Origin of the sequence: Mycolicibacterium rhodesiae (genome assembly GCF_002086695.1) — a bacterium.
Lineage (GTDB): Bacteria > Actinomycetota > Actinomycetes > Mycobacteriales > Mycobacteriaceae > Mycobacterium > Mycobacterium rhodesiae.
Genome location: NZ_MVIH01000020.1, coordinates 1 through 80,900 on the forward strand (window position 1 = coordinate 1; position 80,900 = coordinate 80,900).

General features: G+C 66.9%; 75 protein-coding genes, 1 tRNA gene and 1 pseudogene. 51 read left to right on the forward strand and 26 right to left on the reverse strand.

The window, feature by feature from the left end:
* Together BST42_RS25530 and BST42_RS25535 are read right to left on the reverse strand one after the other, a co-directional pair.
* A partial coding sequence (locus BST42_RS25530; protein ID WP_110918782.1) for a hypothetical protein occupies nucleotides 1–491 on the reverse strand: 491 nt, incomplete at its 3' end.
* A 59-nt stretch (nucleotides 492–550) separates the two neighbouring features.
* Nucleotides 551–1,057, reverse strand: a complete 507-nt coding sequence (locus tag BST42_RS25535) for a ribonuclease FAU-1 family protein (protein WP_083122434.1) — start codon at nucleotides 1,055–1,057, stop codon at nucleotides 551–553.
* Between the two features lie 54 nt (nucleotides 1,058–1,111).
* On the opposite strand from BST42_RS25535, the gene uvrB reads away from it, so the two are divergent.
* The gene (gene uvrB, locus BST42_RS25540) at nucleotides 1,112–3,283 is read left to right on the forward strand and encodes an excinuclease ABC subunit UvrB (protein ID WP_083122437.1); all 2,172 of its coding nucleotides are present in this window, start codon (nucleotides 1,112–1,114) and stop codon (nucleotides 3,281–3,283) included.
* A 47-nt stretch (nucleotides 3,284–3,330) separates the two neighbouring features.
* The gene (locus tag BST42_RS25545) at nucleotides 3,331–4,734 is read left to right on the forward strand and encodes an MFS transporter (protein ID WP_083122440.1); all 1,404 of its coding nucleotides are present in this window, start codon (nucleotides 3,331–3,333) and stop codon (nucleotides 4,732–4,734) included.
* Between the two features lie 3 nt (nucleotides 4,735–4,737).
* Here the strand turns inward: BST42_RS25545 and BST42_RS25550 are convergent, their stop codons facing one another.
* Complete coding sequence (locus BST42_RS25550; protein ID WP_083122561.1) at nucleotides 4,738–5,442, reverse strand: MgtC/SapB family protein; 705 nt, start codon at nucleotides 5,440–5,442, stop codon at nucleotides 4,738–4,740.
* A gap of 98 nt (nucleotides 5,443–5,540) precedes the next feature.
* On the opposite strand from BST42_RS25550, the gene BST42_RS25555 reads away from it, so the two are divergent.
* From BST42_RS25555 to BST42_RS29730, 3 genes are all read left to right on the forward strand, one after another.
* Nucleotides 5,541–5,611, forward strand: a tRNA-Cys gene (locus tag BST42_RS25555).
* 30 nt (nucleotides 5,612–5,641) lie between these two features.
* Nucleotides 5,642–5,788 (forward strand): hypothetical protein, encoded by a 147-nt coding sequence (locus BST42_RS29210; RefSeq protein ID WP_165760932.1) that lies wholly within the window; start codon nucleotides 5,642–5,644, stop codon nucleotides 5,786–5,788.
* 198 nt (nucleotides 5,789–5,986) lie between these two features.
* Nucleotides 5,987–9,319, forward strand: coding sequence for a hypothetical protein (locus tag BST42_RS29730; protein ID WP_165760933.1), 3,333 nt, complete (start codon nucleotides 5,987–5,989; stop codon nucleotides 9,317–9,319).
* Here BST42_RS29730 and BST42_RS25570 read toward each other — a convergent pair.
* Genes BST42_RS25570 through BST42_RS25580 form a run of 3 tightly spaced genes read right to left on the reverse strand, consistent with a single transcriptional unit; the run spans nucleotide 9,316 to nucleotide 12,412 of the window.
* On the reverse strand, nucleotides 9,316–10,179 hold the full coding sequence (locus BST42_RS25570) for an alpha/beta fold hydrolase (RefSeq protein ID WP_083122451.1): 864 nt from the start codon (nucleotides 10,177–10,179) through the stop codon (nucleotides 9,316–9,318). The two genes, BST42_RS29730 and BST42_RS25570, sit on opposite strands and share 4 nt — an antisense overlap.
* A 17-nt stretch (nucleotides 10,180–10,196) precedes the next feature.
* Nucleotides 10,197–10,838 carry a UdgX family uracil-DNA binding protein gene (locus BST42_RS25575; protein ID WP_083122563.1) on the reverse strand — a complete coding sequence of 214 codons (642 nt, stop codon included), beginning with the start codon at nucleotides 10,836–10,838 and terminating at the stop codon, nucleotides 10,197–10,199.
* Between the two features lie 35 nt (nucleotides 10,839–10,873).
* Nucleotides 10,874–12,412, reverse strand: coding sequence for a glycosyltransferase family 39 protein (locus BST42_RS25580; protein WP_083122453.1), 1,539 nt, complete (start codon nucleotides 12,410–12,412; stop codon nucleotides 10,874–10,876).
* A gap of 349 nt (nucleotides 12,413–12,761) precedes the next feature.
* On the opposite strand from BST42_RS25580, the gene BST42_RS25585 reads away from it, so the two are divergent.
* Together BST42_RS25585 and BST42_RS25590 are read left to right on the forward strand one after the other, a co-directional pair.
* Nucleotides 12,762–13,208, forward strand: a complete 447-nt coding sequence (locus BST42_RS25585) for a universal stress protein (protein WP_083122457.1) — start codon at nucleotides 12,762–12,764, stop codon at nucleotides 13,206–13,208.
* Nucleotides 13,209–13,242: 34 nt separating this feature from the next.
* Nucleotides 13,243–14,253 carry a magnesium transporter CorA family protein gene (locus BST42_RS25590; RefSeq protein ID WP_083122461.1) on the forward strand — a complete coding sequence of 337 codons (1,011 nt, stop codon included), beginning with the start codon at nucleotides 13,243–13,245 and terminating at the stop codon, nucleotides 14,251–14,253.
* Nucleotides 14,254–14,257: 4 nt separating this feature from the next.
* On the opposite strand, the gene BST42_RS25595 is transcribed toward BST42_RS25590, so the two are convergent.
* Both BST42_RS25595 and BST42_RS25600 read right to left on the reverse strand, forming a co-directional pair.
* Nucleotides 14,258–14,698, reverse strand: coding sequence for a DUF2752 domain-containing protein (locus BST42_RS25595; RefSeq protein WP_207569576.1), 441 nt, complete (start codon nucleotides 14,696–14,698; stop codon nucleotides 14,258–14,260).
* Complete coding sequence (locus tag BST42_RS25600) at nucleotides 14,695–14,994, reverse strand: CD225/dispanin family protein (RefSeq protein ID WP_083122464.1); 300 nt, start codon at nucleotides 14,992–14,994, stop codon at nucleotides 14,695–14,697. Before BST42_RS25600 ends, BST42_RS25595 begins: the two co-directional genes overlap by 4 nt.
* 224 nt (nucleotides 14,995–15,218) lie before the next feature.
* Here BST42_RS25600 and BST42_RS25605 point away from each other — a divergent pair, with 224 nt between their 5' ends.
* Nucleotides 15,219–15,710: a lipoprotein LpqH gene (locus BST42_RS25605; RefSeq protein ID WP_083122565.1), complete on the forward strand. Its 492-nt coding sequence runs from the start codon at nucleotides 15,219–15,221 to the stop codon at nucleotides 15,708–15,710.
* Here the strand turns inward: BST42_RS25605 and BST42_RS25610 are convergent.
* The gene (locus BST42_RS25610; protein ID WP_083122466.1) at nucleotides 15,707–16,153 is read right to left on the reverse strand and encodes a MarR family winged helix-turn-helix transcriptional regulator; all 447 of its coding nucleotides are present in this window, start codon (nucleotides 16,151–16,153) and stop codon (nucleotides 15,707–15,709) included. The genes BST42_RS25605 and BST42_RS25610 overlap by 4 nt on opposite strands.
* Nucleotides 16,154–16,345: 192 nt before the next feature.
* Between BST42_RS25610 and BST42_RS25615 the strand changes: the two genes are divergently transcribed.
* The 5 genes from BST42_RS25615 to BST42_RS25635 all read left to right on the forward strand — a co-directional run bounded on the left by BST42_RS25615 (nucleotide 16,346) and on the right by BST42_RS25635 (nucleotide 21,262).
* Nucleotides 16,346–16,762, forward strand: coding sequence for an MmpS family transport accessory protein (locus BST42_RS25615; RefSeq protein WP_083122470.1), 417 nt, complete (start codon nucleotides 16,346–16,348; stop codon nucleotides 16,760–16,762).
* Nucleotides 16,763–16,797: 35 nt separating this feature from the next.
* Entirely contained in the window at nucleotides 16,798–19,605 is a 2,808-nt protein-coding gene (locus tag BST42_RS25620; RefSeq protein WP_083122568.1) for an MMPL/RND family transporter, read from the forward strand.
* On the forward strand, nucleotides 19,602–20,096 hold the full coding sequence (locus BST42_RS25625) for a hypothetical protein (protein ID WP_083122473.1): 495 nt from the start codon (nucleotides 19,602–19,604) through the stop codon (nucleotides 20,094–20,096). Before BST42_RS25620 ends, BST42_RS25625 begins: the two co-directional genes overlap by 4 nt.
* 105 nt (nucleotides 20,097–20,201) lie before the next feature.
* Nucleotides 20,202–20,597, forward strand: coding sequence for an XRE family transcriptional regulator (locus tag BST42_RS25630; RefSeq protein ID WP_083122474.1), 396 nt, complete (start codon nucleotides 20,202–20,204; stop codon nucleotides 20,595–20,597).
* Nucleotides 20,594–21,262: an RES domain-containing protein gene (locus BST42_RS25635; RefSeq protein WP_083122477.1), complete on the forward strand. Its 669-nt coding sequence runs from the start codon at nucleotides 20,594–20,596 to the stop codon at nucleotides 21,260–21,262. The genes BST42_RS25630 and BST42_RS25635 overlap by 4 nt, the downstream gene beginning before the upstream one ends.
* 112 nt (nucleotides 21,263–21,374) lie before the next feature.
* Here the strand turns inward: BST42_RS25635 and BST42_RS25640 are convergent, their stop codons facing one another.
* Nucleotides 21,375–22,052, reverse strand: a complete 678-nt coding sequence (locus BST42_RS25640) for an MBL fold metallo-hydrolase (protein ID WP_083122479.1) — start codon at nucleotides 22,050–22,052, stop codon at nucleotides 21,375–21,377.
* A gap of 83 nt (nucleotides 22,053–22,135) precedes the next feature.
* Here BST42_RS25640 and uvrA point away from each other — a divergent pair, with 83 nt between their 5' ends.
* Entirely contained in the window at nucleotides 22,136–25,036 is a 2,901-nt protein-coding gene (uvrA, locus tag BST42_RS25645; protein WP_083122481.1) for an excinuclease ABC subunit UvrA, read from the forward strand.
* On the opposite strand, the gene BST42_RS25650 is transcribed toward uvrA, so the two are convergent.
* The 5 genes from BST42_RS25650 to BST42_RS25670 form a co-directional block, all read right to left on the reverse strand.
* Nucleotides 25,033–25,767 carry an SDR family oxidoreductase gene (locus BST42_RS25650; RefSeq protein WP_083122569.1) on the reverse strand — a complete coding sequence of 245 codons (735 nt, stop codon included), beginning with the start codon at nucleotides 25,765–25,767 and terminating at the stop codon, nucleotides 25,033–25,035. The two genes, uvrA and BST42_RS25650, sit on opposite strands and share 4 nt — an antisense overlap.
* Nucleotides 25,761–26,006: a hypothetical protein gene (locus tag BST42_RS25655; protein ID WP_083122570.1), complete on the reverse strand. Its 246-nt coding sequence runs from the start codon at nucleotides 26,004–26,006 to the stop codon at nucleotides 25,761–25,763. Before BST42_RS25655 ends, BST42_RS25650 begins: the two co-directional genes overlap by 7 nt.
* 5 nt (nucleotides 26,007–26,011) lie before the next feature.
* A complete protein-coding gene (locus tag BST42_RS25660) occupies nucleotides 26,012–27,421 on the reverse strand; it encodes an alpha/beta hydrolase (RefSeq protein WP_083122571.1) in 1,410 nt (469 codons plus the stop codon).
* 87 nt (nucleotides 27,422–27,508) lie between these two features.
* Complete coding sequence (lysX, locus tag BST42_RS25665) at nucleotides 27,509–30,805, reverse strand: bifunctional lysylphosphatidylglycerol synthetase/lysine--tRNA ligase LysX (protein WP_083122483.1); 3,297 nt, start codon at nucleotides 30,803–30,805, stop codon at nucleotides 27,509–27,511.
* A 47-nt stretch (nucleotides 30,806–30,852) separates the two neighbouring features.
* Nucleotides 30,853–31,188, reverse strand: a complete 336-nt coding sequence (locus BST42_RS25670; protein ID WP_083122485.1) for a DUF1844 domain-containing protein — start codon at nucleotides 31,186–31,188, stop codon at nucleotides 30,853–30,855.
* A gap of 282 nt (nucleotides 31,189–31,470) precedes the next feature.
* Between BST42_RS25670 and infC the strand changes: the two genes are divergently transcribed.
* The 8 genes from infC to BST42_RS25710 all read left to right on the forward strand — a co-directional run bounded on the left by infC (nucleotide 31,471) and on the right by BST42_RS25710 (nucleotide 37,785).
* Nucleotides 31,471–32,073, forward strand: coding sequence for a translation initiation factor IF-3 (gene infC, locus BST42_RS25675; protein ID WP_081845211.1), 603 nt, complete (start codon nucleotides 31,471–31,473; stop codon nucleotides 32,071–32,073).
* Nucleotides 32,074–32,102: 29 nt separating this feature from the next.
* The gene (gene rpmI, locus BST42_RS25680) at nucleotides 32,103–32,297 is read left to right on the forward strand and encodes a 50S ribosomal protein L35 (RefSeq protein ID WP_083122487.1); all 195 of its coding nucleotides are present in this window, start codon (nucleotides 32,103–32,105) and stop codon (nucleotides 32,295–32,297) included.
* Between the two features lie 48 nt (nucleotides 32,298–32,345).
* Nucleotides 32,346–32,735, forward strand: a complete 390-nt coding sequence (rplT, locus tag BST42_RS25685) for a 50S ribosomal protein L20 (protein WP_083122489.1) — start codon at nucleotides 32,346–32,348, stop codon at nucleotides 32,733–32,735.
* A gap of 1 nt (nucleotide 32,736) precedes the next feature.
* Nucleotides 32,737–33,552, forward strand: coding sequence for a TrmH family RNA methyltransferase (locus BST42_RS25690; protein ID WP_083122572.1), 816 nt, complete (start codon nucleotides 32,737–32,739; stop codon nucleotides 33,550–33,552).
* Nucleotides 33,549–35,828, forward strand: a complete 2,280-nt coding sequence (locus BST42_RS25695) for a xanthine dehydrogenase family protein molybdopterin-binding subunit (protein WP_083122491.1) — start codon at nucleotides 33,549–33,551, stop codon at nucleotides 35,826–35,828. The genes BST42_RS25690 and BST42_RS25695 overlap by 4 nt, the downstream gene beginning before the upstream one ends.
* Complete coding sequence (locus BST42_RS25700; protein WP_083122493.1) at nucleotides 35,828–36,367, forward strand: (2Fe-2S)-binding protein; 540 nt, start codon at nucleotides 35,828–35,830, stop codon at nucleotides 36,365–36,367. Before BST42_RS25695 ends, BST42_RS25700 begins: the two co-directional genes overlap by 1 nt.
* On the forward strand, nucleotides 36,364–37,365 hold the full coding sequence (locus BST42_RS25705; protein ID WP_083122497.1) for an FAD binding domain-containing protein: 1,002 nt from the start codon (nucleotides 36,364–36,366) through the stop codon (nucleotides 37,363–37,365). Before BST42_RS25700 ends, BST42_RS25705 begins: the two co-directional genes overlap by 4 nt.
* 63 nt (nucleotides 37,366–37,428) lie before the next feature.
* Nucleotides 37,429–37,785: a hypothetical protein gene (locus BST42_RS25710; protein WP_083122499.1), complete on the forward strand. Its 357-nt coding sequence runs from the start codon at nucleotides 37,429–37,431 to the stop codon at nucleotides 37,783–37,785.
* On the opposite strand, the gene BST42_RS25715 is transcribed toward BST42_RS25710, so the two are convergent.
* Together BST42_RS25715 and BST42_RS25720 are read right to left on the reverse strand one after the other, a co-directional pair.
* Entirely contained in the window at nucleotides 37,775–39,010 is a 1,236-nt protein-coding gene (locus tag BST42_RS25715; protein ID WP_083122501.1) for an acyl-CoA dehydrogenase family protein, read from the reverse strand. The two genes, BST42_RS25710 and BST42_RS25715, sit on opposite strands and share 11 nt — an antisense overlap.
* Before the next feature lie 12 nt (nucleotides 39,011–39,022).
* Nucleotides 39,023–40,045 carry an oxygenase MpaB family protein gene (locus BST42_RS25720; protein WP_083122503.1) on the reverse strand — a complete coding sequence of 341 codons (1,023 nt, stop codon included), beginning with the start codon at nucleotides 40,043–40,045 and terminating at the stop codon, nucleotides 39,023–39,025.
* 189 nt (nucleotides 40,046–40,234) lie between these two features.
* Here BST42_RS25720 and BST42_RS25725 point away from each other — a divergent pair, with 189 nt between their 5' ends.
* The 8 genes and pseudogenes from BST42_RS25725 to BST42_RS25760 all read left to right on the forward strand — a co-directional run bounded on the left by BST42_RS25725 (nucleotide 40,235) and on the right by BST42_RS25760 (nucleotide 49,208).
* Nucleotides 40,235–41,080 (forward strand): adenylate/guanylate cyclase domain-containing protein, encoded by an 846-nt coding sequence (locus tag BST42_RS25725; protein WP_083122573.1) that lies wholly within the window; start codon nucleotides 40,235–40,237, stop codon nucleotides 41,078–41,080.
* A gap of 9 nt (nucleotides 41,081–41,089) precedes the next feature.
* Nucleotides 41,090–41,887: a rhomboid-like protein gene (locus BST42_RS25730; RefSeq protein WP_083122574.1), complete on the forward strand. Its 798-nt coding sequence runs from the start codon at nucleotides 41,090–41,092 to the stop codon at nucleotides 41,885–41,887.
* 149 nt (nucleotides 41,888–42,036) lie between these two features.
* The gene (locus BST42_RS25735) at nucleotides 42,037–43,227 is read left to right on the forward strand and encodes an MCE family protein (RefSeq protein ID WP_110918784.1); all 1,191 of its coding nucleotides are present in this window, start codon (nucleotides 42,037–42,039) and stop codon (nucleotides 43,225–43,227) included.
* Nucleotides 43,227–44,253, forward strand: a pseudogene (locus BST42_RS25740) (MCE family protein). Before BST42_RS25735 ends, BST42_RS25740 begins: the two are co-directional and overlap by 1 nt.
* Nucleotides 44,253–45,347 (forward strand): MCE family protein, encoded by a 1,095-nt coding sequence (locus BST42_RS25745; RefSeq protein ID WP_083122505.1) that lies wholly within the window; start codon nucleotides 44,253–44,255, stop codon nucleotides 45,345–45,347. Before BST42_RS25740 ends, BST42_RS25745 begins: the two are co-directional and overlap by 1 nt.
* Entirely contained in the window at nucleotides 45,344–46,579 is a 1,236-nt protein-coding gene (locus tag BST42_RS25750) for an MCE family protein (protein ID WP_083122507.1), read from the forward strand. The genes BST42_RS25745 and BST42_RS25750 overlap by 4 nt, the downstream gene beginning before the upstream one ends.
* Complete coding sequence (locus BST42_RS25755; RefSeq protein ID WP_083122509.1) at nucleotides 46,576–47,727, forward strand: MCE family protein; 1,152 nt, start codon at nucleotides 46,576–46,578, stop codon at nucleotides 47,725–47,727. Before BST42_RS25750 ends, BST42_RS25755 begins: the two co-directional genes overlap by 4 nt.
* The gene (locus BST42_RS25760) at nucleotides 47,727–49,208 is read left to right on the forward strand and encodes an MCE family protein (protein ID WP_083122511.1); all 1,482 of its coding nucleotides are present in this window, start codon (nucleotides 47,727–47,729) and stop codon (nucleotides 49,206–49,208) included. The genes BST42_RS25755 and BST42_RS25760 overlap by 1 nt, the downstream gene beginning before the upstream one ends.
* Here the strand turns inward: BST42_RS25760 and BST42_RS25765 are convergent.
* Nucleotides 49,205–49,804, reverse strand: a complete 600-nt coding sequence (locus tag BST42_RS25765) for a TetR/AcrR family transcriptional regulator (protein WP_083122513.1) — start codon at nucleotides 49,802–49,804, stop codon at nucleotides 49,205–49,207. The genes BST42_RS25760 and BST42_RS25765 overlap by 4 nt on opposite strands.
* Nucleotides 49,805–49,883: 79 nt before the next feature.
* Here BST42_RS25765 and BST42_RS25770 point away from each other — a divergent pair, with 79 nt between their 5' ends.
* Together BST42_RS25770 and fdxA are read left to right on the forward strand one after the other, a co-directional pair.
* On the forward strand, nucleotides 49,884–51,452 hold the full coding sequence (locus BST42_RS25770; protein ID WP_083122515.1) for a phytoene desaturase family protein: 1,569 nt from the start codon (nucleotides 49,884–49,886) through the stop codon (nucleotides 51,450–51,452).
* Nucleotides 51,449–51,778, forward strand: coding sequence for a ferredoxin (gene fdxA, locus BST42_RS25775; RefSeq protein WP_083122517.1), 330 nt, complete (start codon nucleotides 51,449–51,451; stop codon nucleotides 51,776–51,778). The genes BST42_RS25770 and fdxA overlap by 4 nt, the downstream gene beginning before the upstream one ends.
* Here fdxA and BST42_RS25780 read toward each other — a convergent pair.
* Together BST42_RS25780 and BST42_RS25785 are read right to left on the reverse strand one after the other, a co-directional pair.
* Entirely contained in the window at nucleotides 51,775–53,106 is a 1,332-nt protein-coding gene (locus tag BST42_RS25780) for an HNH endonuclease signature motif containing protein (protein ID WP_083122519.1), read from the reverse strand. The two genes, fdxA and BST42_RS25780, sit on opposite strands and share 4 nt — an antisense overlap.
* Before the next feature lie 102 nt (nucleotides 53,107–53,208).
* Nucleotides 53,209–54,789: an FMN-binding glutamate synthase family protein gene (locus tag BST42_RS25785; protein ID WP_083122521.1), complete on the reverse strand. Its 1,581-nt coding sequence runs from the start codon at nucleotides 54,787–54,789 to the stop codon at nucleotides 53,209–53,211.
* Between the two features lie 119 nt (nucleotides 54,790–54,908).
* On the opposite strand from BST42_RS25785, the gene pheS reads away from it, so the two are divergent.
* Genes pheS through BST42_RS25850 form a run of 13 tightly spaced genes read left to right on the forward strand, consistent with a single transcriptional unit; the run spans nucleotide 54,909 to nucleotide 68,596 of the window.
* Nucleotides 54,909–55,952, forward strand: coding sequence for a phenylalanine--tRNA ligase subunit alpha (gene pheS, locus BST42_RS25790; protein WP_083122523.1), 1,044 nt, complete (start codon nucleotides 54,909–54,911; stop codon nucleotides 55,950–55,952).
* The gene (gene pheT / locus BST42_RS25795) at nucleotides 55,952–58,447 is read left to right on the forward strand and encodes a phenylalanine--tRNA ligase subunit beta (protein WP_083122525.1); all 2,496 of its coding nucleotides are present in this window, start codon (nucleotides 55,952–55,954) and stop codon (nucleotides 58,445–58,447) included. Before pheS ends, pheT begins: the two co-directional genes overlap by 1 nt.
* 53 nt (nucleotides 58,448–58,500) lie before the next feature.
* Nucleotides 58,501–59,550, forward strand: a complete 1,050-nt coding sequence (argC, locus tag BST42_RS25800; protein WP_083122527.1) for an N-acetyl-gamma-glutamyl-phosphate reductase — start codon at nucleotides 58,501–58,503, stop codon at nucleotides 59,548–59,550.
* Nucleotides 59,551–59,585: 35 nt separating this feature from the next.
* Entirely contained in the window at nucleotides 59,586–60,806 is a 1,221-nt protein-coding gene (argJ, locus tag BST42_RS25805; RefSeq protein ID WP_083122576.1) for a bifunctional glutamate N-acetyltransferase/amino-acid acetyltransferase ArgJ, read from the forward strand.
* The gene (argB, locus tag BST42_RS25810; protein ID WP_083122529.1) at nucleotides 60,803–61,672 is read left to right on the forward strand and encodes an acetylglutamate kinase; all 870 of its coding nucleotides are present in this window, start codon (nucleotides 60,803–60,805) and stop codon (nucleotides 61,670–61,672) included. The genes argJ and argB overlap by 4 nt, the downstream gene beginning before the upstream one ends.
* Nucleotides 61,672–62,838 carry an acetylornithine transaminase gene (locus BST42_RS25815; protein ID WP_083122531.1) on the forward strand — a complete coding sequence of 389 codons (1,167 nt, stop codon included), beginning with the start codon at nucleotides 61,672–61,674 and terminating at the stop codon, nucleotides 62,836–62,838. Before argB ends, BST42_RS25815 begins: the two co-directional genes overlap by 1 nt.
* Nucleotides 62,835–63,764 carry an ornithine carbamoyltransferase gene (argF, locus tag BST42_RS25820; RefSeq protein WP_083122533.1) on the forward strand — a complete coding sequence of 310 codons (930 nt, stop codon included), beginning with the start codon at nucleotides 62,835–62,837 and terminating at the stop codon, nucleotides 63,762–63,764. The genes BST42_RS25815 and argF overlap by 4 nt, the downstream gene beginning before the upstream one ends.
* On the forward strand, nucleotides 63,743–64,246 hold the full coding sequence (locus BST42_RS25825) for an arginine repressor (protein ID WP_083122577.1): 504 nt from the start codon (nucleotides 63,743–63,745) through the stop codon (nucleotides 64,244–64,246). Before argF ends, BST42_RS25825 begins: the two co-directional genes overlap by 22 nt.
* 24 nt (nucleotides 64,247–64,270) lie before the next feature.
* Nucleotides 64,271–65,479: an argininosuccinate synthase gene (locus BST42_RS25830; RefSeq protein WP_083122535.1), complete on the forward strand. Its 1,209-nt coding sequence runs from the start codon at nucleotides 64,271–64,273 to the stop codon at nucleotides 65,477–65,479.
* Nucleotides 65,476–66,888 (forward strand): argininosuccinate lyase, encoded by a 1,413-nt coding sequence (argH, locus tag BST42_RS25835; protein ID WP_083122537.1) that lies wholly within the window; start codon nucleotides 65,476–65,478, stop codon nucleotides 66,886–66,888. The genes BST42_RS25830 and argH overlap by 4 nt, the downstream gene beginning before the upstream one ends.
* Before the next feature lie 33 nt (nucleotides 66,889–66,921).
* A complete protein-coding gene (locus BST42_RS25840) occupies nucleotides 66,922–67,536 on the forward strand; it encodes a hypothetical protein (RefSeq protein WP_083122538.1) in 615 nt (204 codons plus the stop codon).
* The gene (locus BST42_RS25845; protein WP_083122540.1) at nucleotides 67,533–68,087 is read left to right on the forward strand and encodes a hypothetical protein; all 555 of its coding nucleotides are present in this window, start codon (nucleotides 67,533–67,535) and stop codon (nucleotides 68,085–68,087) included. The genes BST42_RS25840 and BST42_RS25845 overlap by 4 nt, the downstream gene beginning before the upstream one ends.
* 8 nt (nucleotides 68,088–68,095) lie before the next feature.
* Nucleotides 68,096–68,596 carry a hypothetical protein gene (locus BST42_RS25850; RefSeq protein ID WP_237159592.1) on the forward strand — a complete coding sequence of 167 codons (501 nt, stop codon included), beginning with the start codon at nucleotides 68,096–68,098 and terminating at the stop codon, nucleotides 68,594–68,596.
* Here the strand turns inward: BST42_RS25850 and BST42_RS25855 are convergent.
* Both BST42_RS25855 and BST42_RS25860 read right to left on the reverse strand, forming a co-directional pair.
* Nucleotides 68,574–69,887 (reverse strand): hypothetical protein, encoded by a 1,314-nt coding sequence (locus BST42_RS25855; protein ID WP_083122543.1) that lies wholly within the window; start codon nucleotides 69,885–69,887, stop codon nucleotides 68,574–68,576. The genes BST42_RS25850 and BST42_RS25855 overlap by 23 nt on opposite strands.
* Before the next feature lie 30 nt (nucleotides 69,888–69,917).
* Nucleotides 69,918–71,705 carry an ABC-F family ATP-binding cassette domain-containing protein gene (locus BST42_RS25860; RefSeq protein ID WP_083122545.1) on the reverse strand — a complete coding sequence of 596 codons (1,788 nt, stop codon included), beginning with the start codon at nucleotides 71,703–71,705 and terminating at the stop codon, nucleotides 69,918–69,920.
* 158 nt (nucleotides 71,706–71,863) lie between these two features.
* Between BST42_RS25860 and BST42_RS25865 the strand changes: the two genes are divergently transcribed.
* From BST42_RS25865 to BST42_RS25880, 4 genes are all read left to right on the forward strand, one after another.
* The gene (locus tag BST42_RS25865; RefSeq protein WP_237159594.1) at nucleotides 71,864–74,812 is read left to right on the forward strand and encodes an acyl-CoA synthetase; all 2,949 of its coding nucleotides are present in this window, start codon (nucleotides 71,864–71,866) and stop codon (nucleotides 74,810–74,812) included.
* 71 nt (nucleotides 74,813–74,883) lie between these two features.
* Nucleotides 74,884–75,435, forward strand: coding sequence for a hypothetical protein (locus BST42_RS25870; RefSeq protein ID WP_083122547.1), 552 nt, complete (start codon nucleotides 74,884–74,886; stop codon nucleotides 75,433–75,435).
* A gap of 5 nt (nucleotides 75,436–75,440) precedes the next feature.
* Nucleotides 75,441–75,641: a Trm112 family protein gene (locus BST42_RS25875; protein WP_083122549.1), complete on the forward strand. Its 201-nt coding sequence runs from the start codon at nucleotides 75,441–75,443 to the stop codon at nucleotides 75,639–75,641.
* 34 nt (nucleotides 75,642–75,675) lie between these two features.
* Nucleotides 75,676–76,488 (forward strand): 1-acyl-sn-glycerol-3-phosphate acyltransferase, encoded by an 813-nt coding sequence (locus BST42_RS25880; RefSeq protein ID WP_083122551.1) that lies wholly within the window; start codon nucleotides 75,676–75,678, stop codon nucleotides 76,486–76,488.
* A gap of 4 nt (nucleotides 76,489–76,492) precedes the next feature.
* On the opposite strand, the gene BST42_RS25885 is transcribed toward BST42_RS25880, so the two are convergent.
* The 3 genes from BST42_RS25885 to BST42_RS25895 are packed head-to-tail and all read right to left on the reverse strand — an operon-like array spanning nucleotide 76,493 to nucleotide 78,635.
* Nucleotides 76,493–77,110, reverse strand: a complete 618-nt coding sequence (locus BST42_RS25885) for a TetR/AcrR family transcriptional regulator (RefSeq protein WP_083122552.1) — start codon at nucleotides 77,108–77,110, stop codon at nucleotides 76,493–76,495.
* Nucleotides 77,107–77,937: an ABC transporter permease gene (locus tag BST42_RS25890; protein ID WP_083122554.1), complete on the reverse strand. Its 831-nt coding sequence runs from the start codon at nucleotides 77,935–77,937 to the stop codon at nucleotides 77,107–77,109. Before BST42_RS25890 ends, BST42_RS25885 begins: the two co-directional genes overlap by 4 nt.
* The gene (locus tag BST42_RS25895) at nucleotides 77,871–78,635 is read right to left on the reverse strand and encodes an ABC transporter ATP-binding protein (RefSeq protein WP_083122556.1); all 765 of its coding nucleotides are present in this window, start codon (nucleotides 78,633–78,635) and stop codon (nucleotides 77,871–77,873) included. Before BST42_RS25895 ends, BST42_RS25890 begins: the two co-directional genes overlap by 67 nt.
* A gap of 59 nt (nucleotides 78,636–78,694) precedes the next feature.
* Between BST42_RS25895 and BST42_RS25900 the strand changes: the two genes are divergently transcribed.
* A complete protein-coding gene (locus BST42_RS25900; RefSeq protein ID WP_083122558.1) occupies nucleotides 78,695–79,309 on the forward strand; it encodes a DNA-3-methyladenine glycosylase in 615 nt (204 codons plus the stop codon).
* Between the two features lie 27 nt (nucleotides 79,310–79,336).
* Nucleotides 79,337–80,608, forward strand: a complete 1,272-nt coding sequence (gene tyrS / locus BST42_RS25905) for a tyrosine--tRNA ligase (protein ID WP_110918787.1) — start codon at nucleotides 79,337–79,339, stop codon at nucleotides 80,606–80,608.
* Between the two features lie 77 nt (nucleotides 80,609–80,685).
* Here tyrS and BST42_RS29955 read toward each other — a convergent pair.
* Nucleotides 80,686–80,900, reverse strand: a 215-nt coding sequence (locus BST42_RS29955; RefSeq protein WP_207569578.1) for a hypothetical protein, incomplete at its 5' end; no start/stop codon positions are given.

Below are 80,900 nucleotides of genomic sequence, written 5' to 3' on the forward strand. Positions count from 1 at the left end.
GCGTTCGGGGCGGGCGTATCGAGGGGCGCGCCGCACTGGATGGTGCCGTAGAGCGGGTCGTCCTTGGGGCGGAACAGCCGGGGAGCGATGAACTGGTCCGCCTGCGCCACGATCTGGTCGTCCACCAGGATCTCGCAGTGCAGATTCGATCCGTAGGGCCACTGGATGGACAGCTCCATGCCGGCCTTCTTGGGATCGTGCAGAACCGTGTTGACCTCGAACGTCATCCCCGGCAGCAGCGTGGGTTGGTCGCTGTTGACGTTGTTGTCGTCGATCTTGTACGCGACCACGGCGCCGCGTGACGTCCCATCCGCCCTGGCCCGGTAGGTGATGTTGTGCAGCAGCTGCGGGTTGGCGTCATCGGAGGCCACGGGGGTCGGCGGGGGCGCGGGATCCGGGTCGGCCAGCGCGGTCGCAGCCGTTAACTGAGAACCCACGACCAGGGCGGCCGCGGCGACGATGCTCAGCCATCCGCGCGAGGTGGAGCTCATAGCTAGGCAGACTACCCGTCCGGTCGGGGACTGCCGATTCGTTGCCCGCCCGAAGCCGATCAGCGCCAGGTCAGTGTCATTCCCTCGGCGGATAGCCACGCATTGAGGTCATGGTCGTGACGAGCGAGACCGTCCACGGCGCCGACGACGCACTGCAGGGCGGCCTCGGCGGTCTCGGTGGTCAGCAGGCCCTCGCGGTGGGCGGCGAACAGCTCGTCGGTGTCGATGAGGTCGGTGCGGTCACCGGCGTAGACCACCAGGTCGAGGTAGTGGTCCTCGGCCTGCCACGCGGTGTCACCGACTGTGATCGCGCCGACGTCGAGGTAATAGTCCTGCGGCCGTTCGTAACCGGGGTTGAAGTGGAAGACATTGGCCCGCAGCCCCAGCGACGGCAGCAGCCACGACTCCAGGTAGTGAAACTGGGCGCGACCTGGGGTGGGGCGGGCCATGTACAGACCCCACGGCGTGACCACGTATTCGTCGACGGCCCGCACGACGCCCTTCGGGTCGGTGTTGGTGTAGGCGACCAGGTCGAACGTCTCCTGCTTGGGCGGATGGACGGTCACCGCGCAAGCGTAACGAGGAATGAATGTGTCGGTGGGGACGCTTAACCTGGGGACATGGCATTCGCTACCGAACACCCGGTGATCGCGCACTCGGAGTACCGACCTGCCGCCGACGCCGTGGACGGCCTGGTGCGCAGCGGCGCCGAGTTCCAGGTGATCAGTGAGTACGAGCCCGCCGGAGACCAGCCCGCCGCGATCGAGGAGCTGGAACGCCGGATCAGGGCGGGGGAGCGCGACGTCGTGCTGCTCGGTGCGACGGGCACCGGTAAGTCCGCGACCACGGCGTGGCTGATCGAGCGGCTGCAGCGGCCCACCCTGGTGATGGCGCCCAACAAGACGCTGGCTGCCCAGTTGGCCAACGAGTTGCGGGAGATGTTGCCGCACAACGCCGTTGAATACTTCGTCTCGTACTACGACTACTACCAGCCTGAGGCGTACATCGCCCAGACCGACACCTACATCGAGAAGGACAGCTCGATCAACGACGATGTGGAGCGGTTGCGCCACTCGGCGACATCGAGCCTGCTGTCCCGACGCGACGTCGTCGTCGTCGCTTCGGTGTCGTGCATCTACGGCCTGGGCACTCCGCAGTCCTACCTCGACCGGTCGGTCGAATTGGAGGTCGGCACCGAGGTGCCGCGGGACGGGCTGCTGCGACTGCTGGTCGACGTGCAGTACACCCGCAACGACTTGTCCTTCACCCGTGGTTCGTTCCGGGTGCGTGGCGACACCGTGGAGATCATCCCGTCCTACGAGGAGCTGGCGGTTCGCATCGAGTTCTTCGGCGACGAGATCGAGGCGCTGTACTACCTGCACCCGCTGACCGGCGATGTCGTCCGCCAGGTCGACTCGCTGCGGATCTTCCCGGCCACCCACTACGTGGCGGGTCCGGAGCGGATGGCGATCGCCATCTCGACGATCCAGCAGGAGCTGGCCGAGCGGCTGTCCGAGCTGGAGAACCAGGGCAAGCTGCTCGAGGCGCAGCGGTTGCGGATGCGGACCAATTACGACATCGAGATGATGCGCCAGGTCGGCTTCTGTTCGGGCATCGAGAACTATTCGCGTCACATCGACGGCAGGCCGGCCGGCTCGGCGCCCGCGACGCTGCTGGACTACTTCCCCGAGGACTTCCTGCTGGTGATCGACGAGTCGCACGTCACCGTCCCCCAGATCGGTGGCATGTACGAAGGCGACATGTCCCGCAAGCGCAACCTCGTCGAGTTCGGCTTCCGGCTGCCGTCCGCGGTGGACAACCGGCCGCTGACCTGGGAAGAGTTCGCCGACCGAATCGGCCAGACGGTGTACCTGTCGGCGACGCCGGGGCCGTATGAGCTCAGCCAGACCAGTGGTGAATTCGTCGAGCAGGTGATCCGCCCGACCGGTCTGATCGACCCGAAGGTCGTGGTCAAGCCCACCAAGGGGCAGATCGACGACCTGATCGGCGAGATCCGGGCGCGCACCGAACGCGACGAGCGGGTCCTGGTCACCACGCTGACCAAGAAGATGGCCGAGGACCTCACCGACTACCTGCTCGAGATGGGTATCCGGGTGCGCTACCTGCACTCCGAGGTCGACACCTTGCGCCGGGTCGAGCTGCTGCGGCAGCTGCGCCTCGGCGAGTACGACGTGCTGGTCGGTATCAACCTCCTCCGCGAGGGCCTGGACCTCCCCGAGGTGTCCCTGGTGGCGATTCTGGACGCCGACAAGGAGGGGTTCCTGCGCTCCACGCGAAGCCTGATCCAGACGATCGGCCGCGCGGCGCGCAACGTGTCCGGCGAGGTGCACATGTACGCCGACAAGCTCACCGATTCGATGAAGGAAGCCATCGACGAGACCGAGCGGCGCCGCGCCAAGCAGATCGCCTACAACGAAGAGCGCGGCATCGACCCGCAGCCGTTGCGCAAGAAGATCGCCGACATCCTCGATCAGGTGTACCGGGAGGCCGACGATACCGAAGCGATCGAGGTCGGCGGCTCGGGCCGCAATGCCTCGCGGGGCCGGCGTGCGCAGGGCGAGCCGGGCCGCGCGGTCAGCGCGGGCATCGTCGAGGGCCGCGACACCTCGAACATGCCGCGGGCCGAACTCGCCGACCTGATCAAGGATTTGACCGCGCAGATGATGGCGGCGGCGCGCGACCTGCAGTTCGAGTTGGCCGCGCGGATTCGCGACGAGATCGCGGATCTGAAGAAGGAACTTCGCGGTATGGATGCGGCCGGGCTGAAATAGCCGGGCGCACTTGAGCTCAACCGCGGTTGAGCCTTTACGGTGATGCCATGACCGAGACCACCGCATCGGCCGCAGGCAGCTGGCGCGAGCTGCTGGGCCGCGACTATCTCGGCGCGGTCATCGTGCTGGCCGGCGGGGTGGCGATCTACGCCATCAACGAATTCATCACCATCAGCCTGCTGCCGAGCGCCGTCGCCGACATCGGTGGTGAGCGGCTCTACGCCTGGGTGACGACGGTGTATCTGGTCGCGTCGGTGACCGCGGCGACGACGGTGGGCCCGGTTCTGACCCGATTCGGCCCGCGCGCGGCGTATCTGGGCGCGTTGCTGTCGTTCGCTGCGGGCAGTGCACTGTGCACGCTGGCGCCGTCGATGCCGCTGCTTCTCGGCGGTCGGGTGGTGCAAGGCCTGGCCGGTGGCGTGTTGGCCGGTCTCGGCTATGCGGTGATCAGTGCGGCGTTGCCGGATCGGTTGTGGACCCGCGCGTCGGCGGTGGTCTCGGCGATGTGGGGAGTGGGCACCCTGGTGGGTCCGGCCACCGGCGGCTTGTTCGCCCAATTCGGTTTGTGGCGAGGCGGATTCGGTTTGCTCGCGGTTCTCGCGGTGGCGATGAGCGCGCTGGTGCCGCTGGCGTTGCCGGGACGGGCCGACACCGACCACCAGCCGCCCCGGACACGAATCCCGGTGTGGTCGTTGCTTCTTCTCGGTGTGGCAGCGCTGACGATCAGCGCGGCGGTGATTCCGCGCGATGCGGGCGCCATCGCGGGACTGCTGATCGTGGGTGCGGTGCTGGTGGGGATGTTCATTGTCGTGGACCGCCGGGCTTCGGCAGCGGTGTTGCCGCGCAAAGCTTTTGAACCAGGGCCGTTGAAGTGGATCTACTTGACTTTGGGTCTGTTGATGGCGGCCACGATGGTGGACATGTACGTACCGCTGTTCGGTCAGCGGCTGGGTGGGCTGGCGCCGGTGGTGGCGGGCTTCCTGGGCGCCGCGCTATCGGTGGGCTGGACGGTTGGGGAGATCGCCAGCGCGTCGATCACCAATGCCCGGATCACGGTACGGGTGGTGGCGATCGCCCCACTGGTGATGGCCGCCGGTCTGGCGCTGGCGGCAGTGACCCAAACCGACGGTGCGCCAACAACAGTCGTAGCCCTGTGGGCGGTGGCACTGGCTATCACGGGCTCCGGTATCGGGATGGCGTGGCCGCATCTCTCGGCGTGGGCGATGGGCTCGGTGGTCGACGACGCGCCTCAGCAGGCGGTGGCCGCGGCTGCGATCAACACTGTGCAGCTGATGTGCGGAGCGTTCGGCGCGGGGCTGGCGGGTGTCGTGGTGAATCTGCGAGTTACGACCGATGCGAGCGCGAGCCGGCTGATGTTCGGTGCGTTCGCTGTTCTGGCGGCCGTGGGCTTTGTGGCGTCCTACCGATCCGGGCGCGGCCGGGCGGACTGAGGCCTACTCGTCCTTCTCGTCGAGCCGGTGCACCCCGGTGACACCGGCTATCGCTGCGACTATGGTTGGGGCGCGCAGGATTTGGGTGCCCGACAACGTCAACATGACACCACCGTCGCTGTCGGTACTCAGCTCGGTGAGGCTCCACTGGTGCTTCTCACAGGTGGCGAGGATGCGGGTCAGCACGCCGCGATCGACGTCGTAGGTGACTCGCAATCGCACCGAGCCGGCCAGTCGCGCGGTCAGGCGCCTACTGAGCGGGTTGAAGCCCAACACGATCACGAAGTGCAGGATCGTCACGATGATCGCGAGCTTGACCAGCCCCGCGGCGGCGGCCATGCCGATGGCCGCGCACTCCCAGATCGCCGCCGCCGTGGTCAGTCCGTGCACGGCGCCCTGCCGGGTGATGATCAGCCCGGCGCCGAGGAAGCCGATGCCGGACACGATCTGGGCGGCCACCCGTGACGGGTCGACCTCGACCAGGCCGGTGCTCAGCACGTCGGAGAAGCCGTACTTGCTGACGATCAGGATCAGCGCTGACGCGGTACCGACGATCGCCTGGGTACGCAGGCCGGCGCTCTTGCCGTGAATCTCGCGCTCCAGGCCGATCAATGCCGTCAGCCCGAACGCGATCAGGAGCTCGACGATCTGCCGGGTGCCCTGTCCGGGACCGCCGAGCAACGGCGGGTCGGCCAACCAGATCTGCATGTCGCCACCGTATTCGCCCGGCGGCGGCGCGGGCAGCAATCACGCTGAGCCAAAGGATGGGCGAGTCGCGGCAGCGCTGGAAAAGTGTCGCCTGACACGCGGGTGTGGCTGAGAGGCTAGGCACCGGCCTGCAAAGCCGTTTACACGGGTTCGAATCCCGTCACTCGCTCTGATCTTGATCTCGGTACCGTTGCCTGCCGTGGCGAAGCCGAAGAAGAAGTGCTGTCGAAGCGCGCCACGCTGCAAGCGCTGTCCGCTCGTGCTGCACAAGGTCCGACAGGCCGAACTGCGGGGTGTCAGCGGCAAGGACCTGGACAGGGTGTTGAAGCGCGCCCGCAAGTCCTGATCGGGTTCGCGGCGCGACCTGCAGTTCAGCAAGTGTTTGCGCGATCAAATTGTCGCGGGAGTAACCGCGACAACACCGCTTAGCAACAGTTCGGTAACCCCCCGAATGGCTGGCCCCGGTTAGGTACTTACACGTCTGTAGTTTCCCTGGCAGGCCTCTCACAGAAACGGGGAAATGATGTCTCGGACCACCTCTCGCGTGGCGGCGGTCACTGCCATGGCGACGGCGGGGTTTTTCTGGACGGCTCCGCTGTTCAGCCCCCGTGCGGTTGCCGACCTCGGCAGCCCCGGTGTTCCGTGCATGGGCATCCTTCACCAAGGCCTCACGACGCCCCCCGACCTGTCCCAGGGCATCCCCGGCACGTCGAACACGCTCTTCACGAACAACCCGCCGACTGCAGGCGGGCCCATCCCGCCCGCGACTGTGCCCGGCTCGATTCGTGTCCCACCGGCCAGCGCTCCCGGCTCGCCCGGGATGCCCGGCACCGGCGGCGTGACCGTCCCGCCGGCGTCCGTCCCCGGTGCACCCGGAACCAGCACGACACGCGGCATCCCCACGCCACCTGCCGCGGTTCCCGGCGCGCCCGGCGTTCCCGGTGGCGGCGGCGTCCCCGGTACACCGCTCGGCGTCCCGGGCACTCCTCCCGGTGGTGGCGGTGGCGGTATTCCGGGTGTGCCCGGTGGCGTTCCCGGTACTCCTCCCGGCGGAGGGGGTGGCGGTATTCCGGGTGTGCCCGGTGGCGTTCCCGGTACTCCTCCCGGCGGTGGCGGTGGCGGTATTCCGGGTGTGCCCGGTGGCGTTCCCGGTACTCCTCCCGGCGGTGCCGGTGGCGGTATTCCCACCCCGCCCGGAGGCGTGCCCAGCGCTCCCGTCAGCGACGCAGCGGGCGTGCCCAACGGCGGTGCCGGCGCGGGCGGTGCCCCGGTGAGCGACGCGGCTGCCGGTCTGCCCGGTGGTGGCGGAGGCGCTGCGCCCGGTGGCGGTGCCGGCGGCCCAGGTGCCGGCGGTGCCGGCGGAGGCTCGGGTGCCGGTGGCCCCGGCGCGCCCGGCGCTCTGCCTGCCGGTGCCGGCGATGCGGGCGCTCCGATCGCTGATGCCAACGGACTCGTTCCTCCCGCACCGGCGGCCGGTGTTCCGGCCGCCCCGCTCGCCGACGCCTCCGGTCTGGCGCCCGCGCCGCCGGCTGCAGCTCCTCCCGCCGCTGTCCCCGGCGGCGGCGCGGTCCCGCCCGGGCCGCCCGCCGGCGTGCCGGGCATCCCCGGCGGCGGTGGTGGTGACGTCCCGGGTACTCCGCCTGCCGGTGTTCCGGGTGTTCCCGGTGGCGGCGGTGGCGATGTCCCGGGTACTCCGCCTGCCGGTGTTCCGGGCATCCCCGGCGGCGGTGGTGGTGACGTCCCGGGTACTCCGCCCGCGGGCGTCCCGGGTGTTCCCGGCGGTGGTGGCGGTGGAACTCCGCCGGTTCCGCCGGCCGCGGTCCCGGGTGATGTTGTGCCCGAATCCGTTGTGACTCCGCCGGTTCCACCTGCCGAGGTCCCCGGTGGCTCGATCCCGGGCTCGGGCGGAACCCCGCCGGTTCCGCCGGCGGCGGTCCCCGGTGGCGACGCCGGGGGCTCGGTGTCCACGCCTCCGGCCGAGGTTCCCGGCGTCCCCGGCGGCTCGAACCAGCTCACCGTCAACACGCCAGGGATTCCGCCGGCCGCGGTGCCCGGCAACGTGATCAACGATGCGTCCGGCACGCTGCCGCCGCCAGGAGCGTCGGTGCCGGGCGTCCCGCTCGGCGGCGGCATGCTCAACGTTCCCGGAACTCCGCCGGTCACCCTGCCGGGTGTGCCCAGCGCGGCATCCACCCCGGGCATCGTCACCCCGCCCGCCGCGGTCCCCGGTGGCCCCGGCGTCCCGGTCAACGTGAATGTGCCTGGAACACCCGTGGCGGTGCCCGGCACCCCCGGAACCCCCGGCATGGAAATCCCGCCGACGCCGCCGCAGGTGATCCCCGGAACGCCGGGAACCCCGGGCGATGAGTCGCTTCCGACCCCGCCGGCTGCCGTTCCCGGCGCCCACGGTGAGGGCACTGGTGGCGGTCTGCCGACCCCGCCCGCCGCGGTCCCCGGTACGCCCGGGAGCAACCTCGTCGAGACCGGTTCGACCCCGCCGGCTGCCGTGCCCGGTACCCCCGGGGAGGGCACTGGCGGCGGTCTGCCGACCCCGCCGGCCGCGGTTCCCGGCACCCCCGGTGAGGGCACCGGTGGCGGTCTGCCGACCCCGCCCGCCGCAGTTCCCGGTGGCCCGGGGGAAGGTACCGGTGGTGGATTGCCGACGCCTCCGGCTGCCGTCCCGGGTGGTCCCGGTGGTGGCACCGGTGGCGGTGTGCCGACCCCACCGGCCGGCGTGCCCGGCGTGCCGGTCGGCGACGGCGGCGGCATCCCCGGCCCCGCCGGCGTCCCGGCCGCGCCGATCACAGACAACGCCGGCGCCGCTGTTCCCGCCGCGGCGCCGATCACCGACAACTCCGGAGCAGCCGGTGCGCCGGCCGCTGCGGTCTCCGACAACTCCGGACTCGCAGCCGCTGGAGCTGGAGCCGGTGGCGGTGGTGGCGCAGGCGAGGCCGGGGCTGGTGGCGCCGTAGGCGCGCCGGTCGCCGACGCCTCGGGTGTCGTCGCACCGTCGGCCGGTGTGCCCGCGGCCGACATCGCCGCTGCCGCAGCCGGTGTGCCCGCCCCACCCGGGGCGCTGCCCGCGGCCGCTGACGCCGGCGGTGGCGCCGGTATCCCGACTCCGCCGGCCGCTGTGCCCGGTGGTCCGGGTGGTGGCGGCGGTGGTGGAGTTCCGACGCCTCCGGGTGCGGTCCCGGGTGGTCCGGGTGGCGGTGGCGGTGGTGGAGTTCCGACGCCTCCGGGTGCCGTTCCGGGTGGTCCGGGTGGCGGTGGCGGTGGTGGAGTTCCGACGCCTCCGGGTGCGGTCCCGGGTGGTCCGGGTGGCGGTGGCGGCGCTGGCCTGCCCACTCCGCCTGCCGCGGTGCCGGGCACGCCGTTCACCAACAACATCGTGACGCCGGGCACGCCGCCCGCAGCGATGCCAGGCGGTCCGGGCGGCGGCGGAGGAGCCGGGCTCCCGACTCCGCCCGCGGCGGTGCCGGGTACGCCGGGCGGCAATCGGGTACCGACCCCGCCGACCCCGCCGACGGTGCTGCCGGGCGGTCCGGGCAGCTACATCGGACCCACGCCGGGCGGCCTCGGAACGCTGATCCCGTCGGCACCGATCTCCGACGCCGCGGGCACCCTGCCCACGCCGCCGGCGCAGCTGCTGCCGACCATGGCGCAGGGTGTGGCGACGCTGCTCTCGCCGCCGCAGATCACGATCCCCGGGATCCCGGGCTTCGGGATTCCGTTGCCGTCGACCATCTCGACGCCGCGTGACCTGCTGTGCGTCGGCACGGGCTGGTCGGCGAAGGCGGGAACCGAATCCGGTGCTCCGGCAGGGGCCCTGCTGGGCACCGAACTGCCGCCGGCGAACCGGTGGTTCGGTAACTAATCCAGCAAGCTCGCGAAGATGTCCGGGTAGTAGAGGTGAGCCAGGAAGTGTCCGCCGGGTCGCTCGTGCAAGGTGGCGCCGGGAATGCGGCGGGCCAGCGCGGGCGGCCAGGCGTGGTCGACCAGTTCGTCCTGCTGACCGCCCCAGACGTCGGTCGGGACGGTGATCTGCTCGGGGGCGAAGCCCCACGGTCGCATCCAGGCCCGGTAGTCCTCGGCGACGCCGTCGGGCCGGCGCAGGGCCTCGGCCGACATCCGGGCGAACTCGTCGTAGCCCTCGTCACGCAACACGGCAGCGTCCGCCGCGCCCAGCTGGCCGGCGGCGAGGCGCCCGTATAGCGCGGGCGCCCGTCGCGCGGCCAGCGCCATCGCGGCGAAGCACGGGTTGACCAGCCACGGCGCACGTTGGGACAGCCGGGTGTAGATCCGGTCGAACGCCGGAAGTCGCGCGAACACTCCCGGCTCGGTCAGCGGCAGCACCCCGGCGACGATCGCCACCCGCCGTACTCGGTCGGGCAGCGCCCACCCGAGCGCGGCCGCGTACTGGCCGCCCATCGACCAGCCCATCCCGGCGAATCGCCCGACGCCTAGCTGGTCCATCAGGTCGGCCACGTCGAAGGCCCAGTCCATGAGAGTGCGGCCGGGCTGCGGGTCGGATCCACCGATCCCGGGCCGGTCCGGTGAGATCAACCGGACGCCGGCGCGGCGCGCGGCGGCGTCGGCGGAAGCCACATCCAGCCGGCAGGCCAGTCCGCCGTGAGCGTTGACGACGACCGTGCCATCGGGGGCGCCATACTGCGCGTAACACACCGACCGCCCGTCACGCAGTCGCATGGTGAGGCTTTCGGCGGGTGCGGGCATCGGCGCTCGCTTTCTCTTCAGCCGGATACTAGCCCCGCGGCGAATTGCAGGTCGGCGACCAGAGCGTCGAATTTTGTGGCCCGCTGCTCGGCCGGACCCCGCAGGATCGCCGACGGATGTGTCGTCGTGACCACGCTCGGATCCACGCCGAGGTCCGGATCGGTCGGTAGCCGCAATTCTTCGCCCCGGTGGGCGGTGAGCCGAAAACCACTGCCCAGCAATGCTTGTGCGGCCGTGGCGCCCAGCAACACCACGACTTGCGGTTCGACAGAGGTGATTTCGGCAAAGAGCCAGGGCCGGCAGGCCACCACTTCGGTGCGGCTCGGCGTCTTGTGGATGCGCCGGGTGCCGCTGGTGCGGGTGAACTTGAAATGTTTGACGGCGTTGGTGACATAGAGGCGTCCGCGATCGATATCCGCGGCGGCCAGGGCTTCGTCCAGGAGCTTGCCGGCCGGGCCGACGAAGGGCCGGCCCTGGCGGTCCTCCTGATCGCCTGGCTGTTCGCCGACCAACATCATCGGCGCGCGCGCCGCGCCTTCGCCGAACACCGTTTGGTCGGCGTCGCGGTACAGGTCGCATCCCCGGCAGCTCCGAGCCGCCTCAGCAAGCTCGCCGAGGTCGCGGGTGCGCGGCACATAGGCTTCGGCAGTGCACGTCATCGTCACGGCGTACCCGTTTGATGTCCGGTGACGCATCAGCGAAGTGACTTGGTTACCTGTGCGAAGTTGAACTGCCAGCGTTCGACGATGCGGAAGCCGAATCGGTAGGGCACCTGGTAGGCCATCGCCCGCCCGAGTCGCGGACCCGCGTGCAGCGCGGGGCCCTGCTCGTGCCGCGGCAAGGACTTGTCGTGCTCGGACACCGTCCAGATCGCCGGGCAGTAGGGCATCTTGTCCGCCCACGCCCAGACGGCAATATGGGCGTCCCACAACATGTTTCGTTGGATGCCTGTCGGGCCGCGGCCGTAGTCGCGCAGCTTGGCGAACGCCGAGGGTCGCGCGGCGATCAGCGGCCGGATCGGGCCGGGTTTCCATGCGGTCGAGTTGTCCATCACGAGGCAGTCGCCCGGGGCCGCGTGCCGGGTGATGACGTCGGCGACTTGGCTGTAGTCCATGCCCTCCTTGGCGTACGGCCCGCGCTGAGCCAGGTAGTTCGGGGTCGCCGCGATCGCGAACACCACGAGCAGGGCGGTGATCCACGGGCGGGAACAGCGGCCGAGCTCCACGATGCAGGCGCCGAGGAGGAGCGCCATGGCGGGAGCCGTGAACGACAGGTAGCGCGGGTAGTAGAGCGGATCGCGCAGCATCGAATAGCCAAGCACCACAAGGGTAGGCAACACGATCCACGCCACAGCGATCACGACCAGACGTCGCGGGCGCCACCCGGACCGCCGCCACGACACCAGGCCGGCGAGACCCAGCAGCCCGCACAGCACCGCGACAGGTGTCGAATGGTCAAAGTACTGGTCTACCAAGAGCATTCCGGCAGTTCGGCCGCTCAGCGACGAAATCCACCCCACCTGGAACAGCTGGCTCTGCGCGAAGAACAGGAACGGGCACGTCGCAGCGCAGACCGCCGACGCTGCCAGCACCCACCGCCACCGCGCCGTCCTGGATTCGGCCATGGTCGCGACCATCGCGGCGTGCACCGGCAGCAGCAGGATCGAGAAGACGTTCAACAGCGTCGCGCCGATCGCCGCAATTGCATATCCGAGCCACCATCTCGGCCGGTCGCGCCGCAGCGCGACCACACACAGCACCGTGAGCCAGACGCCGGCCACCATGGTCAGGGCATAGGAGCGGGCTTCCATCCCGGCCCACGTGACGCGGGGGAGCATCGCGAAAACCAAACCTGCGGCGACCGCCACTGAGCGCGTCGACAGGATTCGGCCCAGCACCACGACACCGGCGGCTGCCACGCCGACGGCGACGGAACTGGACAACCGCGACCAGAACTCGGTCGCGGGGAACACCGCGAACCAGCCGTGCATGAGGAAGTAGTACAGGCCGTGAACGGCGTCGATGTTGCCGAGCATGCGCCACAAGTCGGGTATCGGCCTGGTAGACGCCGAGATCGTGGCAGCCTCGTCGAACCACAGCGATGGACGCGCCGCTCCGGCGGCGCTCAGCGCAGCGGCGAACACCGCCACCCACGCGGCGTCGAGCGGTCGCGCGGGGGCGCCGCGCCGCTGCTCGTCGTCGAGGACCCGTTCGGGTCGAAGGGTGATACTCACGTGGATCGTCCTGTACCGCGGTCGATGGTGGGCCAAACGTTAACCCGCAGCCCACCAATCCTGTCCGGCGAACTATGGGTCGTGCCGGCCAGAATTCGCGCGGTTTTGAATTGAGTCCATTGGACATCATTGATGTGGCAGCACCGACAATGCCGAATCGGATGCGATGTGGATATGCAATTTCGGGCGCTGTCGCACGGCTCACGCAACTGTCGGGGACGCTATTTTCCCCGGTAGAGTGGCCTGGCGCGGCGCGCCGGAATTGCCGCGTGACGTGAATCGCACCCTTGTGAGGTTCAGGAGCGATAGTGTTCCGGGTGGCGTTGAAATTGGAGACTGGAGGGTACGAATGGGCGGTTACAAGACCGTGGTCGTCGGCACGGACGGCTCGGATTCATCGCTGCGTGCAGTCGACCGGGCAGGCTACCTCGCCTCCGAACCTGGCTCCAAAGTCATCGTGGCGACCGCCTATTTCCCGGCCAATGAGGACACCCGCGCAGCCGACCTGCTGAAGGACGAGGGCTACAAGATGGCGGGTAACGCCCCCATCTACGCGATCCTGCGCGAGGCACGCGACCGCGCGAAGGCCGCAGGTGCCGCCGAAGTCGAAGAACGCGCTGTTGTCGGCGCTCCGGTTGACGCCTTGGTGGACTTGGCTGAAGAGGTCGGCGCCGATCTCCTGATCGTCGGCAACGTCGGCTTGAGCACGATCGCCGGCCGCCTGCTGGGCTCGGTCCCGGCCAACGTGGCACGCCGGTCCAAGAGCGACGTGCTGATCGTTCACACCACCGGTTAGCCGGCCCGGTCGGGGCTAGGCGCAGACTCGTCTGATGACCTACTGCCGAACCCGACTGTGGGTCGATGGCGTACTCAAGGCGGAGGACTTCCCGCTCCGTGAAACGTCCGACCATCTTGCCGAGCGCAACGCGCTGGTCTGGGTGGACATGTGCAATCCGGATCACGACGTGTTGTGCGAGCTTGCCCAAGAACTCGGCTTCGATCAGCACGCGATCGAGGACACGGTGGCGCATGCCGAACGCACGAAGGCGACTCGGTATGCGACTCATACGTTTCTGACGGTGTACGCCACGGCGTTGGCCCCGCCGCTGGCCAATGATCTGGAGTCGCGTCTGCTGCTGACGCGGGTGTCCATCTTCGTGCTGCCTGCGGGCATCGTCACTGTGCGGCACGAATTGGACCCGCAGAAGCCCGTTTTCGACATCGACGAGGTGGTCCGGCGGTGGGATGAGAACGCCGATCTGTTGAAGATGGGTCCGCCGGCGTTGCTGCACGGATTGCTCGACGTGATCGTCGACGGGCAGTTCGACACGATCCAGCAGCTTGATGACGCGATCGAGGCGCTCGAGGACGGATTGTTCGACGATCGGGCGGTGACCCGCACGATCCAGCGCTCGACCTACCGGCTCCGGAAAGAACTCGTCGAACTGCGCCGGGTCGTGCTGCCCATGCGCGAGGTGATCAACACGATCATGCGCCGCCGGGCCGAACACGCCGATACCGTCGCACTCGACAGCTGGTATTCCGATCTCTATGACCACGTCATTCGCGCGGCGGAGTGGACGGAGTCGTTGCGCGACATGATCACCACGGTGTTCGAGACGAATCTTTCGCTCCAGGACGCGCGCCTCAACACCATCATGAAGAAGCTCACCGGCTGGGCAGCAATCATCGCGGTACCCACCGCGGTTACCGGTTGGTATGGCCAGAACGTCCCGTATCCGGGCTTTCAAAGCGTGGTCGGTTTGGTGTCCAGTGCGGTGATCATCGTGTTGGTCTCGGGGCTTCTCTACGTCACCTTCAAACGACGCGGCTGGCTCTGAGACATCAGACGCGAAGTGCGGTGAACGGTGCGAAGGGCAGGTTGCGCACGACGAACCAGGCCGAAACCAGCCCGAGCGCGATGACCGGGGCCCATCGATGGTGTTGCCAGCCGGCGAGCTGACGGCCGGTGACCCGACCGTAGGTCCAGGTCCCGTAGGCGACAGCCAGGAAGCCGAACGCCAGCAATGCCAGTGCGTTGAATCGGATCGCCGCCAGCAGGTCGCCGTGGAGCAGCGAATAGATCATGCGAAGGGTGCCGCAGCCCGGACAGTCAACGCCCAGAAGGGCTTTCGTCGGGCACACCGGAAGAAAGCCGCCCGGGGTGGTGGGGTCGCCGATCCACACGGCAGCACATGCACCCGCCGCAACTGCACCCACGACCAGTGGTGGGGCGAGGCGGGCGAGGCGACCGTAGGCCGCCTGCCCAACCTCTGTCGACGTCACGACGTGGTGGTGTCGACATCCATGTTCATCACACCGGTGGCGAAGAGGATGCCGTAGATGACGATGATCACGAACCAGATGACGACGCTCCAGATCACCCACTTCTTGGCGGACGCGGCCGACGCCTGCGCTTCGGCGTACTGCCCCTGCACCCAGAGTCCGTTGACCTGAGCGGCTTTCACGATCGCGACGATGCCGGTGATCGGGAAGCAGAAAATGGTCGCCAGAATGGCGAGTGCCAAGTTGTTCTTCGGCTGAGCCGGGGGTGGGGGATAGCCGGGTGGTTGCTGGGTCATCACGCCTCCGTATTTTTCTGGCTTGTTAGCAGGGCAAAGCGGTGCATACGCTACCGGACGAAGTCGCTGCGTATGGGGCATCTTTCGGGATGTTGCCGAGTGGTATTTCCGCTCGGGACGGCATTTTGCCAACCGGTCACCTCGATGATTGCGGTTTCATTCTTCAGTCGGTTCCGGGGGTTTAGGCTCAGCCCGGGGTGGCCGGGCATGCGGAGGTGATCACGATGACGGTGCGATTGCTGAGTGTTGTTGGCGCAGCGGCTATTTTGATGGTTGGCGGGGTCGGTTGTGCGAAGGACGAGACCTCCAGCGATGCCAAGACGACATCGGCGGCCGCAACCACGGCCTCGAGAGCGGCGACCACGACGAGCGCCGCGGCCGCCGGGGCCGGCGCGAAGGTCACGATCGACGGCCAGGCCAAGCAGGTCGACGGACCGGTGGTGTGCTCGACGACCGACGGCAAGTTCTCGATCGCAATTGGGGAAGTGATCACCGGGGTGATCGTCGGCCTCGAACAGGACGCGTCCAAGGTCCGCGCCGTCGGGCTCGGCGACGTCAACGGGGTGGTGCTGAACTTCACCGACGGGGTACCGGGCGATACGGCCACCGCTACCAAGGACGGCAACACCTACACGATCACGGGCACCGCCAGCGGATCGGACTCGGCAGGCAACCCGGTCAGCAAGCCCTTCGAGGTCGTTGCGACCTGTCCCTAACGGGCCGCGTCGCGCATCTCACTGAGCACGCGGACAACAACTTTCGCGGCCAGCCACAGTGCCACCTGATCGTCCTCGGAGACCGTCGACATCCACTCGGCGATGCGCTGCTTGCGGACCTCGGCTCGGGCATCCCAGTTCCGCTTACCGTTCTCGCTGAGCGCGACTCGCGAGGCTCGGCCGTCGTATGGATCGCTCGATCTCTCGAGCAGCCCTTGTCCTTCCAGGCGCTGGACCAGTTGTGTCATACCTGACTGGCTGGCTCCCTCGGCAGCCGCCAGCGCCGTCACCCGCATCGGACCTTCGTGGGACAACCGATTGAGGACCAATGCCGCGCTGGCACTGAGATCGTCGCGGTTGATCAGATACCGCCACATGGTGTCCGTCGCGAGCGCGAGCATCTCGGAAACGGACTCGACGCCGACGGTGGCCGCTAACTCCATAGTCCTTTTATATCATTCAAGTAATGCATCGGGAATAAATCAGCGTTGCCGCGCGTTCGCGGCGCCTCGCCGATAAAGCGCGATAGAAGACTCACAGCCACCCTCAAGGTGACGGCCGACGATTCGACTTGCGTTACTCAACTACATTCTGCATAGGATGCAAATGTGGGGCATCGCGTTAACGGCCGAGTCGTGTTGGCCAGGACCTGGCTACCTTTGGTGGTTGTCATCGCAGTCGTCGTCGGCGCGTTGTGCATGTGGAAGGTTCGCCAGTCGTCGGCACCGGGTCCGGTCCTGGCGGTCGACCCACCGCAAGCCCCTGAGGAGTTCACGCCCAAACGGCTGACATACGAGTTGTCCGGCGACCTCGGCAGCGGCGGGATGCTGGACTACATCGACATCGACGGGTATCCCCACGAAGTCGACCTCGCCGAACTGCCGTGGACGCACACCGAGACCACCACACTCACGGTGGTGTCGGGCAGCGTCTCGGCGCACGTGCACGGATCGCACATCGCATGTCGGATTCTGGTGAACGACGTTGTGCGCGATCAGCAGTCGGCCGATCGTGACGACGCGGACGTGACCTGCAGAGTGAAGTCGGCGTGAGCGCACACCAGGCGAAGCGCCCGTTCTTCCCCAGAATGGTGCGCCTGCTCGCAATTCCGATCATCATCTTCTGGGCAGTGCTGGCCATCTCGACGAACACGTTCATACCGAAAGTCGAGGACGTCGCCACCGAACTCGCCGGACCCGAGATCCCCACCTACGCGCCATCACAAGTGGCGCTGCTCCACATCGGGGAGAAATTCCAGGAGTCCAACTCCACCAGCTTGACCATGGTCGTGCTCGAGGCCGACCGTCCGCTCGACGAAAAGGATCACCAGTACTACAACGAGCTGGTTCAGCGGCTGAAGCGCGACACCCGGCACGTGCAGTACGTGATGGATCTGTGGGGTAAGCCGATCACCGCGGCCGGCGCGCAGAGCATCGACGGCAAGTCCACCTATGTGCTGCTGCGGCTGGCGGGCAACGTCGGCCAGATCGAGGCAAACCAATCCGTGGAGGCCGTGCGCGACATTGTCGGGAAAGACAGTCCACCAACGGGTTTGAAGGTGTATGTCAGCGGTTCGGCGCCGATGGCGTCGGACACCCTGTCCATCGCGAACTCGAGCCTGAACAACATCACCATCGTCACCATCATCTTGATCTTCGTGATGTTGCTGCTGGTGTACCGCTCACTGACGAACGTGGCCGTTCCGATGTACAGCGTGCTGTTCGAGATCCTCATCGCCAAGGGTGTCGTGTCGACCCTGGGCCATTGGGGCATCATCCCGATGTCCTCGTTCGCGGTGAACATCGTTGTCTCCCTGACCCTTGGCGCGGGAACCGATTACGGCATCTTCCTGTTGGGGCGCTACCACGAGGCCAGACAGCTGGGCGAGACCCGGGAAGAGGCCTATTACACCGCCTATCGCGGCGTCGCCCCGATCATCATCGGATCGGGCCTGACGATCGCGGGTTCGTGTTTCTGTCTGACGTTCGCGCGTCTGGACTACTTCCACACCATGGGCCCGGCGGTCGCCGTCAGCATGCTGTTCACGATCGCTGCGGCGCTGACACTCGCTCCGGCTTTGCTCACGCTGGGCACCTTGTTCGGACTTTTCGATCCCAAGCAGGCCAGGCGTGGGCGGCTATATCGACGAATCGGCGCCAGCGTGGTGCGCTGGCCGGTGCCGATACTTGCGGCCAGCACCGCGGTGGTGGCGCTCGGGGCGATTTTCGTGCCGAGCTATCGGGTGAGCTATGACGACCGCGCCTACCAGCCGGCAAGTGGCGCCGCCAATCAAGGCTTCACCGCCTCGGATCGGCACTTCCCGGCCAGCAAGCTGTTCACCGAGATGATGATGGTCGAGTCCGATCACGACATGCGCAATTCGGCGGACTTCATCTCTCTGGACCGGGTAGCCAAGGAATTGATCCGACTTCCCGGAGTCGCCATGGTGCAGAGCGTCACCAGACCTCTCGGCCGGCCGCTGGACCACGCGAATATCCCGTACCTGTTCACTGTGCAAGGTGGCGCGGCCGGTCAGCAACTGCCATTCAACGAACAAGCCAACGACAACACCGACCGCCAGGCTCAGATCCAGGCGGACACCGTTGCGACGCTGGGCAAGACCATCGATCTGACCCAGAAGTTGGCCGACGATCTGCACGCCACGGTACTCACGCTGGAGAACCTGCAGCAGGTCACCGATGAGATCAACCAGTACATCTCGAACCTCGATGACTTCATCCGGCCTCTGAAGAGCTACTTCTATTGGGAGCCGCACTGTTACGACATCCCGATCTGCTACTCGTTCCGGTCGTTGTTCGACGGGCTCGACGGCATCGACGCCTTGGATGAACAGATCCACAACGCCGTCACCGACTTTCAGGCCGTTGATGCCCTCATGCCGCAGATGGTCGCCCAGCTCAAGGTAACCCGCGACGAGACGCAGGCGCTGCAGACGGTCATCGTGAACAACTACGGCCCGGCGCATCTGCAGTCCTCGCAGACTGATCAGACCTTCGAAGATCAGATCAACGTCGGCAACGACTTCGACAAGTCGCGCAGCGACGACTACTTCTACATGCCCCGAGAAGCCTTCGACAACGAAGACGTGAAAACCGGTATGCAGCTGATGATGTCGCCGGACGGCAAGGCGGCACGGTTTGTCATCACCCACGAGGGCAATGCGATGGGGCCTGAGGGCATCGACCACGTCAACGCGTTTCCCGACGCGGTGAAGGCGGCTTTGAAGGAGACGTCGCTGGCCGGGGCGAAGGTCTACACAGGTGGCGCGGCGTCGAACAACAAGGACATCAAGGAGTACGCCGCTTCGGATCTGAAGATCGTGGCGATCGCCGCGTTCGTGCTGATCTTCCTGATCATGCTGGTGCTGACGCGAAGTCTGATCGCCGCGATGGTGATCCCCGGTACCGTGGCGTTCTCGTTCGCCGGGGCGTTCGGTCTGTCAACGTTGTTGTGGCAGCACCTCATCGGGCTACATCTGCACTGGCTGGTATTGCCGATCACCTTCGTCATCCTGGTGGCGGTCGGATCCGACTACAACCTGTTGCTGATCGCCAGGGTCAGGGAGGAGATCGGCGTCGGCTACCAGACCACCGGATTGCACACCGCCTTGATCCGGGCGCTCGGCAGCACCGGCGGGGTGGTGACGTCGGCTGGTCTGGTGTTCGCCTTCACCATGCTGGCCATGCTCGCCAGCGACTTGAAAACCATTGCGCAGGTGGGTACTACGGTGTGCATCGGATTGCTGCTCGACACACTGATCGTGCGATCGTTCATCGTGCCATCGCTGATCCGGCTGCTCGGTCCGTGGTTTTGGTGGCCGACGTTGGTCCGCCCGCGCCCGCTGCCGTCGAGATTCCTCGAGTTGGCGCGATGAGTCTCAGCACACACACATCGGGCCTGGGCTTGTGGGGCTTGCTGATGTTCGTCGCGCTCGGACTCGAGGTGGTATTTGCGAGCCTGGCGTTCGTCTACACCCGGCGCCTGCTGCGCTTGCGGACCTTGCCGCTCGGCGACGATCTGAACGGCTATCAGAAAGCGCTGCGCAAGCTCCGCAAGAACGAACCCATGTCACGGGACGAGTGGAACCTGGCCGAGCGGATCATCGACATCCGCCGGTCGCCCATCGCCTACGCGGTACCAGCGGCCTTCATGACGTTGGGCATCTTCTACATCTTCGGCAGCTTGGAGTATTTGCATGGCCACACGCCGTCGGAGCGGACGTTCCTGGGGGTGATCCCGATGTTCACCTCGACCAACCTGATCATCCAGATGCGCAAGAGCGCACGGCTCAAGAAGAGACTGGACAGGGCGACCGTCGTCGAGCCGGACGAACCGTCACCAGCCGCGCTGGCGCCATTCGGCTAGGTGTGGACGCTCGGCGTGGTAACTGCGTGGTGTTGTTTCCGGTGTTGTTTGGCGGTGACACAGTGGTAGCCTTGTGGTGGAAACAGCCCGCCCGGAGGTCCAGAAATGTCCGTTTTGACAGCCAGTGCCGCTGAGAAGCTCGATGTCGAGGCGACGACCCGCCCAATTCGTGAAATCGCCAGCTACCTGCAGGAAACTGTCGGACAACGAGTCGCCGCAGCCATCGCAGGCCTTGCCGACGCAAAACAGATTGGCCGTTACGCGCGAGTCGGCGGCCCGGAACCACACGAGGTAACGGAACGTAGGTTGCGAGAGGGCTACAAAGTTGTCCGAATGCTTGTCGATGCGTACGACGGCAAGACTGCGCGGGCCTGGTTGTTCGGCACGAACACACGTCTCGACGATCGTGCGCCGGTTGAAGTTCTCGGCGGTGCATCCGAGACGGGTGATTTCGTGATGGTCGTGCAAGCGGCTAGACAGGTCGCTAGCTTTCAGGCGTGAGCAAAGTCGGCGACGAACTTTCGTTGTGGCGAGTTGGCTACCACGCAAGCCCGCTTGAATTCACGCCGCTCGAGCTATACAGCTTCAGCCATCGGTTCGACGATATTCACCACCGCTTCCGCACTCTCTATATGGCCTATATGGCGGACTTGCCCGAAACCTGCCTGCGCGAAGTGCTGGCGGACCTTCGGCCAAATCTTGGTGCCAAGCTCAGGCACATCGAGCGATACGGGCCGGAAGCGGCTAAAGACTTCGCCTCCGAGCCTGTGACTGCAAGCTGGCGCCGCCAGAACGTACTGGTTCCAGCGCTTTTGAGACTTCAAGGCCCGCTGGTTGACCTAACCGACGTTGCCGTCCGTCAAGAGATAGAAGATCGACACGCTGCACTTCTGGTCGAGAATGGCATGGAACACCTTGATTTGCACGAGGTTACGACGAACCGGCGCGTTGTTACCCAGACGATTGCTGGTGACCTCTACGACGGCGGTGTAGCTGGCGTGAGATTCTTGTCTCGGCTCGACGCTAAACCTTGTGTGGCGCTATTCGAGGGCCGCGGAAATGCAGACCTGATCGGTGACATCATCCCGCTGACGGACCCCGCGCCAGCTCCGCTTCTCACTGTCAGAACTGAGTGGGATCTAGATTTGGAGGACTGTCCTGCTTAGTTGAAGGTGGCTCTCTCGCAGTGCACCTACAGTTCTGCTGTGTGGGCAGTGCCGACCGTGGAGGCGCGCTCGGGGCTTGCCTCCCTAGTGGGCTGCCAGCCTGGACGAACCGTCACCAGCCGCGCTCGCGCCATTCGGCTAGATGCGGACGCTCGGCGCCCAGCGTGGTGTCGTCGCCGTGCCCGGGATAGACCACGGTGTCGTCGCAGTACCGGTCGAACACCTTGCTGGTCACGTCGCCGAGCAGTTGCTCGAACGCGCCGGGCTCCCACGTTTTGCCCACACCGCCCGGGAACAGGCAGTCGCCGGTGAACAGGTGGGTGGCGGTCCGTTCGCCGGCGGGCCGCAGTGCCAGCGCCACCGAGCCGGGGGTGTGGCCGCGCAGATGGATCACATCGAACACGAGGTCGCCGACGGCGATCGTGTCACCGTCAGCCAGGCAGCGCTGCGGCGCCACCGGCAGGGGCTCGGCGTCGAGCTCGTGCACGGCGGTCGGAACCCCGGTCGCCTCGGCCAGCGCTTCGAGCGCCTGCCAATGATCGAAGTGCTGGTGGCTGGTCACGATCAGCGCCAGCTTCGGCGCGTGCTCACGCACCAGGTCGACGAGGAGTTCCGCGTCGTTGGCGGCGTCGATCAATAAACTTTCCCCGGAGTGGGAACAGGTCACCACGTAGGTGTTGTTGTCCATCGGGCCCACGGACATTTTCAGGATGGTGGCGCCGGGCACCGTCCTGCGGGCAGCGGTCTGCGGTTCGACGTGTCCGGTGTAGGTGTCGGCGACGACTGTCATGGTCGCCACGTTACTTGTCGGTGGGCCGACATAGCATGGGGAGCGGCGTCGTCTCGCCAACAAACCCGCAGGAAGGGGGGCCGGTGGCTGACCGGCTGATCGTCAAAGGTGCGCGTGAGCACAACTTGCGCGGCATCGACCTGGACCTGCCCCGCGACAGTCTGATCGTCTTCACGGGGCTGTCCGGATCGGGCAAATCCTCGCTGGCGTTCGACACCATTTTCGCCGAGGGGCAGCGCCGATACGTCGAGTCGCTGTCGGCCTACGCGCGCCAGTTCCTCGGTCAGATGGACAAGCCGGACGTCGACTTCATCGAGGGGCTCTCCCCGGCGGTGTCGATCGATCAGAAGTCCACCAACCGCAACCCGCGCTCCACGGTCGGCACCATCACCGAGGTCTATGACTACCTGCGCCTGCTCTACGCCCGTGCCGGTACCCCGCATTGCCCGGTGTGCGGGGAGCGCATCGCGCGGCAGACCCCGCAGCAGATCGTCGACCAGGTGCTGGCCATGGACGAGGGCCTGCGGTTCCAGGTGCTGGCCCCGGTGGTGCGCACCCGCAAGGGTGAATTCGTCGACCTCTTCGACAAGCTCAACAGCCAGGGCTACAGCCGGGTCCGGGTCGACGGTGTCGTCCATTCGCTGACCGAACCGCCGAAGCTGAAGAAGCAGGAGAAGCACGACATCGAGGTGGTCATCGACCGGCTCACGGTCAAGACCAGCGCCAAGCAGCGCCTCACCGACTCGGTCGAGACGGCCCTGAATCTGGCCGACGGCATCGTCGTGCTGGAGTTCGTCGACCGCGACGATGACCACCCACACCGCGAACAGCGGTTCTCCGAGAAGCTGGCCTGCCCCAACGGACATCCCCTGGCCGTCGACGACCTGGAGCCGCGGTCGTTCTCGTTCAACTCGCCCTACGGCGCCTGCCCGGAGTGCAGCGGCCTCGGCATCCGCAAGGAAGTCGACCCCGAGCTGGTGGTTCCCGACCCGGACCTGACGCTCGCCGACGGTGCGGTCGCGCCGTGGGCGATGGGCCACACCGCCGAGTACTTCACCCGGATGATGGCCGGCCTGGGTGAGTCGATGGGATTCGACGTCAACACCCCGTGGCGCAAGCTTCCTGCCAAGGCGCGCAAGGCGATTCTGGAAGGCTGCGACGAGCAGGTCCACGTCCGCTACAAGAACCGGTACGGACGGACCCGGTCGTATTACGCCGAGTTCGAAGGTGTGATGGCGTTTCTGCACCGGCGGATGGAGCAGACCGAATCCGAGCAGATGAAAGAGCGCTACGACGGGTTCATGCGCGATGTGCCGTGCCCGGAGTGCAACGGCACCCGGCTGAAGCCGGAGATTCTCGCGGTCACGCTGGCCGCGGGGGAGTACGGCGCGAAATCGATTGCCGAAGTCTCTGAGCTGTCGATCGCCGATTGTTCGGAGTTCCTCAACGCCCTCACCCTGGGCGCCCGCGAGTCGGCCATCGCCGGCCAGGTGCTCAAGGAAGTCCAGTCGCGGCTTGGCTTCCTGCTCGACGTCGGGCTGGACTACCTGTCGTTGTCCCGCGCGGCGGGCACGCTCTCCGGCGGTGAGGCCCAGCGCATCCGGTTGGCCACCCAGATCGGGTCGGGTCTGGTCGGTGTGCTCTATGTGCTCGACGAACCCTCGATCGGGCTGCACCAGCGCGACAACCGGCGTCTCATCGAAACCCTCACGCGGCTGAGGGATCTGGGCAACACGCTGATCGTCGTCGAACACGACGAAGACACCATCGCGCACTCCGATTGGGTGGTCGACATCGGACCGGCGGCCGGTGAGCACGGCGGCCAGGTGGTGCACAGCGGCCCGTACGCCGATCTGCTGCGTAACCCCAACTCGATCACCGGCGCCTACCTCTCGGGCAAGCAGAGCATCGACGTGCCGGCGATCCGCCGCCCTGTCGATCGCCGCAAGGAGATCACCGTCATCGGTGCGCGGGAGCACAACCTGCACGACATCGACGTCGCGTTCCCGCTCGGGGTGCTGACGTCGGTGACCGGCGTCTCCGGCTCCGGAAAGTCCACTCTGGTCAACGACATCCTGGCGACCGTGCTGGCCAACAAGCTCAACGGGGCGCGCCAGGTCCCGGGCCGCCACACCCGGATCAACGGTCTGGAACACCTCGACAAGTTGGTCCGGGTCGACCAGTCGCCGATCGGGCGCACCCCCCGCTCCAATCCGGCGACCTACACCGGTGTGTTCGACAAGATCCGCACACTGTTCGCCGCCACTACCGAGGCGAAGGTTCGCGGCTACCAGCCGGGCCGGTTCTCGTTCAACGTCAAAGGTGGCCGCTGCGAAGCCTGTTCGGGCGACGGCACCATCAAGATCGAGATGAACTTCCTGCCGGACGTCTATGTGCCGTGCGAGGTGTGCCACGGCGCGCGCTACAACCGCGAGACGCTCGAGGTGCACTACAAGGGCAAGACGATCTCCGAGGTGCTCGACATGTCCATCGAGGACGCCGCGGAGTTCTTCGAGCCGATCAGCAGCATCCACCGCTACCTGCGCACGCTCGTCGACGTGGGGCTGGGCTATGTCCGGCTGGGCCAGCCGGCGCCGACCTTGTCCGGCGGTGAGGCGCAGCGCGTCAAGCTCGCCGCCGAACTGCAGAAGCGCTCGACCGGTCGGACCGTCTACATCCTGGACGAGCCGACCACCGGCCTGCACTTCGAGGACATCCGCAAGCTGCTCAAGGTCATCAACGGCCTTGTCGACAAAGGTAATTCGGTGATCGTCATCGAACACAACCTGGACGTCATCAAGACCTCGGACTGGATCATCGACATGGGGCCCGAGGGCGGTTCCGGAGGCGGCACCGTCGTCGCGCAGGGAACTCCGGAAGATGTGGCGGCGGTGCCGAACAGCTACACCGGCAAGTTCCTCGCCGACGTTCTGCCCGCCGCACCGGCACCCAAACGGACGGCCCGGCGGCGCAAAGTCAGTTAGCCCTGCACCGTCGGCCGGATAGTGATGTCACCGATTTCGACCTCACGCGGCTGGTCGATCGCGAATGCGATCGCCCGGGCGACGGCGTCGGCCGGCAGGCCGAAGCTCTCCATCGCCGCGCGGGCCTGTGCTCGCGCCTCGGGGTCTGAGATCGAGGAGTCCAGCTCGGTATTGACGTAGCCCGGCGAGATCGAGGTGGTGCGGATGACGCCGTCGGTGGATTCCTGACGCAATGCCTCCAGCAGGGTGCGCACGGCGTTCTTGGTGGCGGCGTACACGCCCATCTCCGGCACGATTTTCAGTCCGGCCGTCGACACCACGGTGACGAAATCGCCGTGGCCCTGCCTGCGGAAGACCGGCAACGCGGCGGCGATACCGTGCAGCACCCCGCGCAGGTTGACGTCGATCATGGCGTCCCAGCCCTGGACGTCGAGGTCGGCTGTCGGCCCGATCCGCGCGATGCCGGCGTTGCCGACGAACACGTCGAGCCGGCCGAACTCCTGCACGGCGGCGTTCACCAATCGCTCCACGTCGGCCGGTTGCCTCACGTCGGTCGCAACGGCCAACGCCGTCCCGCCGGACTCGCGGATCTCGTCGGCCAGGTCGTGCAGCCGGTCCTCGCGGCGCGCACCGAGCACCACGGCCGCACCCTGCTGCGCCAGCAGCCGCGCTGTCGCCGCACCGATCCCGCTGCTGGCGCCGGTGATCGCGACGATTTTGCCGGTCAGGATTGACCCGGCTTGTGCATCGACTCGCGGATCTCTGCCAGCCGCTCGGCCGCCGCCCGCTGACGGGCGTCGTACTGCTCCTCGACGGTGCGACCTTCCGGTGTCTCGGCATCCAATTCGGCTGAGCCGAGCGCGGTTCCATACCGCGTCTCGATCTTCTCCTGCACCGATTCGAAGGTGGGCACCCCGGATTCGTTGTAGCCGGAGTCCAGCGGTGGTTCGGCGACGGATTCGTCGGGCATGACGATCACCGTACTCCGGGCGGCCTCCCGGCGGCGGCGATCGTGACCGGCCCCGGTGGCGGCATCGGCGGGCCCGGCAGCGCAACCGCCGGGATGCCGGGTGTCCCGATCTGGCCGGCCAGCCAGGGCAGTGCGTCGGCGAAGGCGCGCGCGGCGAAGGGCCAATCGTGCTTGCCGGGCGCAGCCACCACCGAGCAGTTGATCCCGTTGGCGGTGCCCAATCCGCACAGGGTGTTCGCCGCCGCGGTCTGGTCGTTCGGATTGGGGTTGCTGTCTCGGCCACCGAGGCCGCTCGCGCCGGTCTCGATTGTCGTGGGGGTCGCTCGCTGCGCGGACGGTGCGCCCGCGATGGCGAACCACCCCGATACACCCTGGTAGGGGCCGTGTCTGGTGATGACGGTGGCAGGATCGAAGTTCGCGTACGCGGTAGCATCGCCGCCGAAAAGCCGGGAGATCGTCTGGGTCTTGGTGCCGGAGTTCGGGGTCAGATCGCCGGCGATGTCCTCGAACGTGCTGAACATGTCCGGATGCATCGTGGTGAGGTCGACGGCGCAGGTGCCACCCATCGACCAGCCGACCAGGCCCCAGTGCGCGCGATCGGCGCTGACATCGAAATTGGAAAGCATAAACGGCACAACGTCTTTGGTCAGATGATCGGCAGCATTGCCACGCGGGCCGTTGACGCATTCGGTGTCGTTGTTGAACGCGCCGCCGGAGTCGACGAACACGAACACCGGCGCATTGCCGTGATGTGCGGCCGCGAAGTCATCGATCGTGTTGATCGCATTGCCCGCACGGAGCCAGTCAGCAGGGGTGTTGAACTCCCCGCCGATCATCATCACCGTCGGCAATTTCGGCGGCGGGTTGGTGGCGTAGTACGCCGGCGGGAGGTAGACGAGTTCGTCGCGATGCGCGAAATGCGATGCGTCCGAAGGGATCGTCACCTTCACGACGGTTCCCTTGGCCGGGATGGCGTGTTGCTGCACCATCGCGGTCACCGTCGCGCGGTCGGTTTGGTCGGGCAACGGGCCCGCGGTGACTTGATTCCAGGCAGTCTGCACGGTCGGCAGGTAGCCCACCCAGAGGTTGAGCATCAACGCCGTTGCCAGCCCGCACAGCGGTATCGCCAGCACCGACATGCCCCGACGCCACCAGCGCGTTCCGCGCCAGCCGACGACCGCCACCACCACGGCCAGACCCGTGGCGGCGATCCACACCCACAGCTGCCGCGGGGCGGGGTCGCCGGCCAGGCCGTCATCGGCGATGCTCCATTGGGTGAACCAGGCGGCGGCGATACCGACGATCGCGGCCAGCGGCAGCCACAGCAGCCGCCAGCGCCGGGTGCGCCAGCCCACAGCGAACACCAGGACCAGGCCGGCCACGATCTGCACCGTGAGAGGCAACCATCCGTGCATCAACGAAATGTGTTGGTGATCAGCCGCGGTCACGTTCTCATGGTGACGACACTTCCTGGCTGGTCGCTGTGAAGTTCCTTCGGCGGGCTACCTGGGTTTGGCGAGCGGGAACGGCAGCGTTTCCCGGATGCTGCGACCGGTGATCAGCATGACCACCCGGTCGACGCCGACGCCGAGGCCGCCGGTCGGCGGCATCGCGTATTCCATCGCCTGCAGGAAATCCTCGTCGAGCTCCATCGCCTCGGCATCGCCACCGGCCGCCAGCAGCGACTGCTCTTGGAGCCGCCGTCGCTGCTCGACCGGATCGGTCAGCTCGCTGTAGGCGGTGCCCAGCTCGACCCCCCACGCCACCAGGTCCCAGCGCTCGGCGACCCCAGGCTTGCTGCGATGCGGACGGGTCAGAGGCGACACCGAGGTCGGGAAATCGGTGTAGAACGTCGGTGCTTCGGTGTGTTCCTCCACCAGCCGCTCGTAGAGTTCGAGCACCACGGCCCCGCAGTCCCAGTGGGTCAGGTAGGGGATCCGCGCGGCATGGCACAACCGGCGCAGGACGTCCAGATCGGTGTGCGCGTCGATCTGTTCGCCGAGGGCCTCGGAGACAGCGTCGTGCACGGTCTTGACCGTCCACGTGCCAGAGATGTCGATCGGCTCGAGCTGGTCGGGGGAGTCCCGCCTGGGCCGCATCACCACCGCGGAGCCGTTGGCGGCGATCGCGGCGTTCTGAATCAGTTCGCGGCAGCCGTCGATCCACACCCGGTAGTCGGCGTGCGCCTGGTAGGCCTCGAGCAGGGTGAACTCCGGGTTGTGGCTGAAGTCGACGCCCTCGTTGCGAAACGCCCGGCCCAACTCGAAGACGCGCTCCACGCCACCGACGCACAACCGCTTCAGATACAGCTCAGGGGCGATGCGCAGATAAAGGTCAAGGTCGTATGCATTGATGTGGGTTTTGAACGGTCGGGCGTTGGCCCCGCCGTGGATCTGCTGCAGGATCGGCGTCTCGACTTCGAGAAAACCTTTGTCGAACAAGGTATCCCGGATCGAATGTAGGACGTTGCTGCGTGCCCGGATCAGGTCGCGGGCTTCGGAGTTGATGGCGAGGTCGACATAGCGCGCGCGGACCCGCGCCTCAGGATCCTGCAGACCCTTCCACTTGTCCGGCAACGGGCGCAGGCACTTTCCGAGCATGCGCCACTGCGCAACCAGCACCGATCGAGTGCCGTTCTTGCTGTATCCCATGTGCCCGGTCACCTCGACGAGATCACCGAGGTCGACGGCGGCGAAGTCTTCGGCGGCACCGTCGAGCGTCGCCTTGTCCAACAGCAGCTGCACGTCGCCGGACCAGTCGCGCAACTGGGCGAACACAACGCCGCCGTAATCACGAGCACGCAGGATCCGGCCTGCGACGCTCAGGGTGACGTCGTCAGCGGCGTCCAGCGCCTGGGCGACGGTGTGGGTCGGCGGGCTGCCCACCGGGTATGCGTCGATTCCCTTGCACTGCAACGCTTTCAATTTCGCCATCCGAACACGAACCTGGTCCGGGATGCGGTCGCGATGCCGGGTCTCGGGGTTGTGGGCGGGTTCGTCGAGCGCATCGGGCGCCGTGCCGTCGGCGTGCAGCCGTCCGGATGCGGCCAGGTCCTCGGGGACCGCCGAGTAGTGGCCGGTGTGCTGCTTGGTGCGCCGGGAAAACGGCAGCACCAGAAAGCCTTCGGCGATCACGGACGCGACACCGACCCGCGGTACCAGCCGGGCGTCCTCGTAGCAGGCGTAGCGGGGCACCCACTGTGGTTGGTACTTCATATTGGAGCGGTAGAGGGTCTCCAGCTGCCACCATTTCGAGAAGAACACCAGCATGGCGCGCCAGAGCCGCGCCACCGGACCGGCGCCGAGCTGGGCGCCCTGCTCGAAGGCGGCGCGGAACATCGCGAAGTTCAGCGAAACACGGTTGACACCAAGCTCTTCGGCGTTCTGCAGCAGCTCGGTCACCATCAGCTCGATGGTTCCGTTGGGGGACTGCGGCGAGCGACGCATCAGGTCCAGCGACAGCCCGTTGGTGCCCCAGGGCACCAGCGAGAGCATCGCGACGACGTCGTTCTCACCGTGTACGGCCTCGACCAGCAGGCAGTCACCGTCGGCGCGGTCCCCGAGCCGACCCAGCGCCATCGAGAAGCCGCGTTCGGTTTCGGTGTCGCGCCAGCCGTCGGCCCGACTGATCACGTCGGCCATCTCGTCGGGAGAAAAGTCGCGGTGCCGCCGGAACCGGACTGTCAGGCCTGCGCGGCGGGCCCGGGTGACGGCCTGGCGCACAGCGCGCATGTCGGACCCGGACAGGTGGAACTGGTCGGGATAGAGGATCGCCTCGTCGCCGAGTTGGAGGGCGTTGAGCCCGGCTTCGCGGAATGCTTGCGCGCCTGTCGAGCTCGCACCCATCACCCCGGGCGCCCAGCCGTACTCCTGGCACAGCGACAGCCACGCGGCGATGGCCTGCGGCCAGGCGCGCGGGTCACCGATCGGGTCCCCGCTGGCCAGGCAGACCCCGACCTCGACGCGGTAGGTGATCGCGGCGCGCCCGTTGGCGGCGAACACGACGGACTTGTCGCGACGGGTGGCGAAATAGCCGAGGGAATCGTTCTTGCCGTACACCTGCAGCAGCCCGCGAATGGCGGATTCGTCCTCGCCGGTCAACGCGTTCTCGGCTCGCTGGGACTGGAACAGCACGATCGCGGCCACCATCAGCGCCATGGCCCCGAAGAGGCCGAGCAGTGCGTTCACGAATGTGTGCGGATGGCCGGTGAACGATTCGGAGCCGGCACCGGCGAACGCGCTGACGCGGTTGAGTGCGTAGAGGAACCGGTCCTCGCGGGCCAGGCTGCCGGGGAAGAATTCGAGCAGCGCCCAGCCGATCGCGGTGCCGACAACCAAGCCGGCCACCAGCGCCGCGGCGGCCTTGAGGAGGGCCCCCCGGCGGACGCGTGCCCAGAACTCCTTGTAGGCCAGCACCAGTGCGATCGCTGCGGCGACGTGGAACACCAGGCCGATGACTTCGCCGGCGTCCACGGCTGCGGTCTCGTCGCCGGCCAGCAGATCGGTGATGTTCCACACCGATGCGGCCAGCATGTAGAAGACGAGAATCCACCAGGCGATGCGTTTGCGCGCCGCAAGCGCGGCGGCAAGCAGAACAAGGACGAACGCCCACGCGAAGCTGGTGTCAGGGAAGTTGAACAGATAGCTGTTGATGAACTCCCGCGGTATCGCGATGACATGCCGCAAGATCGTCGAAACGCTCGACAGCAGCGACAGCGTCGCGATGACGCCGATGATCCAGCCTGCCGCGGCGGGCACCCAGCGGAACCGAGAAGTTGGCCGACTCGTGGTGGCGGTCATAGTGCCGCCGAGGATATTACTTCGACATTCGAATTGTCTGTGGTGTGCTACCAGACGGGGCCGGTGAATTTCTCGCCCGGACCGTGGCCGGGTTCATCCGGGGCAACACTGGCTTCCCGGAAAGCCAGCTGCAGACTCTTCAGTCCATCGCGGACCGGGCCCGCGTGCGGGCCGAGATACTCCGCGGAGGCGCTCACCAACCCGGCCAGCGCGGTGATCAGCCGGCGAGCTTCGTCGAGGTCGCGGTGTTCGCTGGTGTCGGGATCAGGGGAGGAGAGCCCGATTTTCTCCGCCGCCGCGCTCATCAGCATCACGGCGGCACGGGTGATCACTTCCACGGCCGGGATGTCGCCCAGCTCGCGGATGCTAGTTGGATCCGTCATGCCTGCTAGACTGGCATGCACGACCGTCCCGGCGTACGCCAGGGACAGCAAGTGGAGTCCCACTCCCACCGTCGGCCACGGAAGTTTCCGCAGGTACAACGGTCCGGTCGCAGGTACCGCAAGGGTATCTGTTCTGCGGTTTCGCAGGCGGCGTCAGCCGTGATCGGTCGGCACTGGGCCCTGCTACATGCAGGGCCTTCTCGCTGATGGCGTGGTTTCTCCCAGGCTGTTTCCTTGTGACTCCGCGGTGGTCCGAAGAGGAAACCGAACCAGGGAGGCCCCATCAGCACTGAGACCCGTGTCAACGAGCGCATCCGCGTACCTGAAGTCCGACTGATCGGACCCGGCGGGGAGCAGGTAGGCATCGTGCGCATCGAAGACGCTCTTCGCGTCGCCGCGGATGCCGATCTTGACCTCGTCGAAGTAGCCCCCGACGCTAAGCCGCCGGTTTGCAAGATCATGGACTACGGCAAGTTCAAGTACGAGACGGCCCAGAAGGCGCGCGAGTCCCGCAAGAACCAGCAGCAGACCGTCGTCAAGGAGCAGAAGCTCCGACCCAAGATCGACCCGCACGACTACGAGACCAAAAAGGGTCACGTGATCCGCTTCCTCGAAGCCGGGTCCAAGGTCAAGGTCACGATCATGTTCCGCGGCCGCGAGCAGTCGCGACCGGAACTGGGCTTCCGACTCCTGCAGCGGCTGGGTGCCGATGTCGCCGATTACGGCTTCATCGAGACTTCCGCCAAGCAGGACGGCCGCAACATGACGATGGTGCTGGCACCCCACCGCGGCGCGAAGACTCGCGCCAAGGCGGCGCACGACGCCGACGCCCCCGCGGGGCGCCCGGCCGAGGCGCAACCCACCGACCTAGACACCACTAATTAGGCCCCGAGACCACGTAGAACTGAGGACCAATGCCCAAGGCCAAGACTCATAGCGGAGCATCGAAGCGCTTCCGCAAGACCGGCACCGGGAAGATCGTGCGGCAGAAGGCGAACCGTCGCCACCTGCTCGAGCACAAGGCCACCAAGCGCACCCGCCGCCTGGACGGTCGCACCGTTGTGGCGCCCAACGACGCCAAGCGTGTCAACGCGATGCTGAACGGCTAAGCGCCGTAACCCTCAACTTTCTGACCGAACGAGAATAGGAACACCCCAATGGCACGCGTGAAGCGCGCACTCAATGCCCAGAAGAAGCGGCGCACAGTACTCAAGGCGTCGAAGGGCTACCGCGGCCAGCGCTCGCGGCTCTACCGCAAAGCCAAAGAGCAGCAGCTGCATTCGCTGACCTACGCCTACCGGGACCGTCGTGCCCGCAAGGGTGAGTTCCGCAAGCTGTGGATCTCCCGCATCAACGCGGCGGCCCGCGCCAACGACATCACCTACAACCGGTTGATTCAGGGCCTGAAGGCCGCCGGCGTCGAGGTTGACCGCAAGAACCTCGCCGAGATCGCCGTCAGCGACCCGGCCGCGTTCACCGCGCTCGTCGAGGTCGCCAAGGGCGCGCTGCCGGAGGACGTCAACGCTCCCTCCGGTGAAGCCGCCTGACATTCCGCAGTCAGAGGCACTCACTGAACGATCCGCCCGGGTGGCGGCTGCAGTAAAACTGCAGCGCCACACCGGGCGTCGTCGTGCTGGGCGCTTTTTGGCCGAGGGGCCCAACCTGGTCGAGGCTGCGGGCCGCCGCGGACTGGTGATCGAGGTGTTCGCCACCGATGCCGCCGTGCAGCGCCATGCTCAGCTGCTCACCGGTTTGACGGTCCACCGGGTGACCGAGCGGGCGGCCAAGGCGCTCTCGGAGACGGTGACGCCATCGGGAGTGGTCGCGGTGTGTACGACGCCCGAGAATGATATCGACGCGGTGCTGGCTGACCGGCCGCAGTTGGTGGTGGTGGCGGTCGAACTGTCGGAGCCGGGTAATGCCGGGACCCTGATCCGGTTGGCCGACGCGATGGGAGCCGCGGCGGTGGTGTTCGCCGGGCATAGCGTGGATCCCTACAACGGCAAGGTCTTACGGTCCTCGGCGGGCAGCATCTTCGCGGTGCCGGTGGTGGTCGCCGACGATGTCGAGGACGTTTTCGCCCGGCTGCACGCCGCGGGCCTGCAGGTGCTGGCGACGACGCTGGACGGCGAGATGAGCCTGGACGACGCCGATCCGGTCTTGGCCGCGCCGACCGCCTGGGTGTTCGGGCCGGAAGCGCAAGGACTGTCCGCCGACGTTGCCGCAGCGGCCGACCGGCGGGTGACGATCCCGATGACCGGCGGCGCCGAAAGCCTGAATGTTGCTGCCGCTGCGGCTATTTGCCTGTATCAGAGCGCGCGTGTCCAGCGTGCCGACGGCAGCTCAGGCACAATGGCGGAATGAGTTCGCCTCGGCAGATCGGACTAGCGGTCACCCGGATCGAGGGTCGGGACAAGGTGACCGGGCGTGCCCGCTACACGGCCGACACCGTCGTGGACGGGTTGGCCTATGCCACGGTGGTGCAGTCCGAGATCGCCCACGGCATCGTGACCGTCGAGTCACTGCGGGAGAGTGCCGAGCGCGCGGCCGCGGCACCGGGCGCCCTGCATGTGGTGACTCCGTTGAATTGTCCCGTCCTGCATCGACTGCCCGATGACGTCACGTTCGACCTTCCGATGGAGCGCAGGCCACCGCTGTCGGATCTGACCGTTCAGCACGTCGGCCAGCACATGGCCGTGGTTGTCGCCGATTCGCCGGAGAACGCCACCCATGCGGCGTCGTTGTTCGACCTGCGTTACGAGGTGCAACCCGCCGTCTTGGGCATCGACGAGGTGCTCGGCGCCACCCCGGCGCCGGACGAGAAGGATGGCCAGATCCGCTACGGCAGTTACCTTCCGGATCACTTCGTGAAGTTGGACGAGGAGAAACTGCAGGACCATCGAGGGCCGCGTGATGAGCCGACCGGTGCGGTACGCACGGACGTCAGTTATACGACACCGCTCAACGCGCACTATCCGATCGAACTCTCGGCCACCATCGCGCAGTGGGACGGTGATCTGCTCACCGTGCATGATTCGACTCGTTGGATCACCGGTGAACGTGCAGCGCTGGCCGCGTATCTGGGCATCCCGGAGCCTCACGTCCGGGTGATCGCACCCCTGGTCGGGGGTGCGTTCGGGTCGAAGAGCTTTCTATGGATGCATGTGGTGTTGTGCGCGGTCGCCGCACGGGAGATCGGGCGGCCGGTCAAGCTTGTCCTCACCCGCAACCAGATGTTCTCCTCGACCGGACATCGGCCTCGGACCCGCCAGCAGATCCGTCTGGTCGCCGACGACGACGGTGCGCTGTCCAGCATCGAGCATCACACGGTCACCGAGACGTCGACGGTGGCCCACTTCTGCGAGCCGGCCGGGCTGTCCAGCCGCATCCTCTACCGGACACCGCGTTTGGTGGTCTCCCACCGTACCGCGCGAATCAATGCTCCCACACCATGTTTCATGCGCGGACCGGGGGAGGCGCCCGGTCTGTTCGCGCTGGAATCCGCCATGGACGAACTCGCCGTCGACCTCGGTATGGACCCGTTGGAACTCCGCATCCGCAACCACGCCGACGCCGACCAGGCCAGCGGCAAACCGTGGTCGGGCAAGCATCTCCTCGACTGTTACGACGTCGGGGCGCGCCGGTTCGGCTGGGAAAAGCGTCCTCTCGAGCCGCGGTCCTTGTCCGACAACGGAATTCAACTCGGATGGGGGATGGCCACCGCGACGTATCCCGGTCGCCGGATGCCGGCCTCGTGCAGCGTGACCACTGCCGCTGACGGTTCGGTGCGGTTCGCTTCGGCCACCCACGAGATCGGCACCGGGGTGCGCACCGCGATGTGTCAGGTCGCCGCCGACGCCACGGGCTTGTCGTTGTCTTCCGTGACATTCGATTCCGGTGACTCGTTGTTTCCGGACGCCCCGTACAGCGGAGCGTCGCAGACGACGGCCACGGTCGGTTCGGCCGTCCATGCCGCCGCAACCCGATGGGTCGACCGGTTGCGTGCCGTGCTGACAGCCGACGAGAGCACGCCGTTCCACGGCGCAGGCGACATCCGGATCGTCGATGGCGAGGTGGTCTCTGCGAGCCACCGGATGGCGGTCGCCGAGGTGATCGCGAACGGTGGAAAGCGCTACCTCGACGAGTTGAGTTTCACGGTCTCGGTCGACGGTGGTCAGCAGCGCGACAGCGTCTCGCAGTCGTTCGGCGCGCACTTCTGTGAAGTCGAGGTCGACGAGGAGATCGGGCGGGCCACGGTGACCCGCTGGGTTGCGGTGATGGACTGCGGGCGAGTCCTCAACCCGGCACTGGCCCGCAATCAGGTGATGGGCGGCATCACGTTCGGCGTCGGCATGGCGCTGCTGGAACAGGTTCCGTACGACACCCGGACCTCGCAACTCATCGGCGAGTACTACGTCCCGACCCACGCCGACCGGCCCGATTTCGACATCACGTTCGTCGACGAACCCGACTTCGGCCTGGACCCGATCGGAGCCCGCGGCATCGGGGAGATCGGCGCCTGCGGCGTCGCAGCGGCGGTGGCCAACGCGATCTTCCACGCCACCGGTCGCAGGATCCGAGACCTGCCGATCACATTGGAGCAGTTGATGATTCACGACGTCGCAAGTCAGGGGAGCTGATGGTATCCGAACACGGGATCGCCGTTCGCATCAACGGGACGCTGCACGAGATCACCGTCGATGTCCGGACCACACTATTGGACCTGTTGCGGGAGCGGCTCGGGATGACCGGTACCAAGAAAGGGTGTGACCACGGCTTGTGCGGCGCCTGTACGGTGGCCGTCGACGGTGAGCGGATCCTCAGCTGCCTGGCGCTGGCGGTGTCGGTGGACAGGTCGGCAGTGACGACGATCGAAGGGATCGGGGGCAGCGACACCCTCGATCCGGTGCAACAGGCCTTCCTCGACCACGACGGGTTCCAGTGCGGCTATTGCACTCCGGGCCAGATCTCGTCGGCGCATGCGCTGCTGCGCGAGCATGCCCGCGGTGATCTGTCTGCGGCATCGTTCGACGGTGACCGCGACGGCTCGCTCGCGGGTCACCCGGTGCTGACCGAGCAGGAGATCCGGGAGCGGATGGCGGGCAACGTCTGCCGGTGCGGCGCCTACTCGAACATCGTCGATGCCGTCGCGGCGGCCGCGAAGGCGACGTCGCAGTGAAAACTTTCGACTTCCGGCGCGCGGTGTCGGTGGACGACGCGATCCGTTCCGTCGTCGAGACCGGCGGCTCGTACCTCGCCGGTGGCACGAACCTCGTCGATCTGATGAAAAACGGTGTGCTGCAGCCGTCAGCGCTCGTCGACGTTCGGCGCCTCGGGCTGACCTCGGTGGTGAGCACCGACACCGGCGGTGTGCGCATCGGTGCCGGCGTCACCAACAGCGCGTTGGCCAATCATCCGTTGATTCGGCGCCAGTACCCGGTGTTGTCGCACGCGATTCTCAGCGGCGCCACCACGCAGTTGCGCAACATGGCCACCGTGGGTGGCAACCTGCTGCAACGAACTCGATGCCCGTACTTCATGCAAACCGAATTCGACCGCTGCAACAAGCGGATGGCCGGATCGGGATGCGCCGCATTTGACGGGTTCAACCGCGAACATGCGCTGTTCGGGGGGAGCGAGCAGTGCGTGGCGACCAATCCCTCCGACATGGCGGTGGCGCTGGCTATTCTCGACGCCGTCGTGCACGTGCAGGGTCCGGACGGCGCCCGCAGCATCCCGATCGCCGATTTCTTCACGCTGCCCGGGGACGCCCCGGATCGCGAAAACTGCCTGGAGCCTGCAGAACTCATCACTGCTGTCGAGCTGCCTCCGTCGGCATTTGCGGCGCACTCGTGGTATCTCAAGCTGCGTGATCGACACAGCTACGCCTTTGCGCTGGTGTCGGCGGCGGTCGGTGTCGAGCTGATCGACGGGGTGATCGTGTCGGCGGCGGTCGCGCTGGGTGGCGTCGCTCCGCGGCCGTGGCGGGTGCCCGCGGCCGAAGCAGCCTTGATCGGCAGGCGGCCCGAGGACGCGGTGCTGCGCAGGGCCGGGGAGCAGGCAATGGCGGGCGCCCGGCCGCTGAGTCAGAACGCATTCAAGGTCCAGCTGGGGCGCAGCGCCGTCCACCGAGCGCTGGCCCGTGCCCTCGGGACCGGCGGTGAAGCGAGACCATAGGGTTGGTGCCCGCCTCCGAGCGACAATCCGGCCTGTGTCGGTGCGCTGTGCGACGTTGGCGGCATGACCAACTCATTGTTGCTGCGGGGGACGAGTCTCCGTTACGTGTTGACCCGATATCTGCAACTCAACGGCCCCACGACCGTTGCCGACCTGATCGTGGCGCTCGACGACTGGGGCTTTACCGTCGCCGGCAGGCCGTCCAAGGCGATTTCGGACGCGCTGCGATGGGAAAGGGTCCACGACCGAGTCCGTCCACTTGGCCGCGGGCTCTATGCGGCCAAGTGGGGTATCCCACGCGGGACCGAACACCGTATTCATCAGCGTGCGGCAGCGCTGCGCGCCCATGCCCGCCAGCTGTCGCTCGAAGGCGGGCAGCAACCCTATAAGTCGGGTGAGGCTCCGACGCTCAACTGCTGAGCAGCCCCTTGGCCACGTGGGTGATCTGTACCTCGTTGCTGCCTGCATAGATCATCAGCGACTTGGCATCGCGGGCAAGCTGTTCCACCCGGTATTCGGTCATGTACCCGTTGCCGCCGAACAGCTGGATAGCTTCCATCGCCACATCGGTGGCGGCCTGCGAGCAGTAGTACTTCATCGCCGACGCCTCGGACAGCGAAATCGGTGTGCCGGTCTGCCCGCATTCGATCACCCGGAACAGCATGTTGCGCACGTTCATCCGGGCCACCTCCATGTTGGCCAGCTTGAGCTGGATCAACTGGAACTGACCAATCTCCTTGCCCCACAAGGTGCGCGTCTTTGCGTAATCGGTGCACAACCGCAGGCATTCCTCGATAACCCCGAGCGCCATCGACACCACGCCGATCCGCTCCGCGGCAAAACTCGAGCGGGCGCTGTCGCGGCCGTCTCCGGACTTGTTCTCCTCGGTCTCGCCCAGCAACCGGTCGCGGCCAAGCCGGACGTTGTTGAAGAACAACTCACCGGTGCGCGAACTGTGAATGCCCATCTTGCGGAACGGCTTTGCCTGAACGAAGCCCTCCATCCCGCGGTCCAGCACGAACGTCAGCACCTTGCGATCGCGCTTGTCCGCCCCGTCGCCCTCGTCCAGCTTGGCGTAGACCACCACGACGTCGGCGTCGGGTCCGTTGGTGATGAACGTCTTCTGCCCGTTGAGGATGTAGTCGTCCCCATCGCGCACCACGTAGGACTTCATGCCGCCGAACGCATCCGAGCCCGAATCCGGCTCGGTGATCGCCCATGCGCCGATCTTGTCGTAGGTCACCAGCTCGGGCAGCCAGCGCTCCTGCTGGGCCAGCGTGCCGCGGCTCTGGATCGTCGGGACCGTGAGCCCCAGGCTGACACCCATCCCGGTGACCAAACCCATGCTGACCCGGCACAGCTCACTGATCAGGACGAAACCCATTCCGGCCGAGCCGCCGTCGCCGAACATGCCACCACCGCCGCCGGACTTCGACTCGGTGCCGGCCCGCAGCCGGTCCAGTCGTTTGTCCAGCGACTCGCGCGCCATCTCGGCAATGCCGAAGGTGGCGAACAGTTTGCGAATGATGGGGTACGGCTCCATATCGCCGCTCTCCAGGTCGTCGAGGTGCGGGCGCACCTCTTTGTCGACGAACTCACGGACGGCGTCGCGCACGGCGATATCGACGTCGGACCATTCGATCATGGGTTCTCCGGTTCAGGCGGCGGCGGAACGTCCTCGGGCGGGCCGCAAACCGGCAAGTGAGAACGTCGTGTGGACCAGCGACCCCGCACGCGCGACGAGGCTCTTGGTCCGAGGGACATAGTGCATGGACAGTCCACGGCGATCTTTAGGGGGTGCCATGAAACCGGGTGCTTCGACCAGCGGCGCGTCCGGGGGAATGTGTCCTGAGGCCCGCCGGTACGCCGACAACGCGCGGGGGTGCAGCCGGATCTCGTCCGGTACCGCCAAGAACGCGACCTCGACCGCCTTGCCCAGCAACCGCAGGACCACCTCGTCACCGGGTGTCCACCGCATTCCGGCCTTCTCCCGCACCACCGGGTCGAACAAGCCGGCGGCGATCCACCGTTGGCCGGCCACCATCGGCTTGAACAGTTGATCCCACACCGGCGTCGGCATCAGGACGAACTTCGGCTTCGGAATGCGGATATCGAAGATCTCGAGCGTCGCCTTGTTGATCTCCAACTCGTCGCGACAGACCCTGTCCCAGTACTCGCAGAAGTCTTCCCACGTTTCCGGGACCGGCTTCATGCTCATCCCGTACATCGCGTACCACTGCACATGTTCGTCGAACAGCTGGCGCTTCTCTGCCTCGGTCAGGCCGCCGCAGAAGTATTCGGCCACCTTCAGAATCAGCATGAAGAAGGTGGCGTGCGCCCAGTAGAACGTTTCGGGGTCCAGCGCGTGGTAGCGGCGGCCCGCGGCGTCGACGCCCTTGATGCCGCGGTGGAAACCCTTGATCTGCTCGCCGGTCTGGCGGGCTCGGTCCCCGTCGTACACCACGCCCATGATCGGATACACCGAGCGCGCGACCCGCTGAAGCGGCTCGCGGTGCAGGATCGAGTGTTCTTCCACTCCGGCGCCCAGCTGCGGGTACATGTTCTGCAGCGAGCCGATCCACACCCCGAGCATCCCGGTGCGCAGATCGCCGAAGTATTTCCACGTCAGGGAGTCCGGCCCGAGCGGCTCGGCGCTATTTGTGGTCGACGTTGACCTCATCGCCTAACGATAGGTCTGACAACGGACGTTGTCTACGATGGCGACGAAGCTGTGACCAGTCGTTTGGCATAGCGAGACGTCGACCGCGTCACACCTGGTTGGCCGGCCCGAAAAGCGTTGCCTAGGCTTGATCTTGTGGACGTCGAGCCGTTCGACGATCAACCCGATTCCCTCGTTGACGTCAACCAACTGGTGCGGCCCGGGCGCGGGCCCGCGGCGTGGTGGCACAACACCAATCACAACCCCGGTGTCATCGCTCTCGTTCGTCGTGCCCGGCGGATGCTGCCCGGCGATCCCGACTTCGGCGACCCGCTGTCCGCGGCGGGTGACGGCGGGGCTCGCGCCGCGGCGCGTGCCGCCGACCGCCTGTTGCGCGACCGTGAAGCGGCCACCCGCGAGGTGAGCTTGGCCACACTGCAGATCTGGCAGGCGCTCACCGAGCGCGTGTCCGGACGTCCGGCCAACCCGGAGGTCACGCTCGTGTTCACCGATCTGGTGGGGTTCTCCAGCTGGTCGCTGCAGGCGGGTGACGACGCCACTCTGCGGCTGCTGCGCCGCGTCGCGCAGGTGGTCGAGCCGCCGCTGCTCGATGCCGGCGGCCACATCGTCAAGCGGATGGGCGACGGCATCATGGCTGTCTTCGCCGACCCCGCGACCGCCGTGCGCGCCACCATGGCCGCCCGCGAGGCCGTCCGAACAGTCGAGGTAGAGGGCTATACGCCGCGTATGCGCGCCGGGATCCACACCGGTAGGCCGCAACGCATCGGCTCGGACTGGCTCGGCGTCGACGTCAACATCGCCGCCCGGGTGATGGACCGCGCGACCCGGGGCGGACTCGTCGTGTCGGGGGAGACACTGGAGTGCATCACCCCCGACGAACTCGACGCGCTGGGCGTCACGGTCAAGCGGATCAGGCGTCAGGTGTTCGCCCCGCGCGCCACGGGAGTGCCGACCGATCTGGCGATGTACCGGCTCAAAACCCGCAGGGATCTGCCAGTCGAGGACGATGGAGACGATCTCCAAGCCCAGGCATAGTGGATGGAGATGGTCCTTTCACTGCTGACGAGGCTGGTCCGCCTCCGAGTCACCCTGGGTTACACCGCCGCGCTCGTGGCGGTGGCGGCCGTGCTGCTGGCGCTCGGCCCGCACTTCCGTGAACAGGTCATCTGGCATGCGAGCACCAATCTGCACAATCTCGCGCACGGCCGGATCGGCACCCTGATCGGCAGCGCGTTCGTCACCGAAACCGGACCCATCTACATCTGGCTGCCCGGTCTGTTCGCGATTCTCGGCCTGGCCGAACTGTTGTGGCACAGCCGCCGGATGGTGGTGGCCTTCGTCGTCGGCCATGTCGGTGCGACGCTGCTCGTCGCAGCCGGCCTGGCAGGCGCACTGGCCGCCGGGTTGGCATCATGGTCGATCGTCAACGCCACCGACGTCGGCATGAGCTACGGGGCAGTCGGTGTCCTCGGCGCGTTGACCGCGGCGATACCGCGCCAGTGGCGCGCGGCGTGGACGGGATGGTGGCTGGCGGTCGCGGTCGGTTCGGCCATCGGAACCTTCGGTGACTTCACCAACGTCGGCCATGGCGTGGCGCTGATTCTCGGCATGGCGGTCGGCACCCGATTCGGCCATCCCGCGCATTGGACCACCGCACGGTACGCGCTGCTGGCGGTCGCGGCGGCGTTCGGTTACCTGATCATGGCCAACACCGGATTGTCGATCCTGACGACATCGACGCTGGGCATTCTGGGCGCGTTGACTGCCGCGCATGTTTCCCGTCGGCGCGCGGTGCGCCGGGCCTTGATCGTCGCGCCCTCGCCGCAGCCTGCCGTCTCCTGAGTGACACCCAACGGGCTCCACTGACCCGCTGCGCCGCAAACACGCGTCAGTTGTGACATAAATCTAGTCAGTACTGACATCAGTGTGGTACGAATTCTCCCGAAGCCAGGGAGGGTGCCGACGTGACTCACCGCGACGCGACATCGAATGTGCGCGGCACGCTCCGCGTCGCGGTGGGACTGGGCTCCGTCGTCGTGCTCGCCGCGGTGGTCGCGGTGTCGGTCATCATGTTTCGGGGCGACCTCACCCCGAGCGTGCCCATCACAGTGCTCTCGCCGCGCGCGGGGTTGGTGATGAACCCCGGCGCCAAGGTGAAGCTGCGCGCCGTCGAGGTCGGCACGGTGTCGTCGATCGACCAGAGTCCCAACGGTCAAGCGGTTCTTCATCTCTCGATCGATCCGGCACAGCTGCCGTTGATCCCCGGCAATGTGATGGTCGACATCTCCTCACCGACGGTGTTCGGCGCCAAGCTCGTCGAGCTCACCACGCCGGAGCATCCGTCCGCGCAGCCACTGCGTTCCGGGCAGGTCATCGACGCGACCAATGTCACGGTGGAAATCAACACCGTCTTCCAGCGCCTCACCTCGCTGCTCTCACACGTGCAACCCGAGAAGCTCAACGAGGTTCTCGGTGTCCTCGCCGGAGCAATGAACGGCCGTGGCGAGCAGCTCGGAAAGATGTTCTCGGACATCGACACCCTGCTGGCCGAGCTCGAGCCGAGCCTGCCCGATCTGCGCCACGACATCCGCGCGGCGGACGTGGCGGTCGGTGCTTACTCCGACGCGGCGCCCGACCTGATGAGGTCGGTGGACAATGTGACGCGGATCAGTCAGACGATCGTCGACCGGCAGGACGATCTGGATGCGTTGCTGCTCAGCGCAATTGGACTGGCCGATGTCGGAACCGACGTCGTCGACGGGAATCGGACGGCGCTCACCGAGGTCCTGCGCATCCTGGTACCCACCACGGACCTGACCAACCGCTACCGCGAAGCGTTGAACTGCACGCTTGCCGGTCTTCTCCCGATCGCCAAAGCGCCGCCACAGCCGGACCCCGGAGCCGTTGTTTCGGTGAGCTTCACCATGGGCTTGGAGCGGTACCGCTATCCCGCTGACCTGCCGAAGGTGGCCGCGACCGGCGGGCCGCATTGCGCCGACCAGGGGCTGCCGCACCTGGCTCCCAACACCAAACCGCCCTTCCTGGTGACTGATATCGGTGCCAATCCCGCCCAGTACGGCAATCAAGGAATTCTGCTGAATTCCGACGGTCTCAAGCAGCTGTTGTACGGTCCGCTGGACGGCCCACCCCGAAACTCCGCACAGGTCGGGCAGCCCGGCTGATGCGGTCATTACGGGCGACCACAGTCAAGTTCACCGTGTTCGTGCTGGTGATGGTCACCGCGACGGCATTGCTGTTCATGACGTTCGCCCAGTACCGCACCGGAAGCACCAACGGATACTCGGCGGTGTTCGCCGACGCATCCCGGCTCAAGCCCGGCGACAGCGTACGGGCGGCCGGCATCAGGATCGGCACGGTCGAAACGGTGACGCTGCGCGCCGACGCGACCGCCCTGGTGACGTTTGACGCCGACCGCGACGTCCTGTTGACCGGCGCGACCAAGGCCGCGGTGCGCTACCTCAACCTCGTGGGTGACCGCTACCTGGAGTTGGTCGACGCACCGGGCCCGACTGCCGTGCTGCCCGCCGGTTCCCAGATCCCCATCGATCGCACCGAACCGGCCCTCGACCTCGACCTGTTGCTCTCCGGGCTCAAGCCGGTGATTGCGAGCCTGAATCCGCACGACGTCAACGCCCTCACGGCGTCCCTGGTGCAGATCCTGCAGGGGCAGGGCGGGACTGTGGAATCGCTGTTCGCGAAGACGTCCTCGTTCACCACCGCTTTGGCTGAAAACGACAGTGTCATCGAGCAACTCATCGACAACCTGAAAGGTCGTCCTGTCCACGCTGACGGCCGAGGGTGACCGATTCTCGGCATCAATCGATCGCATCGAAAAGTTGATCACCGGCTTTGCCGCCGACCGCGATCCGGTCGGTGCGGCGATCACCGCCCTCGACGCCGGCACCGCGTCGCTGGCCGACCTGCTCACCGCCGCGCGACCACCGCTGTCCGGGGTGGTCGAGCAGTTGAGCCGACTCGCCCCGATTCTGGATCAGGACAAAGAACGGGTGGATCGGGCACTGGTGAAGGCGCCGGAGAACTATCGAAAGCTGAGCCGGCTGGGCGCCTACGGCAGCTTCATCCAGATGTACGTGTGCGGCATGTCGGTGCGTGTGACCGACCTGCAGGGCAGGACCGCGGTCTTCCCCTGGATCAAACAGACCAGCGGAAGGTGCGCTGAGCCGTGATGGGCAAATACCGTGGCGCAGCGCTTGTCCGGGCCGGCTTCATCGGAGTCTCGGTGGCGATTCTGGTGACGCTTGTCGGCCTGGCGCCCCAGACCCTGTGGTCGTGGGCGACGCAGGTGCGTTACCAGGCGGTGTTCCCCGAAGCCGGTGGGCTGGTAGCCGGCAATGACGTGGTGGTCTCGGGTATCAAAGTGGGCTCCGTCTCGTCGGTCACACTGCTGCGCGGTGATGCGTTGGTGACCTTCACCGTCGACGGCACCGTGCACCTGGGATCGCAGACCACCGCACATATCAAGACCGGAACCGTGCTCGGGGCGCGAATCGTCACGCTGGTCCCGGCGGGCACCGGGACACAGAAGCCGTCCGACCCGATCCCGGCATCGCGAACCTCGTCGCCCTACGTGCTCACCGACGTCATCGGAGATCTCACCGCCAACGCATCGGGGCTGGACACCGCGACGTTGAACAAATCGCTCGAAACCCTCTCCGACACTGTCGATTCGATGGCGCCGCAACTCGGACCCACGCTGGCGGGGCTGACCCGGCTGTCCCAGTCGATGAACAACCGCAACGACACACTGCGGGAGCTCCTGCACAGCGCCTCGGATCTGGCCGGGGTGTTGTCCGAACGCCGTGAGCAGGTCAACGCGCTCATCCTGAACGGGGCTGACCTGATCGCGGTCCTCGCGCAACGCCGTCAGGCGATCGCCGACCTCCTGGCCAACACCTCGTCGGTCAGCAGGCAGCTCTCGGCGCTGGTTCACGACAACGAAGCCAAGCTGGCGCCCACCTTGACCAAGCTCAACTCGGTCACCGAAGTGCTGCAGAAGAACCGCGACAACATCGCCAAGGCACTGCCAGGGCTGGCCAAATACGAGATCACGATGGGAGAGGCCGTATCGAGCGGCTTCTACTACCAGGCCTACACCGCCAACGTCGTGCCCGCGGCGTTCCTGCAGCCATTCTTCGATTACGCATTCGGATTCCGTCGCGGGACGGACGCGGGACAACCGCCGGACAACGCCGGACCGCGAGCGGAGTTCCCGTTCCCCTACAACGGGATTCCGCCCCAACCGCAGGAGGGTCCACGGTGACGTTCCGCAGCAAGATCGTCGCAGGCACCGCCGCCGTACTCGTCGCCCTCGCGGCGGCAGGCACCACCGTGCTGGTTCGGCACACGGTCTATCCGGCGACCACGATCACCGCGTACTTCACTGCCGCCACCGCGATCTACGCCGGCGACGAGGTGCGCGTGTCCGGGGTCAAAGTAGGCAGCATCGAGTCCATCGAGCCGGTCGGCAAGCAGGTCAAGATGGTCCTTCGCGTCGACCCGGGGGTGTCCATCCCGGCCGGCGCCCAGGCGGTCATCGTCGCGCAGAATCTGGTGGCGGCCCGCTACCTTCAGCTGACTCCGGCCTACCGAGACAGCGGTCCGACGATGCCGTCGGGTGCGGTGATCCCGGTCGAGCGGACTGCCGTCCCCGTCGAATGGGACGACGTCAAGACCCAGTTGATGCGGCTGTCAACCGATCTGGGGCCCAGCAGCGAGACAGCGCGGCCGGCGCTGGCTCGGCTGATCGACGACACCGCTGACGCAATGGGCGGCAACGGCGTGAAGCTTCGACAGATGCTGGCCCAGTTATCAGCTGTCGCACGAATCTTCGCCGACGGAAGCGGAAACATCGTCGACATCATCAAGGGCTTGCAGAATCTGGTCACGGTACTGCGCGACAGCAGTGGAGCGATCGTCGACTTCGAGCACCGCCTCGGCGCACTGATGGGAACGCTCGACGACAACACCGGCGATCTCGACGCCGCGTTACGCGACCTGGCGACAGCCACCGCCGATGCGCAACGCTTCGTGAGCGGAAGTCGTGAGGCGACCGTCGAACAGGTCGAGCGCCTGACCGACGTCACCCGAAACCTCGCCGACAACCGCAAGAGTCTCGAGCAGTTGCTGCATGTGGCGCCGAACGCCTTCGCCAACTACTACAACGTCTACAACCCCGACACCGGCGACAACATCGGATCGATCGTCTTCAACAACTTCACCGACCCGATCCAGTTCATCTGCGGGCAGATCGGTGCACTGGAGAACGCCACCGCGCCGGAAACGGCGAAGCTGTGCGCCCAGTACCTCGGCCCGGCGATGCGGTTGCTCAGCTTCAACCTGTTGCCGTTCCCGATGAGCCCGTTCCTGATGAAGGCGCCATCCCCGGAAAATCTCACCTACTCCGATCCGGCCCTGGCGCCAGGGGGATCCGGGCCCGTGCCCGGTCCGCCCGAGAGTCCGCCGGCGATCTCCGCGTACCAGGGGACGCCGTGAGGCACCGGCCAATCCGGGCGGCCGTGGTGGTCGTCCTCATCACGTATGGCATCTCCGGATGCGGTTTTCGGGGCCTGAACTCACTGCCACTGCCGGGCACGCAGGAGAGGCGCGGCTCGAGTGCCTTTCATGTCGAGATCTCCAATGTCGCCATGTTGGAATCGAATTCGCCGGTCCTGGTCGACGACGTCGTCGTCGGTACCGTCGGCGAGATGCGGCTGCGCAACTGGCATGCCGACGTCGAGGTGTTCGTTCGCCCGGAGGTGGTGGTGCCGGCCAACGCGGTCGCCAGCGTCGGACAGACCAGTCTGCTTGGCTCGATGCACCTGTCGCTCGATCCGCCGATCGGCGTTGCCCCGCAGGGCCGGTTGCAGCCGGGAACGACGATCCCGCTGAACAGATCGTCGACGTACCCGTCCACCGAACGGACATTGTCCACGCTGTCGGCGGTGGTGAACGGCGGCGGACTCGGCCAGATCGGTGACGTCATCCGAAACGCCAACACCGCATTCACGGGGCGGCAGAGCCAGATCCGAGACATGCTACGGCGATTGGATGATTTCGTCGGCACGCTGGACAGCGAACGCAGCGACCTGATCGACATGATTCGGCAGTTGAACACGTTCACCGGCACGTTCGCCCAGCAGCGTGACGACGTCACCGCCGCACTGCGGCGCGTTCCCGCAGCCCTCGACGTGCTCATCCGGGAGCGGCCGCGCATCGTCACCGCGCTGGACAAACTACGAAAGTTCAGCGAATCCACCACCGACCTGATCACTGTGACGCAGAGCGACCTGGTCACCAACCTGCACAACCTCGAGCCGACGATCAAGGCGCTGGCCGATGTCGGTCCCGAGCTCGACACCGCGCTGGCCTTCGCCACCACCTACCCCTACAACCAGAGCTACATCGACCGGGCGGTACGCGGCGATTACGTGAACATGTTCCTGGTCGCCGATCTGACGATTCCGCGACTCAAGCGAACGATGTTCCTGGGCACCCGGTGGGGCGACCAGGATGCGAAACTTGTTCCGGCACCGGGTGAGCCGTGGTACCTGAACTACACCTACGACCCACTCAAGACCGGCATCGCCGATCCGGCGCCGGCCACACCGCAGCCGGTGCCGACGCCGAGCGGGGGCGGCTGATGCTGACCCGACTCGTCCGCATCCAATTGGTGATCTTCAGCGTGATCGCGGTTGCCGGCCTGCTGCTGATGACGTTTCTGTTCATCCAGGTGCCGACGCTGCTGGGGATCGGCAAGATCACGGTCACCCTGGAATTACCCAGCGGGGGTGGTCTGTACCGGTTCTCGAACGTCACCTACCGCGGCGTGCAAGTCGGCAAGGTCACCGACCTGCGACTGACCCCACGCGGCGCGCAAGCCACGCTTTCGCTGGATACATCACCGAGAATCCCCGCCGATCTGCGGGCCGAGGTCCGTAGTGCCTCGGCGATCGGCGAACAGTATGTCGACCTGCGGCCGCAGAGCGGATCGGGTCCGTACCTGCGGGACGGATCGGTGATCACGCTGCAACAGACCACCGTCCCGCAGGCTGTCGGCCCGATGCTGGACAGGGTGAGCACGCTCGTCGGGAGCATTCCCGGCGACAAAATCGCTGTCCTGCTTGACGAGTCGGACACCGGGCTGCGCGGCGCCGGGTACGACCTGTCTTCGCTGATGGATTCGGCGGCGACCGTCGTCGACAAGATCCACGGCGTACGCACTGAGACCAGATCGTTGGTCGACGACGCTGTCCCGCTGCTGGATTCACAGACCGCCACCGCCGATTCACTGCGCGTATGGGCCCGCGGTCTGGCCAACGTGACCCAGACGATCGCCGACGACGACGACCGGATCCGGGCACTGCTGAGCACCGGCCCTGCTGCCGCCGACGAGATCACCCGGGCGCTCGATCAGCTGAAGCCGACACTGCCGGTGTTACTGGCCAACCTGAGCACGCTGGGTCAAATCCTGGTCACCTACAACTCGTCTCTCGAGCAGCTACTGGTGCTGTTGCCGCCGGCCATCGCCAGCACTCAGGCATTCGGGCTGCCGACCAACAATCCCACGGGATTGCCGGTGGGGGAGTTCGCGATCACGTTGGGTGATCCGCCGCCGTGCACCGTCGGCTTCCTTCCGCCGTCGTCGTGGCGATCACCGGCCGACACAACCACCATCGACACCCCAGACGGCCTGTATTGCAAGCTGCCACAGGATTCGCCGCTCGCCGTCCGGGGCGCACGGAATTACCCCTGCGTCGGCAAGCCGGGCAAGCGTGCTCCCACCGTGGAGATGTGCGACAGCGATCAGCCCTTCGTGCCGACGGCGGTGCGCCAGCACGCGGTCGGGCCGTATCCACTCGACCCGAACCTCATCGCGCAGGGGGTTCCGCCCGACAGCAGGGTCAACCCCGACGACCGCATATACGGCCCACCGGATTCGCCCGCACCGGGGGTGGCTCCCAGCGCATTCGACACGCCCGGTCCGGGTCGGCCGCCGGTGCAGGTCATCCCGTACAACCCGGCGACGGGCAGTTACGTCACCGCGGAGGGGCGCAGATTCGTCCAGTCGGATCTCGGCGGCCCGAAAGCGCCCATCTCGTGGAAAGACCTTCTGCCGTGCTAACTTTCGGAGGACAGCGGCGCCAGGCCGGAACGTACCAGGCCCACACTGGTGGCCACCACCTCACGAAGATCCGTCGAGCAGCCGTCGCGGCCCCATCGCTCGACGGCGGTGACCAGAGCTGCCGCCAACACCGCGCCCGCGACCTCGGCGATCAGGTCGACATCGGGGAGGTCGGTGTAGCGACGCTTGACGAAGTCGGTCAGCACCGCCGCGAACGATGCCTGCACCACCCGAAGGTGCCCGGCGGCGCGGTCCCCGTCGAGCAGTGTCGCCCGCATGATCGCAGCCTGGCGCACGATCTCGAGGTCATGCGGGAAGCTGACGACGCTGCCCAGCACTGCGTCGAACAGCGATTCGTCGGCCGGGCGCCGCGCCAGGGCATCGGCGAACCACTCGAGTTGGGTCTCGTAGTCCTGGAACAGCACCGCCTCTTTGGTCGGGAAGTGCCGGAAGAACGTCCGTTCGGTGACGCCCGCATCGTCGGCGAGCTGGGCGACCGTCACGTTCGTGAACCCGTCGGTGGCGAACCGCGCCAACGCCACCTCGCGCAATGCCTCTCGCGTCGCAGTGCGGCGCCGGTCATGCGAGTTCGTCATTACGGCATTTTCGCACAATGTCTTTCGCAAATTCACGGCAGTCGTGACATCAGTTCCATCGAGTGAGGAGAAACCAACAATGACCGACTACGACGCGATCGTCATCGGGGCGGGCCACAACGGCCTGACCGCGGCGGCGGTTCTTCAGCAACGGGGCTTACGTACGGTGGTGCTCGAACAGAACACCTATTCCGGCGGCATGGCGGCAACTGTGGAGTTGATCGACGGATTCCGTTACGAGATAGCCGGTTCCGTCCAATTTCCGACCGCCCCGGAGGTCGCCGCGGCCCTGGAACTGCACACGATCCCGCAGGTCCATTCGGAGGTTCAGTCGGTCAATCTCGGTGAGGCCGGCGAGGAACCGATGATCCTGTACAGCGACCCGATGAAGTACATGACGCACCTGTCCGAGAGACACGGAACCGATGCCGTGCTGGGTATGGCCAAGATGCTCGAGTGGACCACCGGTCCCTCCCGTGCGCTGGGGCGCTTCGAGGCGCGCACCCCACCGAAGACTCTCGACGAGATGTATGCCTGCGCGACAAACGAATCCGAGCGCCGTGCGATCCACGAGATGCTGTTCGGCACGGCAATGGATATCATCGATCGCAACTTCCCGGACAAGGACAAGTACGCCACCATCCGCGGCATGCTGGCCTTCCTGGCCATCAACTCCACCTACCGCGGCCCGTTCACACCGGGCAGCGCAACCTGTCTGGCCTTCGCGATGGGTGTGCCGGACATGGACGCCACGATGATGACGAAACTGGAGGGCGGCATCGGCGCCGTCTGCGATCACCTCAAGAAACTGTTCGTCGACCGCGGCGGCGAGATCAGATATCGCACCAAGGTCGAGCAGATCCTCGTCGAGGATGAGCGGGTGACCGGAGTCCGGCTACGCGACGGCTCGGTGCTGACTGCACCCGTCGTGGTGTCCAACCTGTCGCCGGATCTGACGCTGATCGATCTGGTCGGTACCGAGTATCTGCCTGGCAACCTGGTCGAGAGGCTGGCCGGACGCGACCATCGCGCCACGTTCATCCAGATGCATTTCGCGCTGGACGGTCTGCCCGAGTTCGCCGCGCCGTACGAGCTCCTCAACGAAGAGGGCATGCAGCAGTCGGTCGGTGTCTTCGGCACACCCGAAGAGCAACAACGACAGTGGGAGATGGCGCGGGCCGGAATGCTGCCGGACAACCCGTCGTTCGGTATGCAGATCCCGTCCGTCACCGACCCGTCCCTGGCGCCGCCGGGAAAGCACGCGGCCAGTGCGTACGCCTACGGGTTCCCGGTGGAGGCGCCACGCGAACAACACGGACGGCTCAAACAAGAGATGGCCGAGACGGTGATCGACAAGATCACGAAGTTCGCGCCGAACTTCCGAGACATCCAGATTCGCCACATCACGTTCGCGCCCTATCACATGCAGACGATGTTCGGCGCGCCCGACGGAGACTTCTGCCACGGTCTGCTGCACCCGGACCTGATGGGCCCGAACCGCCCGGGCCCCAAGGGATTCCTGGACATCCAGATCCCGATACAGGGGTTGTATCTGGGCGGCGCCGGCTGCCACGGCGGCCCCGGCATCACCTTCGTCCCGGGATACAACGCGGCGTACGCGGCGCTGGACGACCTGGCGGCATCATGACTTACGTCATCGGCGAGCCCTGTGTGGACATCCGCGACAAGGCGTGTGTGGACGAATGCCCGGTCGACTGCATCTACGAAGGGCAGCGGATGTTGTACATCCATCCCGACGAGTGCGTCGACTGCGCGGCCTGTGAGCCGGTGTGTCCGGTCGAGGCGATCGTCTACATCGACGACGCCACCGACCAGTGGCAGCCGTACGTGGCGGCCAACGTGGACTTCTTCGCCGATCTCGGATCACCAGGCGGGGCAAGGATGCTCGGTCCGCAAGCGTTCGATGCCGCGCTCGTCGCAGGGCTGCCGCTTAAGGACGTTGCCGAACACTAGCTGCATTCGCCGTTTCCGGGCAGTAGTCGTTCTGGGTGGTGGTAGGTGTTGGTGCCTGCCCCGAGTGGTAGCTGTGGTGGCGGGATCCATTCGGTGTCGCCGTTGGCGAGTTTTCGGGTTTTCCAGCCGCGGTCGAGAAGTCGGTGGTCGGCTCGGCAGGCCAGGGTGAGTGTGTCGATGTTGGTCAGCCCGCCGTCGGCCCATTCGTCGACGTGGTGGACCTCGGTCAGATAGCCGGGCGCGTCACAACCGGGGCGGGTGCAGCCACGTTCCTTGCTGTGCAGCATGATCCGCTGATCAGCCGACGCCACCCGTTTGGTGCGACCCAGCCACAACGCCTGACCCTTCACGCGATCGAACAGGGCTAGGTAATGATAGGCGTGGGTGGCCATCCGGATGACATCGGGGATCGGCAACAGTGTGCCGGTGGCGGTGACGGCGTGCCCGGTCTTAGCCTGAATGTCCTGCAGCGTGGCCGAGACGATCACCGTCACGGGTAACCCGTTGTGCTGTCCCAGTTTCGGGTCGCCGAGTTGACCGCGCACCAACGCTATGAGCGCGTCGTGCTGGCGTTGGGCGTGGCTACGCACATCACGGTCAGCCACCTCCCCCGAGGGGGTGAGGGTAGGCGACTGGTCGGCCGGGTTGCACACGCCAGGGGCGGCGAATTTGGTGAACCAGCCATCGAGCAGTGCCCGCAATTCCGGGTCGGCGATGAGCCGGCCCACACTCATGCCGTCGATCTGTTGGCCTCCGCACCAGGTGAATCCGCGTTTGCGGGCGCGGTCCTGATCGGAGAACACCCCGTCGGGGTTGAGGTGCAACGCCAACCGGTGGGCGACCTTCTCCAACTGATCGGGCCGCATGGCCTGGGCGTGGCCGGCCAGTGCGCGTTCGGCCTTCTCCACCTCGACCGCCGGGACATGGTCAGGCAGATCGCGGAAGAACTTCTGGATCACCCGCAGATGCTCGCCATCGAGTTGGCCGGCGTGCCAGGCCGCCGCGGTGTCCGGCAGCAGCGGCGGTAGCGGTTCGCCGGTCAGCGCCCGCCGCGGCGCCACCTGCTCGGCATCCCGCAGGCGGCGCTTGGCCTCCCGCGGACTGATCCGCAACACATCCGCCAGCGTGATCGGCACCGGCGGGCAGCCCTCGACCCGCTCCAACCGCCCCACCAGAGCATGCGAGACCGCGACCTGACGGCGTCGCGCGGTCTCCAACCGCTGCACCACGACAAAACGCTGCGGTGGACCCAGCACATCGAGATCGACTGCAGCCAACGCCTCGACCGCATCGTCGAGCGCCTCCAAGACCGCGTCTATCGAACTCATGTTCGAAAGAGTACGCCGAGGCGCCGACAAGAATGCGACGTCAAAACCGATCTGTGGAGGAACGAGGATCTGTGGAAACCCCTCAGCGCGTTGTCAATTCCACTAGCGGAACTCCTCGGCACAGGCCTCGATCCAGTCCGACCGCCAGGACTCCGGCGGATCGTCGAGCAGCTCCCCGGGCATCAGCCAGTCGTAGATCTCGGCGTAGGTGCGGGTGCGCTGACCCTCGATGCGGCGGTTGAGCATCGACGGCTCCAGCTCGTCGAATCCGTTGAGTCCCATGGAGGCGACGATCTGGGCAGCGCTGGCAACGGTCGCGCGTTGGAAGTTGACCACTCGCTCGATCTTGTCGGGAACATAGAGCGCCCGGGCCCTGGCCTTGTCCTGGGTGGCGACACCCGTCGGGCATCTGTTGGTGTTGCACTTCATCGCCTGAATGCACCCGACCGCGAACATCATCGCTCGGGCGGACATCGTGAAATCCGCACCCTGGCAGATGCGGCTGACGATGTCGACCCCGCTGGCGACCTTGCCGGAGGCCCCGATCCTGATGTGGCCGCGCAACCCCGTCCCGATTAGACAGTTGTGCACCAGCATCAGTCCCTCGGTCAGTGGCATGCCGACGTGATCCTCGAATTCCTGTGGCGCCGCACCCGTTCCACCCTCAGAACCGTCGACGATGATGAAGTCCGGGGTGATCCCGGTGTGCAGCATCGCCTTGCAGATCGACAGGAATTCGGTGCGCGCGCCGATGCACAGCTTGAACCCGACCGGTTTGCCGCCGGACAGGCTGCGCAGCGTCGCGATGAAATGCATCATCTCCAGCGGGGTCCTGAACGCGGTGTGCGCCGGCGGGGACACCACCGTCTGCCCGATCGGCACGCCGCGTGTCGCGGCGATCTCCGCACTCACCTTGGCGCCGGGCAGCACCCCGCCGAGGCCGGGCTTGGCGCCCTGGGACAGCTTGATCGAGATCGCCTTCACCGTCGGCCCGGCCGCTTTCTCCTCGAACAGCGCGGCATCGAAGTGACCACCGCCGTCGCGGCACCCGAAGTAGCCGGAGCCGATTTCCCAGATCAGGTCGCCGCCGTGCTTGAGGTGATACGGGCTGATGCCGCCCTCACCGGTGTCGTGGGCGAATCCGCCGCGGGCGGCGCCGCCGTTGAGAGCCTCGATCGCATTGCCCGACAGCGCACCGAAGCTCATCGCCGAGACGTTCAACAGCGCGATGTCGTAAGGCTGCGCGCAGTCCGGACCACCCAGCCGCACCCGCGGTGCCAGTTCGGACGCGAAATGAGCCCGCAGGGAGTGGCGGAGGAATTCGTAGCCCAACGCGTTGACGTCCCGTTCGGTGCCGAACGGCTCATCGCTCTTGGTGCCCTTCGCCCGTTCGTAGACCATGTCGCGGGTCTCTCGATCGAACGGACTGGCCTCGGTGTTCGACTCGATGAAGTACTGCCTGATCTCGGGGCGCAGCGCCTCGGCCAGCCAACGGGCGTGCGCGAGCACCGGGTAGGACCGCAGGAGGGTGTGCCGGGTCTGCAGCAGGTCCCAGGTGCCCAATGCCGCGATCGCGCCCAGCGGCGCGGCGATCAGCCACCACCAGGGACTGGATGCCAACGCGAGCGCCGCGGCGGCCAGTGCCACCACCCACAGGGACGTGACGGCGAGGGCTCTGAGCATCGGGCTCCCTTGAGGGTGAAATGCCTGCGAGGCGTCATTCTGGCATCACCTATGATCGGCACTTGCGTCACACCCGTGGCGGAAATAAGCCCAGCTGCGAAAAAGGAGTGTCTTGCCGCGTGGGTTCCCAACCCGTCGACTTGTCGCAGGAATCGCTGACAGAGGCCATCAGCGCGGCCCGGCACGCCTTCGAAGAGGCGGCCGACCTTGATGCGCTGGCCCGCGCGAAGACCGATCACCTGGGCGACCGCGCGCCGCTCGCGCTGGCCCGTCAGGCGCTGGCGACTCTGCCGAAGGCCGATCGCGCCGAGGCAGGCAAGCTGGTGAACGTCGCCCGCGGCGATGCCCAGCGCAGCTACGACGAGCGACTCGCGGTGCTGCGCGCCGAGCGTGACGCGGCGGTCCTGGTTGCCGAGGCCATCGACGTCACGCTGCCCTCGACACGGCAGCCCGTCGGGGCGCGGCACCCGATCACGATCCTCGCCGAGCACGTCGCCGACACCTTCATCGCGATGGGCTGGGAGCTGGCCGAAGGCCCCGAGGTCGAGACCGAGCAGTTCAACTTCGACGCGCTGAACTTTCCGCCCGACCATCCGGCGCGCAGCGAATCCGACACGTTTCACATCGCCCCGGAGGGTTCGCGCCAGCTCCTGCGCACCCACACCTCCCCGGTCCAGGTGCGCACGCTGCTGGACCGCGAGTTGCCGGTCTACATCGTGTCGATCGGCCGGACATTCCGCACCGACGAACTGGACTCCACTCACACCCCGGTCTTCCATCAGGTCGAGGGACTCGCCGTGGACCGCGGGCTGACGATGGCTCACCTGCGGGGCACGCTCGATGCGTTCGCCCGTTCCGAGTTCGGCGAGGGCGCCCGCACCCGGATGCGGCCGCACTTCTTTCCGTTCACCGAACCCTCTGCCGAGGTGGACATCTGGTTCCCGAACAAGAAGGGCGGCCCAGGCTGGGTCGAGTGGGGTGGCTGCGGCATGGTCAATCCGAACGTGTTGCGCGCCGCAGGTATTGATCCTGAGGTCTACTCGGGCTTCGCATTCGGGATGGGCCTCGAGCGCACGTTGCAGTTCCGCAATGGCATTCCCGACATGCGCGACATGGTCGAAGGCGACGTGCGGTTCTCGTTGCCGTTCGGGGTCGGCATCTGATGCGGCTTCCCTACAGCTGGCTGCGTGAAGTCGTCCAGCGCGGCGCACCCGACTGGGATGTCGAGCCGCACGACCTCGAACAGGCCCTCATCCGCGTCGGCCACGAGGTCGAGGACATCATCGCCCTCGGCCCGGTGAGTGGACCGCTGACTGTCGGGCGGGTCACCGCGATCGAAGAACTGACCGAGTTCAAAAAGCCGATCCGGGCGTGCAAAGTCGATGTGGGCGAAACCGAGGATCGCGACATCGTCTGCGGCGCAACCAACTTCGCTGTCGGTGATCTCGTGGTCGTCGCGCTTCCCGGCACCACGCTTCCCGGTGACTTCCACATCGCCAGCCGCAAGACGTACGGCCGTCTCTCCGACGGCATGATCTGCTCGGCGGCTGAATTGGGTTTGGGCGCGGACCATTCCGGCATTCTCGTGCTGCCGCCAGATACCGCCGAACCCGGCGCGGACGGTATTGCCGTGCTCGGACTCGACGACGTGATCTTCGATCTGGCGGTCACTCCGGACCGCGGCTACGGCATGTCGGTGCGTGGCATCGCCCGTGAAATCGCCTGTGCCTACGACTTGGACTACGACGACCCGGCCGATGTTCCGCCGCTGCCCGCTGAGGGTGTGGCTCTGCCGGTCACCGTCGAACCAGGCACCGGCGTCAGCCGTTTCGCGCTGCGGCCGGTCACCGGTATCAATCCGAATGCGTTGTCGCCGTGGTGGTTACGTCGGCGGTTGATGCTGTGCGGTATCCGGCCCATCTCGCCGGCCGTCGACGTCACCAACTACGTCATGCTCGAACTCGGCCACCCGATGCACGCACACGACCGCAGCCGCATCAACGGCGAATTCGTGGTCCGGTTCGCCAAGCCGGGGGAGACGGTCGTCACGCTCGACGACATCGAACGCAAACTCGATCCGGCCGACGTGCTGATCGTCGACGATGTCGCGACAGCGGCCATCGGCGGCGTGATGGGCGCGGGCACCACTGAGATCGACGACGACTCCACCGACATCCTGCTGGAAGCCGCGGTCTGGGATCCGGCCGCGGTGTCACGGACGATCCGCCGTCTGCACCTGGTCAGCGAGGCAGGCCGGCGCTACGAACGCTCCGTCGACCCCGCCATCTCCGTTGCCGCGGTCGATCGGTGCGCGCGACTGCTCGCCTCGATCGCCGGCGGCACCATCGAACCCACGCTCACCGACTGGCGCGGCGACCCGCCACGCGACGACTGGTCCCCGCCGCCGGTGCGGATCCGCTTCGATCTGCCCGATCAGCTGGCGGGAGTGGAATACGACGGCGGCACCACGGTCAAGCGGTTGACCCAGATCGGCGCCGAGGTGACCGAGGACGAGGCCGACCCCGCGATCCTCGTCGTCACCCCGCCGAGTTGGCGGCCGGATCTGGCCCAGCCCGCCGACCTGGTCGAAGAGGTGCTGCGGCTGGAAGGCCTGGACAAGATCCCGTCGGTGTTGCCCACCGCACCCGCCGGCCGTGGCCTGACCGCCGAGCAGAAGCGGCGTCGCGCGGTCGGCAAGGCGCTGGGCATGTCCGGCTATGTCGAGGTGCTGCCCACTCCGTTTCTGCCCGCAGGCGTCTTCGATCAGTGGGGCCTGCCGGACCGCGATCCGCGCCGGGTCACCACCACGGTGCTCAACCCGCTGGAGGCCGACCGGCCGAGCCTGGCCACCACGTTGCTGCCGGCTCTGCTGGAAGCGTTGTCCCGCAACGTTTCTCGAGGCTTCGGTGACGTCGCGCTGTTCTCCATCGCGCAGGTGGTGTACCCCACCGACCAGACCAAGGGCGTCGAGCTGATCCCGACGCACCGCCGGCCGAGCGACGAGGAAATCGCCGCGCTGGACGCCTCGCTGCCGAGTCAGCCGGTGCACGTCGGTGCGGTGTTGACCGGTCTGCGCGAGCCCCGCGGACCGTGGGGTCCTGGGCGGCCAGTGGAGGCCGCCGACGCCTTCGAGGCGGTGCGGACCATCGCCCGTGCCTGCGGTGTAGACGTGACGCTGCGCGCAGCGCAGTACCTGCCGTGGCATCCCGGCCGTTGCGCTGAGGTTCTCGTCGACGGGAAGGTGGTCGGCCATGCCGGGCAGCTACATCCGTCGGTCATCGAGCGCTCCGGGCTGCCGAAGGGCACCTGCGCAGTCGAACTGGACCTGGATGCCGTGCCGATCGTCGCGACGCTGCCCGCCCCGCGGGTCTCGCCGTTCCCGGCGGTGTTCCAGGACGTCAGCCTGGTCGTCGCCGGTGATGTGCCTGCTGCCGCGGTGGTCGACGCCGTTCGTGACGGTGCCGGCGAGCTGCTGGAAGATGTTGCGCTGTTCGACGTCTACACCGGGCCGCAGGTCGGCGCGGACCGCAAGTCGCTGACGCTGGCGCTGCGCTTCCGGGCGCCCGACCGGACGCTGACCGAGGACGAGGCGAGCGCCGCCCGCGATGCGGCGGTGGCTGCGGCCGCCGAGGCGGTCGGCGCCGAGCTGCGGGGTTAGTTGTTCCCGCTCGCTCGCCAACCCAGAATGAATTTGCATACGGTTGCATAACCATGCAGAATCGCGGAATGACTTCGGTGGCGATTGCCGGCGCCAGTGGCTACGCCGGTGGTGAAATCCTGCGCTTGCTGCTCGGACACCCGGCCTACGCGGACGGCCGTCTGACCATCGGCGCGCTGACCGCCGCCGCCAGCGCGGGCACACACCTGGGCGAGCATCACCCGCATCTGTTACCGCTGGCCGGCCGGGTGCTCGAGCCCACCGAGACCGGGATCCTTGCGGGCCACGACGTGGTGTTCCTTGCCCTGCCGCACGGCCATTCCGCGGCGCTCGCCGAGCAACTCGGCGACGACACCGTGATCATCGACTGTGGCGCCGACTTCCGGCTCACCGACGCCGAGGACTGGCAGCGGTTCTACGGCTCGGAGCATGCGGGCAGCTGGCCCTACGGGCTGCCCGAACTGCCGGGCGGTCGGGACCGGCTGCGGGACACCAAGCGGATCGCCGTGCCGGGCTGCTATCCGACCGCCGCGCTGCTGGCGCTGCTGCCGGCGGTCGCCGCGGACCTCGTCGAGCCCGCGGTCACCGTGGTGGCCGTCAGTGGCACCTCCGGCGCGGGCCGCGCCGCCAAGGTCGACCTGCTGGGTTCGGAGGTCATCGGCTCGGCGCGCGCGTACAACATCGCCGGCGCGCACCGGCACACCCCGGAGATCGCACAGGGGCTGCGCGCGGTGACCGACCGCGACATCACGGTCTCGTTCACTCCGGTGTTGATCCCGACGTCCCGCGGCATTCTGGCCACCTGCACCGCCCGCACCCAGGCATCGGTGTCCGAGATTCGCGCGGCGTACGAAAAGGCGTATGACGCCGAACCGTTCATCCACCTGCTGCCCGAAGGCCAGCTGCCCCGCACCGGTGCGGTGATCGGCAGTAACGCCGCGCAACTGGCGGTGGCCGTCGACGCCGATGCCGGCGTGCTGGTCGCGGTGTGCGCCATCGACAACCTGGTGAAGGGCACCGCCGGTGCGGCGGTGCAATCGATGAACCTGGCCCTTGGCTGGGCCGAGACCGAAGGGCTGTCGATCGTGGGAGTGGCACCGTGACGCAGATCGGCGGGCAGGACCGAAGCGACTCGGGAATGAATACCGACCAAACCAAACTGGTTCGCACCCAAGGGATTACCGCGCCTGCTGGCTTCCGCGCGACTGGAATCGCGGCCGGTATCAAGAAATCTGGTGCGCTTGACCTGGCGCTGGTGTTGAACGAAGGTCCCGACTACGCGGCCGCGGGGGTGTTCACCCGCAATCAGGTGAAGGCCGCTCCGGTGCTGTGGAGCCAGCAGGTGCTCACCACCGGCCAATTGCGTACCGTGCTGCTGAACTCGGGCGGCGCGAATGCCTGTACGGGTGCGGCGGGCTTCCAGGACGTCCATGCCACCGCCGAGGCCGTCGCCGCGGCACTGTCGCAGTGGGGCACTGAGACCGGACCCATCGAGGTCGCGATCTGCTCGACCGGCCTGATCGGCGACCGCCTGCCGATGGATAGGGTGCTGGCCGGTGTCACCGAGATCGTCCACGAACTCGGCGGCGGACTGACCGGCGGTGACGAGGCCGCGCGGGCCATCATGACCACCGATACCGTACCGAAACAGGTTGCCCTGCATCACGCCCCGGAAACAGGGGAGAACTGGACCGTCGGCGGCATGGCCAAGGGTGCGGGCATGCTCGCCCCCTCGCTGGCCACCATGCTGGTGGTGCTCACCACCGACGCCGTGGCTGACAGCGCCGCGCTCGATACCGCGTTGCGCCGGGCCACCGCCAAGACCTTCGACCGCCTCGACGTCGACGGCAGCTGCTCGACCAACGACACGGTGCTGCTGCTCGCCTCCGGTGCCAGTGAGATCGCGCCCAGTCAAGACGATCTGGACGCGGCCGTGCTTCGGGTGTGCGATGACCTCTGCGCACAATTGCAGGCCGATGCCGAAGGCGTCACCAAACGCATCGCGATCACCGTCACCGGGGCGCCCAGTGAGGACGACGCGGTGACCGCAGGCCGGATCATCGCGCGCGACAGCCTGGTCAAGACGGCGCTGTTCGGTTCCGACCCGAACTGGGGACGGGTGCTCGCCGCGGTGGGGATGGTGCCCTTCGAGATCGACGCGCAGCGGATCACCGTGTCGTTCAACGGGTTCCCGGTCTGCATCGACGGCGCCGGCGCGCAGGGAGCCCGCGAGGTGGACCTCTCGGGCCCGGACATCGAGGTGACGGTCGATCTCAACCTCGGCGACGGGCACGCGACCATCCGCACCACCGACCTGTCCCACGCGTACGTCGAGGAGAACTCGGCCTACAGCTCATGACCGCGACCGTGAACACCAAGGCGGCGGTCCTCGCCGAGGCGCTGCCGTGGCTCAAGCAGCTGAACGACAAGATCGTCGTCATCAAATACGGCGGCAATGCGATGACCGACGAGCGGCTCAAGGCCGCCTTCGCCGACGACATGGTGTTCCTGCGCAACGCAGGCATTCACCCGGTCGTGGTGCACGGCGGCGGTCCGCAGATCAGCGCGATGCTCAAAAGGCTGGGCATCGAAGGCGAATTCAAGGGCGGCTTCCGGGTCACCACACCTGAGGTGCTCGACATCGCCCGGATGGTGTTGTTCGGTCAGGTCGGCCGCGAGCTGGTGAACCTCATCAACGCCCACGGCCCGTACGCGGTCGGCATCACCGGGGAAGATGCACAGTTGCTCACCGCGGTGCGCCGCGGCGTCACCGTCGACGGTGTCCTGACCGACATCGGCCTGGTGGGCGACATCGAGCAGGTCAACTCCGCCGCCGTCCTGGATCTCATTGCCGCCGGGCGCATTCCGGTGATCTCGACCATCGCACCCGATGCCGACGGTGTGGTGCACAACATCAACGCCGACACCGCCGCCGCGGCGGTGGCCAAGGCCCTCGGCGCCGAGAAGCTGTTGATGCTGACCGATGTCGAGGGTCTCTACACCAGCTGGCCCGACCGGGATTCGCTGGTCAGCCAGATCGACACCACGACTCTGGCCGAGATGCTGCCGAACTTGGAGGCCGGAATGATCCCGAAGATCGAGGCCTGCCTGCGGGCCGTCGAGGGTGGGGTCCCGAGCGCACACGTGATCGACGGGCGCGTCGAACACTGCGTGCTGGTCGAGTTGTTCACCGATGAAGGCACCGGAACGAAGGTGATCCCCTGATGTCACTGCTGGACAGATGGTCCGACGTCATGATGGACAACTACGGAACGCCGCCGTTGGCACTGGCCAGCGGCGACGGCGCCGTCGTCACCGACGAGAACGGCAAGACGTATGTCGATCTGCTCGGCGGCATAGCGGTCAACATCCTCGGCCACCGTCACCCGGCGATCATCGACGCGGTCACCACCCAGTTGAACACGCTGGGCCACACCTCGAACCTGTATGCCACCGAGCCGGGTATCGCGTTGGCCGAAGCGCTGGTCGACCAATTGGGCGCGCCGGCCCGGGCGTTCTTCTGCAACTCCGGTACCGAGGCCAACGAGGTCGCCTTCAAGATCACCAGGCTGACCGGTCGCACGAAACTCGTTGCCGCCCAGAATGCCTTCCACGGCCGCACCATGGGCTCGCTCGCCTTGACCGGCCAGCCCGCCAAGCAGGCACCATTCGAACCGCTGCCGGGCTTCGTCACTCATGTGCCCTACGGCGACGTCGAGGCGCTCGCGGCAGCCGTCGATTCGGACACCGCGGCGGTGTTCCTCGAACCCATCATGGGTGAGGGGGGCGTGGTGGTGCCCCCCGAGGGTTACCTGGTCGCCGCGCGGGAGATCACCAGCCGCCACGGTGCGCTGCTGGTGCTCGACGAGGTGCAGACCGGAGTCGGGCGCACCGGTGCGTTCTTCGCCCACCAGCACGACGGCGTCACGCCCGACATCGTCACGCTGGCAAAGGGACTCGGCGGTGGACTCCCGATCGGGGCATGCCTGGCGATCGGACCGACCGCCGACCTGTTGACGCCGGGACTGCACGGCAGCACTTTCGGTGGCAACCCGGTGTGCACCGCGGCCGCGCTGGCGGTGCTCAAGGTGCTGGCAGCCGACGACCTGGTCACCCGCGCCGACGTCCTCGGCAAGACGCTGAGTCACGGCATCGAGGCGCTCGGCCACCCGTTGGTCGACCATGTCCGGGGCCGGGGTCTGTTGCGCGGTGTGGTGCTGACCGCACCGCAGGGCAAGATCGTCGAAACCGCCGCCCGCGACGCCGGTTTCCTGGTCAACGCCGCGGCACCCGACGTGGTGCGACTGGCCCCGCCGCTGATCATCACCGAAGCGCAGATCGACAGTTTCCTGCACGCACTACCCGCGATCCTGGATGAGGCGGCCCGATGAGCACTCTGAGACATTTCCTGCGCGACGATGACCTGAACCAGCAGGAGCAGGCCGAGATCCTGGAACTGGCAGCCGTTCTCAAGAAGGAGCCGATGAGCAGGCGCCCGCTGGAGGGTCCGCGCGGCGTCGCGGTGATCTTCGACAAGAATTCCACCCGCACGCGGTTCTCGTTCGAGGTGGGCATCGCCCAGCTCGGCGGGCACGCCGTCGTGGTCGATGGCCGTGCCACCCAGTTGGGTCGCGAAGAGACCCTCGAGGACACCGGCCGGGTGCTGTCGCGCTACGTCGACGCGATCGTCTGGCGCACCTTCGCTCAACAGCGGCTGAACGCGATGGCCTCCGCGGCAACGGTTCCCGTGGTCAACGCGCTGTCGGACGAGTTTCACCCGTGCCAGGTGCTGGCCGACCTGCAGACGCTGGTCGAACGCAAGGGCTCGCTGAACGGCCTGCGGATGACCTACTTCGGCGACGGCGCCAACAACATGGCGCACTCGCTGATGCTCGGCGGGGTGACCGCAGGCATCCACGTCACGATCGCCGCACCGGCCGGATTCGAGCCGCACCCGATGTTCGTCGCCGCCGCCGAACACCGCGGCAGGCAGACCGGCGCAACCGTCACGCTCACCACCGATGCGGTCGCCGGGGCGAAGGGCGCTGACGTCCTGGTCACCGACACCTGGACGTCGATGGGGCAGGAGAACGACGGCCTTGACCGGGTTGTGCCGTTCCGGCCCTTCCAGCTCAACGCCGGCCTGCTCGACCATGCTGACTCCGATGCCGTTGTGCTGCACTGCCTTCCGGCCCACCGCGGGCACGAGATCACCGACGAGGTGATCGACGGTCCGCACAGTGCGGTGTGGGACGAGGCCGAGAACCGGCTGCACGCCCAGAAGGCGCTGCTGGTCTGGTTGCTGGAGCGCACGTGACCAGCGAGGTCAGCACGACACGAGCCGGGCGGCAGGCCCGGATCGTGGCGCTGCTGTCCGCCCAGTCGGTGCACAGCCAGAGTGAGCTCGCCGCGCTGCTTGCCGACGAGGGCATCGAGGTCACCCAGGCGACGTTGTCGCGTGACCTCGAGGAGCTCGGTGCGGTCAAGCTGCGCGGTGCCGACGGTGGCAGCGGCGTCTACGTCGTGCCCGAGGACGGCAGCCCGGTCCGGGGGATCTCCGGCGGCACCGAGCGGGTGTCCCGCCTGCTCGGCGATCTACTGGTGTCCACCGACGCCAGTGGCAACCTGGCCGTGCTGCGCACCCCGCCCGGTGCGGCGCACTATTTGGCCAGTGCGATCGACCGGGCCGCATTGCCCGACGTCGTCGGCACCGTGGCCGGCGACGACACCATTCTGGTGGTGGCCCGCGAGCCGATGACCGGCGCGCAACTGGCCACCATGTTCGAGACCATTCACTAGAACCCAAAGGCAAAGGAGCACTTCATGTCCGAACGCGTCATCTTGGCGTATTCCGGCGGCCTGGACACCTCGGTGGCCATCAGCTGGATCGGCAAGGAGACCGGCAAGGAGGTGGTGGCCGTCGCCATCGACCTCGGCCAGGGCGGCGAGGACATGGAAGTCGTTCGCCAGCGCGCCCTCGATTGCGGTGCCGTCGAAGCGGTCGTGGTCGACGCTCGCGATGAGTTCGCCGAGCAGTACTGCCTTCCGGCCATCCAGTCCAACGCCCTGTACATGGATCGCTACCCGCTGGTGTCGGCGCTGAGCCGGCCGCTGATCGTCAAGCATCTCGTGACGGCGGCCCGCGAACACCGCGGTGGCATCGTCGCGCACGGTTGCACCGGCAAGGGTAACGACCAGGTCCGCTTCGAGGTCGGATTCGCTTCGTTGGCGCCCGATCTCGAGGTGCTGGCACCGGTTCGCGACTACGCCTGGACCCGGGAGAAGGCGATCGCGTTCGCCGAGGAAAATGCCATCCCGATCAACGTCACCAAGCGTTCGCCGTTCTCCATCGACCAGAACGTGTGGGGTCGTGCGGTGGAAACCGGCTTCCTGGAACACCTCTGGAACGCGCCGACCAAGGACGTGTACGACTACACCGAAGATCCGACGCTGAACTGGAGCACGCCCGACGAGGTGATCGTCGGCTTCGAGAAGGGGGTGCCAGTATCCATAGATGGACGCGGCGTTTCCGTCTTGCAGGCCATCGAGGAGCTCAATCACCGGGCCGGTGCGCAGGGCGTCGGCCGGCTCGACGTCGTCGAGGACCGGCTGGTCGGCATCAAGAGTCGCGAGATCTACGAAGCCCCGGGCGCGATGGTGCTGATCACCGCCCACACCGAGCTCGAGCACGTCACGCTGGAGCGTGAACTCGGCCGGTTCAAGCGTGGGACAGACCGAAAGTGGGGCGAGCTGGTGTACGACGGCCTGTGGTTCTCGCCGCTCAAGCGCTCCCTGGAGGCCTTCGTCGCCGACACCCAGCAGCATGTGACAGGCGAGATCCGGATGGTGTTGCACGGCGGGCACATTGCGGTCAACGGCCGGCGCAGCCCCACGTCGCTGTACGACTTCAACCTCGCCACCTACGACGAGGGCGACACCTTCGACCAGTCGTCGGCCAAGGGATTCGTCCACGTGCACGGGTTGTCGTCGAAGATCGCCGCTCGCCGGGACCTGGCAGGCAATCAGACGTGAGCACCAACGAGGGCTCGCTGTGGGGCGGCCGCTTCGCCGACGGCCCGGCGCCCGCCCTGGCGGCGCTGAGCAAATCCACTCATTTCGACTGGGTACTGGCGCCCTATGACGTGGCCGCCTCCAAGGCCCACGCCAAGGTGCTGCACACCGCGGGCCTGCTGACCGACGAGCAGCGCGACGGGTTGCTCGCCGGTCTGGACAGTCTGGGACAGGATGTCGCCGACGGCAGCTTCACCCCGCTGGTCACCGACGAGGACGTCCACGGGGCGCTGGAGCGCGGCCTGATCGACCGGGTCGGTCCGGATCTCGGTGGCCGCCTGCGGGCGGGACGGTCGCGAAACGACCAGGTGGCCACCCTTTTTCGGATGTGGCTGCGAGACGCGATGCGACGGATCGCCGACGGAGTTCTCGACGTGGTGGGAGCATTGGCGACGCAGGCCGCGGCCCACCCGACGGCGATCATGCCGGGCAAGACCCACCTGCAGGCCGCGCAACCGGTGCTGCTGGCCCACCACCTGCTGGCGCACGCGCACCCGCTGCTGCGTGATGTCGACCGCATCGCCGACTTCGACGACCGCACCGCGGTGTCGCCGTACGGCTCGGGCGCGCTCGCCGGCTCGTCGCTGGGACTGGATCCCGACGCCATCGCCGAGGAGCTGGGTTTCGCTGCCGCGGCGGACAATTCGATCGACGCCACTGCCGCTCGCGACTTCGCCGCCGAGGCCGCCTTCGTGCTGGCGATGATCGGGGTCGACCTGTCCCGGCTGGCAGAAGACATCATCCTGTGGAGCACAACCGAATTCGGTTACGTAACGCTGCACGACTCCTGGTCGACCGGCAGCTCCATCATGCCGCAGAAGAAAAACCCGGACATCGCCGAGCTCGCCCGCGGCAAGTCGGGCCGGTTGATCGGCAATCTCACCGGCCTGCTGGCCACGCTGAAGGCCCAGCCGCTGGCCTACAACCGGGACCTGCAGGAAGACAAGGAGCCGGTCTTCGACTCGGTGGCCCAACTCGAACTCGTGCTACCCGCGATGGCCGGACTGGTCGCCACCCTGCGATTCGACACCGACCGGATGGCCGCACTGGCCCCGGCCGGCTACACCCTGGCCACCGATGTCGCCGAGTGGCTGGTGCGCCGTGGCGTGCCGTTCCGGGTGGCGCACGAGGCGGCCGGCGAGGCGGTGCGGGCAGCCGAGGGCCGCGGGGTTGGCCTCGACGAGCTCACCGATGAGGAACTGGCTGTGATCAGCGGTGAGCTGACCCCGGAGGTGCGTGGCGTGCTGACCGTGGAGGGATCGGTGTCCTCCCGCGACGCCCGCGGCGGCACCGCGCCGACCCAGGTTGCCGGCCAGCTCGGTGTGGTGCGCGACAGCGTCGAGAACCTGCGCATCCGTTTGCGCCGCTAGAACGCCGCACGCGACCCACTACGATCGCCAGGTATGGGGGAAGCGCCGGATACGGCCGCCACGCCGCGGCGGGGTGTTCGTGGCTGGTTCGCCGGCCTCAGCCTGAGCCAGATCGGCCAGCTTCTGACCGTCGTCATTCTTGCCGGCACCGCGCTGTTCGGCGGGCTCGACACCGTCGACTCCGCCGTCACCGAGTTCACACCGGGTAAAGAGTTCAGCGACAACGCGTTCACCGTCACGCTCGAGCGCGCAACCCTGGTCGACGAACTGCGGGCGGGCACCACGCTAATCGCGCCGAAGACGCCAGGCCGGACGTATCTGGGCATCGTCATGAAGATCCGCAATGACGGAACCGTCCCGGCGTATCTCGACGATGAGATCGACCTGCGCGACCAGCCGGACAAGCGGTTCTACGGCGTCGTCCGCGTGACCGACGGCAGCCCGGTCCCAAGTCTCGGCCCGGGTCTGACCGAGGAAGTCGGCGTGCTGTGGACCTTGCCGCACAACGCGCTGCACCCGGGTGATTCCGTGACCGTCCGGATCTGGAAGAAGAAATTCACCGAGCTCATGGTCACCTACGGGCGGACATGGGTGGACAGCGAGACCGAGTACGGCCAGGCGACACTTCCGGTGCGGGGCAAGCAATGAGCCGTCGGAGTCTGGTCGTGGCGGTGGCAACCGTGGTGGCGATCGCGTTGGCGACCCTGGTGTGGTTGCACCTGCCGGCCAATACGACCATCTATGCGCCGTTCGACGTTCACGCGGGAATCGGCAGCCGGGCCGTCGGCCAGAATCTGTCGGCGACCGTCACCCACGCCTCGATCACCCCAACCGTGACAGCTCAGCAGTCCCGGAAACCCTATGCGGCAGCAGGTGTGTGGGTGGTGGCGCTGACGACGCTCGAGGCTTCCCGTGAGCCGGTGCTGCCGCACGCCGAGTTGCTGGTCGGCCCCAACACCTACGCGCCGACCACCCAGCTGTTGTCGGGCGCCGATCTGGTGCAACCCGGAATCGCTCAACAGCGGACCTGGGCATTCGACGTGCCGCCCGATCTGATGAAGACGGTCCCGTCTGTGGTGATGCGGGTCTGGGGAGGCGACGGGCGACTCGATTCACGCTTGGTGATCGATCTCCCGCTCGCCGATGTCGACCGGCTGAGTTCGATCGTCGTAGCACCGTCGAAACTGGGGGCGCAATGAAGCTGCCCGTGCCACGAAAACTGTGGCAGCGCAATGCCTTGGCGATGGTCGTGGTGGTCGCGGCGCTGGCGGTTCTGGTGGTGGTCGACTTCTGGCCCGACTGGTCACGGTACCGGGATACGGTGTCCCCGCCGCACGTCATCGCCGCCGGGCGGAGCGGCACCGTCGACGGCCAAACCTGGTCGATATCGGGTGTTCGGCACCTCGACAGGACGCCCGGCCCGAGTGCTCGCCCACTGCCCAAAGGGACTGTCCTGCAGGTGGTGTCGATCGACCGAACCAACGGCCCCGCCGGCGACCTGTGCACTGGTGTCATCACCGACGGCACCCGCCGGTGGCAAGCCGAAAGTGTCGGCGGTTTCTCCGCTGTCCTGCCGGACAACGTCTCTGACCGATGCACCAGGCCAGGTCCCGTGCAATTCAGTTTCCTGCTTCCGCGGGACGTCGTCCCCACCGCCGTCGACGTGACGAACCTCGACGGCCGGATCAGGCTGCGGCTGCAGCTGTAGTCGACGCCTCGGGCTCGGCATCGTGCGCGATGTGCTCGACGCAATACGCGAATGTGCTTGCTACCAAACAGATTCGCAGCGGCTCCACGACGAGATGCGACACCAGGCTCACGGTGCCGCCGAAGCCCTGCCAGAAGGTCTGGGGCTGCGGACCGATGACCCAGGCGACGCCGCGTAGAAGGTAGCCGTCGCCGAGCTGGGCCCGGTAGAAACTTCCCGTCATGTCGAGCCACGCCAGTCCCAGGTAGCCGAGCACGTACAGCGACAACGCCAGGACGCCGCCGTGCAGCACGATGCGCGCCGAGTCGGTGATGGGGCGGAACTTGCCGACCTGATCCACCCCGTAGTCGACGACCTTCTCGCGCACCGCTTTCGGGATCACGCTAACGCGTTTCTGCAGGCGCTTCCCGGTGGGCGCCGAGCGGTCGATCCAGGTGCTCGCCCGCTGACCGCCCATGCGCTGCAGCACGCTGCGCCAGTCGGCTGTCGAGGTGACGCCGTAGACGATGCCCGCCACGGCAAGCCAGATCAGCGGCACAGCGGCGCCCCCGAACACGGTGCGCAGCGCCCACATCACGACATCCCACACTTTCTCCAGCGGGGAGAAGTAGGAGAACATGTCGGCGCGGGTATCGCTCAGCCACACCATCACTCGCCGGTGAGCCACCCAGTCCCCGGGCTTGGTCAGGATCGTGACCCCCTGATTGACCGAGAAGCTCAGCACCAGGAACACCCAGAGTGCGTCGACATACAGCCGCACCACGACCAGCCACGCAGGCAAGCGGTCCTTGAGCTTGCTCAGCACCGTGCGGAGCACCAGGGCCGCGCCGATGAGCACCCACGTACCCGCGCCGACGGGAAGTTCGGCGGCGTGCAGATCGGTGGGCGCCCCACCGTTGACAACCGCCATCATCGACTCACCGACCCGGTACTGCAGCGCGCGCTGCTCGAAGGCCAGCCAGTCCTCGCGAAACATCTGCCATGCGAGATAGATCGCGAAGAACGGCACAACGACGGTGGAGAACAGATCGATACGGCGGGCCGGTCGGCGCCCCAGCGCCGCGAGCACCGGGAACGCCGGGCGCAGCACCAGGAACATCGCCACGTAGGAGCCCAGCCGCGCCATCCCGGCGAGCGGCATGATCAGCGACGCCCACCAGTGGTTGTCGTAGCCGGCCCACGCGGCCCATTCGATGGCGCCGCGGCGGCCCAGCACGCCGAGCAGGTACAGGGCAGCCAGTTGCGGCCAGTACTGCCCGAAGACGCGCAGCGGCCGCAGCAGGTAGCGCATGGCTGACATCCTACGAAGCCTGCCGCCGATTCACTCGAGTCGTTCCGAGAGATCCAGCCAGCGTGCCTCGAGGTCCGTGACCTCGTCTTCGAGTGAGCGCAGCTGTTGTGTCAGCTTGCTCAAGCCCACGTGGTCGGACTGATCGTGCTCGGCCAGTTCGACATGTTTGGCGTTCACCCGGTCGGACAGCTTCGCGAGGGCCCGGTCCAGAGACGCGATTTCCTTTTCGACACTGCGCAATTCGGCACCTGACAGCGCCTCGGACGGTGATGCGGGGCCGGATCCTTTGGGCGAGCCGGGCGTCGCGGCGGCGGGTTGCGCCTTCGCCAGCCGCAGGTACTCGTCCACGCCTCCCGGAAGGTGGCGCAGTCGTCCGCCGAGGATCGCGTACTGCTGGTCGGTGACGCGCTCGAGGAGGTAGCGATCATGGGACACCACGATCAGGGTGCCCGGCCAGGAGTCCAGCAGATCCTCGGTGGCCGCCAACATGTCGGTGTCGACATCATTGGTGGGCTCGTCGAGGATCAGCACGTTCGGCTCGGACAGAATCGTCAGCAACAGCTGGAGCCTGCGCCGTTGGCCACCAGAGAGTTCCCCGACCCGCGCCGAAAGGTGTTCGCGACGGAAGCCGAGGCGTTCCAGCAGCTGAGCCGGCGTGACGTCCTTGCCGTCGACAGAGAAGGTTGTCTGCAGCTGGGCAAGAACCTCGCGGACCATATCGCCCTCGAAGCCGGCCAAGATGCCTGCCTGCTGGTCGAGCATCGCCAGCTTGACGGTCTTTCCGCGCTTGACCCTGCCGCTGTCGGGTGTGACCGTGCCCGCGATCAGGCCGAGCAGCGTCGACTTGCCTGCACCGTTCGCGCCGAGAATTCCGGTGCGCTCGCCGGGCGCGATCCGCCACTCGATATCGCGCAGCACCTGTCGACCGTCGTAGGTCACCCCGACGTCGAGGAGGTCGACGACCTCTTTACCCAGCCGGGCGGTCGCGAGCTTGGCGAGTTCGATCGGGTTGCGCAGCGGCGGTACATCTTCGATCAGCTGGTTGGCGGCCTCGATGCGGAACTTCGGTTTGGACGTCCGCGCCGGCGCACCGCGCCGCAACCACGCCAGCTCCTTCTTCATCAGGTTCTGGCGCTTGGCCTCCACCGTCGCGGCCTGCCGATCCCGTTCGACCCGCTGCAGAATGTAGGCCGCATAGCCGCCGTCGAACGGTTCGACGATGCCATCGTGAACCTCCCAGGTGGTCAGGGCCACCTCGTCGAGGAACCACCGATCATGGGTCACGACGAGAAGCCCGCCACTGGTACGGGCCCACCGCGTCCTGAGGTGCCCGGCCAGCCAGGTGATGCCCTCGACATCGAGGTGGTTGGTGGGCTCGTCGAGCGCGATCACATCCCAGTCGCCCATCAACAGCCGGGCCAGCTGGACGCGGCGGCGCTGACCGCCGGACAGCGTGGATACCAGCGCATCCCAGGCGATGTCCGCGACCAGACCGCCGACCACATCGCGGACCTTGGGGTCGCCGGCCCACTCGTGATCAGCCAGGTCGCCGACCAGAACGTGCCCGACCGTGCTGGCGCCGTCGAGGGTGTCGGATTGGTCGAGTGCGCCCACGTGGATGCCCGTGCGACGGGTCACCCGTCCGGAATTCGGGGTCAGCTGTCCGGTCAGCATGCTCAGCAGGCTGGACTTGCCGTCGCCATTGCGGCCGACAATGCCGATGCGGTCGCCTTCGTTGACTCCGCCGGTCACGGAGTCGAAGACCACCTGAGTCGGGAATTGCAGATGGAGGGCTTCGGCTCCGAGCAGGTGTGCCACTGGCATGAGGCTACTGGGGAGAACGCAAAGCGACGGGACGCGGATCGGCCTTATGCCATGATGTGCTGGCTGTCGGGGCCTTATGCAGCAGCGATGTGGGACAGGGGAGAGCCGTGGATCTGAACTTGTCGGCGGTCACCAGGCCTGTGGAGCGCCTGATGGCGACGGCGCAGAACGGGTTCGAGGTCTTGCGCTTGGGCGGTCTGGAAACCGGGGCGGTGCCCTCGCCTTTCCAGATCGTCGAGAGCAAGCCGATGTACAAGCTCCGGCGCTACTTCCCGCCTGACAGCAGGGCCCGTCAGCGGCCTGCCGGGCCGCCGGTCCTGATGGTCCACCCGATGATGATGTCGGCGAACATGTGGGATGTCACCCGGGAGGACGGCGCCGTCGGCATCCTGCACGAGGCGGGCATCGACCCGTGGGTGATCGACTTCGGTTCGCCCGACGAGGTCGAGGGCGGCATGGAACGCAACCTCACCGACCACATCGTCGCGCTCAACGAGGCCATCGACACCGTCAAGGACACCACGGGCCAGAGCGTCCATCTGGCGGGCTATTCGCAGGGTGGCATGTTCTGCTACCAGACCGCGGCCTACCGGCGGACCAAGGACATCGCCAGCATCGTCGCGTTCGGCTCGCCGGTGGACACCCTTGCCGCGCTGCCGATGGGCATCCCGCCCAACATCGGTGCGGTGGCCGCGGACTTCATGGCCGACCACGTGTTCAATCGCATCGACGTCCCGGGATGGCTGGCCCGCACCGGTTTCCAGATGCTCGACCCGCTCAAGACGGCGAAGGCCCGCATCGACTTTCTGCGTCAGCTGCATGACCGCGATGCGCTGCTGCCCCGTGAGCAACAGCGGCGCTTCCTGGATTCCGAAGGCTGGATCGCTTGGTCCGGCCCCGCGGTCTCCGAGTTGCTCAAGCAGTTCATCTCGCACAACCGGATGATGTCGGGCGGGTTCAACATCAACGGCCAGTTGGTGACGTTGTCCGACATCACCTGCCCGGTGCTGGCTTTCGTCGGCGAGGTCGACGACATCGGTCAGCCCGCCTCGGTGCGCGGCATCAAGCGCGCCGCCCCCGGCGCTGACGTCTACGAGGTGATGATCCGGGCCGGCCACTTCGGTCTGGTGGTCGGATCCAAGGCGGCGACGGCCACGTGGCCGACTGTGGCGGACTGGGTGCGCTGGCTGTCCGGGCAGGATTCCCGCCCCGCCGCCATCACGCCCATGCAGGACAGCGACGCCGAGCCGGACGAGTCCGGCGTGGCCCTGTCCGCGCGGCTGATGCACGGCGTGGCCGAGGCGTCGGAAGTCGCCTGGTCGTTGGCGCGCGGTGCGGCCGGGGCGGTGGTGAACACCAGGAAGTCGATGCGCACGCTCGCGGTGGAGACCGCCCGCACGCTGCCGCGCCTGACTCGGCTGGGGCAGATCAACGACCACACCAGGATTTCGCTGGGCCGCATCATCGACGAGCAGGCCGACGGTGCGCCCAACGGTGAGTTCCTGTTGTACGACGGGCGGGTGCACACCTACGAGGCGGTGAACCGACGGATCAACAACGTGGTCCGCGGCCTCATCTCGGTCGGCGTGCGGCAGGGCGTACGGGTCGGTGTGCTCATGGACACCCGGCCGTCAGCGCTGGTGGCGATCGCCGCGTTGTCCCGCCTCGGTGCGGTGGCGGTGCTGATGATGCCTCCCGACGCCGACCTCGCCGAGGCGATCCGCATCGGTGGAGTCAGCGAGGTCATCACCGACCCGGGCAACCTCGACGCGGCCCGCAAACTCTCGGTCAAAGTGCTGGTTCTCGGCGGCGGCGAGACCCGCGACCTGAATCTGCCCGACGACAGCAATGTCGTCGACATGGAGAAGATCGATCCGGACGCCGTCGCACTGCCGGGTTGGTACCGGCCCAACCCGGGCTTCGCGCGGGACCTGGCGTTCGTCGCGTTCAACACCGTGAGCGGGGCGCTGGTGCCCAAACAGATCACCAACTATCGCTGGGCGTTGTCCGCGTTCGGCACCGCCTCTGCCGCGGCGCTGGGCCGCGGGGACACCGTGTACTGCCTGACGCCGCTGCACCACCAGTCCGGGTTGCTGGTGAGCCTCGGCGGCGCGGTGGTCGGCGGCACCCGCATCGCGTTGTCGCGCGGGCTGCACCCGGACCGCTTCCTCACCGAGATCCGGCAATACGGGGTCACGGTCGTCTCCTACACGTGGACGATGCTGCGCAGCGTTGTCGACGACCCGGACTTCCGGTTACGCGGCAACCATCCGGTACGGCTGTTCATCGGCTCGGGCATGCCGCCTGGGCTGTGGCAGCGGACCGTCGACGCCTTCAGCCCGGCCAACGTCGTCGAGTTCTTCGCCACCACCGATGGCCAGGCTGTGCTGGCCAATGTGGCCGGCGCGAAGATCGGCAGCAAGGGCCGTCCGCTGCCCGGCGGTGGCCAGGTCGAGTTGGCGGCCTACGACGCCGACGACGACCTGATCCTGGAAGACGACCGTGGGTTCGTCGCGGTCGCCGAACCCAACGAGGTGGGTGTGCTGCTGGCCCGGCCGTGGGGGCCGATCGATCCGACCGCCTCGGTCAAGCGTGGCGTGTTCGCCCCGGGTGACACCTGGATTTCGACCGAGTACGTGTTCCGGCGCGACGCCGACGGCGACTTCTGGCTGCTGGGCAATCGTCCGCTGCTGATCCGCACCGAGCGCGGCGTGGTGTTTCCGGAGTCGGTCACCGACGCCGTCAGCCGGATCAATGCCGTCGACCTGGCCGCCACCTACAGCGTCGAGGAGGCGGGCGGAGTCGTCGCTGTCACCGCGATCACACTGCGCGACGGCATGTCCGTGACCACCGCGGACCTGACCGACGCGTTCGCGTCGATGCCGGTCGGCCTGGCGCCCGACGTGGTGCACGTGGTGCCGGAGATCCCGCTCAGCGCCACGTTCCGCCCGACGGTGTCGGCGTTGCGCGCCGACGGGATACCGAAGGCATCTCGTAACGCCTGGCATTTGGAGCCCGATACGGGGAAGTACAAGCGTTTGACGGCTGCGGCGCGCGCTCAGCTTTGCGGTACCGGCGACTCGAGCGGTACCGAGAACTGAGCCTCTGCCCAGGTCGCGCGGCGCTGTTAGGCTCGCCGATAATCGCAGATCGCCACGCGTCGGAGGAATGCATGACAACCCAGACCGTTTCACGTCACTGGCGTCGCGCCGTCCGCGGCACGGCGATCGGTGCCCTGACCGCTGGGCTGCTGGTCGGCGTAGGCGCGCAACGGGCGCTGGCGGACCCGAGCACCGCACCGGCCACCCCCACGGCCCCGGCGACAGCGGATGCCAACGGCGTCCCGCAATTCCAGAGCGCTGACCAGTTGCTGCTGTTCATCGACCAGAACTACGACCAGGGCGCCAGCGGCGGTCAGTTGTCCAACCTGATCAAGTCGGTGATGAAGCTGCGGGCGCAGGGCATCAAGCCGTCGAGAACCAATATCGCCGAGATCCAGAACGCGCTGCAGTACCGCCCGAATCAGAAGCCGCTGATCGAGGCGCTGCAGAACACCTTGGGTTACCAGCAGAAGATCTTCGCCCAGATGCAGCTCCTGCAGCAGGCGCAGCAGCGGCAGCAGAACAATGCCGTGATGGGGGCCGGTCAGATGCCCAGCGACGGCGCACCGACGATCGGCGGCAACAACGCCCCGGCGGCGGCGCCTCCGGCTGTGAGCCCGTAGCCCTGATGCTCGACCAGAAGCTGCTGAACATCCTGGTGTGCCCGGCCGACCGCGGGCCGCTGCTGCTGGTGGACGAACTTCTGTACAACCCCCGACTGCACAAGGCCTACCGAATAGAGGACGACATCCCGGTGTTGCTGGTCGACGAGGCCGTCGACGTCAGCCCCGAGGAGCACGAGCGTCTGATGGCGCGCTCGGCTTCCTAGAACCCGCCTGGTCAATCGGGCGTACCGTTACGCCATGGGGGACGCCGTCGTCGCCGAGCAGCTACCCGGCGAACTCGCCAAGTGGGATCCCTCCTTCACCCGGCACGTGCTTGGCCGGATGTGGCCGTTGTTGCGGTTGTATTTTCGCGCCGAGGTCCGTGGACTCGGGTTGATGCCGCGGTCGGGCGGCGCTCTGGTGGTGTGCAATCACTCCGGGGGCATGTTGACGCCCGATGTGCCGATCTTCGGGCCGGCGTTCTATGCCGAGTTCGGTTATGGGCGGCCCCTGTACACGCTGGCGCACTACGGAATCTTCGTCGCTCCATGGGGTCCGCTGCTGCCACGTCTGGGCGTTGTGCACGCCAGCCCGGAGGCGGCCAGGGCAGCATTGGACGCCGGGGCCGTCGTACTGGTCTTCCCTGGCGGTGACTACGACGCCTACCGGCCCACACCACGGCAGAACGCGATCGACTTCGACGGCCGCACCGGCTATGCGCGTACCGCGATAGAGACGGGTGTGCCGATCGTGCCGATGGTCTCGATCGGCGCCCAGGAGACCCAGTTCTTCCTCGGTCGTGGCACTCGCTTCGCGCATCTGTTGGGGCTCAACAAGATTCGAATGGAGGTTCTGCCCGTGACGGTCGGTCTCCCGTTTGGGCTGACTGTCACCTTCCCGCCGAATCTGCCCCTGCCCTCGAAGATCGTGATGGAAGTCCTCGAACCAGTGGATCCCGCGGCGTTCGGGAGGCATCCGGATGTCGACGAGGTCGACACCCACGTGCGCCGGGTGATGCAGCGGGCGCTGAACCGGCTGTCGCGCCAACGGCGTTTCCCGATCCTGGGTTGAGGGGTCAGTACAGCGAAGGCAAGTCGCCGGTGAGGTAGCGCTGCAATGTGGGCGCGATGGTTTCGCTGATCTGTTCCGGCGTCAGTGAGGCGAACGGCTCGAGCCCGATGATGTAGCGCGCCATCACCACACCCACCAGTTGCGAGGCCACGAACTGCACGCGCAATCGTCCCGTGCCAGGCGGGTTGTCCACTCGACGCCCGACTTCGGCGGTGACGATCTCTTGGAGGAACGAGCGGACCAGCGCCACGTCGGCACCGGCCAGCAGTGATCGCATCGTCGCGATCAGCCCGTTGCCCATTTCCGAATCCCACAGCGGCAGGAGGATCGAGGGGAGGACCCGGCCTAGTTCGTCGACCGGGGTGTCGCGCAGCGGAACGAGGACGGCCATCGGGTCGATCGGGATGTTGATCGCCGCGGCGAACAGCTGTTCCTTGGTGCCGAAGTAGTGGTGCACCAGGGCCGAGTCGACTCCGGCGGCGGCGGCGATCGACCTGATAGAGGTCTTGTCGATACCGTTGCGGGCGAACAGTTCTCGCGCGTTGGTGAGGATTCGTTCGCGGGTGTCGGAGGCGCCCCGGGGCCGTCCGGGGCGCTTGGCCTGCCGGGGTTCGGCGGTCACGGGGTGCGCCGCCGCAGAGTGGCCGCGGCCAAGGCCATCGCCGCAATCGCGAAAGCGAGGACCACGATGATGTCCCGGATGGCCATGGTGGTCAGGTCGGTGTGGGTGTTCACCTGCTGCAAGGCCTCCAGCGCGTAGCTGGCCGGCATCGCGTTGCTGATCCACTCCAGCCAGGTCGGCATCTGATTGCGCGGCACGATGATCCCGGCGAGCAGCAACTGGGGGACGATGACCACTGGCATGAACTGGACGGCCTGAAACTCGGTGCGGGCGAATGCACTTGCCAGCAGGCCGAGCCCGACGCCCAGCACCGCGTTGATGACCGCGATGACGAACACCCAGACCGGGCTGCCTAAGGTGTCGAATCCCAACAGCCAGAACGCGACGACACACGCCAGGATCGCCTGTGCGGCGGCCGCGACCGAGAATGCCGTGCCGTAGGCCGCCAGCAGATCAAGCCGGCGCAACGGGGTGGTCAGGATTCGTTCCAGCGTGCCCGACGATCGTTCGCGTTGCATGGTGATCGAGGTGATCAGGAACATCACGAACAACGGGAACAGCCCGAGCAGGATCAGGCATGCGGTCTGGAACGGCGAGACCGCCCCGGGGAACTTCGGTACGTCGTCGAACATGAAGTACATCAACGCGATCACCGCGCTGGGCACCACGAGAATCATTGCGACACTGCGATGGTCGGCCCGCAGTTGGCGCAGGATACGGGCCGTGGTGGCCAGATAGGCGCCCAGATAAGTACGGAGCCTCAGCTTGCTGACGCTGCGGTGCTGTGCCTGATGATGGACAGGAACGCTTCCTCGAGTGACGTGCATCCGGTGTCCTCTCGCAGTCGGGCGGGGGTGGTCTGGGCCAGCAATCGGCCCTCGCGCATGAGGAGCAGGCCCGCGCAGTGGTCGGCCTCGTCCATCACGTGGCTGGACACCAGCAAGGTGGTGCCCCGTCGGGCCAGTTCGTCGAACTGAGCCCACAGGTCCACGCGCAGCACGGGATCGAGGCCGACGGTCGGTTCATCGAGCACCAGCAGGTCCGGTTGACAGACCAGCGCGCAGGCCAGCGACACCCGGGCGCGCTGTCCGCCGGACAGGTTGGCGCAGTACGCCGCGGCGTGATCGCGCAGTCCGACGTCGTCGACCGCGCGATCGGCCACCGCGGGGGCGGCGCCATACAGCGCGGCGAAGTAGCGGACGTTGTCGATGACCCGGAGGTCGTTGTAGATCGTCGGATCCTGGGTGACGTAGCCGACCCGGTGCCGCAGTGCGGGGGAGCCGGCCGGGTGTCCGAGCACGGTCACGGTTCCCGATGTGACGATCTGGGTGCCGACGATGCTGCGCATCAGCGTGGTCTTGCCGCAGCCCGACGGGCCGAGCAGTCCGGTGACCGAACCGCGGGGGATCGTCACCGAGATGTTGTGCAGGGCGACCCGTTTTCCGCGCACCACGTGCAGCCGCTCGACCCGGATAGCGGGGTGGGCAGGGCTCGTCAGTAATTCATCACCCGATGAACTCATCACGCGATGAATAATGCTCCCCGGCGCAGGGCAGGTCAAGGCCTGGGGCAGAATTTCGTCCGATGGGTGGCGATCAGCTGGATACGGATCCGGTCTCGGCGGCGCGACTGCTGCTCGGCGGGGTGATCAGCTGCCGGGGTGTCAGCGCGCTGATCGTGGAGGTCGAGGCCTATGGTGGTCCGCCGGACGGGCCGTGGCCGGACGCCTCGGCCCACTCGTATCGGGGTCCGAGTATCCGCAACAACGTGATGTTCGGTCCGGCAGGCCACCTCTATACGTATCGAAGCCACGGCATCCACGTCTGCGCCAACGTGTCGTGCGGCCCTGACGGCACGGCGGCTGCGGTGCTGGTGCGGGCCGCGGCGATCGAGTCGGGTCTGGATGTGGCGCAGGTCCGTCGCGGTCCGTCGGTGCGCCCGGCGGCGCTGGCCCGCGGCCCGGGCAACCTGTGTTCTGCGCTGGGCATCGTGATGGACGACAACGGAGCCGATGTCTTCGATCCGGCATCGCCGGTGACCGTCGAGCTCGGTGACGGGAATGGTCCGGAGAGTGCCGGCCCGCGGGTCGGGGTCTCGCAGGCGGCCGATCGGCCGTGGCGATTTTGGCTGACCGGACGTCCGGAGGTGTCGGCCTACCGTCGCAGTCCGCGCGCGCCAATCCCGGGCGCGAGCGACTGAGCGCATCCCATGCGGGAAGATCAACGCATGAGCACGACGATTCTCGATGAGTTGGGCTGGCGCGAGCTGATTGCGCAATCGACCGATATCGACGCGCTCGCCGCGGCGGCCGCGCAGCCACCGATGACCGTCTATTGCGGATTCGATCCGACCGCGCCGAGCCTGCACGCGGGAAACCTGGTGCCGTTGCTCACACTTCGGCGATTCCAGCGGGCCGGGCACCGACCGATCGTGTTGGCCGGCGGCGCCACGGGCATGATCGGTGATCCTCGTGACACCGGCGAGCGGACGATGAACACCACCGACACCGTCGCGCAATGGGCCGAGCGGATCCGCGGGCAGCTGGAGCGGTTCGTCGACTTCGACGACTCACCCAGCGGCGCGGTGATGGAGAACAACCTGAATTGGACCGCGCAGCTGAGCGCGATCGATTTCCTGCGCGACGTCGGCAAGCACTTCTCGGTCAACGTGATGCTCGACCGCGACACGATCCGGCGCCGGCTCGACGGCGACGGCATCTCGTACACCGAATTCAGCTACATGCTCCTGCAAGCCAACGACTATGTGGAACTGCACCGGCGCTACGGGTGCTCACTGCAGATCGGCGGCTCCGATCAGTGGGGCAACATCATCGCGGGGGTGCGGCTGGTCCGCCAGACGCTGGGCGCCGGCGTCCATGCGCTGACGGTGCCGCTGGTCACCGCTGCGGACGGAACCAAGTTCGGCAAGTCCACCGGCGGCGGCAGCCTGTGGCTGGATCCCGAGATGACCAGCCCTTATGCCTGGTACCAGTACTTCGTCAACACCGCCGACGCCGACGTGGTCAAGTACCTGCGCTGGTTCACGTTCTTGTCGGCCGACGAACTGGCCGAGCTGGCACAGGCCACCGCGGAACGCCCGCATGAGCGGGCCGGACAGCGCCGGCTGGCCCAGGAACTCACCACATTGGTGCACGGTCGGGCTGCGACTGACGCCGTCGAGCACGCGTCGCAGGCGTTGTTCGGCAGGGGCGAGCTTTCCCGCCTCGATGAACCGACGCTGTCGGCCGCGTTGCGGGAGACGACGGTGGCCGAGCTCGGCCCAGGCGGAGCGGACGGCATCGTCGATCTATTGGTGGCCACCGGCCTGTCGGCGAGCAAGGGCGCCGCCAAGCGCACGATCGCCGAGGGGGGCGTATCGGTCAACAACGAGAAGATCGACAGCGAGGACTGGGTGGCACAACCGTCCCATTTCCTGCACGGGCGCTGGTTGGTGCTGCGCCGCGGGAAGCGGAATGTCGCTGGGGTACAGCGGGTTTGAGCCTTCGGTGCGCCCGCGAAACGCCGATCTAGCAGGCGATTTGACTCGCCGTTAGCTCGTCTGTAACTTATTCCAAGTCAGAGCGGCCCGGCCAAGCCGGAGAGCGCGAAGACCTCCCGGGAATCAAACCTGGCAACAGGGTTGTTGCTCTTGTCCGCACGATATCTCCGCGGCCTTCGGGTCGCGGGATAGCTGCGCGGTCGAGTGGGTGACTGGGGTGTGTTGTTTGAGAACTCAATAGTGTGTTTGGTGGTTTTTGTTTGTTGTTGTTTTTTGCCGTGCCCTGATACCC

Excerpts from the sequence above, each read along its gene's own strand:
- BST42_RS25670 (WP_083122485.1), bottom strand. The coding sequence starts at position 31,188 with ATGACGGATCCAACTAGCATCCGCGAGCTGGGCGACATCCCGGCCGTG.
- argJ (WP_083122576.1), top strand. The coding sequence starts at position 59,586 with ATGAATACCGACCAAACCAAACTGGTTCGCACCCAAGGGATTACCGCG.
- BST42_RS25745 (WP_083122505.1), top strand. The coding sequence starts at position 44,253 with ATGGGCAAATACCGTGGCGCAGCGCTTGTCCGGGCCGGCTTCATCGGA.
- BST42_RS25845 (WP_083122540.1), top strand. The coding sequence starts at position 67,533 with ATGAGCCGTCGGAGTCTGGTCGTGGCGGTGGCAACCGTGGTGGCGATC.
- BST42_RS25840 (WP_083122538.1), top strand. The coding sequence starts at position 66,922 with ATGGGGGAAGCGCCGGATACGGCCGCCACGCCGCGGCGGGGTGTTCGT.
- rpmI (WP_083122487.1), top strand. The coding sequence starts at position 32,103 with ATGCCCAAGGCCAAGACTCATAGCGGAGCATCGAAGCGCTTCCGCAAG.
- BST42_RS25770 (WP_083122515.1), top strand. The coding sequence starts at position 49,884 with ATGACCGACTACGACGCGATCGTCATCGGGGCGGGCCACAACGGCCTG.
- BST42_RS25700 (WP_083122493.1), top strand. The coding sequence starts at position 35,828 with ATGGTATCCGAACACGGGATCGCCGTTCGCATCAACGGGACGCTGCAC.
- uvrB (WP_083122437.1), top strand. The coding sequence starts at position 1,112 with ATGGCATTCGCTACCGAACACCCGGTGATCGCGCACTCGGAGTACCGA.
- BST42_RS25900 (WP_083122558.1), top strand. The coding sequence starts at position 78,695 with ATGGGTGGCGATCAGCTGGATACGGATCCGGTCTCGGCGGCGCGACTG.
- BST42_RS25570 (WP_083122451.1), bottom strand. The coding sequence starts at position 10,179 with ATGCCCGCACCCGCCGAAAGCCTCACCATGCGACTGCGTGACGGGCGG.
- BST42_RS25870 (WP_083122547.1), top strand. The coding sequence starts at position 74,884 with ATGACAACCCAGACCGTTTCACGTCACTGGCGTCGCGCCGTCCGCGGC.
- BST42_RS25575 (WP_083122563.1), bottom strand. The coding sequence starts at position 10,838 with ATGACGTGCACTGCCGAAGCCTATGTGCCGCGCACCCGCGACCTCGGC.
- BST42_RS25600 (WP_083122464.1), bottom strand. The coding sequence starts at position 14,994 with ATGACCCAGCAACCACCCGGCTATCCCCCACCCCCGGCTCAGCCGAAG.
- BST42_RS25760 (WP_083122511.1), top strand. The coding sequence starts at position 47,727 with ATGCTGACCCGACTCGTCCGCATCCAATTGGTGATCTTCAGCGTGATC.
- BST42_RS25605 (WP_083122565.1), top strand. The coding sequence starts at position 15,219 with ATGACGGTGCGATTGCTGAGTGTTGTTGGCGCAGCGGCTATTTTGATG.
- BST42_RS25610 (WP_083122466.1), bottom strand. The coding sequence starts at position 16,153 with ATGGAGTTAGCGGCCACCGTCGGCGTCGAGTCCGTTTCCGAGATGCTC.
- BST42_RS25830 (WP_083122535.1), top strand. The coding sequence starts at position 64,271 with ATGTCCGAACGCGTCATCTTGGCGTATTCCGGCGGCCTGGACACCTCG.
- lysX (WP_083122483.1), bottom strand. The coding sequence starts at position 30,805 with ATGACCGCCACCACGAGTCGGCCAACTTCTCGGTTCCGCTGGGTGCCC.
- BST42_RS25695 (WP_083122491.1), top strand. The coding sequence starts at position 33,549 with ATGAGTTCGCCTCGGCAGATCGGACTAGCGGTCACCCGGATCGAGGGT.
- BST42_RS25715 (WP_083122501.1), bottom strand. The coding sequence starts at position 39,010 with ATGATCGAATGGTCCGACGTCGATATCGCCGTGCGCGACGCCGTCCGT.
- BST42_RS25865 (WP_237159594.1), top strand. The coding sequence starts at position 71,864 with ATGGCGACGGCGCAGAACGGGTTCGAGGTCTTGCGCTTGGGCGGTCTG.
- BST42_RS25730 (WP_083122574.1), top strand. The coding sequence starts at position 41,090 with ATGGTCCTTTCACTGCTGACGAGGCTGGTCCGCCTCCGAGTCACCCTG.
- argF (WP_083122533.1), top strand. The coding sequence starts at position 62,835 with ATGAGCACTCTGAGACATTTCCTGCGCGACGATGACCTGAACCAGCAG.
- BST42_RS25765 (WP_083122513.1), bottom strand. The coding sequence starts at position 49,804 with ATGACGAACTCGCATGACCGGCGCCGCACTGCGACGCGAGAGGCATTG.
- argC (WP_083122527.1), top strand. The coding sequence starts at position 58,501 with ATGCAGAATCGCGGAATGACTTCGGTGGCGATTGCCGGCGCCAGTGGC.
- BST42_RS25660 (WP_083122571.1), bottom strand. The coding sequence starts at position 27,421 with ATGCACGGATGGTTGCCTCTCACGGTGCAGATCGTGGCCGGCCTGGTC.
- BST42_RS25815 (WP_083122531.1), top strand. The coding sequence starts at position 61,672 with ATGTCACTGCTGGACAGATGGTCCGACGTCATGATGGACAACTACGGA.
- BST42_RS25875 (WP_083122549.1), top strand. The coding sequence starts at position 75,441 with ATGCTCGACCAGAAGCTGCTGAACATCCTGGTGTGCCCGGCCGACCGC.
- BST42_RS25890 (WP_083122554.1), bottom strand. The coding sequence starts at position 77,937 with ATGCACGTCACTCGAGGAAGCGTTCCTGTCCATCATCAGGCACAGCAC.
- BST42_RS25550 (WP_083122561.1), bottom strand. The coding sequence starts at position 5,442 with ATGCAGATCTGGTTGGCCGACCCGCCGTTGCTCGGCGGTCCCGGACAG.
- BST42_RS25655 (WP_083122570.1), bottom strand. The coding sequence starts at position 26,006 with ATGCCCGACGAATCCGTCGCCGAACCACCGCTGGACTCCGGCTACAAC.
- argB (WP_083122529.1), top strand. The coding sequence starts at position 60,803 with ATGACCGCGACCGTGAACACCAAGGCGGCGGTCCTCGCCGAGGCGCTG.
- BST42_RS25585 (WP_083122457.1), top strand. The coding sequence starts at position 12,762 with ATGGGCGGTTACAAGACCGTGGTCGTCGGCACGGACGGCTCGGATTCA.
- pheT (WP_083122525.1), top strand. The coding sequence starts at position 55,952 with ATGCGGCTTCCCTACAGCTGGCTGCGTGAAGTCGTCCAGCGCGGCGCA.
- BST42_RS25880 (WP_083122551.1), top strand. The coding sequence starts at position 75,676 with ATGGGGGACGCCGTCGTCGCCGAGCAGCTACCCGGCGAACTCGCCAAG.
- BST42_RS25625 (WP_083122473.1), top strand. The coding sequence starts at position 19,602 with ATGAGTCTCAGCACACACACATCGGGCCTGGGCTTGTGGGGCTTGCTG.
- BST42_RS25620 (WP_083122568.1), top strand. The coding sequence starts at position 16,798 with ATGGTGCGCCTGCTCGCAATTCCGATCATCATCTTCTGGGCAGTGCTG.
- BST42_RS25780 (WP_083122519.1), bottom strand. The coding sequence starts at position 53,106 with ATGAGTTCGATAGACGCGGTCTTGGAGGCGCTCGACGATGCGGTCGAG.
- fdxA (WP_083122517.1), top strand. The coding sequence starts at position 51,449 with ATGACTTACGTCATCGGCGAGCCCTGTGTGGACATCCGCGACAAGGCG.
- BST42_RS25630 (WP_083122474.1), top strand. The coding sequence starts at position 20,202 with ATGTCCGTTTTGACAGCCAGTGCCGCTGAGAAGCTCGATGTCGAGGCG.
- BST42_RS25640 (WP_083122479.1), bottom strand. The coding sequence starts at position 22,052 with ATGACAGTCGTCGCCGACACCTACACCGGACACGTCGAACCGCAGACC.
- BST42_RS25855 (WP_083122543.1), bottom strand. The coding sequence starts at position 69,887 with ATGCGCTACCTGCTGCGGCCGCTGCGCGTCTTCGGGCAGTACTGGCCG.
- tyrS (WP_110918787.1), top strand. The coding sequence starts at position 79,337 with ATGAGCACGACGATTCTCGATGAGTTGGGCTGGCGCGAGCTGATTGCG.
- BST42_RS25545 (WP_083122440.1), top strand. The coding sequence starts at position 3,331 with ATGACCGAGACCACCGCATCGGCCGCAGGCAGCTGGCGCGAGCTGCTG.
- rplT (WP_083122489.1), top strand. The coding sequence starts at position 32,346 with ATGGCACGCGTGAAGCGCGCACTCAATGCCCAGAAGAAGCGGCGCACA.
- BST42_RS25720 (WP_083122503.1), bottom strand. The coding sequence starts at position 40,045 with ATGAGGTCAACGTCGACCACAAATAGCGCCGAGCCGCTCGGGCCGGAC.
- BST42_RS25590 (WP_083122461.1), top strand. The coding sequence starts at position 13,243 with ATGACCTACTGCCGAACCCGACTGTGGGTCGATGGCGTACTCAAGGCG.
- BST42_RS25710 (WP_083122499.1), top strand. The coding sequence starts at position 37,429 with ATGACCAACTCATTGTTGCTGCGGGGGACGAGTCTCCGTTACGTGTTG.
- BST42_RS25785 (WP_083122521.1), bottom strand. The coding sequence starts at position 54,789 with ATGCTCAGAGCCCTCGCCGTCACGTCCCTGTGGGTGGTGGCACTGGCC.